Source organism: Acidobacteriota bacterium (genome assembly GCA_016196035.1).
In the GTDB taxonomy this organism is placed as follows: domain Bacteria; phylum Acidobacteriota; class Blastocatellia; order RBC074; family RBC074; genus JACPYM01.
The window spans coordinates 1-115,343 of the sequence record JACPYM010000002.1; the positions used below are offsets into that span (position 1 = coordinate 1).

The window sequence follows — 115,343 nt, forward strand, 5'->3', positions numbered from 1 at the left end:
CGAGCCCCGGCATCTGTTTTAAGGTAGCCGTGACTACGGTCACGGGTCGTGCGACAAGAGAAGGAGTTTTGGTAGACACCTTCTTTCTGGCAAACGACCCTTTTCATTTCATTGCTACCCCGAAAAATGTCCACAGTATTGGTTGATGACAATTTACCTTTATTAGTAAGTCTGTATCTCTCTGGGTTGCCGACACTCGAAAACAACCTTATCTGGCTTGATGATTAGGCAATATGGCGGCAACGCGCCGAGCGGATGGCCGGGGCAGGCAATAACTTCTTTGTTGAAAAACCTTCCGGCACAAAGCGCGCCTTCCAGCGAAACGTCAGGCAAAGTAACTTTTGCCCCTGGTTGTAAATCGAGGATTATATAATCGCAACCCCAACCCACTCGAAGATAATTGACAACTTGGTCCGTCTGATTAAGAACATAGCTATCTCGCTTGTCCGGGCGGTTTTTTGTCGCGCCACCAAGTACATTTTCAGCTATCCATTCCGGGGGCGAGCATTTGACTGAAAAGGGATCGCTATGCTGGACGCTTCCGTCATACTTGCCAGTGCCAGATGAACCAATGATCGCATTATCGCAATAACTCAACTTAGTAACTCTGTTTTTCTCCCAACGTAGAACGACCTTATAATCGTCGAAGATGTAATGCTCATCGCTCCATTTGGCCGCCTCTTTGATCTCGATTTTATAAATTCCGTTAGGTGATGCCGAGGCCAGCTTATAAGGAAACAGCAAGTTACCATTGCAATAGCAAGCATCATAAGCGTAGTGAGCAGCCAACATTGTCAGGCTGACAATACAAAGGCCTTTCTTATATTTCAGAAACCAGCCTGCGGTTCTGATAATTACTTGAAGTATTTTTAAGCTCATTTGATCACAACAAGCTATTCTCTTACTGGTTGCTTACATGTAGCCGCTCTTGGAATTCTCAGTTGGGGGTTGCTGGGTGGGCTGCCAGTAACCGGATCAGCATCACGACGATAGAAGCCTTCAAACTCTTCACTGCTAATTACTACTTTTCGCTCATTGATTGTTAAGCAATAATGAGAGGGCGACTGTTGAGGTTTAATAGCGTCAAAGGACAAATAAGTTTCGGAAATTTCTTTGCCATTAACGAATGCTCCTTGGCTATACAAGTGTGAGACGTTACTGGTCTGAGGTAGCGAATGAATGGTTATAGTTGCATGCGGTGGAAGGTCAAAAGCCAAAAACATTTCATCCGGCCTAAATAAGCTACAATCAACTCGAAGATAGTTAATGGCTGTGTCGGTATCATTATGAACATAGATAAGATCAGCTTCCCTGCCCGAGTTGATTGGCTGACTGGAAAACCGCACGATATTGTTTGCCACCCATATATGTTGAGTGAAGCGTTCAAAAAATCTTGGCTGGGCTTCATAACCAGAAAGTAAGCTAGCAGGCCGTCCCCACTCGCCCAGTACATATTCAGTCGTACCGATTGATTGTCTCTCATCACTTAACTGGCTGAGTAAAACTTTATAAGAGCTATCGTTGAATACTTTCTCTCTGATAGCGATGCGATACACACCGGTCGGTGAAAGGGTAGTTAATTTATATGGCGTAAGCAGAATGTTGCCATAAAAAACGCCACACCCCACAATCATACCCATCAGTAGTGCTATCGCCAGTAATACCAAAATACCTGGTTTGTTCATTGCTCACCTTACTTTCATTCAGCACGCAGGTTGGTCTATCAGAGCCATAGAGACAAAGGGCCTCTAAAAATAACGAGTCGCCAAGACTTTGTCTCTATGGCTTTAGGCTTCACCGTTTCCGTAGCACACCAGGGCGATACTTATTTAAAGCACCTACCCCTAAAAGCAGAGAACATTATAGACATGCGGCAATAGATTTTTTCTGGTTGTGCCAGCCTTGAGCGCATTCCGCAATAAAATGCCAATAGTGCGGCCTGCAAGGTCATCATTTACCTCTTGCGCCGCCTCTACGCCATTTGGGTCTTGTGACCCGTGGGCGCCTGGTACATCACGCTCTCTTACATCCTGTCCTAATGCAAAATCCGTCAACTGTTGACCTGTAAACGGGTACTTATCCCCCACAAAACCACTTAAGCGAAATAGCGGAACAGACGCCAAGGGCAAACGACTATCTCCAATCAACGTTGCTCCAGCGTGGGCAAGAACATGCTGGTATACATCGCTACCCTGATAAGGGACATTTTGGCCGTTATTATCCTTCAACCCTGCCTGACCTACTAACTCTTCTCTAAAACCAGTGGGCATATTCTTGGCTGTAGTTAATTGGAATACCCGTGACTGTAGTAACAACGCAGTACCAAGTGAATAGGCATCCGGGCCAAACGCATAAAAACCAAGAATAACACGAACAAATCGAGAACAATTAGTGTCTGTTTTCTTTTCACAATCACACAACCCGGTCGGATCAGCTTTCCCAACTGGATTCCCACCTACATATCCAAACATATTCATTCCACCCTTCAATCCAATCGGATCTTCACTGATAAACCGCCCCGCCTGCGGGTCGTACCACCGCGCTCGGTAATACAACAACCCTGTATCCAGGTCGCGCTCGCGCCCCGTATAGTCATAGCGCGTCTGCGCACTGCCCACGCTATTCCCATACGCATCGTAATCCAAAGCTCCGATCACACTGCCAGCCCCGTTTGTCAATGCCCGCGTACTGGTTTGCTGATCGGTCACATACCAAGTCGGCAAACCACCATTCGCTTTTTGCCACAACTTGTTATCCATCCCGAACCCGTTGCCATATTCCAGCGAAACTCCGCCCGGCTGCCGATCCAACACCACATCCATCCCATCATAGGTGAACCGCGTCCATTCCCCCGGCCCCGTCCGCCGTTCCACTCTGCGACCCAATGCGTCGTAGCGGTAATTGACCACGAATAGGTCGGGCCGTGTTACTCGAATCAGCCGGTTCTCGCTGTCCCAGTCATACTCCCAGGTGCCTTGCGCTGTTACTTTCGTCTTTAAGTTGCCGTTGGCGTCGTAGGTAAAATTGGCATCCGCCGTCGCCGACAGCCGATTGAATGAGAGGTAATTGTACACCGTGCTCAAGTGCGATGCCGTCCGGTTGCCCACCGCGTCATACGCATAGCTCTCTGACGCTTGGCCGGGGCGCGTCGCCGCCGTCAAACGGTTCAACACGTCATACGTATACGTGCGATTGCCTGTTGGTTCGGCGATCTGCGTGATCTGGTGCGCATCGTCGAATTGATACTGCCAATCGGCGATGGTATTTGCGCCCTTCGCATAGGTCAGCCGCGTCAACCGATCCAACGGGTCATAACTCGCCGTCGCCGCCACGCCATTCGCCAGCGTGCGATTGGTCAGTCTGCTCACCGGATCATAAGCAAAGGTCGTCGCGCCCACACTGTTATGCGCCATTTGTGTTACTCGATCCAGCACATCATAGGCATACGTCGTCTGGCTCGCGCCCAGCGTCATCTGCGTGCGGTTGTTATTGTTGTCGTATTGATAGCCGAGCGTTTGGCCCCACACATCCGTCGTGCCAGTCACGCGGCTACGCGCGTCGTAACTCAACGTCACCGTGCCCGTCGCATTCGTCGCACCCGTCATCCGACCCAGCACATCGTAGGCATATGTTTGGGTGCCGCCGTTGGCATAGGTGATTGTGGTCAGGTTGTTCAGTTCGTTGTAGGCGTAAGTCGTCGTGTTGCCTTTGGCGTCGGTGCGCGTGGCGCGGTTGCCATCGCCGTCGTAGGTAAAGCTCCACTCGCGCCCGCCGCGCTTCGTTTGCAGCACCCGGCCCACGGCGTCATAGCTGAATTCGTAGCGCTGATTGCGCGCGTCCGTCACCTGCAAGACCTGCGAACGCGGGTTGTAGCTGTACTGCGTGTCATTGCCCGCCGGGTCAAGCTCGCGCGTCAGCCGGTCGCCCACGTCGTAGGTAAACCGCGTCAGCCGCCCCGCCGTATCAATCCGCCGGATCAGCCGGTGGCCCGCGTCATATTCGTAGCGTTCAAACAAACCCAGCGGATAGTTGACGCGGCGTAAGCGATCCAGATCGTCGTAAACCAGATCGGTCACACGCACCAGCGGATCGGTGACCTTTTGCAGGTTCGACATTTTGTCGTAAATGTAATTGGTCGTGTTACTCGCCGCGTCTGTTTCGGTGGTCAGCCGATAGGCGTTGTCATAGGTGTATGTCGTCGCATTGCCGCGCGCATCGGTGGCTTTGGTGCGGCGGCCCGCCAGATCGTATTCAAACGCGGCCAGCGGCACGAAAGGCGGCGCGCCCAGCGTGTCGCTCACCGTCAGCACATGGCCCACCAAATCGCGCGTGTAATTGGTCGAATGGCCGTTGGTATCGGTCACCTGCGCCAACCAGCCGCGCGCGTAGTATTGGTAATTCATCGTGTGCCCGCCATTCATGCTGCGGCTGGCGACCTGTCCGGCGCTGTACGTGAAGGTCGAGCTGATGCCGCGTGGGTCAGTGGCGCCGGTCACCAAGCCCTGCCCGTCGTAAACGAACGTGCTCGTTCGCCCCGTCATATCGGTGGTTGTGAGCAGATTGCCTTTGCTGTCATAACCGTTCGTCGTCACGCCGCTCATACGGTCAGTGGCGATCAACACCTGGCCGAAGCTGTTGTAGGTGAAACTGAGCGTGCCCAGCACGTCAATGATCGTCGTGACATCGCCTGCCGGGTTGTAGCTATAAAGTGTCGTCCGGCCCAGTTGGTCAACCGCCTGTGTCAGGTTCTCGTTTGCATCGAGTACGAAGCTGTTGATCAGATTGCCTTCGACGCTCTGGCGTTCGGTGCGGATGATGGCGGCCCGGCTGAGCGGTGCAATCGGGCAGGCGTTGCCGTTGCAAGCGGCGTTGCTGCCGCTTATGAAAAAGTATTTGGTGACACGATCCAGCGCGTCGGTCACGTCAGTTTCGCCGGGTTGATCGGGCGTCAAGGCACCTGATGACGGGGTGCGCACATAGTTGTAGGTCAGTTTTTCGACGCCATTGGCGCGTTCGACCGAGATCAGTTGCCCGGTCACGTCATCGAAGGTCCATTTGGTCAGGATGTTGTTGAGGGCGTCACGCACCGTGGTCAAGCCGCGCTCGTTGTATTGATGGCGGTATTGCGAACCGTCGGCGTAAGTCACTTGCGTGTTGTTAAACCCGCCATAGGTGTAAGTCGCCACCGTTGCGCCGTTGAAAGTAATGCTGCTGACGCGCGTGCTGTTGAATCCGTAATTGACGGCAAAACTGCGACCGAAGGCATCCGTCACCGAGCCGACGAGCGTGCCGGTAAGGCCGGGCCGCGCCAGCGTGATGCGGTTATTATTGCGGTCAGCGATGGCGGTCAGCTTGCCCAGCGTGTTGAATTCGTAAACCCAACCGTTGCGCTGCTTCACCTTGAACCCAAACGGCCCTTTGGCAAGCGTGCCGTAAAAGTTGCGCGGCACCGTGGCGTTGTAAAGGTCACCGCCAGTTTCCGGGTCAATTGTCCCGGTGGCTTCAAAGAAAACCGTGCTGCCGTCATCGCGCAACATGCGCAACTGATTGCCGCCTTGCTCATTGATTGAAACGTCAAAGAGCGAGGTCCAGCCATAGCCAAACGCGCCATCGAATTTCGACAGTTTGTTGTAATGGCGCGCCAGTGGCACTGAGCCATCCACCAACGGCAATTCCAAATCCACTTCGTAATGATAGATGTTGGAATTGGTCGGATTGGCTTTGCTGGAAAGAGGCGCTGCGGGGTTGTTGGCAACCACCAAAGAGCCGCCGACCGCCGCGCCACCGCCGCCCACACTCGGCAACGAAGCAGCAGTCATCACGACTTGGCTGGTCTCGCCGCGCGTCCAATCGCCATTGTTGAGCGTGTCAATCGCGTCAATCACATGCAAGGTGATGCTGGCCGTGTATTGCGTCGGTTGAATGTCGCAGGGTGTCGCCTGTGTCGTCAGCACAAAATTGAATTTGTAAGTGCCTGGCGTTGTCGGCTGATAAAGCCCCGGCCCGCCCTGCGCATTCGTTGCTGTCGAATCCAGCAGGTGAAAGTCTTGCGGCAAGCCGGTGACGGGGTCTTTGCCAGTGACGGTCTTCAATTGCACGTTGCCGTCCTGCCCGGTGCCGGTGTTGATGTCTACTGAAATGGCGATGTCGCTGGCATAACGCTCCACGACCGCGCCATTGGTGCAATCGGGATTTTTAGTCTGGCAGGAACCGTTCGACACGCCCCGCGTGTGCAAGCGCAACCGCGTGCCGATGCGGACGCTGCCGCCCGGCGCGATGGCCGCGCCGTTGGCGTCGTCGAATACGCTGCCAGCAATTTCCTGGCTCACCCCGCTTGGTTCGGGCGGACATTGCGCGGCGGCGCTTGCGGCTAGCCGACTAACAGATGGGGGGGGTAAATGACAGGCAAACGAAAGCCAGTGCCAAAATCAAACCTGAAAAGATGGTTGATTGAATGCTGCGATTAGGGATGCGTAGCATAAACAAACTCCTGTTGGCTTGGGCAGGAAACGGCGGCTGGCTGGGCAGTGGCAATTGCTACCGTGCTGGGCCGAGGTTCCTGATTGGTTGATAAAACCCAACGGCAGCAAGCCGCTAGGTGGAACGGCAAAACTTGAGGCCGGAAGTGGCTTGGTATCTGCTGCAATGAACACAAAAGAGAAGAACCGGCTTCTTCCTCTCTCTTGCTGGTTAAGATTTTGGCCTATGTTTTCGGCACTACCTTCACACTGACCGGATTGGCCTCACGCCCTTCCACCCAGAGGCCGACCTGCAACATTTCCTGTTGCTGCAACTCTTTCGGCAGTTCGATGTTGAGTTGATCCAGGCCATAGCTGCCCGCCTGGGCGCCGACATAGCGCACCTTAACCGGGGTGCCGTTGACGCGGACTTCAACGTTTTTGATGTTTGAACAATTGCGCAAGCCGGTGCCATAAAGCACCAACTGCCGCTGCTCATCCTCAATAGACTTGGGTGACTTATTAGCATCCAGCGCCCGCGTGTTGCTATCGGCCAGCGAAGCAAACGGATAATAAGCGCTGCGCTGGGCCGACTCATTGGCGCGCATTCGCCCATCATTGACGATGGCAAACAAGCCGGGGCTGACGCGCTCGACATTGACCGAGCCGCTGGCAATGAGCTTATCACTGTTCAAAATCTCGACCGTCGCGCTCCCCGGTTGCGTATCCGCCGGGACTACATAATGAATCTGGGCGGGCGCGACGGAATAGAGTCGCGCGACCTTGCCGTTGACCGTCACCGAAGTGCCGCATAGAGAAGTCGGCAAGGGCAAGGTATTCGCCACCACTGTGCAGGCGCTCAGCCCTTCGCCTGAAGCGATCGCGATGGATTCCGGCGCCACAGTGTTCGATTGCGTGGCGGCATTGACCGTCGCAACGTTCATCACGTAATGCAGCGGCACTTCCATCGTGCCGTCTACATAACTGCCAAAGTCAGCGGCCCAATACCAACGCAATTGACTCTCGGGATCGTAAGCGCGCGCAATGCCAATCACGCGATAGGCGGGATCGAGCATCAACTTGTGGTGTTCAGGCGAGCCTTTCCAAAGCTCGAAGATGCGGCTGCCGTCGTTATAGCCAGCGGCCAGATTTTCACCGCGGCTGCCTTTATAGCCGTAGCTGAAAGCGGACATGCGCGCAAAGGGATCGCGGCGGGCACTGTCGGTATGACTCAGATAGTTTTTGTGGGCCATATCGCCTGACATCCATTCGGCACAACGGGTCAGGCTATAGGAAACGCGCAATTGCGAAAGCCCGCGCGCAGCGCGGTATTCGTTAATGCGGACAAGTAATGAACGCTCTTCGACATCTAACATAGATGTCGAAGCAGTCAAGGATTGGGACTTGGTAACGCTGGTTGCAAGACACAGGAACAGCAAGAGTCCAAGCGCAAACAGCGGTCTGGTACTCGGGGTCACGACCGGCACTCCTCTCGACACAAAACGGTCGACACAGATTGAATTGTGGTTCTCTCGGTAAACGTATGCCTGTCGCTCGTCAGGCATTTCTCTGCTAATGAGTCGCGATTGGAGGGGATGAAGTTAACGCGCCAGTGATGAGGAAAACGCGCGCAAATGTCTCAAGCCATAAAACCGGGGGGCCTAGCTGACACACTCGCTAAACAACTTAGAACAACGAATTTTTAGTTTGTCTTTGCTTGATTGCATATGCCAACCGCCCGCACCTGCTGGGGAATGACGGAAACGTTTGTAGCACACGACCTAGTATCGGTCAACCACCAAAGTTTGGTTTAATGTTAGAAGTTTACGCGCTTGATATGATCAATTCATACTGAAAGCCCATTTACTAGATTCTGTAGCATAGCTATCAACAACTAGATGGAATTGCCTCGGAGAATGGCCTTGCCGGGCATGTGACTATTGTAATAGCCCGTCAACTGACGGCTCGGCATACTGCGCCGCGTCGGCAGAAACGGCGTGGTAAACATTTTGCCCAACGAATCTGCCCAGCATTAACCAGCAGCGGCGCAACGACGCCGCTGCTTGAAGACGGAAAGAACCAAAGGAGATTTCAAAATGAAGATCAATGCTTTGCTGAAAACCGGGATCGTAAAGATGAGTTTATTGAGCCTGCTGAGTGCCCTGCTGTTGACCGGCGCGGCTTTGGCGCAAGACGTTAAACGCGATCATAGCAAGACCGGTCAGGCCGCTGATGCCGCTGATGACCTCAAGGTTTGGCCGAAACTTGACTCGAGCCTGGCCGAAAACTTCACGACCCAGGCGCTGTTGAGCGCGGCCCCGGGCGCGGCGACCTTTGGCGCGACATTGACCGTGCAAGTGGATCACAGCTATTGCCGCACAGGCGGCGTGCAATGTTTTCTGCCGGGTCAAGCGCCGGGCGATCTCAATCGCAACCCGGTGCGCCTGGGGATTCAAGTGCTCAACGGCGGCGTGCCAGTGTTGGGCCTAACCGATGCGGACATTGATGTATTCAATCCGTTCGTGCCCGCGGGCGGTTCCGCTATCAATCAAATCGCGTGCGCGTCCTGCTTCCAACCCGCAGGCAACGGCATTTACACGATCTTCGTCGCGCCTGCCGTCGGCCAAACCTGGAAGCCCGGCTCCTATTTCGTGCAAGTGCGCGTCAACGTGGGCGGGGTCATCCATCGCGCGCTGGCACAGATCGAAGTCGAATTCTAAACCCCGCCTCACCACCTGCGTTGCCCCACACGACGCCACAACGAGAGCGCCGCGTCATTGGTAAATGGCGCGGCGCTCTTGTTGTTTTGCAAGCACTGGATTTCCGGCCCTTTGCCGTGAGCTTCGCAAATCATCACGACGGCTGTTATGATCCTGCGCGTTCGATCAACCAGCAATACAATCAGGCACGATATCCTATGAACACCGCGACCCACACGCCGAGTCGCCCAAGCGGACTCGGCGAAATTTCGCAAAAGCTGCTACTGCTTTCGCTGGCGTGCAGTGCGCTCTATTTCGTTACGAAAAGCTGGCAGCCTTTTGCCGGCAGTGTGGTGTTGAAGGGGTTGTGCATTGCGCCACTGGCTGTGATCGCCTTCCGGTTACTGCCACCGCCTAATCATTTGCTGCTCGGTGGCGCGCTGGCGTTTTCGACGCTGGGCGACATTTTCCTCGATCTGCAAGGTATGTTCGTGCAGGGCTTGGGCGCGTTTCTGATTGCGCATTTGATCTATGTCGTGCTGTTTGTGCGCAATCGTCAGCGGCCCTTGCGCCTGAGCGCGAATCAGCAGATTTCGCTGGCGGCGCTATTGTTTTTCAGCCTGGCGCAAACGATGTGGTTGTGGCCGGGCTTGGGTCAATTGGCCGTGCCGGTGGCCTGTTACATTGGCGCAATTACGTTGATGGTGGCGGCGGCCATTCTGGGGCGCTTCCGGCAAAGTTGGATTGTGTGGGGCGCGCTGCTGTTTTTGATTTCCGACTCGTTGATCGGCATCAACAAATTCAAAACACCGGTGCCAGGGCGCGATTATCTGGTGTGGGCGACGTATTATCTCGGCCAGTGCGGCCTCGCGCTGGGCTTTTTACGCGAGCAAGTGGAGCAAGACTAAAGACTGCATGAGAACCGATCCTTTTCTGTTCACCGCCGATGACTGGGCGCAACTGTTTGTACACCGCTGGCTGCCCGATGACGAAGACGACACCAAAGCCGTTGTGCACATCGCACACGGACTGGCTGAACATGGTGGGCGTTATGAACGCGTCGCTAAATTCCTGACCGACAATGGCTATGCGGTTTACGCCAACGATTATCGCGGTCACGGGCGCAGCGCCCAGCGCCCAGAAGAATTGGGCCATTTTGCCGATGCCAACGGCTGGCAGCGCATCGCCACCGATCTGGTGCAGATGTGCACTGAAGAGAAACAGAAATACGAAGGGCTGCCGTTGATCCTGCTCGGCCACAGTCTGGGTTCGCAATTGGCGCAGCAGATGGCGTATGAACAGGGCGACCTGTTCGATGCGATTGCCATGTCCGGCCCGAATGGCAAGGTCAGTGGCTTGGCAAAAGTGGGCAAGCTGATTGCGCGTTTTGAACGCTTGCGCTTGGGCAAACGCGGGCACAGCCAGTTGCTCAACCGCCTTTCCTTTGACGCCTTCAATCAGGCTTTCGCGCCCAATCGCACGCCGTTTGACTGGCTCTCGCGCGATTCAAAAGAAGTGGATCAATACGTCAATGATCCGTTGTGCGGCTTCATTGCCTCCACGCAAACCTGGCTGGACATTCTCGACGCCATTCCCGAAATCGCCCGCGCAGAGAACCGGGCGCACCTCCGCAAAGATTTGCCGCTGTACCTATTCTCGGGGCACCGCGATCCGGTCAACGAGTTTGGCAATGGGTTGGAAGCGCTGGTCGTGGCCTATCGCCAACACGGCGTGCGCAGCATCCGGCACAAACTTTACCCCGACGCGCGCCACGAAACTTTTAACGAAACCAATCGGGCTGAAGTGCTGAATGACCTGCTAGATTGGTTGAATCTGGTGGTGATTCAACTCGGTAATAAGATTCTTTCGCGGTGAGACGGGGCTTCAGTCATCCTCAACGGCGACTAGAGGCTTGGCGTATTGACTGGCCGAGCGCGCGGAATTTTGCTGATACACGACAAAGAGCAGCAACAAGGCCCGCGCCTCCTGCCGTCTGACGCGCCGGAAGTTCAGTCCAAACGTCAGCAGGATCACCAACGCCAACACAAACATCGTCAGTCCCGCCGGATGCGTGAGCGTTTGGCAACGTAGCGCGATAACCAGACTCCCCAACAATCCTACCCACCCCGCCCACAGCATCCCGGTAAAAAAACGCATGCGCGTCTCGAAACTTTGAAAGTAATCGAAGCCGTTGGCCGTGCCCACACACAACGCATTTTTCCAGTAGTTATACACATGCAACGGCACGCCGTTGCTCAAGTCCGGCAATTGCTCCGAGTCAACCAGCCGCGCGGCGGCGGCATTTTCAGTCAACGTAACAATGACTTCCTGTAACTTGTCGGGATAGGGAAAGCCTTTTTTTCTGAACGGCGGCAACATTCGTTCCGCGAATTCGACGGGAATGGTGCGCACCAGATTGCCCAGCAAATACGCGGCAAACAGCACGAAGACAAGCCAGGCCGGGCGCTGTTGCAACTGGTCGGTCAGCCCTTGCAACACCGCCCACAACGAGGCCGTCTGGTTATTCGTGCGATAGACCGCATAGACAAAAGTGAAAATGACAAACCCCGGCGGGAGTACGGCAAAGAGATCGCTCTTGTTGAACTGGCTAACGATTTTTTCCGCAGGCATAGCTTTGCTCCGTCAGGCTCAGGCCACAGCAGGTTGATCGAACTGCAATTTGCGCAGGATTTCGCTGGCGCTGTAAATCGCCAGCAGCCGCTTCGGCAACGGCAAGTCATACCCAATCGCGCGCACGGTGTAGAAAAGCAGCGCGGGCAAGTATTCGTCAAAAAATTCCGGCGGCTTCGGTTCACCGCATTTTTGCCCTTGTACCTCAACCGCAGCTTGCCTGATACAACGCAATAGCTCCCAACATAAAGCCGCGTTGCCGGAGTGGCAACGCTTCGGCTGCCACTGCTTGGCCTCGGCCAAAACGGCATCAGCCAGCAGGCGTTTTTCCAACTCGCGCCAGAGCGGCAATTGCGTCGGCGAATGATCCAGCGCGGGCAAGGGATGCTTGGGCGCGTTCAATTCCTGCCGATCCAGCAGATAAAACTTGAGGTTGAATTCCAGCGAGGCCAGGTCTTGCACCGCGTGCCCCGCGTCCTGATACCACGGGAAATCAATCAGAAAGGGCCGCGCCTCTTTCAACCAAAGCAAAATGTTGTTGGCATTCAGATCGCCGTGGACGGGCGAGACGACCACCTGCAATTCACACCCTAACAAGCCGGCGACCGACGTGCTCGGCGGCCATTCGATGAATCGGCGCACGAGTTGCACGCGCGCGTCCCAGTCGTCAAAGAAATGCCGGCCAATCTCAGCATCGCGGTCAGCCAGGAAGTTCAAGATGTTACCCTTCGCTTGCCCCGGCAAACTGTAAGGCGGCATCTGCGGATACTCTTTCGCGGGACGGTCAGCCGCCTCCCACAAAACGCGCGGTTTGCGGCTTGCCTTCAGATACCAAGTGTTCTTCAACCAATCGAGCTTGGTTTTGAGCAACTCCACGCGGAGCTGAATATCGGAGTCCGATTTGAGTTGCTGATGCGCATGCTGTGTTTTGGTTTGCAATTGCTCAGGCGCAATCACAATCGCGGAGGCCAAATCCAGAAAGGCGCCAAAGCGTTCGCCACCCAAGAAGTCATAACAAACCGCATGCCAATTGCCGTATTCAACGATGTGCCTGGCCGGGTCGCTTTCAGGCTTACTCTTGTCTACCGTTACCAATTCCGCCACGTGAATCTTGTAAGCGCCGATGGCCCTTTTTGCCTGCCCGTGCCGGCTGATTTCCAAATCCAATTTCCAGCGCTCACTCATGGGTGAAAGTTTCAAGACATAATCATGCTCTTCGCCATCCGGCATACATGTAACAAACTGGAAAACCCGCGCTCCTGATTTACCTTGCCCTAATTTACTAACAAGCACATCTTTTCCGCCGAGATTGAGATTGCGAATCAAGTAACTAAGGATTTTGGTCCCTCGTTCCAAGTTACGTTCTCGCTCATCCAGCGCGCGAACTTGTTCGCGCAAGATCGGATCATTATCGAGGCGAATTGCCGGGGCTGCCCCTTTGTGCTTCAACACCGTCTTAAATGTCGAAACAATGCGTACATACTCTTCTGAGGTCGGGCTGTTAAGCGGCACATAAAGATAAGTAAGGTTTTGGGTGTAGTAATGATCCTGATCCGGGTTTGACCAATTCTCCAGGCTGTGAATGCAGATACGCCGTATCTCAATACTGGGATCAACAACGCCTAACACTTGTTGAATATGCAACGGGCCAATGACATCTTCTCCATAGGCGTTAAGCTTTAACTTGTCTGCCACAAGTACCAACCGCCAAGGAGATTTGCTTCCTCTCGCCTGGTAAACCATTGCCATAAGCAGATTGAAGTTGTCGGCCTCTTCAATCTGCTTATCGAACTCATCGGCCAGGATGTCTTTCAATACTTGGATTCTTTCCGCCTTCCAATCACCGATGAGGACAGTTTTCCGGTCATCACTCATCACTTCCCTCCTTTGCGCTGAGCGGGCTGAGGCCGGCGTCTTCCCAACGTTTCCGAAACGTCTTCACGTCAATCCCCGCGTCTTTGGCGGCTTGCGTAATGTTGTGATGCGCGCGCGCCAGCTTGTAGGGCAGATAACGCCGGTCAAAGGCCTGCACATAAAACTGCATGGCTTCGCGGTAAGACATTTCCAGCCAGCGTGCGGGCAATGACTGCGCCACTTCGCGTTGCAACGCCTGCCGTTCAGGGTCTACGCCTTCGTCCGTTGGCGGATTTGCGGGCGCAACCTCCGCCGTGTTGAGAAACGTGCCCATACTTTGCAAAGGCAAGTGATGCGGTAAAACCGTATCGCCGTCGCAGGCAATCACTGCCCCTTTAATGAGGTTCTCCAACTCGCGCACGTTGCCGTGAAAAGGGTAACTGCGCAAAATAGTCAACGCCTCGCGCGACAGCCGCCTGACACGCACGCCGCCGTTCCGTTCGAGAAAATGGCGCAGCAACAATTCCACGTCGCCCTTGCGTTCGCGCAGCGGCGGCAATTGGATCGTCACCTCCGCCAGCCGGTGATAAAGGTCGCGTCGAAACGCGCCTTGTGTCACCGCCGCCGCCAGATCACGATTGGTCGCGGCGATAATGCGCGCCTTAAAATCCAACAACACCTTGCCCCCGACACGGCGGAACTTTTTCTCCTGAATGACGCGCAGCAACTTGCCTTGCAAGTCTACGGCTAAATCGCCAATCTCATCCAAAAAGAGCGTGCCCTCGCCAGCTTCTTCCAGCAACCCTTCGCGCTTGCTCACCGCATTGGTGAACGCGCCACGCTCGTGCCCGAACAGCACGCTCTCGATCAACGTCGCCGGAATCTCACCGACATTGACGGCGACGCAAGCTTGCTCTGCCCGCGCGCCATTCCGATGAATGGCTTGCGCCAGCAACTCCTTGCCCGTGCCCGACTCGCCAATCAGCATGACGCGCGCATCAGCGTGCGCCATGACCTTGACGACTTCGCGCAACGTCGCCAGCCAGGCGGGCGATTCGCCGATGAGCTGTTGGCGCAGGTCATTGAATTCCTGCGTCTCAGGATGTGTTGCCAGCAATCTTTGCAAACAACCGCGCAACCGCTTTTCCTCAACCGGCTTTTCCAAAAAGTCACGCGCACCCAAGGCAAACGCGCGCGTCGCCAGCGAGGCATCCAACGAACCGCTCATCACGACGACCGGCATCTGCGGCCAACGCGTTCGGCATAAGGCCAGCAACTCCGCGCCAACCGGCGGCCCGGCCAGTTCCCACAAAATGAACACGGCGGCGAAACCCGCAGGCGCGCTGGCCAGCAACTGCGCAGCGGCTGCGCCCGCCTGACAAAGCTCCGCTTCGGCGCCATCCCGCGCCAATAGCTTGCCCACACGCTCAGCGTCGCGTGTTGAATTGTCTACGATGATGACTTTAGGCATGGCGGGCTAACGGGATGAAGTACGTCACGCTGTCAGGTTGTTCCGCCGAACCGATTTGCAACCGCCCGCCGCCGCGCAAGGCAATGTGCTGCGCAACCGACAAGCCCCAGACCTGGCCGAATTGCCCGTCGTTTTGCCGTTGTCCTTTGGCAATCGCGGCTTTGGTCGGCTCATCGAAATGAAAAAGGTCACTGCTAAAAGTGACCTTTGCGTATTCAGATTCAGTAAAGGTTGAAATCGAGATTTCCAGCTTGCGCTCAGGCTCGCCGTAATTGGTCAGCTTGCACAACCCGCCGAGGATCAGCTCTCTGAGTACGACGCGCGTGTCTTCGTAAAAGCTGAGTACTTCAACCGGTTGCCCTGATGGGATGTCCAATTCGACCTGCTTTACTTTCAAACAGGGCAACAATTCCGTTTCGATCTCGCGCAGTAGCTCAGCCACTACATAGCGCGTCGGCTCTTCGCCACCCTTTGGCAACATTTCCTGCAAATCAGCCCAAGCCTGTTTCGACTTGCGCACAGCAACCGACAAAGCCTCTAAATGGCGCACAAGCGAATCTTGCGAGTCGGTCTTGGCATCCAAGTCTAATCGCTCTCTAAATTCCTCTTCCAATTGCTCTGTTTCGTAAACGACATCTTGCGTGAGACCGGAAAAACAGGCACCGAAGCGGTAAGCCAGCACTTGCTCATCGTAAGGGAACAGGTCGCGTAAGCGCTGTTCCAGCAAAGCATCGGCATACTTGGCTTGCAAGCGTTTCAAGCAATCTTTCGTTTGATCTTGTAATGTCTTGAGCGTGTATGGTTTTGCGATGAAGTCCAAAGCACCACCAAGAAAAGCCGCGCGCGCATACTCAAACAGAGGGAACTTTGAAACGATAATTATTTGCATTGTTGCACCGGAAAGCCGTGCATGTTCCAGTACTTTCAATCCAGTATCTTCCGGCGAACGTTCTGGTTCACCATTATTGATAGGCAAACCCAAATCTAAAAAGACTAAATGGTAAGGAGCTTTCTTGTCGCGAGCTTCATTGAGCAGCTTAACAGACTCAGTTACTGAATGGGCAAGTCGAATTTCAAAAAGCAAAGCACCATATTTGCGTTTATCTTCTGAACTAATGGCAAGCAGTCCATCCCTAATCCCCTCTGCTTGTAATAGCTCGTTTTCAATTATCAAAACTCTGACCGTGTCTAGAGCTTGGGGATTTGTAAACATAAGCGTTCTCCTTTATCTGCCAGCGGCAAAGTTACTCTTACCTGCGTTCCAACACCAAGACTGCTTTCATATTTTAACTGCCCTCCCTGAATATTGAGAAGAACCTTTGCAATTAAAACTCCAACGCCTCTTCTACCTGGCCTATCATAAAAACCTGCCAAGGCCCAGTTAATTTGCTCTTCCGACATTCCAGTCCCACAATCCGAAATTGTGATTTCGACATCACGTCGATCACTCATAGTTTCTGCTGAAATCATCAGTGTCGGTTTTATATCACGTTCAAATATATGAGGCGCTTCCCCTTCGCATTTTTTTTGTATAGCCCTTATCGCATTGTTCAAAAGGTTAACCAAAGCGTCCTTAACCAAATCAAAATCTGCATATGCGACAATACTCTTTGAAATATCTGATACAAGCTTAATTTTCCCCTTAGCAAGCATAGCTTGTTCATCCGAGTTCAGTCCTAGCAAAGATTCCTCAAGTAAATCATGTAAAGAAAACCGCGCAAGCGATGCTGTTAACAATCTCTGGCTAAATCCTGTAATTGAGTCATTCGAAATCTCAATTGCTTGGTTGATTTCACTTAGTAAATCGCTCAAGCATTTTTCTTGTTGAGTAACTAAATTCTGCTTAATTTTAAGTGCTGCAAACTGAATATTCTGAATCTTATTACCTAGACGATGAGAATATTGGAATGCGTGTGCGCCTGCTCCTTGTGCGGCAAGCTTACTCCGCTCAATTTCTAGTGCTTCTTGGTTTCCGCGATAAGCTGAACCTACCATTGAGCCAAGTGCCAGCAATTGCCCTTCATCATGTTCCACATTGCTTGAATTAATTCGAGCAGTTCCCACCGTCCAATGTAGGTCTAAAATTCCAAATAGCTCATTTTTGCTGATAATTGGTACGCAAGCGCGTATCACCAACCCTTCAGCCGCCGCTAATGTATCTTTCTTGCGCTGATCTGCATTCAACTCAAACCGTTTTACTTTCACGGTCGGGCGGCGCCCCACAACTGCAAGATTGGCCAGTACGGACTCTTTGACCAACTTAAGTGGCAGAGAATCGTATTCAGGTGGTAGTAACTTCTCGTAACTACTGTCAGGCTTGTCGAGGCGACGATAGCCTTCAACCCAAAAGACACGGGTTTCATTCTCAGCCTGCTCAATGCGGTAAAAATGCGCTTGCCGGGCGTGAAATGACTTGAGCATCTCCTGACATACTTTGGTTTCAAACGCGCGCTTGTCATCCGGCTGGGTCAATTGCCTATAAAAATTCTGGCGCCGGCGCGCCTCACCCTCTCTCCACTGCCGTTCGCGCGTGGTCTGCATAACATGCACCAATCCGGCAATATCTGAGGCACCTTCTAAAAGAGCGTCCCTATTCCGCACTGCAAAACCGCTCAATGCACCGTCTTTCGGTCGGTGCATTGTAAAAAAGCCGAGCCTCTTGCCGCCCACCTGTAGAAGCAGGCCGATTGATTCCACTGTTTTCTCCGGTGACAACTCAAAACCGAACGCCTGTTGCATATAACGCGGGGAGGTACCGAGTTCTTTATGGTACTCATACAGGTCGGAAATGATGTTTGGTTTGCTAGCCGAAGCGCCAGCGCCCACCCATTTATGGTCATTATCGTAGCGCGCGGCATGCACCCATTCAGGTTGCTGCCAACCGTATTGCGCCCGCAATACGTAACATTGCCGGTCTTCATCCAGCAAATAGAGCGATCCCCATCGCGCTCTGGCCTGTCCGCAGAACCGCTCGACTGCTTTCGATAGCTCGCCACTGAAATCGCTAAGGTCAACGATGTCCGACAAGCGTGGGCTGGCCTTTATAACAAATTGCAACATGCGTTTATTGCGGAAATATCCAACCAGAAAGCCAGCGCGCTGGCCCAGCGCCTCTAACGCTTTCTTATGCGGGGAGAGAAACCCCCATTCTTTTGAGCGGTAAAGACTGAGCGCTCCCAGAGCCTCTTTTTCTTCGTCTTCGAACGCGATGGTGGCATAAGATTTTATCTGTTTTAACGCCTTTACTAAGGACGGGTGATGCTGACAGCTTTGGAGCATGTATTTGTGAGACTCATCATTCTTTGTATCATTGCGAATGGTGGTACCTCGCTTCTTAAAAGCCACCCCGATTGGCGAGTTGTCATCAAAATCTGTGTTATGACGAACTTTCACTGCAGCCTCATAAAAATCACCAACACCTGCCGCCATCACCAATTTTTGCCGGTTATTATCAGCTAGGCGAATGTGCCCCATCTCGACATGAAAAGCTTTGACAGCTTGCTGAATAAGGTGCTGTAACCCTTCTTCCAAAGTTTCTTTCGCCAGGCTTTCCAACATTGCAGCATCAAGTTCTCGCCTGATACTTGCTTCAAACCAATTCATGAGGCGATTAAGCGTCGCGCTAATCATCGCAGCCAGGGATTCCAAAACCTCACGGGTTCTATCGTTCAGTTCGGGCGTATTTCCCAGATCAACTTGCAATACTCCCAGTACCCCTTGATTTTGCAATCTACGTAGAGGAATTACGTAATGGCTGATTATTTTTGCCTTCCTCGCTGCTTTCTTGTTACAAAGTGGGTGAGTGCGTGCATCACGTATAAACAATGACTCGCCTGTTCTAGCAACATGCGCAAGAACATCTTCCTTTTTACCGGCTTCTTTCTTTAATAATCGTTTTGTCTCAGAGACAATCCTCCCAAAACGCTCTCCTTTGGCGCTCACCGCTTTGACATATTCCTGCTCGCCGTCTTTGAGAATGAGCGACAACATTGCGCTGGAATATCCAGCTTTGACCACGATTCGCAAGGCCATTTTGATAGCCTCTTCGACACTTGGCGCCTCTGTCATGTCGGGGCCATATTCAGATAATGCCTGAAATCCTTTATGCAAGGGTGTGCGCTCACGCATCTCATCACCGAAGATCGTCCCTGCAACCCCACCATTGCCAAATACGGAGCGTCCAGTAACATCTTCGCCAGCCTCACCATCCACAAACCCACCCATACATGGCAACCCGGTCGCAGCTTCCAATTCGGCCAACGTCTGTTCAATATCCATTCCGGCGGATTGATAAAACAGACGCCAGGCATTGCAGATCAACAGCAACACGGCGAGCGGAGTTTTGATGAGAAGGCTTTCCCGGGCTTGTTTGACACAATCCACTGTGGCGTTCAGGACCTGCTTATGCTCAGGCCGCAAGAATTCGTAATAATCCCCTTCACGAACTTCGTGAAAGAGCCGTATGGCTTTCTTATCAGGAGCAGCCAGCGGCATGCCAATCAATGATTCGCCGGCAGTAGAGAGCTTGCCCATCATCACGTTGCGCCCCAGCTCTTCGACGACTTGCACAGGCGACAAAGCGCCGTCGAATTCCGCAATGGTGTATTTGTCCGCGCCAAGTTTGCTTACGCGTACAACCCGGCCAGTCGGCGTTAAACCGTGATCCAGCCCAATGCCGATGGGGACGCCGGTGGTCACGCGGGCGGCGACTACGGCGTCGGTATGTATCGCACGCCCGGCAAAAAGCACGGGGGTCGCTTGACTGACCGGATTGTTGGCAGAAGCTACGCCGCCCGCGATGCGAATGCGGGCGCGCACGCCTGCGCGCAAGCGGCGATGCAATTCGGGGGCGGGATAAAGCGCTGCGCCTTCATCGGCCTTGCCAAAGCCGGGAAAGAAAGACAGCAGAACACGATCAGCCAGCGGGTTGGGATCTTTGCCGCTCAAATCGAATTGCGTGAGCAGCGACTGGATAGCGCCTTCAGGGTTCTGGCGCGCATCGTGGCCGACGGCAATCTCCGCTGTGATTAAACGGGAAGCCAGGCAAATCAGCAGCGCGCCCTGTTCGTGAACGCGATTGGCATAATCGGGATGTTTGAAGACGACTGCCGCGACGGAACAGCCGAGCAAGGGCACATCGCCCGCAGGCAAATCGTTTTGTTCTGAATAGCCCGCAAAGGCCTGTTGAATGCCAGTCAAGAGTTGCGCGGCATCCACCTGTTCCAGATAGGCGGCAGAGGCGAGCAGAATCAACAAGCGGGGCGGGAATTGTTTGGGGTCGTCATACTGTTCAAGCTGGCTCAGGCATTGGCTGGCGAGTTCACAGCCGGCAGCGTGGGCCGCATTGGCCGTGGCAAAGCTGGCTGGCGGCGGCGGCGCGACGTGTTGTCCGTGTACGACTGCCAGATAGTTCACGCGGTTATGATCTGTCTCAGTCATCGCTTGTCTTCTCTCCGGAGCGTGGGTTGGAACGGGAGTAATTGCCTGGGAAACCGACGGCGGCAAGTACTCCCGCATTGCTATTGACCCGAGGCTTGTTGTTCGTCGTTCGGATTACGCGCGCGGGCACGCTTGTAGGCGGCGTTGGCGTTACGACGGGCCTGCTCCGGCGGCGGTTTCCCCGGGGGAGAAGCGGCCGGTTCAGCCTCGGCAAAACTGTTGATGCGCGTCAGGTCGGGCAGATAGTCGCGCAACATGATCCCTGCCGTAAAGGCCAGCCCGGCAGCCAGCAGCGCGGCAAACAAAATCATGCGGAACACCAGCCGCCGCACACCGGCGATGCCGGTCAACACGCTAAAGGCCAAATCAGAGACGAGCGCCGACCCATTTGAAATTTGTGGGGGCGCGGTTCTGATGATTCGCTGATTGTTTTTCATAATCCCTCCTTGCTCTGTTGTTGCGTCATTGGTTGCGTAGCCCTTTCATTTTCAGCCCGCCGTGTGCAGCGGCGGGCTTTGCGGCGGAGGCCGCGCCTCCGCCGCTTGGGTTGCGTTACAGATCACAAAAAGTCGCGGACGATTCCGATTCTGGCGTCTTTGTGCAGCTTTACTTTTCATCGTTACCTCCTTGCTCTTCCTGCTTATGGCATCTGCCGAATTTACCGGAGTTGCCATCTCCGCTTGACCTCGCGCCAGTCTATTTCAAGCACCGTGCCAAAGCCCGGCAGGTGCGAATAACGAGTGGCCAATACTGAATAAAACTCTTTATTGACGGGCATTTCGTCGAATGACGGGGAATTATTGCGGAGGCGCGGAGGGTTTAGCGGAAGCGGCTGCAAACCACAGCGGGTGATTGGGCAAGGAATGATTTCCGCGTTTCAGGGAATCCAATGACGTGCTAAAGCGTCCTTCAATTTTGCTGGCATGCTTAGGGTCAAAACCAATACGTGCCGATTCAGCGCTAACATCAACCCCCATCGCCTCTGGTTGAAATAATCCACACCTTCAGTGATCTGTAGCGCCAAAATACCGCTCGCTGGCTAGCCCCATCCCAGCCAGCCCTATTACGCACAGGCACGCCCTTTGCCCAAGAGAAGCCGTTGCGGACGGTTGCGCAATTCTCCACATCGAGACAACCGCCCGCGCGTAAATTCTCGCAGTGAAAGGCCCGCACCGATGACCAAACAATTTGTCACCCTCGACGGCAACGAAGCGGTCGCCGCCATCGCTTACCGGCTCAACGAAGTGATTGCCATTTATCCGATCACGCCCGCCTCGGCGATGGGCGAATGGGCCGACGCCTGGGCCGCGCAAGGCAGGACGAACCTCTGGGGCACCGTGCCCGCCGTGGTTGAGTTGCAAAGCGAAGGCGGTGCGGCGGGCGCGATTCACGGCGCGTTGCAAACCGGCGCACTGGCGACGACGTTCACGGCTTCGCAGGGGCTGCTGTTGATGATCCCGAATATGTACAAGATCGCGGGCGAATTGACGCCCACGGTCTTTCACATCGCGGCGCGCGCCTTGGCCGCCCAGGGGCTTTCGATTTTCGGCGACCACAGCGACGTGATGGCGGCGCGCGCGACCGGCTGGGCGATGCTGGCTTCGGCTTCGGTGCAAGAGGCGCAGGATTTCGCGTTGATTGCGCAGGCCGCGAGTTTGGAAACGCGGCTGCCGTTTCTGCATTTCTTTGACGGCTTCCGCACCTCGCACGAGATCGCCAAGATCGAATTGCTGGATGATGTGGTGCTGCGGGCGCTGATTGATGAAGCGCGCATTGCCGAACATCGCGCGCGCGCCTTGTCGCCCGATCATCCGGTCTTGCGCGGCACGGCGCAAAATGCCGATGTCTATTTTCAGGGCCGCGAAACGGTCAATCCGTTTTACGCCGCCTGCCCGGAGATCGTGCAGCGCCTGCTGGATCGTTTCGCGCAACTGACCGGGCGGCAATATCAGCTTTACGAATACCACGGCGCGCCCGACGCCGAGCGCGTCATCGTGCTGATGGGTTCGGGCGCAGAGGCCGCGCACGAGACGGTGGACTATCTGACGGCACAGGGCGAAAAGGTCGGCGTGCTGAAAGTCCGGCTCTATCGCCCCTTCGACGCCGCGCGCTTTGCCGCAGCGCTTCCCACTACCGTCAAATCCATTGCCGTGCTCGACCGTTGCAAAGAGCCGGGCAGCGCGGGCGAACCGTTGTATCTGGATGTGGTCAGCGGATTGTATGAAATGGGCGGCGCGCCCTTGCCTGCGATCATCAGCGGGCGTTACGGCCTCTCGTCCAAAGAGTTCACGCCCGCGATGGTCATGGGCATTTTCGATCATCTGACGAACGCGCAACCCAAACGCCACTTCACCATCGGCATCAACGACGACGTTTCGCACACCAGCCTGAGTTACGATCTGGCGTTTTCGACCGAACCTGACAGCGTCTTTCGCGCGGTCTTTTACGGCCTCGGTTCGGATGGCACGGTCGGCGCAAACAAAAACACGATCAAGATCATCGGCGAGGAAACCGCTCATTACGCGCAGGGTTATTTCGTTTACGATTCTAAAAAATCCGGTTCCGAGACAGTCTCGCATCTACGTTTCGGGCCGGAGCCGATTCGCTCGACTTATCTGATCAACCAGGCGAATTTCGTCGCTTGTCATCAGCCGGTCTTTCTGGAACGCAGTAATCTGCTGGAAACGCTGCGGCCCGGCGGCACCTTTCTGATCAACACAGCGCACGGCCAAGATGAAGTTTGGGCGCAACTGCCGCTGGCCTTGCAACAACAGCTCATCGCCAAACAAGCCAAGCTCTTCGTGATTGATGCGTACAGCGTGGCACGCGCTAGCGGCATGGGCCGACAAATCAATACGGTGATGCAGGTCTGCTTTTTCGCCATCACCGGCGTGATGCCGCGTGAAGAGGCGCTCGCCGCGATTCGCCATTCGATTGAAAAGAGCTACGGCAAAAAAGGCAGCGAGATCGTGCGCATGAATTTGCAGGCCGTCGAGGCGACGCTCGCGTTATTGCACGAAGTCAGCATTCCCGCCGCCGCCACCGCGCATAGCGCTTTGCCACCTACTGCGTTCGCGGCTGCACCGCCTTTCGTGCGCGATGTGCTGGGCACAATCAGCGCCGGACGCGGGCACGAATTGCCGGTCAGCGCTATGCGCTGCGATGGCACTTTCCCCACGGGCACGGCGCGCTGGGAGAAACGCAATCTGGCGCAGGAGATTCCCGTCTGGGATACGCAGGTCTGCATTCAATGCGGCAAGTGCGCGCTGGTTTGCCCGCACGGCGTCATCCGCATCAAGGTTTATGACGAAGCCAAACTGTGTGACGCGCCCGCGACCTTCAAAGCCTGCACGGCGAAAGACAAAGAATGGGCGGGCCAGCAATATACCATCCAGGTCGCGCCCGAAGATTGCACCGGCTGCGGCATTTGCGTGGATGTCTGCCCCGCCAAGAACAAATCGCAGGTGCGCCTCAAAGCCCTGAACATGGAGCCGCAAGCCCCGTTGCGAGTTGCCGAGCGCGCGAACTGGGACTTCTTTCTGAACCTGCCCGAAGTGGATCGCCGCCTGATCAAGATCAACAACATCCGCCAGCAGCAGTTGCAGGAACCGCTGTTTGAATTTTCGGGCGCGTGTTCGGGCTGCGGCGAAACGCCATATCTGAAGCTGCTCTCGCAACTCTTTGGTGACCGGCTGATCGTCGCCAACGCGACGGGCTGCTCCTCGATTTATGGCGGCAACCTGCCGACGACGCCTTGGGCCAAGAACGCCGAAGGACGCGGCCCGGCGTGGGCCAATTCCCTGTTCGAGGACAACGCCGAATTCGGCCTCGGCTTCCGCGTCTCGATTGATAAGCAGAAACAGTTTGCTGAAGAGCTGCTGCAACGGCTGGCGCGCGTGGTGGGCGAAGAGTTGGTTACGGCGATTTTGACCGCGCCGCAAAAGGACGAAGCCGACATTCACGAACAGCGCGCGCGGGTGGCCGCCTTGAAAGACAAGCTGGCCGCGCTCGATTCACCAGAAGCGCACCTGTTGTTGACGCTGGCCGATTTATTGGTGCGCAAAAGTGTCTGGATTGTCGGCGGTGATGGCTGGGCTTATGACATCGGCTTCGGCGGGCTGGATCACGTGCTGGCGAGCGGACGCAACGTCAAGGTGCTGGTGCTCGACACCGAAGTCTATTCCAACACCGGCGGTCAGATGTCCAAGGCCACACCGCGCGCCGCCGTCGCCAAATTTGCGGCGGGTGGCAAACCGGGACGCAAGAAAGACCTGGGCTTGATGATGATGAGTTACGGCAACATCTACGTCGCCAGTGTGGTGATGGGCGGGCGCGATGAGCACACGCTGAAAGCGTTTATCGAAGCTGAAAATTACGATGGCCCCGCGCTGATCATTGCCTACAGCCATTGCATCGCGCACGGCATCAACATGACCACAGCCATGCAAAATCAAAAGGCCGCCGTCAATTCTGGCCAATGGCTGCTGTATCGCTTCAACCCCGAATTGATGCACGCGGGCGAACATCCGCTCTCACTGGATTCGCCCGCCGTCAAAATGCCGGTCGAGCAATTCCTGCGGATGGAGAACCGCTTCCGCATGCTGTCGCAAAGCCATCCCGACGACGCGGCCCGCTTGTTCGCCGCCGCGCAAGCCGACGCCGATGCTCGGCGCAAATTTTACGAACACCTGGCAGCACACACGCCCCAACCAGCGCAAGGCGCGTGAAGCAAGTGATCGGCGCTCTCCCTCGTAGTAACGAATTTATTCGTTATCCGACGTGGCGAATAAATTCGCCACTACAAGGAAAGAATGAGGTGACAAAATGGATTTGACCACGAATTATCTGGGACTGAAGTTGCGCACACCGCTCGTGCCCTCCGCCTCGCCGCTCTCGCAAGACTTGGACAACCTGAAGCGTATGGAAGACGTAGGCGCGGCGGCCATCGTGCTGCATTCGTTGTTTGAAGAGCAGATCACGCACGAACGGCTCGAATTACATCATCACCTGACACAGGGCACCGAAAGCTTTGCCGAAGCGCTGAGCTATTTTCCCGAACCTGAGACGTTCCACTTCGGGCCGGATGCGTATCTAAATCACATCCGCCGCGCGAAAGAGGCCGTGGACATTCCGATCATCGCCAGCTTGAACGGCGCGACGCTGGGCGGCTGGACCGAGTTCGCACGCCAGATGGAAGAGGCCGGGGCCGATGCGCTGGAGTTGAACATTTACTACATCCCCACCGATCCTGATCTAACTGCAGCGCAAGTCGAACAAACCTATCTCGACATATTGCACGCGGTAAAAAGCGCCGTGCAGTTGCCCGTCGCGCTCAAACTCGGCCCGTATTTCAGCAACTTCGCGCAGGTGGCAAAACAGCTTGACGCTGCGGGCGCCGATGCGCTGGTGCTGTTCAATCGCTTCTACCAACCCGATTTTGATCTGGAGGCGTTGGAAGTGCGCACCAACATTCTTTACAGCAAACCACAGGCCTTGCGCTTACCGCTGCGTTGGATCGCGATTCTGTACGGACGGATTCATGCGCAACTGGCCGCGACGAGCGGCGTGCATTCGGCCATTGATGTCTTGAAGTTATTGATGGCGGGCGCGGATGTAACGATGCTTTGCTCAGTGCTCTATGAACGCGGGATTGATTACCTGCAAACCATTGAGCACAGCTTGTGCGAATGGATGGGGCAGCACGAATACGAGTCAGTGGCGCAAATGCGCGGCAGCTTGAGCCAGCAGCATTGCCCTGATCCGGCGGCGTTTGAGCGGGCGTTGTATTTGCGCGCCTTGCAGAGTTATCACGTCGTCTAGGCTGCCAACAAACGGGAAACCTTGGTAAAGACCGTATCAAGAATCGCGCGCGCCTGTGCCTCGTCACCCGCCTCCGCCACCAAACGAATGATCGGCTCGGTATTTGACCCGCGCACGTGCAGCCAGCCTTGCGGCAAAGTAACTTTGACGCCGTCGCGCAAGTCTTGTTCGTAGTCGGCGAACTCACGGCGAATCAGTTTCAGCACCTCGCTGATCTTGTCTGACGGGCATTCCAGCTTCTCTTTGACCATCCGGTAGCGCGGCTGTTCGGTCAGCAGTTGCGAAATCGTTTTGCCGCTCTCGGCCAGCAGATGCAGGATCAACGCCATTCCCACGTGACTGTCGCGGCAAAAATTGATCTTCGGATAGATCACGCCGCCGTTGCCTTCGCCGCCGATGACCGCGCCCGTCTGTTGCATCAACTCGGTCACATTGGCCTCGCCGATTTTGGAACGATGCAGCGTGCCGTTGAACAGCCGCACAACATCATCCATCGCCATGCTGGTTGAAAGATTCGTCACGACCACACTGTTTGGGCCCGGCGTTTTGCCGAGCACGTAGTGCGTCGCCAGTACCAGCGTATTGTCTTCGCCAACGGGTTCGCCGCATTCAGCCACAACCGCCAGACGGTCGGCGTCCATGTCCTGCGCGAAGCCAGCCACCGCGCCGCTGTCTTTGACCAATTGGCACAGTGCGCCGATGTTCTCGGCGATGGGTTCAGCCCCGCGCGGGAACAAACCGTCCGGCGTCGTGTTGATGCTGACGACTTCAGCGCCAAGCGCCGCCAGCAACTGCGGCGCAAGCTGCGAACTCGCGCCGTTGCAGGAATCGAGCGCGACTTTGATTTTTTGGGGAGTGGGCGGAAGCGGGCCAACCACGTCGAGGATGGCTTTGATGTGCAACTCAGCAGCACCGGTGAAGCTTTCGACCTGCCGCATCTCAGCGCCGACGACTTTGGTGTAATCGCCCTGGTGATAAATATCGAGCAACTCGCGCGCCTGGCCTGCGCTCAGGAACAAGCCGTCCGCGCCGACGAATTTCAGCGCATTCCATTCCGCCGGATTGTGGCTGGCGGTGATGGCGATGCCGCCGTGCGCTTTGCGCTGCCGCACCAGCAATTGCACGGTCGGCACGGGCACGATGTCGAGATCAATCACGCGGCAACCGCTGGATACCAAGCCGGCGATCACCGCCTGGCGCACCATCTCGCCCGACGTGCGCGTGTCGCGCCCGATGACGATGGTGCCGGAACCGGCGTAGGTGCCGAAGGCCTGGGCAAAACGTGTGAGCAGCGTCGGCGAAAGCGAATCGCCGATGACGCCGCGCACACCGGAGATGCTGATTTTGAGGGAAGGGATTGCGCGCATATTCATCCTCTGAAGGTAGAAGCGATGCTGACTACAACTCGCTTTCTAAAGCTTCCAGACGAATTGCGCAACCAAGGCTCGTAAGACAGTGCGTGTAGGGCTTAACCCATCAGTTCCGCCATCATTGCCGCCGGATTCCAGTACCCTTTGCACATTTGAATCGTGCCCGCTTCGTTGAGAACGAAAACATCTATGCCCGCGAAGCTTACCGTGCGGCCATTCTTGCCCGTGCCGGTGGCTGTCCATTTCACGCCCGCTTCGTTGCCGACGGGATGGATTTCAGTGGCACGCATCTCGATTTGTGCAAAGCCGCCCGCGATGCCGTTGAAAAACATGCGCAAGGCGTCGTGCCCGACGAGCGGCGGATTGCCCGGTTCATAGCTGGTCGCGTCGGCGGCAAACGTGGCGACCCAGCGGTCAGCGTCGAGTGCGCAGACGGCGTCAAAATATTCATTGATAGCGTTGGTGACAGTTTCGGCAGTCATGATGTTCCTCCTGAAAGCGGTTGCCTGAGATTGAATTCCACCCTGCTTACGGGCGCTGCACAATAAACAGATTCATCGGCGCGACGGCGTGGATTAATTTCGCCGCCGGATTTTTTGCTTGCCGCACGCAACGGCCAATCGCTATAGTGCGGGCGCTTTGCGCATTCAAGTAGCGTCAAGCAGCCTGCAAACAACGCATCCCAACCACCTTGATGAAATCTTCCGCGACAAATCGCTGGTCACGCCGCGCGTTGCTGACTTGTCAGTGCGTGCTGCTGGGGCTGTGTTTAGGAAGGCTCCTGCCGTCACTTGCCGCCGCGCATCCTGGCGCAAACGATCCGCCTGCAATGGCCCCATCTACGGCGTTGGTCACGGTCAATGCGGCCAGTTATGCGCCCCGTTTGGCACCGGGAGCGATTGCCGCGCTCTTTGGCACGAAGTTGACCGAACGCGCCCAGGTTGCCGCCACCATTCCGTTGCCGACCAACCTGGATGGTTTGGGTGTGCGGTTGATAGACAGCCAGAACGCGGTCTTTTCGGCGCCGCTCTTTTTCATCTCGCCGGGCCAGATCAATTACTTGCTGCCTGATCAAATTGCGCTGGGCGAGGCGCGCATCTTCGTCATTCGCGAAACCGAGTTGATAGCGCAAGGCACGCTGCTGATCACCAATTCCGCGCCCGCCTTGTTTACCTTCTCTTCCAACGGCAAAGGCATACCGACAGCGCTGACGACGTTTGATGGCGAGAACTTTGCTTCGGTGACTGACGCGAAAGGCGGGTGGCGCACGGTCGAACCGAGCACAGATCAACGCGCGAATTTCCTGCTGCTCTTCGGCACGGGCTTTCGTCACGCCAAAAAGTTGCGGGTGCAGATTGGCGAAGTTGAGCTTAAGCCGGTCTATGTTGGCGCGCAAGGCATCTTGGCTGGCTTGGATCAAATCAATCTGGCCTTGCCACCTGACTTAACCGGGGGCTTGGTCAAGTTGCAAATCATCAGTGACGGCTACACCAGCAACGTCGTGCAATTGCAACTGGCCGATTAACCACAACACGATTCAGAAAAACAAAAAGGCGCAGGCCGGAAGCTTTTCCCGCCTGCGCCTTTTTGTTTTTCCCGACAGCCGATTTAAGCTACGGCCAAGCGCCGCACCGCTTCGATTAGATCGTCTATCTCATAAGGCTTTTCAATAAAGGCGTCGGCGGAATCCTGCACCAGCCGCGCGCGTTCGCTATTGTGCTGGCCGCTAACTGCCAGCACCTTGATGCCTGCGAACCCCGGATCGGCTTTCAACCGCCGCGTAGCTTCGACGCCGTCCATCACGGGCATGTCCAAATCCATCACGATCACGTCGGGGCGTTCCAGCGCCACCGCTGAAATAGCTTCCAGCCCATTGCTGGCCTGGCGCACGTCATAATCATCCTCCAGCGCATACAGGAGCATCCGCCGCACGCCTTCCAGATCATCTACGATGAGGACCTTCGTCACAGAATCACCTCAGTTCCTTTTCGTGTAGCTTGCGTATAGGTGAGCGCGAGCCGTAACTCGCAGGACAAGCCGAGTCCGGTCAGCCTTGGGGGAAAAGTGTCGGGGTCAGACAACGGATTATAACCAACGTGCGGAGAATTAACAGGGCTGGCTCAAGCGCCGAATTCGCGCTGCTCTTCGATGCGTAGCTTTTCCGCGCGGGCTGCGGCAGCACGCTGGGCGGCCTTGCTGAGCAAGCCAAGGCGTGAAAGCGTCACACCGGCAACGATCAGCAAAGCGCCGAGCGCGCTGCGTCCGCTCAGTTTCTCGCCCAAGATGAGCGCGGCAAAGAGCGCGGCCATCACCGGTTCGAGCGCATAAAACAAAGCGGCATGCGCGGGTGCGACTTTGCCTTGCGCCCAGGTTTGTACGAGTGCGGCAACGAAGGTCACGAGCAAAGCCATATAGCCGATTTGCGCCATCGTAGCCGTCGTCAAATGATTCGGGCGCGCTTCCAAAGCCAGCAATTGGGTCAATGGCCCACTGGACGCGGTGACCGCAAACTTGCTCAATACGAGGTGCGCTAAAACTGCCAACACGGCGACCACGATAACTTGCCAAGCCGCCAGCAAGTGGATTTCGCTTTGCCGCGCAAAGGCGCTGGTTGCGGCGATATGCGCGCCCCAGGCCAGCGCGGCGCACAGGATCAGGCCATCGCCCCAATTGAACGTTGCGCCCGTTTGCGGATAGCTCAACAGCGCGAAGCCCGTGACGGCGATGAGCAAACCAGCCAGATTGTCCCGTGTGGGATGCAGCTGGAAAAACAGCCACGCCAGCAACGGGGTGAAGACCAGATACAAACCTGTAATAAAGCCTGCTTTGGAAGCCTGGGTAAAAACCAGTCCGGCGGTGTAAAAGCTGATGCCCGTGAAGCTACAGACGCCTAACAATAATCCTTGGCGTATGGCTTGGCGACTGCTGCGCCGCAACGGCCCGGCATAAACCAGGGCAAACAGCACTGCCGCGATCCCAAACCGCAGACCGGTGTAAAAAAAGGGCGTATGCGAGAGCAGTACATTTTTGGTGATGACATGCGACGTGCCCCACAGCAGCGCCAGCGCCAACAGAGCGGCATCAGCGCGGGCATCGGGGACGTGCGATTGGTGCGTGGCAGGCTTCATGCAATCAATAATTTCGTTGGATACGTTGACAGGCACAATAGCCGATGGCGCGCCCGCGTCGCAAGCAGGTCAAATTTGCCCCAATTCACGCGCAAACGGATTGCTATCCTGCCAACCCGTCTTGCCCGTGCGGCGATAATGTTCCAGCCGCCGCCGCGCAACTTCGGCAAAGAGCGGATCAATATCCATTGTCAGACAGCGCCGTCCGGTCAATTCGCACGCCAAGAGCGTCGTGCCTGAATGGGCGAAGAAATCAAGCACGACATCGCCCGGTTGCGAACTGGCTTCGATAATGCGCGTAATGGCCTTGAGCGGCTTTTGCGCGTAACAGCCGTTGACGTTCTCTGCCATACGGTAAAAGACTTGTTGCACATCAATCCAGACATTGCCCGCGCGTAAGGTCGGGGCTTTGCCGCGCGCGGCATTCTCGGTACGTTGCCCACCGACTTCTTTGAAATAGCCGCGCAGTGTTTTTGGCAGATCGGTGTATTGCGGCGTAAAAGGCGGCTTGCCTTTGGTGTAATAGAGCAACTCCTGCCGCACGCTCATCCAGTTTTGCTGTGTGCCGTAACCGCGTTGGTTGCGCAACGTGATGAAGCTGCGCGCAGTAAAACCGGTCGCGCGCATCATCAGCATGATTTCAGGCAAGGGTGCAAAATCAGCGCGCTGATCGGCGCCCAGCCACAGATACAAACTGCTGTCCGCCGCCAACACCTGTTCGGTGTGGTGAGTGACCCGCGCGCACCAAGCGGTGAACTCATCCACCTTGCGCTGTTCAAACGCGATGAAGTTGTAGGGTACATCGTGAATCGCCAGCACAGCGCGTTGCCGACCGCACAGCTTTTTCACGTCTGCCCATTGCGCCGCATCCAGGCAGCCGAGGCGATGCCCTTGGCGCTTGTCCTGCCAGATTTCGCCGGGTTGCAGACGGCAGAGCGGCAGCAGTTTTTCACGGATTTCGGACGGATGATCCAGGCGCGGCAGTGGGTGGTGAAACATCAGGCTCAAGCCTGGGTACGCACGCATCCTTGCGTGCGATCTTGGCAAAAGGCGGATAGATGCCGAAGGGAATCCTTTCAGCCTCAAGCCATCTGACGCCAAAGCAGCACGTTCACGAAGCGTGCGTACCCAGGGGAAAATTAGTTTGACTTTGCGTTGGCGGATAACGCTAAATACTTCGCTTAGTTACCACAACGCATTCAAATTGAAGCGGCGTATCTGAAAGAGAGCCTTATGGATTACAACCTGGAATTAGTCAAACGCTATGGCAAAGTGTTGCTGGGCGGCGTGACCTCGCCCGTCATCTTGAACATTCTGATCACCTCGGTCTGCGACATGCGCTGCTCGCACTGCTTCTATACCGAAGAACTCGACGACAAGCCGCGCAAAAAACTGCAAATGACCACCGCCGAACTGCAACGCATTAGCGAAACGCTCGGCGGCAGCCTGCCGATTCTGATCATCGCGGGCGGCGAGCCTTTCACCCGCAAAGACCTGCCCGAAGTCGTGCGCGCCTTTTACGAAAACAACCAGTTGGAATCGGTCTACCTGATGTCGAACGGCGGCATCCAGCAGCGCATCATGCCCGATGTGCAACGCATCCTGGACGAATGCCCGAAGCTCAACGTCACTGTCGCGCTCGGCATTGACGGCCTGAAAGAAGACCACGAAAAGATTCGCGGCAAAGCTGGCAGTTGGGACAAGGCCATCTCGACCGCGCGCCAGTTGCAGGAAATCCAACGCGAGATTCCGCGCCTGGACGTGCAGACCTGCACCTGCTTTATGAACTCGAATCAGGAGCGCATCTTCGACTGGTACGACTTCCTGCGCCACGAACTGAAGCCCGACAAGATCAACGTCAATTACATCCGCCCGCCCTCCAAAGACGCGCGTGAGTTGAACATTGACCTCAACCGTTACCGCCAGCTTTCGGCGCTGATTGACGACGATTCGCAGCATGGCGTCATCAAGAACCACTACAAAGGCAAGGGCGGTTACTTCAAAGCGGCGGTGGATATTTACATGCACGAACTGATCGCGCGCACCGAAGAGCAGCACAAAGCCCAATTGCGTTGCCACGCGGGCACGACGGGCGGCGTGATCTATGACGAGGGCACCGTGTCTAGTTGCGAGAAGCTCGACCCCATCGGCAACTTGCGCGATTACAACTGGGATTTCTGGGCGCTCTGGAATTCGCCGGAGATGAAAGTGCGGCGCGCGCACGTCAAAGATGGCTGCTATTGCACGCACGAATCGAATTGTTATTACCCGTCGCTGGCGTTTAATCCGAAGCACTTGATTCAGATCAAGAAGCTGGAGCGGCAGTTGAAGAAGTCGCATCGGGGCGAGGTTGATGGCAAAATGATTCCAGCCAACGCTGTTTAGCTGTGGCCAACCAACTGAAAGGAGTCAAGACAATGAACGAACCGATTAAGGCTGAATCCGGTGAGCAGCTTTTTCCATTTACGCTTGAGCAAGCAGAGGCGGTAGGCCTCGGTGAATTTCTGCGCGCCGCAAACACTGAGTTGGCAGGCATTCTTCAGCGCATCGCCGCCTCCCGCGAAGAGAGCGCTCGACTCGCCGCCCAGAGTGAGGAAGTGATGAGTAAGCTCCGGAAGGATTGGCTATGTTAAAAGACTTCTTCGCTTTCTTTCAGCACACGCTGACGGTGGCAAAAGACCACGAACGGCTGCGGAAAGACATTGAGCAACTCGAGCGCACACAGGTTGAGCACGGATTGTTGCTGCAACGGCTGGCCGACCAAATCATCATGAACCAACGGCACGACCAGGATGCGCGGGAGAAACTGGCGTTGCAGCTTCAAGTTGAACTGCTCAAGTTTGAAAAGCGTTTGCCACCTGCTGACAAATAATGATGGTAAAAAATCACCTGCGCAAAAGGTATTAACTAGAGGGGTTTATCATGTGGAATCCTCTGCAACACAGCGACGAAGAGAATACGCTCTGGAGTTGGTTAAGAGCCGTTGAGTGGGGACGATGGCCGATTTTCATGTCCCAGCCATTGGCTCCGATAGCATTGCTATTTTTATCGTGGAAAGCAGTTGTTCTTGTAGTTGTCACCTTAAATATTTTGTGGGCAATGTTGATAAGGTACAACTTCGTTAGCGTCAGCGCAGCAGATTTTGGAGTGATTTTTATAAGGTTGAAATGGCTTGTTTGCCCTATGACCTGTTTCTATCTCTACCACAACGGCGAAACTACCAAAGCCGCGGTCGCTTTATTTTGGCCTCTTATCATTTTTGTTATTGGCATCATTCCAACCGTCCAGGTAGGCAGGATTCAAAAGATGTTTATGTATAGGTTGGGTTATGAATTTAGTGAATCAGGGATAAAACCGAAAGACCAAAAACAAAGTGATGCTACTCAAATGTCAAATTTATTTTTCGGTGACCATTAAAAACCCTTTGGGGGTGAAAATCACTCGTAATCCAATGCATATTTCAGAGTGGATGTTAGACGTTGATTGTGACAGGTAACTATGACCAGCGAAACCACCCCCAAATTTCTCATCATCACCTCTGACACCGGCGGCGGCCACGCCTCTGCCGCCAGTGCGATTGCGGACGGCTTGAAACGCTTTGCCGCGCCGGAGTGTCTGGTCAATATCGCGCGCGCCATTGAGGAATCGCACCTGCTCGCGCAGAAGTGCGCCGATTTTTATAACTACCTGCTGCGCCATCATCAGCCGTTGATGAAGTATTACTACTGGGCCATCGAACGCTTCCGCCCCAACGAATCAAACTTTATCTATCGGGTGACTTCGCGTTATGTGAAACAGTTGTTCGAGAAATACTGCCCGCAGGTGGTCGTCTCGGTACATCCGATGACGCAGCACTTCTTTGGGCGGGCCTTGCGCGAATTGGGGCTGCTCGACCGCATTCCGCTGGTCACAGTCGTGACCGATCCTTGCTACGGATTTTGGCGTGGCTGGGCTTGCGAAGAAGTCAGCCTGTACCTGGTCGCCACCGAAGAAGCCCAACAGCAACTGCTGGATTACGGCGTGCCGGCGGAGAAGATCAAAATTTGCGGCATCCCGATTCATCCGAAATTTCAGCACCAAACTGATGATGAGCGCACCGCCGCGCGCGCCGAGCTTGGGCTTGATCCTGAAAAGTTCACGATGTTCATCAACGCCGGTTGGGTCGGCGGCGGCAATATCCCGCGTATCTTTGAACAGATGGTCGAACAGGGCGAGCAGTTAAAAAACGCCCAGGCCGTCTTTCTGGCTGGACGTAATGAACCGTTGCGCGCACAGATCACCAGGCTGGCGCAGCGCGCCGCTTTCCCGACCAAAGTCATCGGCTATACCAACGCGATGGAAAAATTGATGGGCGCAGCAGATGTGATGGTCTCTAAGCTGGGCGGGCTGACGACGTTTGAGGCGTTGGCTTCGCGCTTGCCGATCATTGCCGACACGACGACTCCGCCCATGCCGCAGGAATCGCAGACGGCCGGTCTGGTCGCGCGCCATCGCGCGGGGATTTTGCTAAACCAGACCAAAGACATCGTGCCGATCATGCGCCGCTTGCTAAACGATCCGGCCGAACACGCGGCCATGAAACTGGCGGCGGCGAAAATTGCAATTCCCGATGCCACCCAACGCATCGTCAAAGAGTTGATGAAAAAAGTCGAAGAGCACAACCCCATCAAACCTTTCATCAAACCGCTGGCCAAACCGGCGGTTGAATTGGAGGCCGAACGCGGCTAACACCAAATCGCACCACACGCTTCGCGCGTCTCCTCGGCAGCGGCTTTCTTGTCACTGACCACTACGCTATCATCCCGCCTTCTTTTCGGCATCTTCCAAACTTACTACTCAACTATGGGACTCTTACTCGAAGGGAAAAAGGCACTCATCACTGGCGGCACGCGCGGCATCGGACGCGCGCTTTGCGAAATCTTCGCCCGCGAAGGCGCGGACATCGCTTTCAATTATAACCTGCGTGACGACCTGGCCGCCGAGGTCATCGCCAAGGTCGAAGCGTTGGGCCGCCGCGCACTGGCCTTCAAAGTGCCCGTCACCGACCGCCCCGGCATCAACAAAATGGTGCGCCACATTCGCGAAGAGTTTGGCCGCATTGACGTGCTGGTCAACAACGCCGCCATCAATCGCGGTGACATCTTCGCCACCACCACCCCGCACGCCTGGGACGAAGTCATCAATACCAACATCAACGGTGTTTTCAACGTCACCAAGCCCGTCTTCAAAATCATGCTGCGCCAGCGCGCCGGCAACATCCTGAACCTGACCAGCATCGGCGCGATCCGTTCGCTGCCGACCGCCGTGCATTACGCCACGTCCAAAGCCGCCATCATCGGTTTCACCAAATGCCTCTCGCGCGAAGCCGCGCCTTTCGGTGTCACGGTCAACGCGATTGCCGCCGGCCTCTTCGACACGGACCTAGCCGACGCGCTGCCAGCGCGGTTGATGGAAATGCATAAGGTCTGGGTCGCGCGCAACCGCCTGGGCCATCCCGAAGAGCTGGCCGAATTCGCCGCGTTCATGGTTTCAGATCGCAACAGCTATATGGTCGGCGAAGTCGTAACGGTGGATGGCGGTAGTGTGACGTGATGCTTGCGGCTTGCGTGCTATAAGGCTTACGCAAAGTTGCAGACAAACGTGACACAAGAGCATGGAGTTCAGGCTTCAGCCTGTGTGCACGCTCTCCAACACAGGCTGAAGCCTGAACTCCATGCTCTTGTGCGTAAGTCCTATGCTGAACCCAATCGCCGAATTTGATCGCACCTTCAGCCTGTGGGTTCACTCGCGCGCGCAACCCTGGCTGGATGCCTGGATGAGCGCGCTCACGCGCGGCGGCGAGCCGCGGACGTTATTGCTCTTTGCCTTGCTGTGCGGCGCGTTCCTGCTCATCCGGCAGCGGCGCAAACGCGATCCCGCGCTGTTGTTGCTGGCTTTCAGCCTGAGCTATCTGATCAATCCCCAACTCAAACTCTTTTTCCAACGCGCCCGCCCGCAACTCTGGGACACCCTCATTGTGCGGCCTGGCGATTACAGCTTCCCCAGTGGACACGCAACGTCGTCAATGGCAGTGTATGGCATGGTGGCGCTACTGCTGGCGCAAGCATGGCCGCGGTGGCGTTGGTATTTTTGGTTGAGCGCGGCCTTGTTGATCTCGCTGATTGGCTTCAGCCGCGTCTATCTCGGCGTGCACTGGCTGACCGATGTGCTGGGCGGATTCATGCTTGGCGGCGCGCTGGTTTACGCCATCGCCTTCCTCATTCGCCACTCAAATAAACATAACGCAAAATAAACAGCACCGCTAACACATACACCATCGGACTCGCCTCGCGCGCCCGCCCCGTCAACACTTTCAGCAGGGCATAAAAGATAAAGCCCAGCGCCAAGCCATTCGCAATCGAAAACGTCAGCGGCATCGCCAGCAAAGTCAGAAACGCGGGCAAGGCTTCGGTCAAATCGTCCCATTTGATCGAGAGCACGGAGCGGATCATCAACGCGCCCACCAGCACCAAGGCCGGCGCCGTCGCAATCGGCGGAATCGCTCCGGCAAGCGGCGCAAAAAACGTCGCCAGCAAAAACAGAAACGCGACGACAACTGCTGTCAAACCGGTGCGCCCGCCTTCGCTCACGCCGGTCGCGCTTTCGATATATGTCACCACCGTCGAAGTCCCAAACAGCGAACCGGCAATCGTCGCAATCGCATCGGCCAGCAAGGCGCGATTAACGCGCGGCAGTTTGCCCTCCGCCGTCAAATAGCCCGCCTGCTGCCCCAAGCCCATCAGCGAACCAATCGTGTCGAACATGTCCACGAACAGAAACACGAAGACGATGTCGAGCAGCCCCACGCGCAACGCGCCGCGAATATCCAGTTGCAAAAACGCCGACTGCCAATCCGGTTTTTGAATCAATGCCGTCGGCGGTTTCGCCACGCCCAGCGCCATCGCCGCCACGGTCACGGCCAGAATGCCGATGATGATCGCGCTCTTGTAGCCGCGCGCCATCAGCGCCGCCGTTAGCAACAAACCAATCAGCATCAGCACGACCGGCTTCGACGTGATGTGCCCCAGCGTCACAAAGGTCGCGGGCGAAGCGATCACGATGCCCGCGTTCTTCAACCCGATAAACGCGATGAACAGGCCGATGCCCGCCGCCACCGAGGTTTTCAATGTCAGCGGAATCGCATCCACGATCAACGTGCGAATGCGCGCCAGCGTTAAGACCAAAAACACTACGCCAGAGATGAACACCGCGCCCAACGCTACGCGCCAATCGTGCCCCAGCCCTTTCACCACGGTGTAAGTGAAATAGGCGTTCAGCCCCATCCCCGGCGCTAGCGCGAAGGGATAATTCGCCAGCACGCCCATCAACAGCGATCCCACCGCCGAGGCCAGACACGTCGCAAACAAAGCGCCGGCAAACGGCACGCCCGCTTCGTTCAGAATCGCCGGGTTGACGAAGATGATGTAAGCCATCGTCAAAAACGTCGTAACTCCGGCAGCAATCTCGGTGCGGATGTCGGTGCCGTGCGCCGAAAGCTCGAAGAAACGTTCGAGCCTGGCTTGGCAAGAAGTGATAGCAGTCATAGTCAATCCATGAATTCCGCGAGCACAGGCACATCATTGCGCGGCAACAATGCCAATGCCGCTGCAATCACACGGTGTTGCAATTCGACATTGTTCGGCGCGCCCAGCGGAAACCCCAGCGGGAACGGCACAAACAACGTGCGGGGCGGTTTGATAATCGCGGCGACCTCACGCAACAACGACAGCGAAACTGTTGTGATCCCTGCGCGTTCGAGCGCCGCTTGCACCAGACCGACCGTCTGGTTGCACATCGGTCAGACGGGCGTCAGCAACGCCACTTCGACACCATCGTCGCGCAACCTGCGCGCCACCGCCGGGGCCGTCTCTTCAATCAATTTGCCGGGGCCGACAATCGAACCCATAAAACTGAAATGCCGATAGTTCAACGCGCCGATTACGCCCTGCGCCGTCAACTCACGAAACCGTTCGAGCGGGAAGGCCAGATTGCGGTCGGCCTCGATGCCCGTGTGGTCAAAGGCGTAGCTGCGATGCGATTCGATCAGCGTCGGCACATCCACGTCATTCGGGATTTCCCGAAATGACGTATCGCCCATTTTGATCGAATGATCGAACTCAGCCTGTTCAGGTGTACGCAATCCGGCGGTCGTGACGAGGGCCACGCGCGCTTGGCTGAGCGGCTTCCGCAACGGCGCGCACGGCACGGGGTCAAGCGTGTAGCGCGCGAACGGATAGCCTTTCATAAACAGCCTGACGTGCAGGCTGAGATCGTCGTAAGTTGCCATTTTTTTGTGAGATGAACGTGCTCGAACTGCGCGTCGTGTTTCTAGCACAGCCCTTAGGCAATGCCAACGTTGACCTGAGCAAGGCATTCCCAATTCTTCATTCGCCATTCTACCTTCTCTTGCAGGAGGGCCCTCTCCAACAGCCTGCCTACTGCAAGAGAATGGAGAATGGCGAATGGAGAATGAAAAATGCTCGCCCGCTCAAACATATCAATCCTGCCGGTTTCGCTTTAGAATCGCGCCGTCAATCCATAATCAATCCGGCAGCACGTCCGCGTTTCGCGTTTATGCGTCTACTCGAATTCTGGTTCCATCATCAGGCCGAATTTCTCACGGCCATCCTGCGCCACATTGCGCTGGTTGCCGTTTCGACCGGCATCGCGGTCTTGCTGGGCGTGCCGCTGGGCGTGTTGGCGCAGCGACGGCCACGGCTGGGCGTGCCGCTGTTGGGCGTGGCGAATGTGCTGCAAACCATTCCCAGCCTGGCGCTGTTCGGCTTTTTGATCCCGCTACCGCTGATCGGCGGCATCGGGGCGAAGACGGCCTTGATCGTGTTGACGCTATATGCGCTGTTGCCGGTGATGCGGCTGACGGTCAATGGCCTGCAAAGCGTCGAGCGGCCCTTGCGCGAAGCCTCGATGGCGCTGGGGCTGACCGACGCGCAGACCTTGCGCTATATCGAATTGCCGCTGGCGCGCCCTTCGATATTGGCGGGCATTCGCGTCGCCACCGTGGTCGGCGTGGGCACGGCGACCATCGCGGCAGCCATCGGCGCGGGCGGGTTAGGCGAATACATCTTTCGCGGCGTCGCCAGCGTGGATAGCACCGTGATCCTGGCGGGCGCGATTCCGGCGGCCTTGTTGGCATTGGCCGCGGACGGGGCGTTGGGCTGGTTGGAACGCTGGCTCGCGCCCGGCCACAAACGCAACCCGCGTGGTTTGCTGATCGCGGCGGCTTCAACGGCATTGGTTTTAGTCTTGCTAACAGGTGGATTGTTGCTGGCCGAACGCAAAGGCGGGCGCATCGTCGTCGGTTCTAAAAACTTCACCGAGCAAGTCATCCTCGGCGAATTGCTGGCGCAAGTGATCGAACGCAACACGCCGCTCGCGGTCGCGCGCAAGCTCAACCTGGGCGACACGCTGGTCTGCGAGACGGCCTTGCGCGCGGGCGATCTTGATCTTTATGTCGAATACACTGGCACGGCGCTGACGGCGATTTTCAAACAGCCGGTGCTGCTCGATGCCGACGAGGTCACGCGCCGCGTCGCCGCTGGCTATGCCGCGACGGAACGCACGATGCTGCCGCCGCTGGGTTTCAACAACACCTATGTAATTCTGGTGCGTGGCACAGAGGCCCGCCAGCGTGGGCTGAAAACGATTTCGGATGCGGCGCGCATTTCCTCGCAGTTGCGGGCGGGTTTTGGCGCCGCCTTTCTGGATCGCGAAGACGGCTATCGCGGCTTGGTGCAAGCGTATGGGTTGAAGTTTGCCGCAACGCCGCTCTCAATGGATTTGTCGCTGACCTACCGCGCGCTAGCCGAGCGCCAGGTAGATTTAATCTCAGGCGATGCGACCAATGGCTTGATCGCCAAGCTGGATTTGTTTGCGTTGGAAGACGACCGGCATTATTTCCCGCCCTATCACGCCGTGCCGGTCGTGCGGAACGAAACGTTGCAACAGCATCCTGAGCTGCGCCCGCTGCTCGAACGCTTGAGCGGATTGATTTCGGATCAGGAGATGCGGCAGATGAATTACGAAGCCGAGGTCGAACGCCGCGAACCCGCCGCCATCGTGCAGGCGTTTTTGGCGCGCCACCCGCAAACCTTGCGCAAGCCCTGACGCCCTGGCGCAACACCGTATGCCAGCTCAATCAAGTTCACGCACCAGCAAAAAGCTAAGCGCGAAATTGCCGCTGATGTAGGCAAGCCGCTGGCCATCGGGTGAGAGGTCGAACCAATAGAGTTTCTGATCCGGCAATTCCAGCAACGTTTGCGGTGCGCCGCCGTCGAGCGGTTGAAGCCGGATAGTTTGGTAATAGCCTTGCGCATGGCCTGAGGCCCACAGCAACGCGCGGCCAGCGCGCGCCCAGCGCAACGCTCCATTGCCCACGGTGACGGGATAAGTTTGGCTGGGTGTGCCGCCGGTAACCGGGATAACCGCAAGCCGCCATTGCCCGGTGGCTGGATCGTGGTATTCACACGCGAGTTGCTGGCCGTCGGGCGAAAGCGCCGGATTGGCCGTGCCGGGTTGAGTTAATGGCGTGGGCGGGCCGCCGTTGATAGCAATCTTCCATAAGGATGCGGGCTGCGGCCGTTCTCATAAACGATCCATTGGCTGTCCGGCGCGCATTGCGGGCGGGTGCCGCCTTGTGTGGTTAGTTGCAGCGGATGGCCGCCATCGGCGTTGATGCGCCAGAGTTGTTCGCCGCCCGCTTGCGTGGAGGTGAAGACGATGTAACGGCCATCCGCCGTGGCACAGGGGTAATAATTGGCGCCGGTCGCGGTGGTCAGTTGTTGCGTGGTGCCGAGGCCGGGTGTGAGCCGCCAGAGATTGTTGCCGCTTTCGGCCAGTTGGTTGTAGAGCACCTGCCCGTCGGGCGTCCAAGCCAGCGTATCGAAAAAATTCAAGCCTGGGATGAGCGGCTGTGCCCGTCGCGGCGCGGCCAGCGGCGCCACCTGAATACTCCCAAGGCGGTCGAGCCGAGACATCAGCAACGTCCGTCCGTCGGTGGTCAAGCCGTTGGCATAGTATTCGTCGGTGTCCTCGGTGAGCGGGCGCAGTGTGCCATCCGCATAAGAGGCGACGTAGACCTGATACGAGCCTGACGTTTCGCTACGCATTTCCACCAACAGGCCGCGGCGTTGGGGCAGCCAGAGCACTTTTCTGAGCGGTTGCGTCTGTGCGGGGATGATAATGTGTTCCGGCCCACCGCCCACCGGACGTTCCGCGAGATAAAAGTTTTTGCCCCCTGGGTCGTTGAGCTTATGCACGACATAAGCCACGGTGCGGTCATCGGGTGACCAGGCGCGGCCTTCCACGGTGGCGTCGGGCCAGGTGGCTAGCACTTGTTCGGCGCCGCTTGCCAGCGTCACCAGCTTCAAGGCCATCCCACCTGTGCCCGGCAGCGGCTTACCGACCGCCACACGCTGACCATCCGGCGAAAAATTCTCGTTGGCAAAGATGGTGATTTTCGCGGGGAGTTGGCGCGGTGGCTGGCCGCCGAGTAGAGGCACTCGATAAAGCACTGGGCCTTGCGGTTCATTGAGGACGTAATAAACAAAATTGCTGTCGGGCGAGACCGCTAATGACCAAACGAATTTATTACTACCCAGATCAGCAATGCGCGCACTGCCACCGCCATTGACCTGTTTGATCCAGAGGCTTCGACCGTCATTTTCGAGCGCGAGGTAAACAACACACTTGCCATCGGGCGACAGCGCGCCGCCTTCCGGTTCGGTCGGCACTGAGAAGCGCGTGATCTGCTTGCGCACGAAGGGTTGTTTACGTGTGCCCGCCCCCCACCATTTGAGCGGCCCTATGGCCGCCGCCACGAGCAACATCAACACGCCCACCTAGGCCAGCGCCGACCTGAACTTGCGTTGGCGCAACTCACGTAGTAAGGCAAGCGCGCCTGTGGTCTTGCGGCTGGCTTCCGGATCAGTCGTGACAGCGCTGTCGCGCGTGACTGGCGGCGGGCGCAATTCACCGCTCGCGCGGCCCCGCTCAAGCTGTGCGGCAAGCGCCAAATCATCTTTCAACTGTTTAAGCTGGATGAGCAATTCCTGGGCGGTCGAATAACGTTCGTCGCGGTCTTTGCTCAGTGCCCGGCTGACGATGGCTTGCAACGCGGCGGGCGCGGCGGGCCAATGTGCGGTGAGCGGCAGCGGCGCTTCATCCAGAATCGCCACCAGCACGTGATTGCGCGTCACGCCGCTGAACGGCCGCTTGCCCGTTAGCAATTCGTAAAACACCACGCCCAGGCTGAACAAATCTGTGCGCGCATCCACTTTCTGTCCGCGCGCCTGTTCAGTCGACATGTAATCCACCGTGCCTAGTACTCCATCAAGCTGTAAGTGATGGATGCTGAGAGCGCATCCGGGATGTAGGGCGGGATTAAATCCCGCCCTACATCCCTCATTTTCAGCTTGATGGAGTACTAGCACCATGCCTGTCCGCGTCTCGAAACTCGCGGGCAAATCCGCTGCGCGTGTCTCGACCTCGCTCCCGCTGTCTTCCCCACTCTTTGACACAGGCAACTCGGTCAGCTTCGCCAGGCCGAAGTCGAGCACCTTCACGTAACCGTCAGGCCGCAACATGATGTTTTCGGGTTTGATGTCGCGGTGGATGATACCCGCCTGATGCGCTGTCGCTAGCGCACTGGCGGCCTGGCTGGCAATGTCCAACGCCTGCACAGGCGTGAAACGTTCCTGTTGCAAAACCGTGCGTAAGGTCCGGCCTTCGACGTACTCAGTCGCTATGAAATGCCGCCCGTTCTCCTGGCCGATGTCGAAGATCGTGACGATGCTCGGATGATTCAAGGCCGAGGCGGCGCGCGCTTCTTGGCGAAAGCGATGCAGCCGTTCGGGGTCGTGGGTGAAGCGTGCGGGCAACAGTTTGAGCGCGACCTGGCGGCCCATTTTTTGATCGTGCGCCAAATAAACTTCGTCCATGCCGCCGCGCCCCAATTCACGCAAAATCTAATAGCCGCCCAACCGTGTGCCGATGACGGCGGCGGGCAAGGGCGCAGTGCTGGGCAAATCGGACATTAGCTCGGCGGCAAACCCGCTCAGCGGCTGTTCAACCAGCGCGCCGGCTTGGTCGTCGGCGGCGAGTAGCGCCTGCACCTCATCACGCAGTTCGTCATCCTCCTGACAGACTTGTATGAGAAAGGCGGTACGCGCGGCGGGCGGGCGGGCCAGTACGTCGTGGAAAAGTTGATTGATCTGTTGCCAGCGCTCTGGGGACATAGGATAGAAAGTGAAAAGTGAACAGTGAAGAAGTCTTCGGTCACTTTTCACTTTTCACTTTTCACTTTTCACTTTTCTCTCTCCATTTCACGTTGCAGCCAGGCCTTGGCTAGCCGCCATTCGCGTTCAATGGTGGAATCGGAAAGGCCCAGCACGGTGGCCATCTCGGCGGTCGTCAGGCCGCCGAAAAAGCGTAGCTCGATGATCTGGCTTTTGCGGAGATCAAGCTCAGCCAGACTTTTCAAGGCGTCGTCCAGGGCCAGAACTTCAATGGCCCGCCCGCTCGCTACCTCGGCGGCGGCGCTGAGCGAGACCGGTTGTTGCGCGCCGCCGCGTTTGAGCCGTTGGCGGTCGCGCGCGCGATTGACCAGGATTTCGCGCATCAGCCGTGCCGCAATACCGAAAAAATGCGCGCGGTTTTGCCAGGGTACGCTTTGCCCCACCAACCGCAAATAAGCTTCGTGAATCAGCGCCGAGGTTTGCAAGGTTTGGCCGGGGCGTTCGCGGCGCATGTGCTGGCGCGCCAGGCGGCGCAGTTCCTCGTAAACGAGCGGGATCAACTGGTCGCGCGCGCCTTCGTCGCCCTGGCCCCAGGCCAGCAGCAATTGGCTGACGCCCGCCGCTCCCGGCGTGCCCGTCACAGAAATTGTCGAGGGTGCAATTGCCATCGCCATGTGGGGGAAAGGTTGTGGATGTGCGCCTGGGAAAACGCGGCGATTATAGCAGCCCTGCCGCAAGGTCAAAATTCCGCACAAAACTGTTGCTGTATATGTTTCGGTGAAGGAATCCGCCGCGCGACGGTGCATGCCTCAGTGGAAGCGAAAAACGGACGCTTTCAGATGAGGCGGCGCGGACGGCGTCGCCTGCGCAATCCCGCTTCAACCCGCAGGCCCGCAAACCTGCAAGGAGGAACCGACTCAATGAACGCTACGCTTCGACAATCACTGCTACGCTTGGCCGTGCTGCTCGCCTGTTTGACCGGCAGCTTGGCAGCGCAGACCACTTCGTTCACCTATCAGGGCCGCTTGACCGACGGCGGCGCCTCCGCCAACGGGCCGTATGACCTGCAATTCAAACTTTACGACGCCGCCGTGAACGGCAATCAAATCGGCACAATGGTCACGCGCGACGATGTGAATGTGACGAACGGCGTGTTTAGTACGACGCTGGATTTTGGCGCGGCAGCCTTTCCGGGCGCGGCGCGCTGGCTGGAAATCAGCGTGCGGCAGGGGGCGAGCACGGGCACGTACATGACGCTGACACCGCGCCAGCCGATCAATTCGACGCCGTATGCGATTCGCGCCCTTAACGCGACGACTGCCGAGACCGTCACCGGCCCCATCCCGGCGGCGCAGATCACGGGCACCTTGCCGCCGGGCAGCTTGCCGGGCGGCGGCAGCTACATCAACAACGCGACGACGCAGCAGGCCGCGAGCAATTTCAACATTGATGGCAACGGCACGGCGGGCGGCACGCTCAGCGGGAACGTGGTCAATACGGCGACGCAATACAACCTGGGCGGGCAGCGCGTGTTGAGCGCGGATAGCCAGCGCGGCAATGTTTTTGCCGGCTTGTCTGCCGGTGCGGCGAATACGACCGGCTTCAGTAATTCCTTCTTCGGAGTGAACGCAGGCGCGGCCAACACGACTGGCAGACAGAATTCTTTCTTCGGAGTGAACGCAGGCGCGGCCAACACGGGCGGCAGATTCAACGCGTTTTTCGGCGACCGCGCGGGCGCCAACAACTCGGGCGGCGGATCGAATGCCTTCTTTGGCAGCGCCGCAGGCTATAGCAACATGACCGGCAGCGCCAATGCGTTCTTTGGCGAAAGTGCCGGCAGCGGTAACTCGACCGGCGAGCAAAACACCTTTTTCGGTTTTAGGTCAGGCAGTTCCAACCAAACCGGCCAGGGAAACGCCTATTTCGGTGCCGAAGCTGGCCTGAATGGCAATGGGTTTGCCAACTCCTTCTTCGGCGCTGGCGCTGGCGCAAGTGTGGGAGCGACAAGCCTCAACTCCTTTTTTGGCCGCCGCGCAGGCATTATCACGACAGGGAGTAACAACGCCTTCTTCGGCGCAGAAACCGGGAGCGCGAATACCAGCGGCGCGGCGAATGCCTTCTTCGGCGCTTATGCCGGTGCGGTCAACACGACTGGCATTCGCAATACTTTCATCGGCTTCAGCGCCGCGCCGCAGCACGCCACCGGCGACTTCAACACCTTCGTCGGCTATGCCAGCGGCCTGACGCAAACCAGCGGCAGCAACAACACCTTGCTTGGCGCGAGCACGAACTTCGGAGCCAATGGCTTGTCATATGCCACCGCGCTTGGGGCGGGCGCGGTCGTCAGTGCTTCCGATACGATTATGCTTGGCCGCCCCACAGGCAATGTCATCGCCCCCGGCATTCTTACCCTTCCCGGGGTGGTCTACCTTACTGGCGTGAATGGCGGAGCCACCGATCAGTTGTGTTATCACTTCAGTTCAAAGCGAATTGGGGCTTGCTCGTCGAGTCTGCGCTATAAATCAAATGTCGAATCCTTGACCAGCGGCCTCAACGTCGTTCAGCGTCTGCGCCCCGTCACCTTCGATTGGAAAGAAGGCGGCGCGCACGACCTCGGCTTTATCGCCGAAGAGGTCGCCGCGGTCGAACCGCTACTTACCTACCGCAACGACAAAGGCGAGGTCGAAGGCGTCAAGTACGCGCAAATCAGCGCCGTGCTGGTCAACGCCGTCAAAGAGCAACAGGCGCAAATCGAACAACTCAAACGCATCGTCTGCGCGGATCCTCGCTTCGGGGCGGACGCGGCACTGTGCAAATCCAACCAGCAATAACCACGCAAACGGAGGCAGAGCGATGAATACTCAAGTGACACCTCATTCACGGTGCCGCCGCTTGGCGCTGCTCGTGCTGCTTGCGGTGGCGTTGCAGGCCGGGCTGGTCTTCGGTACGGCGCGGGGCTTTGCACAAACCGCTCAATTTGCATAAGTCGTTCAAGGTTTGCACAAATCGGTTAGTTACATTGCCTTATTTTGCAAGGCGATATGGGTCCCCGATTTGTGCAAAAATCCGAGTTGCACAAATCGGGGACTGTTTTCGGGGCGCTTTGTGCAAAGCCACGGCGCGGGGCCGCGAATTCGCGCGCGCCCTCACCACGTCCATAACGCCGCGCGTGACGACAGCGCCTGCGCGGACACAAGAACAACCGCGCGTCGCGCCAGCCGTCCAAACGGAACCGAGCGCCGCGCCCGTGCTGACCGCTGCGCCTGCGGGCGTGATCGAAATGCCGCGCGCGGTCTTGCCCGGCGGCGGTGAATTCAGCAACGGCGGCAATTTCAACCTGGGCGCTTCGGTGGGCCAAAACCTGACCGAGCAATCCGGCGGCGGCCAATTCGCGCTCGCCAGTGGCTTCTGGCCCGATGGTGATGTGCCAACACCGACGCCGACCCCAACTCCGACGCCGACGCCGACGCCGACGCCGCCGCCGACGCCGCCTTGTGGAACGGTGGTCATCACGCCGGGCACGTTGCCAGCGGGCGCGGCGGGTATTGCCTACAACCAAATGCTCAGCGTCGCACCAGCGGGCGCTTACGTTTTCAGCTTGGCGCAAGGCAATCTGCCCGCCGGGTTGACGCTCAATGCTGCAAGCGGGCTGCTCAGCGGTTTGCCGGTCGTGGTAGGAACCTACAATTTTACCGTCCGCGCGATGGCGGCCAATGGTTGTGTGGGCGTACAAAGCTACGCACTTCAGATCGGCTGTCCGGCGGTGCTGTTGTCGGCGTTGCCTGTGCCGTCGCTTAATACGGCTTACAACCAAACGCTGACGGCTGCACCGCCGGGCGGCAATTATTCATTCGCAGTCACGGCAGGCGCGTTGCTGCCAGGCTTGTCGCTCAATGCGGCCACTGGCGTCGTCAGCGGCACGGCCACGGCATCCGGGACATACAACTTCACGCTCACGGCGCTGGGCTTTGGCAATTGCACGGGCCAACGCGCGTACAGCTTCACCATCGGCAGCGGCGCGTGTCCGACGATCACGTTACCGGCCTTGCCGAACGGCGCGCCGGGCCAGCTTTATTCGCAATCACTCACTGCCGCGCCCAGCGGTTCGTACAGCTACGCCGTGACGGCGGGCGCGTTGCCAGCGGGTCTGACGCTGTATGCCGCGGCGGGACTGCTTTACGGCTATCCGGCGGCGGCGGGCACGTACAACTTCACGATTACGGCGACGGATGCCAACAACTGCACGGGCCAGCGAGTTTATGCGCTGACCATCGGCGCGAGTGCGGCGGCGCGCACGGCAGCCACGGCGCTGGCGCAGTTGGCCGATTACGACGGCGACGGCAAAACCGACTTGACGTTGTGGGCGGCGAATGAAGGTCTGTGGCGCATCGTGAAAAGCAGTAACCAGCAAGCCGTCACGCAAAGCTGGGGCGCGGCGGGCGACGTAACGCTTTGCGGCGATTATGACGGTGACAGGAAAACGGACTTGGCGGTATTTCGTCCGGGCGACGGCACGTTTTATGTGAAACGCAGCAGCGACGGCAGCGCGTTCGTCAAGCAATGGGGCCTGGCGACCGATGTGCCCGTACCCGGCGATTATGATGGCGACGGCAAAACTGACATCGCTGTTTGGCGCGGGTCGAACGGCGCTTGGTACATCGTGCGCAGTGCGGATGGGATGATTGACACGGTGACGTGGGGATCGAGCGCCGCGCCGTACAACGATGTGCCCATGCCGGGCGATTACGACGGCGATGGCAAAACAGATGTCGCGGTCTTCCGGCGTGCGACGGGCACCTGGCTGGTCAAGTACAGCAGCAACGGCCAATACTTCGTCAAGCAATGGGGCGTGGGCACGGATGTGCCGGTCGCGAGTGATTATGACGGCGATGGCAAAACTGACTTGGCCGTCTGGCGCGGGTCAAACGGCACCTGGTACATCTGGCAAAGCGCGACCAATGATTACCGGATCAGTGTCTGGGGTTCGGGCAGCGATCCTTATCGTGATCAAGCCGTGCCGGGCGATTACGACGGCGATGGGCTGACCGATTTGGCGGTATGGCGACCGGCGGAGAGCACTTGGTACATCAAAGCCAGCCGCAACGGCGCAGTCTTAACGCACAGACAAGGGCAGTCCGGCGATTTGCCAGTGCAGGTGCTGCGGCGCTAATCCGCCAAAATCAGCGCTTGCAATAACGACAGAGCCGCAGCGTTGCGCACAATACTGCGGCTCTGTCGTTTCACTCTCTGCTGATTTCATTGCTGCTCAGGCCATTGATCGGTCAGCAATGTTGCGCCAATCACGCCCACCGGCAAAGACAGGATGTTGACCAGCGGGATGTAAAGCAGCACGTAGCCCGCCGCCGCAAAACCGCATGCCAGCAATTTGTGGCGCCACAGCAAGCCGAGTTTCGCGCGCAACGGCAGGCCGCGCGCCGCGAGCGGCACATCCAGATAATCCATGCCGCACAAGACCATCGTCAGCAGCATCAAAAACAGCTGCCCAATCACCGGCAAGCCAAAACTGATGACCAAACCAACCAGCAGAACGGCCAGTTGCAACGCCACCAGTTTCAAGCCTTCCCACATTGCGCGCGCCCAGCCGAGCGAAGATTGATAGCGCGTGCCGGAGTGTGTGAGTTCATGCGTCTTGCGGCACAGCGTTTCGCTAAACGGCGCGAGCAACACGCGCGCCAACGGCAGATAAAACGTGCTGGCGAAAAAGAGACCGAGCAGGAACGACCAGGCTTGCAACGTCAGCGCCAATTCCGGCGAGACACCTTTGGGCTGTCCGGCCAATCCCGCTAAAAAGGTGGCAATGCCAACCAGCAAGCCGCCTACGACCCAGGCAAAAAACGCTGCCAGCACGACCAGCATCACCACGGTCAGCATCAGCGGCACCAGTGACAGCCACAGCAATTGGCGTTGCCGAAAGAGCAAATTCAGTCCGGCAAAAAAGTGTTTTGCGCCCAGCCAAAGCTGGTCGAGCGCGCCGGACGCGGGCGTTGTGGGTTGAGCGTTTGGGTACACGGTGGTTTAGTCGAGTTTCAAGGTGAGGGGCGTGGGCAAGCCGTTGAGCGTGAGCGTCAAACCGGTCAAGGTCGTGGCATCGGCTTTCGTCTCAAAAAAGAGAAAACCGCGCAGTTCTTCTTGCTGGGCAAGGGTGGCGGTCAACGGCAGAGCAAGCGCTTCATAACTGGCGAGCGTTTGCGCATAGGCCGCCTTGGCATAGAGCCGATTGCCGTAATAACGCATCACCTGTTCGAGCGCCTGTTTGGGCGTCAGCAGTTTGAAAAGCGTAGTGCTGTTGTCATGCAATTCCGCCCGCAGCGCCGCCAGTTGCAACGGGGCGGCGGCACGATTGACCAACCGCACATCCACGGCGACGAGGCCCGCCAACAAAAGATTGGCGTCAAATTGCTCCAGGGCTTCGTCGCCACTTAAAGCCTTGGCCGCGACGCTCAAACCAGTCGCCTCCGCCAGCAACGGTGGCGCGGTAATTTTGGGCGGCGTGGCGACCTTGTAAAGCTGGCCGCTGCACGCGCTCAGCCAGAAGAGCGCGAGAATCGAACTCAAAATTTTGCGCCTTGCCATCAGCATCGCCGCGCATCATCCGCTGAAACTGATTGGCGTGCAACTTCCAGCCTACGGTGCGACAAGTGTCGTTTTCCTGGCGGCGGCGCTATAGTCTCAACCGAACGCCTGCAAGCCGCATCCCACACCGCGTTCAGAATCGGCCAAACGCCACCCTCGCGTTTTGGCCCGGCCCTTGACGCCGCCAAGTCAAAAAGGAGAAACCATGACAACTGACAAAACCTGCCGCACATTCGCCGCGTGGACGCTCACGTTCGCGCTGTTTGCTGGGAACACATGGGCAGCCAACGACGGCCGCGCGCGCCGTGAAGGAGCAAAAAAGATGAATGAAGAGACAAAAGTTGCTGAACCTGCTGGGCAGACTGCGGGTCAAACCGCCAGCCAAACGGGCGCGAGCACTATCGAAGACCAAAAGAGCGTCGCCATCACCGTTTACAATTCCAACCTCGGTTTGGTCAAAGACACGCGCACGTTGCGGCTGCCGCGCGGCACGTCGCAGTTGCGTTTTATGGACGTCGCGCAACAAATCAACGCCACCTCGGTGCACATCAAATCCGTCACCGCGCCCAATGCGCTGGAAGTCGTCGAGCAGAGCTACGAATACGATCTGCTCAATCCGCAAAAGCTGTTGGACAAATACGTCGGTAAGGAGTTGACGCTGGTGCTGAAAACGCTGGAAAACAATTCCGAAAAGCTGGTGCCGACCAACGCGACGCTGCTCTCGAACAACGGCGGCCAGGTTTGGCAAATCGGCAATCAGATCGTCATCAATCCGACCAATGTCGCCGAGATTCGCTTTGACCGCCTGCCCCAAGACCTGATCGCCAAACCGACGCTGGTCTGGACGCTCAACAACACTGCTGCCGAAACGCATACGGTCGAGGCGTCGTATCTGACAACAGGGTTGAACTGGCGCTCTGATTACGTGCTCGTCGTCAATCAGAACGACACCAAAGCCGATTTGAATGGCTGGGTCACGCTCAACAATACCAGCGGCACGGCCTATCGCAACGCCGAATTGAAACTCGTGGCGGGCGATGTCAACCGTGTGCAAGAACCTCTTGCCAATCTCGGTGGAGTGCGCATGGAGGCGATGCGCGCTGGCGCGGCGCCGCAACCGCAGTTTCAAGAGCAGGCGTTTTTTGAATATCACCTGTATACGCTGCAACGTCAGACCAACATCAAGAACAACGAGACCAAGCAAATCAGCCTGTTGTCGAGCGACAACTTCAACATCAAAAAAGAACTCGTCGTCAACGGACAGGCTTTCTATTTTCAGGGCTACAACAATCCCGGCGAGCCGGTCAAAGAGAAGGTCGGCGTTTACGTCGGCTTCAAAAACGCGAAGGAAAACAATCTGGGCATGCCGCTGCCCGCCGGCGTCGTGCGCGTTTACAAAGCGGATGGCACAGGCGCACAGCAATTCGTCGGCGAAGACCGCATTGACCACACGCCCAAAGATGAAACCGTCCGCATCAAACTCGGCGACGCCTTTGACGTGGTGGCCGAGCGCAAGCAGACCGATTTCAAAAACATCGCCCGGCGCGTGTTTGAATACGCCTACGAGATTCGCATCCGCAATCATAAGGACGAGGCCGTGACCGTCGTCGTCAACGAACCCATCGGCGGCGATTGGGAAATGCTCAGTTCGACCTTCCCGGCGGAAAAGACGGCGGCCTTTGCGGCGCGCTTCAACGTGCCGGTAGCAAAGGATGGCGAGGCCGTCCTCAGCTATCGCGTGCGGGTGAAATTCTAACCTTGGGAAATTTGGAGCGGAAAAACTGCTCCCAGAAATGTTAATGGGGGGCCTTTTCAGTCCCCCCGATTCAGCAGCGTCCTCAGCCATTAGGGTATTTTCCGCTGCTAGTTGCTTTGCATTATATGCAGCAACCTAATTGTTGACAAGGGCACAAATGTACTATTTGCATATTAAGTGAATTTTTCTCTAAGTACAGAAATAGTTAGCCTTACGCTTATCCTAGACGAACCATTTCGGCTTCGCTCAAAATTTTTATCCCCAGTTCCTGCGCCTTGGTCAGTTTTGAACCAGCCTCTTCCCCGGCAATCAGGTAGTCTGTTTTTTTACTGACACTGCCGACCACACGGCCGCCACGCGCTTCGAGGAAAGCTTTGGCTTCTTCCCGCTTCATTGTCGGCAACGTTCCGGTCAGGACGAATTGCAATCCTTCGAAAACGCGCGCGACCGGCTGGCCCACGGCGGCAGCCAAATCTGTCTTGACCCCGGCAGCTTTTAACCTGTCCACCAATGTCCGATTCTGTTTTTGGGCGAACCAGTCGGCAATGGAACGGGCGACGACTTCGCCGATCTCATAAATCCGGGCCAGTTCTTCGCTGGAGGCATTGCGCAGCTTTTCAAGCTCGCCAAAATGCTGGGCCAGAATTTGAGCGGTGCGTTCCCCGACATGCCGAATGCCCAACCCATACAGCAGCCGGGCGAGGCCTGCTTCCTTGCTCGCTTCGATCTGTTCGAGCAGGTTGCCCGCCGACTTGGCCCCCATGCGTTCGAGGGCAATCAATTCGTCGCGGCGCTCTTTGAGCAGATATAAGTCGGCGGCATCATGCACCAACGGCGGCAATTTCAAAGGCTGCCCATCAGCGGCAAAGAGCGGCTCGCCCTGCTTGTCGCGTTGCCAACGGAAAGCGGTCAACTGCTGCACCAACGCCACACCCAGCCCTTCGATGCGCATGGCGCGGCGCTGGGAAAAATGCAGCAAGCCCTCGCGCAACTTAGCGGGGCAATCGGGGTTTGGGCAACGCGTGACCGCCTCGCCCGCTGGCTTAATGAGTTCCGTTTCGCATTCGGGACAAGCGGTGGGGAAAACGAATTCCGATTCCTCACCTGTGCGCTTTTCAGTGATGACTTTGACGACCTGCGGGATAATCTCACCGCTTTTTTCGATGAAAACCCAATCGCCGCGCCATACGCCGAGCCGGTTCATCTCATCAGCATTGTGCATGCTGGCGCGCGCCACGGTCGTACCCGCCAACAATACCGGTTCCAACACCGCGACCGGCGTCACCGCGCCGGTGCGCCCAACTTGGTACAGCACATCCAACAAGCGCGTCGAAGCCTGTTGCGCCGGGAATTTATAGGCAATCGCCCAGCGCGGCGACTTCCCGGTCGAACCCAGCAGGTCACGCACGCCGACTTGATTGACCTTCACAACAATGCCGTCGGTGTCGTAATTGAGCTTGAATCGCTTTTCATCCCAGGCGTTACAAAACTCGACGATTTCCTCAATCGCACCGCAACGCCGCCAGTGCTGATTCACTTTGAAACCTGACTGCGCCAGCCATTCCAGTGATTCAGCGTGCGTGTCGAAGGCGTCTGTGCCATCAAAGAACAACTGATAGCAAAAAATATCCAGCGCCCGTTCGGCCACAATCCGCGCGTCGTGCATGCGCAACGTTCCCGACGCCGCATTGCGTGGATTGGCGAAGGTCTGCCCGCCCTCGTCCGCTAGCTCGCGATTAATTTTGTCGAAGGATTCACGCGGCAAGAAAACTTCGCCGCGCACTTCGATTTCTTGCGCGCCAACTTCAGTACGTAAGCGCAACGGCACCGAGCGAATTGTTCGCACGTTCTGCGTCACGACATCGCCCTGGGCGCCATCGCCGCGCGTCACGCCGCGCGCCAGCACGCCGCGCGCGTAAATCAGCGCGATGCTCAGACCGTCAATTTTCAATTCAGCCACATAATCAAACGCCCGCCCTTCGGCCAGCTTCTCGCAGCGTCTGGCCCACTCGCGCAATTCGTCAATGCTGTAGCTGTTGTCGAGCGACATCATCGGGCGCTTGTGCCGGTAACGCGCGAACCCCTCGACCACCTGCCCCGACACACGTTGCGTAGGGCTGTCGGACGTCACCAAGTCAGGCCGCGCGGCTTCCAGCTCTTTTAACCGGCGCATCTGTGCGTCGTATTCGGCATCGCTGACGACCGGCTGATTGAGCACGTAATAGCAGTAGTCGTGCTCCAGCAACGCGCGGCGGAGTTCGGCGATCTCTTGTTCGATGGGCTGGTGTTTAACAGACATAACGCGGCTACTCGCTGACTTGCACGCCTTTCCAAAACGCGACGTAATTCTCGATGTTCTTCGCGGCGTCTTTTGTTTGCGGATAAAACCAGGCAGCATCTTTGTTCACTTCGCCGTTGACGACTACGTTGTAATAACTGGCCGTCCCCTTCCAAGGGCAGACCGAGTGTGTCTCGCTGGACTGAAAATGCTCTGTCTTGAGCGCCGCATGGGGGAAGTAGTGATTCCCTTCCACCACGACGGTCGCGTCACTTTCGGCAATCACTGCGTCTTTCCAAATCGCTTTCATAAAACTCCTTTGGGACGGTACCGCGCGCGTGAGCAAGCGGTGCTGGTTTGTTAGCATCCAAGCATCCGCTTGCTCACGCGCGCGGTACTGATTTCAAGCCGCCTTTTTCAACAGCCCGTGCGGATCAATCACGAACTTACGCGCCGCGCCTTTGTCAAAATCGGCGTAGCCTTTCGGCGCTTCGTCCAGCGTGATGACCGTGACATTGACGGCTTTGGCGACTTTGATCTTGTTGTACAAAATCGCGTTCATCAGTTGCCGGTTGTATTTCAGCACCGGCGTCTGCCCGGTGACAAACGAATGACTCTTGGCCCAGCCCAAACCCAGGCGGATGCTCAAGCTGCCAATCTTCGCGTTGTCATCCACGCCGCCCGGATCGTCCGTCACATACAAGCCTGGAATGCCCAACGCTCCCCCGGCGCGCGTAATTTCCATAATCGAATTGAGCACCGTCGCCGGACGCTCGACGCCCGCCAGCGACCCATGACCGCGCGCCTCAAAGCCAACCGCATCCACCGCACAATCCACCTGCGGCTCGCCGACGATCTGTTCGATCTGTTCGCCCAATGTCGCACTCTTCGACAAGTCCACGACCTCACAGCCGAACGACTTCGCCTGCTTCAAGCGCGCCGGAATCATGTCGCCCACGATCACGCAGGCGGCGCCCAACAGTTGCGCCGCAGCCGCTGCCGCCAAGCCCACCGGCCCCGCGCCCGCGATATAAACAATCGTGCCCGGCCCTACGCCCGCCGACACACAGCCGTGATAGCCCGTCGGTAGAATGTCAGACAAGCAAGTCAGATCTTTGATCTTCTCCATCGCCTGATCTTTGTTGGGGAACTTCAGCAGGTTGAAATCGGCGTAGGGCACCAGCACGTATTCGGCCTGCCCGCCGACCCAGCCGCCCATATCAACGTAGCCATACGCCCCGCCCGCGCGCGCCGGATTGACAGTCAGGCAAACGCCGGTCTTCTGCTCCTTGCAACTGCGGCAACGCCCGCACGCCACGTTGAAGGGCACCGAGCACAGATCGCCGACCTTCAGAAATTCAACGCCCTTGCCGGCTTCGATCACCTCGCCCGTGATCTCGTGCCCCAGCACCAGCCCGGCGGGCGCGGTCGTGCGGCCCCGCACCATATGCTGATCGCTGCCGCAAATGTTGGTCGAGACGATCTTCAGAATTACCGCGTGGTCAATCCGCTTGCCCTTGGGATTGGCAAGCTTCGGATACTTGATTTCCTGCACCTCGACCTGACCCGGCCCTAAATAAACGACTCCACGATTCTCTGCCATAGCTGTTTCCTTTCCGATGGTTGTGATGATGGAACTGCTTTGATGGTTAATCGCGGGTGGATGTGGCGGACAACAGCGCTGTCGTGCCCGTTCGCGGCGGCGCTCCGCAAGTTTAAGAATCAATGCCCAGAATCAAGACAGGAATATCAATGTCCGAGACGCCCCGATGCTCCAAATCCCAAATGAACTGCTCGAAGTAAGAAACGCCGGTGGACATCTCTTCGGCAAACGCCTTGACCGGTACGATTTCGATGCCGAGATTGATGTGTCCGAGGTTGTGGAAGATGGTCATCTTCGCGCAAACGTTATAGACCATGAACGCATACTTGCCGAACTGCACTTCGACGCCAAGTTTCTCTTTCACAAAATCCATTTCCCGAAACGCGCCGCGGCTCACCAAACGATTCTCGTAATCAGCCGAATAATGCTGTTCGGAGTATTGGCAAGGCACGCGCACCGGACTCCAAGCAAACTTGGCAAACTCCGCTTTGAACGATTTGTTCAGCGAACGTGGGCTGAAAAGCGCGCGGCCCGGCATCGTCTTTTCTTTGCTGACTTTGCTTTTATGATGAGGCGCGTGCACCTGTTTGATGACCGCAAGAACTTCGTCAAGCAAGCGCGGGTAGCGTTTGGCAATCACCTTTTCGCCATTTTTGAACGAGTAGGTACCGGCAACTTTCAAGTCAATCTCCTTTGCTCAACCATTCCAGCGGAATCTGGCTGACCTTCTCTCTCCCTGTCGGTTGATGAACCGGTTTGCCCAACGGACGATAACGCAGCCTGCCCGTGTACAAATCTTCCACGCGCTGGCGCGCCAGCGTGACGAACTCTTCTTCCTTCTCGCAACCGAATGCCCGCCGTTTGTGGCGCAACGCCGCCAGCAACGCCGACCCCACGCCTGAAAACGGATCGAGCACCCAATCGTCTTCATTGGTCAAAGCCAGCACGCAGCGTTCGACCAGCTCAATCGGAAACTGGCACGGATGAATCGTCTTCTCTGGGTGATTGGCTTTGACGTTCGGGATTTCCCACAACGCCGCTTCCCAATCGCGCTCCACGATCTTCCAAAAATCGGCAGGGTTCTTGCCCAGCGGATTGCCCGACGGCTGGCCGTACTTCTCGCCTTTGAAATGCGTCTTGCCCGGATACTTCGACGGCACGCGCACAGGGTCGAGATTGAAGGTGTAGCTGTCGCCTTTGGTAAACCACAGCAATGTTTCGTAGCGACCCGAAAATCGTTTCGTCGCGTGCAGCCCGTGCTCGAAATGCCAGATGATGCGGTTGCGCAGCTTCAATCCGCGCGACTTGAAAAACGGGTAGTAGAAAATATCGAGTGGAAAGACCTCACCCTCTTCGACGTAGTTCCCCACCTGCCAGCACAACGAGCCTTCCGGCGCGAGCACGCGCACCAACTCATCCACAATCGGCGCAAGGGCTGTCAGATATTGCTCAAGCTCCGCCACCTTCTCGTAAACCTTGCCAAGGTTGTAAGGCGGCGAAGTAATCACCAGCTTTGCCAATCCATCCGGCAGCGTGCGCAGCGTGGCGAGACAATCACCCGGCGCAATCACCACTTCCGCGTCAGGATCGAAAGCGCTGGCAATCTCCGGCGACCACAAGGCTTTTGTTCCGTTGATTCCTGTCATTGCTTTACTCGATCACTTCCGTCCGCACCGTCACTTCTTCAATCCGCTTCTCATTCACTTCGTACCCCAACCCCACGCCCATCGGACGCGGAATCGTCCCGCCCGATGTGACTTCGACCGGCGGCGTGATGATGTCTTCCGCCCAGTAACGCTGCGACGCCGACACGTCGCCCGGCAGCGTGAAGCCCGGCAGCGTGGACATGTGGATGTTGTGCGCGCGCCCGATGCCTGCTTCCAGCATCCCGCCGCACCAGGTCGGGATGTTGCGCGCGTGGCAGTAGGCTTGAATCTTGCGCGCTTCGGTGTGGCCCGAAACGCGGCCCAGTTTGATGTTGATGATGCGGCAGGCGCCCAGTTGCAAGGCCTTGCGCGCGTCGTCTTCGCTCAGGATGGATTCGTCCAGGCAGAGGGCCGTCTGCAACTGCGGCTGCAAGGCGGCGTGGTCAAGGATGTCGTCGTAAGCCAGCGGCTGCTCGATCATCAGCAACTTGAACTCGTCCATCTTTTTGAGCAACGCAACATCGTTCAAGGTGTAGGCCGAATTGGCGTCCACCGACATCGTGATGTCGGGGTATTCGGCACGCAAGGCCCGGATCATCGCGTAATCGCGGCCCGGTTTGATTTTGATCTTGATGCGCTGGTATCCGGCGGCGACTTCTTTCTCGACCTTCTTCAACATCGCGGCGTCGCTGTCTTCCAAGCCCAGCGAGACGCCGCAGTTGATGACTTCCTGCGTGCCGCCCAACAGTTGCCAGAGCGGGACGCCTTGCCGCCGCGCCTCCAAATCCCAGATGGCGCATTCAATGGCGGCGCGCGCCATCTTGTTGCCGCGAATGCGGGCGGTCAGCGCGGGCACTTCGGTCGGCGCGCTGATCTCTTTGCCCAAAACCATCGGCCCGGCGAAATCGCGCAGCACGAGCCAGGCCATGTCGGTGGCTTCGTGGTTGTAGAACGGGCCTTCGTTGCAGGTGCATTCGCCCCAGCCGTGCAGGCCGTCGGCAAAGATTTTGGTCAGAATGATGCGCCGCTCAAAGGTGCGCCCAAAGCTGGTTTCAAACGGGGCGATGAGCGGGAGTTTGATTTCGATGAGTTCAATGCGTTCGATTTTCATGGCTTTCAAAAGGCAAAAGGCAAAAAGCAAAAGGCAAAAAGCAAAAGGTCGGCACTTTTCTTTTCATTAAAGATCAGTTCCGCATTTTTGATTTTTGCCTTTTGATTTTTGCCTTTTGCTTTCACTCTTTCTCCTCTACGTGTTCGTTTTGATAAAACAAGTACCGGCTATTGCCGCCCTCGCGCCCGGCTTCAAAGCCCGCGCAATACAGCCCGTCGGCAAGCAGCGATTGAAAGCCGCTGCGCACTTTGAATTGCCATTCGCGCGCCGCCTCCATGTCTTCTTTCTTCAACGTATCAATGTCATAAGGCACTTCGACAACCGCTACCGGCGCATCCGCGCGACGCTTGCCCGCCAGCGCGTTGGCGACGTGTTCAGATTGCACCCACCATTCAACAAAGAGCCGGTCGGTATCCAGCCCGCGCCACATCTCGCTGGTGCTGAAATTGCCGTAGTAGTTGACGTGATACGTCCGCACCACCGCGCCCAGCTTGTTGATGTTCAGATTGGCGTTGCGCGAGAGCAGCGGATCGAACGTCCACTTGACCGGCCAGACGCCGATGCGCCGCGCGTGTTCGTGCTGCGCCAGTTTCAGCTTGTGGCCGATGCCTGAGTTTTGCAGCCCCGGCAACACGGCGGCCATGTGCGAATAAATGAACGGGCGCTTGGTCGTGTCGAAGGCGGGCAGCGCGTGCGAAAAGCCCAGCATTTTTCCAGCCGGGTCAAATGCGCCGTAGGTGAACCCGCCGCTATGCATGGTGATGACAAAGGCGCGCACAGGCGTGACTTCGGCGTCGGGAAAGCGCCAGACAATGCGTTGCATCTCGACGCATTGATCGAAATCTTCGATGGCTTGGCACAGCCGGATCGTGTAATCAGATGTCATAACGTGTGTGATTTGGTGAAGGCAAAGCAATCGAACCACGGGGGACACGGGGAACACAGGGAAAACCTGAGCAGAGCCTGTTGTTCTTTCTTCCCCGTGTCCCAGTGCTCCCCGTGGTTTATTCCAGCCAAAATCGAATTAGCGCAGAAAATCTTCCAGCCGCACCGCCGCCTCGGTCTTTTCATCCCGGTACTTCACGATGATCGGCGCGTAAACCGACAGGCCCCAGTCTTTGGCCGCGCCGACGGTAATCGCGCGCGCGCCGGGCACGACAACCGCGCCCGCCGGGACTTCCAGCGGCTGATCGCCCGCGCGCCGGTAAATCGTTTCGCGCACGGCGTCAAAAATCGGCGTCGAGCCGTTCAGGATCACGCCCGAACCCAGGATGGCGCGTTCGCGCACGATGGTGCCTTCATAAACGCCGCAGTTGCCGCCGACCAGGACTTCGTCTTCGATGATGACGGGCAGCGCGCCGATGGGTTCGAGCACGCCGCCGATTTGGGCCGCCGCGCTGATGTGGCAACGCTTGCCGATTTGCGCGCACGAACCGATCAGCGCGTGCGAATCAACCATCGTCCCGTCATCCACATAAGCGCCGGTGTTGATGTACGCCGGCGGCATGATCGTCACGCCCTGGCCCAGATAGGCGCCGTCGCGCACGGTCGTGCCACCCGGCACAATGCGCACGCCGCTGGTGACGCTGAAGCGTTTGGTCGGATAGGTGTCTTTGTCGAAATAGCGAAAGGTGTTGTCTATCGAATAATCAATCAGCCCGCCCAAGCGGAAGCCAAGCAGGATACCGCGTTTGACCCATTGGTGAACCTGCCACGCGCCGCTTTCGTCGCGGCTGGCGGCACGGATTTGGCCGCGATTGAGCGCGGTTTTGAATTCGTCGAAGACAGCTAAGGCTTCTTGTTTGGTCTCGTCGCTCAGTTCGGCGAGTGGGAGAGAAAACCATTTTTCAATTTGAGATTCGAGATTTGCTGCCATAGTTCAAACCAAATTTTGTTGCTGCACTTTGCGCCAAACGATTTCGACTACTTGGTTAAAGGTGTTCATTTGCGCGGCTTCCTGGCGCGAGATTTCAATGCCAAATTCTTTCTCAATTCTGCAAATAACCTCTACTGAAGCCAACGAATCGAGTTCCCAGAGTAGCTTCAAGTCTGTTGATAAGAAATCGTCATCAGCCGCAAGCCGCGATAAATCTATCCCGGCACAAATTTCTTCCTCAAAGATGGCGCGAACTTTTGCCACAGTCTCGGCTGGGACGGTTTCGCCTTTGAAGAATCGTTCGTAAAAGCTTTCTGGACTCAGCCGCTCTCTGTCGGCCAGGATAGCTTCAACTCTTTGCTTTTTGGCCTTCCGATCTTTGTTGAGACAGCGCCAAAAAAACAACAACAACAAAGCCAAAACCAACCCAATGGCGGAGAGTGCTAATTGCATCACGCTGAACCCTCATTGGCTATGCTGAATCAGCCATTCATCAATCACCGGATACGTCTCACGCGGCACCTCGTGTCCGGCGTCAAACGCGCGCAACGTCACCGATTTGGCGCGGCGTTCCAGCGCCGCCGCATTTTGCCCGATACGTTCGGGGCTGTAAAACTCATCGCGTTCACCTGCCACAATCAGCACATCCACCGCGCCGCTGGCGTACTTCCCTTCGCTGTCCCAGTCGCCCGGAATGCCGCCGCAGATCGCCACGACGCCGCGAATCAGTTCGGGATGTGTGAAGGCAAAGCGGAAGTTCACGCCGCAGGCTTGCGAAAAGCCGAGCAGGAAGACGCGCTGCGCATCAATGGTGCCCGCCGCTGATTGCTCGGCGATGATTTGCCGTACCAGGCGATGATGCAATTCAACCGACTCTTCCGGCTTGAAATTGCTGAGCCAGCCGAAGCCGTAACCGAGTTTGGGACTCTCTTTGGTCGGCATGACCAGATGTTGATGCGGGCCTTGCAGCGCGGCGATGACGAAGTCGGTTGCGTTGATGCGCCGCATCAATTTCAGCATCGAACTTTTGTCGCCGCCGTAACCGTGCAGCGCGATGACCAGTGGTTTGGGTTGCGCGCCGCCGGGCACATAGAGGTCGTAATAACAGGGGAACTCTTGCACGACGCGGCATTCGATGGGTTCGGGCATGTTTGCTTGGCGCTCCTTCTCAGCTTGGCTTTTCAAACCGGTGCTCAAGATAAAACGCGGATGGCGCGGGCGCAACGGCTGGCGAATTGATTGTTCGCCAGACCGTGCGCCGCGCCATCCGCGTCGTCAGCGGGAAGCGGTTATTCCACGGGGCTTTGCACAAAAACCTCTAAAAATGACGGACTTTTTGTGCAGGTTGAAAAAAAGCGGCGATAAGTCATTTGGATTTGCGCGCGCTTCTACGCAATCACTCGACTTTTTGTGCAAACGGGACTTTTTGTGCAAAGCCATTCCACGGCTAGAAATTCAGCCGCGCCGCAAACTGGAACGCACGCGGCCCGCCCGTGCCAAAGATTTGATTGACGCGGTTGCTGGGCTGGCCGAAGGTCGCCTGTTGTACCGTCCCTGGTGCTGCGACAGCGTTCAACCCGCTGCCGTAACCGGACAAATTGGCGATGTTGAAGATGTTGAAGCCTTCGGCAATCAACGAGAGCCGCCGCTTTTCGCCAAGTTGAATCTGCCGCGTCAGCCGCACATCCTGCGAGAGGAACGGATCGCCATTCGCGATTTTATCCGGCAAATAAATCAGCGGGATCACCTGGTTTTGCGGGGTGCGCGCGCCGCACATCCGCGTGCCGTTCACAAAGACCGTGCATTGCGCGATCTGCGCCGCCGTCGCCGTGGCGGGCACGGGTTTGGCGCGCGCGATGACATCGGCATTATGCGCTTCGACCGCTTTGCGAATGTCGCTGGCATCCAGGCCGCGTCCGAACTTGTTCCAGCCAATGCCGGGCAGCAGGTAGCGCGAACTGCCGTCGCCATCAATGTCCAAACCCAAATTCGGATTCAGCGTGGGACGGCTGCGCATATCCGAAATCAGTCCGACCATCCAGGTGTTGAGCAATCCGCGCAACAGTTTGTTTTCACCCTTGAAGCGCGGCACTTCATAAAAGCCGCTGAAGGTGAAGCGGTGCGGCACATCGTTGCCGGCGATGCCGCGCGTTTCATATAGATTCGCCGGCGTCGTCGGGTTGGCAATCGTCGTATTGACGTTGCTCACATAACGCGACAACGCATACGACCCGGTGAACTGCCAGCCGTTGGCAAAGCGTTTGTCGAGCTTCATCAACAGCCCGGTGTAGCGCGTGTTGATGCCCGACCAATAACCGATGATCGCGCCCGATGAGCAAGGGAATTTCGGCGTATTCAGTTGCGTGGCGTTCGCGCAGAACGGAATGACGGGCGTTTGCGCGAAGGTCACGACTTGCGTGATGGGATCAGTGGCAACGACCGTGGGCCGCGTCGCACGATTGAGGTCGGTGCCAAACCCGGCTTCGGTGCCGCCGAAATGCACGGCGCGCCGCATCACGAAATCCGCCGTCAAAATCATGTTGCGGCGAATCTCGCGCTGCACTCCGGCGGTGATGTGGAAGGTGTAGCCCGTCGTCAAGTCGCTCATGAAGATGCCTTCACCAGCGGCCCCCAACGCTTGCTTGGTGACTTCGATGCCGCGAATCGAAAGGTCAGTGCCGCCGCCCCAACGCGCCAACAATTGCGTGCGCAAATCCGGGATGATGGCAATCGCGTTCTGCCCGGTGAACGAAGTCGGCGCGGTGAAATTCAACGTCACCGGCTGGGGCGTCGTGCTGCCCGGCGTCGGCGTGCCCGCAAACGGATTGGGCACGAGTTGCGAATTGAACGGCACGAGGCCATTGCCCGCCGGCCCGATAAAGCCGCGTTCGCCCAGCCGTGTGTAAAACGAATTCGGCGAAGCGTGATAGATGCCCGACCCGCCGCGAATGACCGTCTTGCTCTGTTTGCCCAAGGCCCAGGCCCAGCCGATGGCCGGTTGGAAGTTGTTGTAATCATAGCGCGTCGGACGCAGGTCAGCATTCGCCCCGCCCAGCACCGGACGCAGCCATTCGGGCTTGTCCAAATCGTGGCTGACGAGGTTGTCGTCAAATGACCAGGCCATGCCATAGCTGAAGCTGAACTTTGGTTTGACCTGCCAGGTGTCTTGCGCGTAGAGGCGATAGGCGTCATTGCGCGCGGCCTCTTTGCCGCGATAGACGGGCGGCTGTTTGGCATCGCCGACGCTGACCGAGATGTTACCCGTGACCGGCAATTTCAAAATATCAGCGAAGGTCGGCAAGCCCGCCGTTGTCGTGCGCAACGTCGCCGGCAGCGCGTTGTAAAGTGTGGTGTTTTGCGTCAACAGCGTGTCGGGCGAATAAAGATTGAAGGTGCCCTGATAAATGCGCGCCCAACTACCGTGGCCGTAAAGATGTTCCCAATTGCCGCCAAAGCGGATGCGATGCGCGCCCTTCTGCCAATAAACATTTTCATTCAACTGATAGGTGCGCAAGATGCGGTGCTGGGTGACGTTGGCGTCATTGCCCAGCGTCAGCCCGAAGCCGCCAATGCGCGGCCCGTTCAGATTGAAACAGTATTGTGGATTGCTGCACTCCTCTTGATTCGGCGGCCGCAGTTGGTTGCTGTAAAACGAATAGGAAAGGCGCAGTTCATTCACCAGCGTCGGCTTCAAAATGCTGGTCAGGCCCACGTTGGTTTGATCGGCGTAATTGCGGCTGGAAGTCCAAGTGGATTCCAGATTGCCGCTGCCCGACAGATTGGTGTTGCGATCCTGACTGTAGCGCAGGTAAAGGCTGTGCTTGCTGTTGAGCCGGTAATCCAGGCGCGTGTTGAACAGCTTGCCGCGAAACGGCAATTGTCCGACGTGGCTAAAACCCGCAAAGATCGGATTGGTAAAGCTAATGGTTTGCGCGCCCACCTGGTTGGTGTATTCAAAGTTGGAGAAGAAGAAGAGCTTGTCTTTCTTGAGCGGCCCGCCCAGATTAACGCCCATGTTGCGCCGGGCAAAAAACGGATCAATCAGCCGTTTGCGCAGGTCAGGGTTGTTGAAACCGGGATTGAACGCGCTGGGATCATCGGGCCGTTTGAAGGCGGGGTAAGCGGCGAGGTTGTGATCGCGATAAAAATAAAAGCCGCTGCCGCGATACTGATTGCCGCCCGTGCGCGAGACGATGTTGACCGCGCCTGACGAAGTATTGCCGACCGACAGATCAAAGTTGAAGGTCGAGATTTGAAATTCCTGCACCGTCTCTTGCGAGAAATTTTGCGCCGTGCCGCCCGTGATGCGGTCGTTGACATTGGCCCCATCCACCGAAATGCGCGTCAAGGTGCTGGTGCTGCCGGCAATCGAAACGCGAAAGTAATTGTTCGGCCCGCCCGCGCCTGGGTTCGGATCGAAGGTCACATCCACGCCGGGTTCCAGCGACGCCAACGAGAGAAAGCTGCGGCCATTGAGCGGCAGGTTCTCGATGCGTTCGCGCGTGATAACGCCATCCACTTTGTAATCGCTGGTGTTGACCTGCGCGGAGTCCGAAGTGATAACGACCGTCTCGTTGTTTGAGCCGACGGTCAGCGCGAAATGCTCTTCGACGCTGGCGCCGGTCAGCAGCGTGAATGGTTTCAGGGTTTTCTGAAAGCCGCGCGCCTCGATGGTGACTTCATATTCGCCGGGCGCGAGGTTGTCTACGGCAAAAGTTCCCTCCTCATTGGTAACGGCTTTGCGCGTGGCATTGGTGTCGCGATTCTTGACGGTGACCGCCGCATTGGGCAGCACTGCGCCGTTGGGATCGGTGACACTGCCGCGCAAGTTCCCGTTCGTGGTTTGCGCATAAAGCAACGTGGTGCAGAAAAGTGAGAGAACAAGGCTGCCCGCGAGCAGCAAGCTGCGTGTCTGCATAATCGGCCTCCATTTTCGTACTGGCGTTTGCTGGTGCTGTTCTGAATATCGCCCTCAGAGTGAGAGCGTTGATGGAATCGAAAAGATAGCGTGATTTATCTGTTCATCTCTGCACGCCCAGCTTGTTGAACTAAGAAAATGACTGCCGCTTGACAGGGTTTGCGAAGCAAAGCTACTCTCCACCTACGGGCAACCTACCGGTCAGTAGGTCACCGAAAGCGCGGGCATTATAGGCCTGACATCACCGCAAGACAATTTTTTCAACATCTATTTTCGCCGGGCGGCAGCGCCTGTGGGGCCATTCCCAAATATCCCGGCAAGGGACTTTATCTGGCATCGTGAACATCGTCGTCTGTCTCAAACAAATCCTCGATCCGCTCGCGCCCGCGCGCGAGTTCCGCGTGGATGCCGACAAAAAAGAAGCCGTGCGTGGGTCGGCCTCGCTGGTCACCAACATCTTTTGCGAAAACGCGCTGGAAACGGCGCTCCAATTCAAAGAACAACTTGGCGCGGGCAAAATCACGGCGCTCAGCTTCGGCCCCGAATCCGCCGAAGATAGCTTGCGCAAGGCGCTCGCGATGAAAGCCGATGCCGCCGCGCTGGTCGTCAACGATGGTCATCCACATCCTGACCCACTGGCGGTCGCCCAAGTGCTGGCCGCCGCCATCGGCAAACTCGGCATATTTGATATCGTGATGGTCGGGCGCGAATCCGGTGATTGGGGCGTAGGCCAAACCGCCGGACTGCTGGCCGAAGTGCTGGGCGTCCCGTCAGTTTCCTTCGTTGATCACATTGAAACTGTAGACGGCAAGTTGCGGTTGAAACGCCAGACTGACAACGGCTTTGAGATTGTCGAAGCCGCGCCGCCGCTGGTCGTCTCGATCACCAACGACGAACACAACGTGCCGCGCATCCCCAAAACCCGCGACGTGATGATGTCGTTCCGCCAGCCGCTCACCAGATTTACGCTGGATGAATTAGGCGTTGACGCGGCGGCCATCCGAGCTGGCGGTGACTATTACGAGGTCATTGAGCTAAGCATTCCGGTCAAGGACGTGAATTGCGAATTCGTCAACGGCGACTCGCTGGAACAGAAGGTTGAGCAATTCGCCCAGCGCGTGCTGGCCATCACGCAGTCACTTTAGGTTTATGAGCAACGTAATCATTTGTCTTTTCGCCGCCAACGGTTTTGACCGCGCGGCCCAAGGCGTCTCTGGCGCAGGCCAACGTTTAGCCGCTGACAACGGCGGCCGATTGCACGCCGTTGTCATTGGCGCAGCGGATGACGCGCTGCAAACGGCACTAAGCCCGCTGGCAGAAACTATCACCAGCCTGGCATTCAGCGAATACCAGCCAGAGGCCTGTTTGAACACGCTTACGCAGGTTTGCCGTGAGTTGGCTGCGCACGCCGTGCTCTTCGGCAATGACACGTACAGTCAGGAACTCGCGCCGCGCCTGGCCTATCGTTTGGGCGGCAGCGCTGTGGCCGATGGCATTGAGTTACTGCCGCACGGCGACAAGCTGCGCGTCAAACGTGCGGTGTATGGCGGCAAAGCCGTGGCGACGATTGAATTGCAACGCGCGCCCGCCGTGGTCTGGTTGCGCGCGCGCGCCTTTGAACCTGCGGAACCACGCGAGGGCGTCAACGCCGAGATCAAACACGTCATGCCCGAAGCCGTGCCCGCCACAACGCGCATTATCGAACGCAAGAATGAAGCAGCCGGCGAGGCGCGGCTGGAAGACGCTGCAATTATCGTTTCAGGCGGACGCGGCTTGGGCGGGCCGGAACCATTTGAAGACTTGAAAGCGCTGGCTGCCATTCTCAATGCGCAAGTCGCTGCCTCGCGCGCGGCCTGCGATTCGGGCTGGTGCCCGCCGACGTGGCAAGTCGGCCAGACGGGCAAGAAGGTCGCGCCAGGCCTGTACCTCGCCGTCGCCATCAGCGGCGCGAGCCAGCATCTGGCGGGCATCTCCGACGCCAAGAACATCGCGGCGATCAATACGGATGCCGACGCACCGATTTTCAAGCATTGCCGCTTTGGCATCGTCGAGGATTACAAGAAAGTGATTCCGTTGTTGAAAGAGAAACTGGCGGCGGCGAAAAGCTGATCCATGACGCGCAGTGTCTTTGGAGCGCGGCGGCTCGACGCCGCTTTGGTATTCCCTTCGGCGTTTCGAGCAAGCGCAAGGAACGACGGCCACGCCAGCACAGCCCTCATTGCGTCAATATCAGAGGGGATACCAAAGCGGCATCAAGCTGCCGCACTCCAAAGGCTTCGCCATGTGAATGTACGCATTGATGCTCATTACTACGCCAACCCGTGAAGTCCTCTGGAACATCTCGCACGTCGAGGTGTTGTATCTGCTCTTCGCCTTGTCGCTGGCCGTGGCGGCTTACGGCGTTTGGCGGCGCGTGCAAACGTGGCGGCAGGGTTTGCCGGTTGACCGTTTCGACCGCCCGAAAGAACGCTTGCAGTTGCTGCTGAAACACGCGCTCGGCCAACAACGCACACTGCGCGAACGGCACGCGCGTATCTTTCACACGTTCATCTTCACCGGCTTTATCATCCTGACCATCGCCACGACCGTCGTGATGGTGCATCACGATTTCGGCCTACCGCTGATGCAGGGCTGGTTCTATCTGATCTTTCAATCGTTCATCGTGGATGTGTTCGGCGCGCTGACTTTGTTCGGCGTCGGCCTTGCGTTGTGGCGGCGCTTGAAGTTGAAGCCAAAGAAGCTGGTTTACACCGATGAAGCCGAAACGATCCTGCTGGCGCTGTTGGCCATCGTGCTAACGGGCTTTCTGGTCGAAGGCTGGCGCATTGCCGCGACACACGACCCGTGGGGCGCATGGTCGCCGTTCGGGTATGTGATCGCGCGCGCTTCGGCGGTAATTTTGAACGAGACGCTGTTGCAACACTGGCATTTCGCCGCGTGGTGGACGCATGCGATTTTAGTCTTCGGCTTCATCGCCTGGGCGCCTTACACCAAGATGATTCACGCGCTGACCGGGCCGCTGAACATTTACACCGCACGACTGGCACCGAGCGGGGCGTTGCTCAAGACGATTGATTTCGAGCAAGCCGAAACGCTGGGCGTCAAGACGCTGGCCGGCTTCACCTGGAAAGACCTGGCCGATTTCGACGCCTGCACCGAATGCGGGCGCTGCACATCGGTTTGCCCGGCACACGCGGCGGGCAAGACGCTTTCGCCGCGCGACATCATTCTGGATTTGCGCACGCTGCTGCACGAGCAATCTCCCATCTCCCATCTCCCATCTCCCATCATCGGCACTGTGCCCGCGACTGCGCCCGAAGCGCTCTGGGCTTGCACGACCTGCGGCGCGTGTATGGAAGCCTGTCCCGTCTTCATCGAACAGATGCCGAAGATCGTGGACATGCGCCGCTTCCTAGTGATGGAAGAGGCCGAGTTCCCCCACACGATGCAGGACGCGATCACTTCGCTCGAATCGCGTGGGCATCCCTTCAAAGGCACACAGGCCGGGCGATTGGATTGGGCGGAAGGCTTGAACGTCGAGATGATTGGCGACGCCGCTGATGCAGAGGTCTTGCTCTGGGTCGGCTGTGGCGGTGCGCTGCTCGAACGCAATCAAAAGGTCGTGCGCGCGACGGCGCAGTTGTTGAAAAAGGCGGGCGTCAAATTCGCCATCCTGGGCCGCGAAGAGAACTGCACGGGCGATCCGGCACGGCGCATCGGCAACGAATTCCTGTTTGAAATGCTGGCGAAAGAGAACGTCGAGACGCTGGCAAAATATCAGGTCAAAAAGATCGTCACGTCATGCCCGCACTGCTTCAACACCTTCCGCAACGAATACCCGCACTTCGGCGGGCATTACGAAGTCTTTCACCACAGCGAGTTCCTCGCCGCACTGGTCAACGACGGCAAACTCACGCCCACGGCGGCGACGGATAAACAAGTCACCTTTCACGATCCGTGCTATCTGGGCCGCCACAACGGCGTTTTCGACGCACCGCGCCAGTTGGTGCAACTGTCGAGCAAACGCGCGCCCGTCGAACCCGAAATGAATCGCGCGAATGGTTTCTGCTGCGGTGGCGGCGGCGGGATGAGTTTTGTGGACGAACCCAAAGACAAGCGCGTCAATCAGGAGAGGGCGCAGCAACTGCTGGACACAGGCGCGGACGTCGTCGCGGTCGGCTGTCCGTTCTGTATGACGATGCTGGAAGACGGCGTGAAGGCGCGGAAGGGCGAGCGCGAGGTGCAGGTGGTGGATGTGGCGGAGTTGTTGTGGCAATCGGTGCAACAGAAATAACGTGAGCAAACTTCTTATCAGTGCCTGCCTGCTTGGCAGCAAAGTCCGCTACGATGGCTCAGACAAAGCCAGCGACAACGACGCGCTGGCTGATTTGATGGCGCGCGGGCAAGTCGTCACCATTTGCCCCGAAGTCGCGGGCGGGTTGGGCGTGCCGCGTTTGCCTGCCGAGATTCAAAACGGCGACGGCGCGGCGGTGCTCGCTAAGCAAACACAGGTTTTGGATTCTGCCGGCAACGATGTGACGAACGCTTTTGTCAGCGGCGCGCGACAGGCCTTACAACTGGCGCAGGCGCACAACATCAAGGTTGCCATTTTGAAAGCGCGCAGCCCGTCGTGCGGCAACGATTTGATTTATGACGGCAGCTTTGGCAAAACGCTGAAGGCGGGGCAAGGCGTGACGGCGGCTTTGCTGGAACAACACTGCATCAAGGTTTTTAACGAAGCGCAGATCAACGAGGCGGTGGCTTATGCCGCCAGTCTTATCACCAACGAGGTAATTTAAATGGATTTGAAATTATCACCCAGCGAAGAGCAGTTCCGCGACGAATTGCGCGCCTGGCTCTCGACCAACGTGCCGCCCCCGTGGACGGACGGCAACACCAACGAAGAAGAGCGCGGCGCGTACTTCGAGTTTTTGCGCAACTGGCAACGCAAGGTCTACGACGCCGGTTGGGCAGGCGTCTCGTGGCCCAAGGAATACGGCGGACGCGGCGCGGCGATTATCGAACAAGCCATCTGGCAGGAAGAGTGGGCGCGTGCCGAAGCTCCGGCGTTAATCAACGCGCTCGGCCTGTACCTGATCGGCCCGACGATCATCACGGCGGGCACGCCTGAACAGAAACAGCGCTTCCTGCCCAAGATTCTTTCCGCTGAAGAGATTTGGTGCCAGGGCTTTTCCGAACCCAATTCTGGCAGCGACGTGGCATCGCTCGCGACCAAAGGCGTGCTCGATGGCGATCATTTCGTCATCAACGGCCAGAAGATTTGGACGAGTCTGGCGCACGTGGCCGATTGGTGTTTGCTGCTTGTGCGCACCGATCCGAATGTTCCGAAGCACAAGGGCATTACGGCCTTGCTCGTTGACATGCACGCGCCCGGCGTGACCGTGCGCCCGCTCAAACAGATCACCGGCGACGCCAGTTTCAACGAAGTCTTTTTTGACAACGTGCGCGTGCCCGTCGCTAACGTGCTGGGCGAGGTCAACAAAGGCTGGCAAACAGCCATCACGACACTGATGAACGAACGCGCCAATCTGGGCGCGGGCACTTACATCGCCTTCAAGCGCAACCTCGAAATGCTGATTGCCCGCGCGCGCGAAATGAACCGCACCGGCGATCCGCTGGTGCGGCAAAAACTGGCGCAGGCCTATCTCGAACTGGAAATCTTCCGGCTGAATAATACGCGCTCGCTCTCGAAAATCAGCAAGACCGGCGTGCCCGGCCCCGAAGGTTCGATCCTGAAAATTTTCTGGAGCGAGTACAACCAGCGCTTTCAGCAAACGGCGATGGAAGTGCTGGGGCCTTATGCGCAACTGCACGGCTTCAACAATGGCCGCTGGGTGTTTGATTACCTGCGTTCGCGCGCCAACACCATTGAGGCGGGCACCAGCGAGATTCTGCGCAACATCGTGGCCGAGCGCGTGTTGGGCTTACCAAAGAGCTATTGAATCAGTTGATAGGTGACAGCTGATAGGTGACGGTTCCTTTCGTCTATCAACCTGCCAACTATCAACTGTCAATTATCAACTATCAACTGACATGGATTTTGATCTCAATAAACCACAACAACTCTTGCAACAATCGGCGCGCGAATTCTTTGCGCGTGAATGCCCATTGGAACGAGTGCGCGAACTGATGGCCACCGACACGGCCTTTGATGAAAAGCTCTGGCAAGCCATTGCTGACCAGGGCTGGACAGGCTTGCTCGTGCCCGAAGAATTTGGCGGCCTGGGCCTGGGGCTAGTCGAATTGGCCGTCGTCGCCGAAGAGATGGGCCGCGCCTGTTTGCCCGGGCCGTTCATTTCGACGCTTTGGGCGGCAGCGTTGATCGAACGCACGGGCAGCGAAGGGCAGCGCGCGCAGTATCTGGAAAAGATCGCCAATGGCGAATTGAAAGCCACGGTCGCGTTGCTGGAAGAAACCGCCGATTGGAACCCGGCAACGGTGGCCTTGCGCGCCGAAAAGAACGGCAAAGGCTACAGCCTGACCGGACGCAAAGAATTCGTCACCGATGCGGCGATTGCCGATCTGATCATCGTCGTGGCGCGTGGCGATGAAGGCTTGGTTTTCCTGCCCATCAGCAAAGGCGCCAGCGGTCTGACGATTACGGCGACGCCCGGCATTGACGCGACGCGCAAGCTTTACACGCTCGATTTCGACAACGTCGCGGTCGCCGAAACCGAGGCGCTGGCGTTCAACGCGCGCGCACAGGAAGCGTTGGAAGCGGCGACCGATGTGGCAATGGTGGCCTTGTGTGCCGAGCTAACCGGCGGCATGCAATGGACGCTAGACATGGCGGTCGAATACGCCAAGACGCGGCTGCAATTCGGCAAGCCCATCGGCATTTATCAAGCCGTGCAGCATCGTTGCGCCGACATGTTCCTGTGGCTCGAAAGCTCGCGTTCGGCGGCCTATTACGCGGCCTGGGCCGTTTCCGAAAATGATCCGGCGGCCAAGCTAGCGGTGGCGATGGCCAAGGTCTATTGCTCTGACGCTGGGCGCGAAGTCGGCAACAACGGCATACAGGTGCACGGCGGCATCGGCTTCACCTGGGAACACAACCTGCACCTTTATTACAAACGCGCCAAAGGTTCAGAAATCATGTTCGGCGATGCCAGCTATCACCGCGAAAAGCTGGCGCAGTTGGTGGTGGACGAAACCGAAGGCTGAGATTTTTGTGACCACGCGCTGAACGTGGGCGTCTTTGGCAGCAGCAATCGGGCGCGCATCGCCGTCACAAGGTTTCCCCTTTCGGTCCCAAACGCGAGCGCGCTGTTTAACCAAATCCATTTACAGGGAGAAACAACCATGAAAAGAATTCTGTTTACGGGTGCCACCTTGTGTGCGTTGGTGCTGGCGCTGTCAGCGGCGGCGCTGGCGCAAAAAGGCGCCAATTTCGCCGGCACTTGGGAGCTGGACAAATCCAAGAGCACATTGAATGAACGCATGGCCAGCATGCTCAATAGCCAGACGCTGACCGTCACGCAGGACGATAAAGAAGTCAAAGTCGAACGCAAGACCGACATGGCGGCCCCTCAGGGCGGCGGCGGTGCGGGCGGCGGCGGCGGCGCGGGCGGTGGCGGCGGACGCGGGATGGGCGGCGGGATGATGGGCGCGCCCAATTCCGCTTACAAACTCGATGGCAGCGAGGTCGTCACCGAAAACCAGCGCGGCAAAACGACCATGAAGGCCAAACTGGCGGGTGACAAGCTCGAAATCAATTCTGTCACCAACGGCAATTTCAACGGCAATGATTTCACCATGACCAGCAAAGAAACCTGGATGTTGGCGGATGGCGGCAAGACGCTGAAAATCACTACCGTGCGTGAAACGCCGAATGGCCCGATGGAAACGACGATGGTGTACAACAAGAAATAACCTAGCGTTCAACGCGCCACCCAAAGCGGTCAGCTTTCAGCAAGAGAGTTGACCGCTTTCTTTGTGTCAGTAGCCCGCGCGTGGGCTACTGACACGACTCTTTTATGGAGAACCCTATGAAAGCCTGGCAAGTGACGGAATGGTGCGAACCCGAAGGCATGCACTTCAACGACATCCCGCTGCCCGAACCCAACGCGGGCGAAGTGCGCATTCGCAATCACGCGGCGGCGCTCAACTTCTTCGACATCCTGCTGGTGCAGGGCAAATACCAGACGCGCCCGCCCTTCCCCTTCGCGCCCGGTTCCGAAGTCGCGGGCGTGATTGATGCCGTGGGCGCAGGCGTCACCGGCTTCAACATCGGCGACCACGTGCTGGCGATGACCTCCAATGGCTTTGCCGAATACACGACCTCACTCGCGGCCAAGACCTTCCGCATCCCCGATGCAATGAACTTTGCTGAAGCCGCAGCGATGCCAATCATCTACCAAACTTCCTATCTGGCGCTGAAACAGCGCGGCCAATTGCGCGCGGGTGAATGGCTGCTGGTGCTGGCGGCAGCAGGCGGCGTAGGAATGTCGGCCATGCAATTGGGCGAGGCCTGGGGCGCACATGTGATTGCCGCCGTCGGCAGCGCGGACAAGTTTGCGTTTTGTTTGGAGAACGGCGCTGACTACGTCATCAATTACAACGAGAGTGATTGGCCTGAGCAGGTCAAGCGGCTGACAGGCGGGCACGGCGCGGATGTAATTTACGACCCGGTCGGCGCGGACTATTTCGATCAGGCGCTGAAATGCATCGCGCTCGAAGGCCGCCTGCTCGTCATCGGTTTTGCCGCCGGACGCATACCTTCGATTGCGGCGAACCGGATTCTGTTTAAGAACATCTCGATTGTTGGTGCATATTGGGGCGGCTACCTCGAACATCATCCAGGCTTCTTGGCGGAAGCGCAGGCAGAATTATTCGCGTTGTATGAGGCGGGCCAGATCAAGCCGGTCGTGTCGCAGACCTTCTCGTTGGCGGAAGCACCAGCGGCAATGCGAGCTTTAGGGGAACAGAAGATCGTAGGCAAGACAGTGCTAACAATTTGATGGGTAAATCGCTGACCACGGTGTAAGAACTACCCCACAAGCCTCACGCGTTTCAGCAAAGCAGTGAATCTAGGATCCGAACGTAAAGAGTCAAAGGCTGGCTCAACGTTCAAGTAAACCAGAAAACCGTGCCGCTCTTCGTAGGCTTTTTCCAGCCATGCAACCGCCTGTTTCGCTTGTCCCAAAGCGGCGTAAATGATGGCGAAATAGCATGGCTGAATGTATTCAGCTTCAGCTCTGGTCTTCAATTCCGTCCGCACGGTCTGCGCTGCCGCCACGTTCCCGGCGCGCGCCTGGGCGTAGCCGAGCGCAGAAAGCACTCTGATCATGCGCCCGCTTCCCGTAGCAGTTTGCTCAAGTTCAGCGACCGCCTGCTCGTGTTTTCCCTGCGCCGTGTGAATGAGTCCTAGCACAAACCAGAACATCGGGTAGTTCGGAATCAGAGCGAGAGCCTGATGGCAGGCCGCTTCGGCTTCGTCGTACCGGCGTGAATAGTAGGATCGCGTCTCACAAATGATGATGCCCCGCGTTTAGGTGACTAACATAGAGCTTTAACATCGCATCGTGCATCACTGTAGATTTCGAGTAACAAATCGTGCGCCGCTGTAGACGTTTTAGGTGCGTCCGAAAATTCAAGTTATTCCGTTCGATATGCAAGGTGCCGTCCTTGCCGATTTGATGTTTCTCCGGCGGCAAACATTTCACGTAGGATTGCCAGTCATCCGTGTCATAGCGGCCGACTTGGCAGCCGTGCAGTTTCGCGACCAGGCGTTGGCAGGCGGCATCCGTGCGGCGCTCATTGACGAAAGCCACGACTTGGCGCCACTGCCGGTCAAAACCATACCACGTCCAGCGTTGGCGTTTTGGTAGTGGGGAAGTAGGGAGAGATGACGTATGATTTTACAATGATCGACGTAACTCTTACCTGCTACCACTGTAACAGCGAAAATCTCGTGCGCAACGGGCTTACACGCAACGGCAAACAACGTTATAAATGCTACGACTGTGAGCGCACCAGTCGCGACTTGCCCCAACCCAACAGTTACGCTGCTGACGAGCAAGAAAGAATCCGGCGCGCTTCTGAAGAGCGCCGTTCGCTACGCGGCTTGGAGCGCGTTTTCGGCGTCTCGCGTAAGACCGTCGCTGTCTGGCTCAAAAAAAGCCGCCGCACTGCCGGCGTTGAGCGCAACGTTGCGCAAGCCCACGTGCACGATGAAACTCGAACTGGAGTTGGATGAACTCTGGTCTTTCGTGCTCAAAAAAGACTGTAAACGTTGGGTCTGGATTGCGCTTTGCCGACAGACACGACAAATTGTGGCCTTCGTCATCGGTGATCGAAGTGCCGCGACTTGCCGCAAACTATGGCGACTAATTCCGCGTGGGTATCGACAAGCGCATTGTTACACTGATTTCTGGGAAGCATACCAGAAAATTATCCCTGCCAGCCGACATACCGCGTGCGGCAAAGACAGTGGGTTAACCGCACACGTTGAACGTTGGAATAATACCTTGCGCCAACGCTTGGCGCGCTTTGTGCGAAAGACATTATCTTTCTCGAAGTCAGACCACATGCATGAGATTTGTTTGCGGCTGTTTATTCATCGCTACAACCTCGCGCTGCACCCGAAGAAGTAAGAGCGGAAATGGAATGTTATCTCTCCCTACTTCCCCACTACCGCCGACGTTAAGGAAATCACGCCCTTGCTCATCGCCTATCGCAATGGCGACGGAGCGGCAGGTGCGGAACTGATCGGCTTGGTCTAGCAAGAACTGCGCCAACTCGCGCGGCAGTATCTGCGTCAAGAACGCGCGGATCACACCTTGCAGCCAACGGCGCTCGTCCACGAGGTTTATCTACGCCTGTTTGGCGAGAGCGCCATCGAGTATCAGGATCGCGGTCATTTTTGCCTCATCGCCGCCCGCCAGATGCGACGCATTTTGGTGGATCATGCGCGCGCCCAACACGCGGCGCGGCGCGCGGGCGATCTTATCAAAGTGCCGTTGGAAGAGTTGGCCGAAATGCCCCAGCCAATTCAGCAGGATTTGGCCGCGCTGGATGATGCGTTGACCGATCTTGAACGCTTGCATCCGCGCACCGGCCAAGTCGTCGAACTGCGTTTCTTCGGTGGTTTAACAGAGCAAGAAATTGCGGCGCTGTTGGAGGTTTCAATCTCTACCGTCAAACGCGATTGGGAATTTGCCAAGGTGTGGCTTTACAGCCAAGTACAACTTGCTTTTGCTACAACTGACAAGCACAAAAAATAACTGAAAATTTTGCCGGGGAGGTTGTTGGCTTGACACTTGCTGGTTAAATCCATATTCTCGCCGTTCGCTTTTTCGACGAATTTTCATGGAGACTATTTATGAGTACCTATTATCCAAGTGGGAAAGGTTTGGAGCAGCATCGCGCATGGCATGTGGTAGACGCTGACGGTAAAACCCTAGGGCGTCTAGCCAGCGAGGTTGCGCATATTCTGATGGGCAAACATAAGCCCACATACACCCCTTTCCTCGACACCGGCGACCATGTCATCGTGCTCAACGCGGCCAAAGTAGTTCTGAAAGGCAACAAGCTCGACGACAAGATTTACTACCATCACACGGGTTTCCCTGGTGGTATTAAATCGGAAAGCGCCCGCAAGCGCTTGGCCCGTCGGCCTGAAAAGATGATTGAGGATGCGGTCAAAGGGATGCTTCCCAAAACCAAGTTAGGACGCGCCATGAGCAGCAAGCTCAAGGTTTATGCGGGCGGCGAACATCCACACGGAGCACAGCAGCCCACCCCCCTGGCCGTCGAAGCCAAGTAGCAATATCCAAGGAGCGATTTCAATCGTGGCAGAGATTCAACATTACGGAACGGGCCGCCGCAAAAGCGCGACCGCGCGCGTTTATCTGCGTCCCGGCGAAGGCAAGATCACGGTCAACCGGAGCGGGTTCGATACTTACTTCAAAAACGATACGCTGCGGATGATCATTCGCCAGCCGCTGCAATTGACCGACACCGCCAACAAGTTTGACGTGTTGATCAATGTGCAAGGCGGCGGCAGCGCCGGCCAGGCTGGCGCCGTGCGTCACGGCATTGCACGCGCGTTGCTGGAATTCAATCCGGAATTGCGCAAGAAGTTAAAAAAAGCTGGGCTGCTCACGCGCGACCCGCGCGCGAAAGAGCGCAAGAAATATGGTCAAAAAGGTGCGCGTAAGCGTTTCCAATTCTCGAAGCGTTAATGACATTGGGGAGACGGGCAGCAATTGCCCCGTCTCCCTTTTATCTGTCCGCTTCAAATCCATTGCCAGCCGCCTGCTTGGTTGTTCCCTTAGAGAAAGCCGCGGGACGCGCGGTTGGCGAGTACACAAACCAATTCGATTCGACGGAGGACTTGTTTGACTACAGTTACGATGAAAGAACTGCTCGAAGCCGGTGTGCATTTCGGGCATCAGGTGCGGCGTTGGAACCCGAAGATGAAGGAGTTCATCTTTGGCGAACGCAATGGCATTTACATTATTGACCTGCAAAAAACCCAGCGCATGTTCAAAGAGGCGATGAAATTCATCACCAACCTCACGAGCGAAGGCAGCAACAAGACGGTGCTGTTTGTGGGCACCAAACGGCAAGCACAGGACGCGATCAAAGAAGAGTCGCTGCGCTGCAATCAGTACTACATCAATCAGCGCTGGCTGGGCGGTTTGCTCACCAATTTCCAAACGATTCAAAAATCCATCAAGCGCTACAAAGAGATCGAAGCGATGCAGGCCGATGGCCGCATTGAGCATTACGCCAAGAAAGAGCGGCTTCAGATTGAACGTGAACGGCTGGCATTGGAAAAGAACTTCTCGGGCATTAAGGACATGAAGCGGTTGCCCGATCTGATCTTCGTCATTGACACCAACAAGGAAGAAATCGCGGTCAAGGAAGCCAATATCCTGGCCATCCCGGTCGTCGCGGTGGTGGACACCAATTGCACGCCCGAAGGGGTGGATTATGTGATCCCAGGCAACGACGACGCCTTGCGCGCGGTGCGCCTGTTCGCCGCCCGCATCGCCGATGCTATTCTCGAAGGCCAGCAATTGGCTCAACAGAAGGAAGCCGAAGAGGCTGCGGCTGCGGCTGAACGACGCACACAGGAAGGTGTCACGGTCGAGATTTCGCCCCGTCAACAACGTGACCGCGGGGAACGTCGTGAGCGTGGCGAACGCGGTGGTGAGCGAGGTGGCCGTGAGCGTGGACGTGGCGGAGATCGTCCTGCTGGCCGTAGTGGGGCTGGTGGTGGTGGTAGCCGTGAGGGTGGACGACGCGAGCGTGGCCCGCGTCAGGCAAGTGCGCCAACTGCGGTACCTGCTCCGGCAGAAACCGCAACTGAAGCGCCCATTCTGCAACCAGAAGTGCAGGCCGCTGAACCAATCGTGGAGACACCAATTACGGCACCGCTTCCTGAACCAACATCACCTCCGATAATGGCTGAAGCGCCTGCTATTGTAGCACCCGAAGCTGTAGCAGCGCCCGAAACTGCGGCAGCGCCCGAGGCTGTGGCGGCGGAAGCTAGTGCAGCGGCAGAGACGGCTTAGTCGGAGTTTACCAAGCGAATCAGCCAGACAAATCAATACTATGGATTCGCTGTTGGAAGTTTGACGGCGCAGCGGCTGCAAAAACGCAACGGCTGCGCCGTTTTTTCAAGCAGGCATTGATAGAGCGCCGCAGGCGCGAATTTTTTACGAGGCAAAAAGTATGGCGACAATTACAGCAGAGATGGTTAAAAATCTGCGCGAGAAAACCGGCGCAGGCATGATGGAATGCAAAAAAGCCCTAACCGAAACCGGCGGCAACGAAGAGCAGGCAATCGAGGCCCTGCGCAAAGCTGGTCTGGCCAGCGCCAAAAAACGTGAAGGCCGGATCGCCGCCGAAGGCGTGGTCGGTTCCTACATTCACATGGGCGGTAAGGTCGGCGTCTTGGTCGAAGTCAATTGCGAGACAGATTTCGTGGCGCGCGGTGAAGACTTCCAGCAATTTGTCAAAGATGTGGCGATGCACATTTGCGCTTCCGAGCCGCAGTTTGTCACCAAAGCGGAAGTACCGGCGGAACTCGTCGAAAAAGAGCGGCGCATCGCTTTTGAGACGGCCAAAGCTGATCCGAAGAATGCCAACAAACCGGACAACATTATCGAAAAAATGGTGGAAGGTCGTTTATCGAAGTTCTTTACTGAAGCGGTACTGCTGGAACAGCCCTTCGTCAAAGACCAGGCGATCACCATCAGCGATTTGATGACCCAAATGACGGCTAAGACGGGCGAGAAAGTCAGCATTCGCCGCTTTGCCCGCTACAAAATGGGCGAAGGCCTGGAGAAGCGCGCTGACGATTTCGCGAGTGAAGTAGCCGCAGCGGTAAATCAGTAAATAAAAGAGGAGCGTTTTTACCGCTCCTCTTTCCCGTTCATACCAATAATTGATCAGCGTGGGCAAAGCAGCGATACAAGAGAAACCGCACTTCAAACGCATCCTTCTTAAATTGAGTGGCGAAGCGTTGATGGGCGACGTAGGTTATGGCATTGATCCACTCGTCGCGCGACGCGTGGCACAAGAGGTCAAAGACATTCACCTGTTGGGCGTCGAGGTGGCGCTGGTCGTCGGTGGCGGCAACATCTTCCGTGGCTTGAAAGCCAGCACCAGCGGGATGGATCGCGCCTCGGCTGATTACATGGGGATGTTGGCCACGGTGATGAATGCGGTGGCCTTGCAAGACGCCTTAGAGAAGCTGGATGTCTTCACACGCGTCGTCTCGGCCATCGAAATGCGGGAAGTCGCGGAGCCGTTTATTCGCCGCCGGGCTGTGCGCCATCTGGAAAAAGGCCGCATCGTCATCTTTGCGGCGGGCATCGGACAGCCTTATTTTACGACCGACACGGCGGCAGCCATGCGCGCATTGGAAGTCCACGCCGATGTGTTAATGAAGGCCACACGCGTAGGCGGGATTTACACGGCTGACCCACGCTTGGATGCAACTGCCGTTAAGATTGACGAATTGAGCCATGCCAAGGTGTTACAGGATGGCCTGGCGGTAATGGACGCTTCCGCAGTTTCGCTGTGTAAAGACAACCATTTGCCCATCCTGGTTTTCGACATGACGCAACCTGGCAATATCAAGCGGGCTGTGATGGGCGAGCGTGGTATAGGCTCGCTGGTGCGGCCAGTGAACGAAAAATCCTAGCTGTTTCATCGAAAGAGGCAATCTATGATTAAAGCAGTCAGTAAAGACACCGAAACGCGAATGAAGAAAGTGATCGAGGATTTTCGGCACAAGCTTACCACTGTGCGCACAGGCCGTGCCTCGACCAACATCCTGGACAACATCACAGTCGAAGCTTACGGTGCCGAAATGCCCTTGAATCAGGTGGCCACCATCAATGCGCCCGAAGCCGCATTGCTCACGGTACAACCCTTCGATCCTTCGCTTGTGAATACGATTGATAAAGCGATTCGCAGTTCCGACTTGGGACTCAACCCGGCGAATGATGGCAAATTATTGCGCATTCCCATTCCACCATTGACCGAAGAGCGACGCAAAAGTTTTGTCAAACACATTCACGAGATGGCCGAAGATCACAAAACCGCCTTGCGTAACATTCGGCGCGACGCCAATGAAAAACTCAAGAAGGCATTAAAAGATAAAGCAATTTCGGAAGATGACGAGAAAAATGGCTTAGCGGACGTGCAGAAGCTTACCGATCAATTTGTCGCCGCAATCAGTGATTTGTCGAAACATAAAGAAGACGAAATCCTGAAGGTTTAATAGCCATTTCATTCTCACAATTGACTAGCGCAAGCTTGAAATACTCTCGAGCTTGCGCTTTTCGTTTTGGCAGTATCTGTCTTGGATACTTCAAAGCGCTAAAGCAACAATTTGAATTTTTTTGGAAGCCTAAAGATAATGCCTGCCACAATTCTTTTTCACGAAATGAGGCTCTATTGCCATGCCGCTGGTCATCAATTCAATCCTGCTGCTTTCCCTGCTAGCGCAAGCGATGGCTTGGATCAATCCAGTCGCAGGGCAAACACGCCCAGATGCTCAGCGTGAAAAAGCAGTCATCAAGCAACAATTCAGCAAAAGCTTTCATGACCTACAGATCATTAGCCAACAAATGCTGCGCCAACACGATGATGGCCAACTGACCACGGTTCAGTTAGCAAAACAGTCTAAGTCAATCAACAGGTCGGCTAAGACATTACGCTCATTGATGGCGTTGGGTGAATTAGCACAAGAACCTCAACCTGTTGAAAAGGCCTTATCCACGGCGGATGCGTTTGATAAATCAATCCGGCGTTTAGCCAAAATGATCTACGACTTTTCACACAGCCCACATCATCAGAACAGCAAGGTTTTTGACACCGCCGAAGCCACGAAAGTACAAAGAGACTTGCTCACAATCATTGCGCTTTCAAAAGTCATTGAGACAAATGCGAAAAACTACTCTCGCACCTTTGCCCATGAAACAGGAAAATCTTAAACTGCGCCCCACTTAATCATTCGCTTGTCAAAAGCGGCCAAACCTAAACATTAGCTTCGAAAAAATTACAAAATATAAAACAAAGAGATTGACACTATAGCACTGGTGTACTATATTCACCTTCGTCAGATCGGACCCAGTCCTACAAAGCTTGCGAAAAAGTATTAAGCGTCGTTTCAATACCGCAATGCTTTCCGGTTTGGCTTAATTCCCTGTTACGATTTGGTTTTGAGCAAAACGTGGTCGAGAGAATGGTTGGTGGAATTGGTGATGGTGGCCGGTGAAAGGTGAGTCAGGTGCGCGGTCGTCCCACTGCTGCAAATATCAGAATCGCACTCACACAAAGCGTTCTTCAATCCCGCAACATTCACAAAAAATTTATTTGTTTTCCTGTCGAGTTTTCGCTACTACCGACTGAGACGTCAGTAGGGGATGCCTGGCCCTCGGATCGGTATATCTGAGACAGGCGTCAGCATTCGTGTTGGCGCCTGTCTCCAGAATAACACAAGCAATTATTCAGAAATCCTACGAGCTTCTCGCCCTCTTGTGTCAGTAGGGGATGCCTGACCTAGAGTAGCGGAAGGGCTGAGGCAGATGCGATCACGGGCGTTTGCCTCAGCCATTTTTTGTTTAAGCACGGCCATTGGGCGTTGGTATCCAGACTGTTACTTCAATCAATTTCCCTCTTTAACATTTTCCCAAGCCTCAACTGCTACCTCGCCCTGATCGCACAAAACCTGAGTGAATAGAACAACCGCCACCACACTTGCGGAAAATTCCGCGCAGGAATTCTCATTGATTCCCTGGTCGTGTTGTCGGTGCCGGAGTAGTTGCCGGTAGCGCCTCGCCACGGGCTAGCGGTAGCGGCGGCATTTGCTCCTTGCTGAATTGCGGTAGCTATTTCAGTGCGCATGGCGAGAACGTAAAGTGCACCCGCAATGGCGATAGCGGATTTCTTGACGCCGTCTTCGATGATTCGTTCGTAGTTGTCGAGGTTCGTATGATGCGTATGAGTGTCGTATTCGATGGGGTACTGTCTCATCCCGATTCCCGGCAGTCCGGCTTGGTGCTGTCGGTGCCGCCCAGGTTGCGACTGCGCAAAGCAACCGCGCCATAAACGCCAAGGTCTTCAAAGGGCGCGAGCGCCTGGCGCAAAAACTGCGGCGGCTTCCGCTGGTCCGAAAACGCCGCGCCGTGGACTTGGCCGGTGCCGGTATCCACATTGAAGTAGCCGCCAAATTTGAAGAACTCCAGCTTGGGATTTCGGCTGAGTTGAAGTGTTCCTTGACGTAAGCCTGCGAACCAAGCAGCCTTTCTTCTTCGCCGCTCCAAAGCGCGACGCGGATGGTACGGTGCGGTTTAACGCCGATGACTTTCAGGATGCGCGCGGCCTCCATCAGCGCGGCCAGTGACATTGTCGGTCGCCGCGTGTCACGAATCGAGATGCCCGCCGAGCATAACCACTTCATCTTTCGTATGCGTGCCTTGAATCTCTGAAATTGCGTTGTACGAGGTGCGGCCTTCGGGATAGCTGCGGTTGACGATGTCGAACTCCAATTCGACCGGCGTACCATCGGCCAGGAGGCGCGCGATGCGCCCGTAATCTTCGTTACGCATCAGCATCGTTGGCGGGGCCGTCGCCGGATCGTAGGTGCGGTTGTTGAGGGCGATGATTTGGCCGTAGTGGCTTATAGCGGTTTGCGGGTCAGCTCCGTGTCAGTAGCCCGCGCGTCAGCCAGTCAAGCCCGGCTGACGCGCGGGCTACTGACACAGCCCACCGGACTTCGCCGCTACAGCCTGGTTTATGGTTGTAAGGCGAACGCCAGTAAAACATCGCCGCCCGTTTCGCCGCGCCGGGCCTTACCGCCCGTCGCATGAACCACGACGTATTGCCGCCCGTTCACCTGATATGTCGCAGGCGTAGCGTTGCCGGAAAAAGGCAGCGTCGTTTCCCACAACAACTTGCCTGTCAGTTTGTCGAAGGCGCGGAATTTCTTGTCGAAATTCGTGGCTGCGATAAACACCAACCCGCCCGCCGTCACGACCGGCCCGCCATAATTCTCCGAGCCGGTATCTTTCATCCCTTGCGCCGCAAGCTCCGGGTATTCACCCAATGGAATCTTCCACGCATACGCGCCCGTGTTGAGGTTGATGGCATTCAACGTGCCCCAGGGTGGCGCGATGGCCGGGTAGCCATCGGGGTCAACGAATTTTCGATAGCCAGTGAAACGGTATTTCGGCAGGTTAGCTGCGGCAGCGTCGTTGGCGAGTTCTTTTGTTTCGCCACTCAGCAGGAATTGCACTAAGGCAGTCATGTCTTCCTTCGACAGATTCGGAAAGGCAGGCATGCGGCCTGCGCCTTGCCGAATGAAACTGGAGAGAGTGGTCAGATTATGCTTCGTACCGACGCCGACCAGCGTGGGCATTTGCGGCGGCGAACCCGTCAGATCGTCGCCGTGGCAAGTGGCACAACTGCGCATGTAAATTTGCCGCCCCGAATTCCCGCTCTGATTTTCGGCCAGACTCGCGTGCCAAGCCATCTCATTCGCGTTGACGTAAAGCAACCCCGTTTCAGGATCGAACGCCGAGCCGCCCCATTCCGCGCCGCCGTCAAAACCGGGGAAGATGATCGTTTCCTGCCCCACCGTCATCGGAATGAATTGGCCGCCACCGTTGAACGTTTTGAATTGTGCGAGCGCCCATTCGTGCGCGTTGGGTGTGCGATTGGTGAGCAAGTCTGCGGTCAGCGTTTGCCGTGAAAAGGGCGCGGGTTTTGTCGGTAGCGGTTGCGTCTCTGCCGCGACTTCGCCGGGCACGGTGCTGGCGGGATAGTTTCGATATTCGATGGGAAAGAGCGGCTTGCCGGTGGCGCGCTCAAACAAATAGACGTGGCCCGACTTGGTCGTTTGCGCAACGGCGTCAATGATGCTGCCGTTTTGCCTGACCGTCACCAACGTCGGCGGTGACGGGAAGTCGCGATCCCAGATGTCGTGTTTGACGGCTTGAAAGTGCCAAATGCGCTCGCCCGTTGCGGCATTCAAGGCCAGCAATGTGTTGGCAAACAAGTCATCGCCGACGCGATTGGCGCCATAAAAATCATCTGCTGCCGAACCGGTCGGAACGAAGACGATGCCGCGCTTTTCATCCACCGCCATGCCCGCCCAGTTGTTGGCTGAGCCGGTATACGTCCACGCCTCTTGCGGCCAGGTCCCAGAGCCGAATTCGCCGGGACGCGGGATGGTGTGAAACGACCAGCGCAGCTTGCCCGTGCGCACATCGAAGGCGCGAATATCGCCCGGCGGCGCAGGCAGCGATTCGGGCATGCGCCCGCTGACGATCAACACGTCTTTGTAAATGACACCTGGCGTCGTCAGCACAACCGAAACCTTGCTGGCTTCGCGTCCCAAGCCTTCGCGCAAATCAAGACGGCCCGCTTGGCCGAAACTCCGAATCGGCTGGCCCGTGTTGGCATCCAGCGCGTAGATGTAACTTTGCACAGCCGCGAAAATGCGTTTGTCTTGGCCCTCGCGCCATACGCTCACGCCGCGATTCGGCCCGCGTCCCACCTGGCCGGAATCAAACCGCCATAACTCCTTGCCCGTGGCGGCGTCGAGCGCGACGACTTTGTGTTTGGCCGTTACGGCATACAACACACCGTCGGCGATGACCGGCTGGTTTTGCGAATCGCCCGCGCCGTCGCCCAACTCAACCTGCCAGGCGACGGCCAGCCTTTGCACGTTGCTGCGGTTGATTTGGTTGAGCCTTGAATAGCGCGTCCCGCCCGCGTCACCGCCATAAAGAAATGGCGCGTTCGCTGGTTTGGTGGCGCGTTGGGCACGGACGTCTGTTGAATGAAACCGAGCCTGCCAGAACAGCACGCAAGTTAGGCCGAAAAGCAGGGTGTATTTCAAGGATTGGCGATGCATAAAGTTGAATAAATAGCGTGAAAGTGAAATGATTAGAAGCAAATCGTCGTTACAGGAGATGCAACTCTGGGTGCGCACCGCTTCCAGCGTGCAGGACTGATTGCAAAACATCATTGATTCAACTGCGCCCTTTGCCAAGACTGCGCGCTGGAAGCGGTGCGCACCCGGTTTTTTTTGACGAACCCGGCAACCTTGTGCGGAACATCCGGCGCTTCCAAGATCAGGCTTTGAGCTTAAAAACCTTGTGGGCGTTCTCCCACGTCAGCTTGCGGAAGGCGGCCGGCTTGGCGTGGGTCTTGAGAATCCTCAGGGTTTCATGCGCCACGCATTTGCCACGCAACCGTGCAGCGGCTGGATTATTGGCCTGACTAACGCCGCCACCTTTGCCGTCCTGGCACGAGCAATCGCTGCCAAAGAGTAATTTGTTTTGCTGGCGCGCGAGGAAATCAGCGGTGAATTCAGGATCGCGCGACAAAGCGTTGTTGCCCGAATTCGCCGACAAATCGCCATATAGGTTCGGGTAATCCGCGAGCAACTTATCCGTGACGCCGCCGCGTTTAATGGGCCCTGCGGGGTAAGCTTCCTGCTCGGCATAATCGGCGCTCACATTCGCCCAAAAAGCGTCCGCATGGCCTATGAAGGTAGTTTTTGGATACGCCTTCAAAATGGCGGCGAAGCGCTTGAAGCCCGTGCTCCAAACGCCTTCGCCTTCAAAGTGCGGCACTTCCTGAAAGTGCACAAGGATGGGGACTTTCAACTCAGCCGCGAGCGCGTACATGCGCCGCAGTTCCGGCCCGTCGGCCTCAACGTGAAATTTGATTTCGCCGAGGCCTTGCGCGCCGTCCTTGACGGCCTTGGTTAATAACTCGGCAGCTTCGGGCTTCGTGATGTCGGTGCTGGCCGCCCAGACAAAACGACCGGGATATTTGGCTTGGATCGCCTTGACTTGCTCGCTGGCGGGCAGCCGCGACAACAAGACCGCATGCGTCACACCACAACCTTGCATGTGAATCATGTTGGCGTCCGGCGCTGGCCGCAGATGCGAGTGAATGTCTATTACCGGGCCGCCCCACTCCGTCGTCGCGGCGGTTTGCGCGCGCAACCCTGTGGCGGCGGTTGCCAGCACGGAGGTCGCAAGAAACTGTCTTCGATTAAGCATTGTTTGGGGTTCCTTTCGTTGCTGTGAAAAGTGCGGGATTGAAATCACAGCTTTTCGGCAACTTGTCAAGCACGCGAGGTTGCGGTTGGCAGGCGGGCGTCAAATTCTTGCTTCCTCTAAAAAAAAACGGTGAAACGAACTGCGGCTCTGCCGGCCAGGCAATCCCCGAAAAATTTACAGCAGGAATTCTTGTTCTGAGTTAGCCGAGCCGTTTGGCAATCCGCCTGGCCTTGGCGATGGCGCGCCGCCACAACGGCGGCGATGCGGGCTGGCCTAAAAAATGATGCTGAAAAGTGTGATCGTCCGCTGTCACGTGGCGCGTGATGCTGGTCGGATGGCGTAAAGGGAAAGTCATCTCCACAGCGGGCACGTTGGCATAAATGCTCTCAGTATCGAAGGTGTGCGTGGCATCCGCGCCGAAGCCGATGTTGGAAACCAGATTGGCGCGCGGCGTGGCAGCCAGGCCATCGTGAGCCATCAACTCGAACGTCAATTGATAATCCCAGGCATTGGTCGCGCCGCGCAAACTGGCGTCAAAGACGTCTTCCCAAAACTTCCTGAACTGCGGATGTTGCGAACGCTTGGCCAGAAAATCAGTCTCGCGCAAGCGCGCCCATTGCTTGACCTCCAGATCGTACTTGTCCCACACGCGCCGCCATGACGCCCAGCCCCAGGTGTGCGGGATGTGCGAAAAGTAGTAACTGTCCCGTATGCGCTGCTGCATTTTTGGCAACAGATACATATTGCCGCTGATGACCATCACGCGCGGCTTGTGGCGATAGCGTTCCAGCAGTTCGGCACAAAAGCAAAAGAAACTCGGATGGGGCAGGCAATCGTCTTCGAGAATGATCGCTTCCGCGCACTGTTCAAAGACCCAATTCAAACCGGAAAACATACGTGGCTTGCAACCCATGTTCGTTTCGGACAGATTGGTCAGCACCTCGCACTCCCAATCCACCTGATCGAGGATCGCGCGCGTGGCGGCGCATTTCTCGGCTTCTGCCGCATGGCGCGGCCCGTCGGCGATGACCAGCAAACGGCGCGGTTGAGCGCGGGCGATCTCGGCAAAGACGCGTTGGGTTTGTTCCGGACGATTGAAGATGAACAGGGCGACGGGCGTGTGCAACATGACTGCATCCTATACCATGCCTGACCTGGGATTGCGCTCTTGCGCAAGGCTTTTTGAGATTACGGAACGGGCGGAAATAACGGAACAAACAGCAGTCGCCAACCAACCAGCTTTCCGTCTGTTCTGTAATCTCTTTTTTGTCACTCGGGGCTACGCTTGTACTTGCTCTAAGCCAGTGGGTTGCTTTCTGAACGCGTCCCGCTTATTTTGCGCGGCGGCGCTCAACCTTTCTGATAGGAGACCAAGTTATGAAATCAATGCAACCGATCTGGCAGGCGCTGGCACTCGCGCTGCTTTGCGCTTTACCCGCGCTCGCACAATCAGACCCGAAGATGACGGCGGATGAACGCGCCAAACTCATTCGCTGGCTCAACGAGTCGCAAGCCGAAACCATTGCTGCCGTCGAAAAGCTGAGTGACGCGCAGTGGAATTGGAAAGCCGCGCCCGAAAAATGGTCGGTCGCGGAATGCGTCGAACACATCATGCTGGCCGAAAGCACGTTGATGGCGCAGGCCGAAAAAGCCCTGGCTGCGCCGCCCAATCCCGACTGGGCCGAAAAAACCAAGGGCAAATCCGAATTCATCGAAAATGTCATGGTCAAACGCCTCGGCAAAGCCCAAGCACCCGAAGCCATCGTCCCCAACGGCAAACTCCCGCGCGCCGAATTGATGAAACGCTTGCGCGAGGCGCGGGCCAAGACGCTAAAATTTGCCGAGACGACGCAACTGCCGCTGAAAGCGCACACGGCTGAACATCCGTTTCCGGTGTTCGGCACGCTCAACGCTTATCAATGGGTGATTTACATCCCGCTGCACAACATTCGCCACAATCAGCAGATTGCCGAGGTCAAAGCGAATCCGAATTTTCCGCTGAAGTAGTTGGCAGTTGGCAGTTCTTAAATACCAAGTCCGGTTATGAATTAACGATCACTCGTGACAACGATCTACAACTGCCAACTGCCATCTGCCATCTGCCAACCGCCAACTTTTCCCAGGAGCACACAATGTCATTCACACGCATGGATCAAAGCAGCGTTGCCGATTGGCTGGCCATTGGCAACGAAGTCGCCCAGCGCCAGGCCGCAATGCCGGCGATGATCAAAGGCTTGCTGCGGCAATTGGCTGCGCAGACTGATGGTTTTGCGATTGACCAATTGCAGCACGCCTTGCAAACGGCCACGCGCGCCGAACGCGCAGGGGCTTCGGAAGAAATGATCGTCGCCGCGCTCTGCCACGACATCGGCAAGGCCATCTCGGTCGTCAATCATCCGGCCATTGCGGCGGAGATTTTGCGCCCGTATGTCTCGCCGACCATTTACGAAATCATCCGCACGCATCAGGATTTTCAGGGTAAACATTACTACGCGCTGATGGGCCTGAACCCGGATGCGCGGCAGCAATACGTCAATGAGCCGTGGTATGAACAGGCGCGCGTGTTTACCGATGAATGGGATCAGACTTCGTTTGACCCGGCGTATGACACCCTGCCGTGGGAGCATTTCGAGCCGCTGGTTGAGCGGGTGTTTTCAAAAGAGTTGGTGAAGGTAGCTGTGCAAGGCGCTTGAGCTTAGAAGGTAAGCAGGTGAAATCTCATCCGTTGGCCTGCGCTTGAAGAGTGTCCGTTAGCATTTTGCATAAGCGCCGCGTTCTCTGTTTACCCTTGTCATTACCCACATTTTTTGATTTGGCTCGAAGCCAGAATTTTCGAGGTTTCTTTGAGAAAAGTGGCGCCTCTCTTGGCTCCGTAGGAGCCGGATATTGATAGCTTGGGCGGTTCGTTGTTTCCCAAGCTCCAGAGGAGCGGCATCTGACAGATGTCGCTCCTCTGGAGCTTGGGGGTGATTTTGGCCTGAATGCTATAAACATCCCGCCCCGCTGGGGCGAAGAGCAGGAGCCGCCCCTGAAATCAAAGACCAGGAAACTGGGAAAATGTGGGTAATGACAAGCTGTTTACCTTGTGCGTAGAACTTGGACGGACGTTCCTTTCCTCTATTTGTTCTCAAACGCCTAACGGCAGTATGAGGGCTCTGACTACTTCTTTAAGGTGGAGAAAAGAACAATTCATTCTGATCTAAATCCAGTATTTCGATGATTGGCATTCCCCAGTGAGAATCACGAGCTTCGATCCTCTTTTCTTCAATCTCTTTTCGCAATGATTTTTCTTGTTCATGATCAAGCGAAATAAATACCCTCCCCTTACCAGCTTTGGGTTCATCCTGAGCAAGAATTAGCTCGAATCCGTTTCGGCTAACCTGGCATACATAGGCACGACCTTCTACTTCGTGGTTCCAGTCCAGCGAAAAGCCGAGCTTTTCGCGGTAAAAATGCATTGAGCTTTCTGCATCCCTTACGAAAAAGACTGATCTCGAATACCAATTCTTCATAGTTCTACCGTAAGCCTTACGGCCCAAATGTACCGGGCCGGGTTTCCAGCTTCAAGTTATCCAACGTTACTCGTATCACTTTCGCGTGTGGATTACGTTCGTCTACGTGCCAGCGCAGTTGCGCGGCGCCGTCCACTTTGGCGCGCCGCTCGGCAAGCGCGCCGTGCCGCCAACCGGCTTATGGTTCAACGAACATAAACAGGTTCGCCGTGCCGTGGCGCCCTTACGCATAAGCATCTTTGGCGACTTGCCCGGTTTGCGGCGGCAACGGCGCGCGCGTCTCTTTGAGCCGTTGCTTGTGCGTCCCGTCGAAGTGCACCTTCGGACGTTCCGGGTCGTATGGCACGGCATTCCAGTCAAGGACGTCTTCCAGGGCCGCGATGCACGCGCTGCTGCCCGCCAAGATACACCATTGCTTTTTATAGCGGTTTGCAGTTGCGCATGGTTGTGGCAGATCGCACGCAACTGCAAACCGCTATAACTTACCCGCTACCTCACGTCACCAGCATTCAGTGTAAAAAAAGTCGAAGCCGGTATTGAGCGCTTCGCCCGTGAGGCGTTGCGTTTTCCAGTGCTCGCGCCACCAGTTTGTCGTTAGCACTTCGTAATCGCGCGGCGCATAGGTCAGGCCCAATTGGATGCCGGCGCGCGCAAAAACCGGCGTGGCCAGGCGGCGATTGGCCGCGCTTACAGTGGGTTCGACCACCATCAAGGCGCGCCGCCAGCCGTGCTGTTTTACGTATTCAGCGATGATCGGCATGACCTGGGCGCGGCATTCCAGGTTCGCCGGCAAATGCAGCGTCGAAACCTGAGCGGGCGGCACACCGAGTTCGAGCAAGTGCTGGCGGGCATAATCAGCCGGATAGACTTCCCAGGAGGATTGCGAGCTGAGACAGACAATGTGTTGGGCTTTCCCCTGGCGCAGCAATTCGGCGGCGTAAGCATCGCCGTTCAACTGTGCATCCAGGGCGAAATGCAAAATGACATCGGAGGGCGGCGCATCCGCCCGGCCAATCACCAGCCAGGGCAGCGCAAAGAAAATGAGCAGGCCCAAAACGCCGCTCAACGACAGCGCAAACACGGCGCGGCGTCCCCATTTCAAGAGGGCGCGTTTCATTGCCAACCACCCACCAGAGTATTTCCCCACGAGATGAATTCGCGCACGGTGACAAAGACATCCTTGCGGCGCTGCCACCATTGCTGCGGTTGCCATTCCGGCGGCGCGGGCGCCACGGGCGAGGAGAGGAATTTCAATTCGCCCGCGTGACGCTCGATGGTAAACAGCGCGCGCCGGGCGTGAAAGGGCGAAGTCACGACGATCATCGAATGCCACTGGTTGCGCCGCATCAGCGCGTGCAAGGTGCTGGCCTCCTGGCGCGTGTTGGTCGCTTCGGGCAGCACCACGATGTCGGCGGCGGGCACGCCCCAGCAGACGAGATACACCCGCTTCGCATCGCCGGTATTGCCGCCCCAGGCAAAGGGCAATCCGGCAATGATGATCTTGCGGCCCAGACCGCGATGATAAAGCTCCGCCGCGTGCTGTTCGCGCAAACACAGCGGATCGCCGCCCAACGCGACGATGGCATCGGCAGGTTGCAAAGGGTCTTCGCGCATCAACTGCCGCGCGGCCGCATTGAGCAGCGCAGGCAAGCAGAAATACACGATCAAGAGCACCGTTACGACAATCAGCATGCGTTGTGGCGGCGCGAGCGAATTCATCTCAACTTGTCTTTACCGTGTCGGCCAGCGGCTTGCGCCCGCTGGCGCACCAGCCGTAATTGGGGCGCACGACAATTTCCTCCAGCCCCGCGCGTTCCAGCCAGCCGCGCACTTCCGCCTGGGTGTAGCGATATTCAAGCGGCGCCGAGAAGCGGTCGAACTGATCGTTGACGCAAACGCCAAAGGGGTAATGGGCGTACTGCCTCATCGGCAACTTCTCTGCCAGGCCTTTCAATCCGGCCAACCGCAATAGGCGGTACGGCCAAACAAACCCGGCGAAGGCCGCCGCCGCCGCCGGATAGGAGAGCGCATGCAGCAACGGATGCGGCAGCCGCGTCGTCACCTGCCGCAACGCCTTGACCGCCGCCAACAGCAACCGCTTGACGGGTTGCCCTTCCGGTTGCCAGTAGAGGTAGATTTGAATTGCGCCGCCCGGTTTAACGTAGCGCAGCAAATAACGAAACGCCTCTTCGGGGTCGGGCAGATGATGCAGTACGCCGATGGAATAAACGAAGTCGAAGCTGGCGGGCGCGAAGGGCAGTTGCTGCAAATCGGCTTGCACGCATTGCACGGTCGCGCAATCGGCGGTGTTGCGCTGGGCGACTTCGACGGCCGGCCCCAAATCAACCGCCCATACTCGCGCGCCGAATTTCGCCGCGTAAAACGCATGACGGCCAATGCCGCAGCCTGCGTCCAGCACCTGTTTGCCGCGAAAGAAAGCCGGCGTGTGCGGCAGCATATAAGCCAGAAAGTTGCGCTCCCACTCCGGTCGCATCGCGGCGAAGTGTGTCCACTCGTAACCGAAGCTGTGCGCCGTCCGCACACGCCGTTCGTCCACGGCGCCGTGGTTTTGCCGGCCCGCCAGCGCGGCCCGTAGCGGCGCGAGCAGCATTCGCGGGATACCGCTGATGAGCGGGAAAGACTCGCGGCAGGCAGGGCATTCCAGGCTTTCGGCCAGGCTTTCGGCGGCGCGGCGGGACGGCGACAAGACGCCGCCACACGCCGGACAGCGCAATGCTGCGTAGCGCGCGGGCAGCGTCTCGTTGTGGGCAATGGCATTCATAGCTTCAAAAACAGGCGGGGCTGGTGCGATCTCAAGTCTCCAGCCGGGCAAAAAACGGAGCATCTTCCAGCGCGCGGCCAGAGACGGTTTTCTCCACCGTCGAAACCATCATCAGGCGCGCATCCGATTGGCGAAACATCTTGTAGTTGATCCACAGGCGAATCGGCGCCAGTTCCGGCGCGGGATGACCCGCTGCGAACGGATTTTCGACCCACGGCTCGGCTTCGATCAGCAGCAGGTCGCGGGCCGAGGCGTTGTTCAAATAGGCGCTGCGGCGGCGCACCAACGTGCGCCGGTCAAGCAATTCCTCGGTCAACGGCAACGCCGCTCCGGCCAGCAACTCGCGTTCGGCGAGGTCCAGAAAGAGCGGATAATTGGCGAAATACACCAGCCCCGCGCCGTTCAGATCACGATCCGGCGCCAGCTTGTAAGTCGTTTGCACCGGCCCCGCCGTCATCGGCACGTAACCGGCGGGCGGACGCGCAAAGCAGCCCTCTTTCTCGGCCTGCTTAACCAACAGATAAGCATCGGGCGCTTCAGCCAACGCGGGGATGGTCTCGAAGCCGGGATTGGCCGGGCGCGCTTTCTTCAGCCACTCCGCGCCGTTGAATTGCAGCACGAAGATATTCGACAACCGAATCGCCGGCACGTTGGCCGCGACCGCTGCGGCGACATCGGCAAACGGCGGCAGCGCCGGCTCAGCGTGCTCTGCGGGCAACAGATAAAACGTGCCGTCGAGCATCGAAGCGCCGAAGCGCTGCAGGCTGCTGGCCGCCGTGAAGCGGTCGTTCTCGCCAAATGCCGCCAACGGGCGCGCGGCGGGAAAAGCCAACTCGACGTAGAAAAACGTCGGGTAAAGCCGGTGCCCTTCAGCGTCAGCAAGTTGTTTGCTGGGCACACCGCACAAATGCGCAATGTGCCGCCAACGCAAATCGCCCAGCAACTGCAACAGCGGCCCTTCGGCCAAGTTGTTGCGCCCGGTCAGCGGCATGCCGATTTCCACATCGGCATACAGCGTGCCCGCCGCCGTGTAACGCCGCTCGCTGCGCGCGGCGTCTTTCACTACGGCCGGCTGCAATGCAGCGGCGGACGGCAGGCCGTTGTTTGTCCCGGCTTTGCGCAGCGCCACATAATCCACCAGTTCGCGGATGGAGCCGAACCCAAGCCAGACCGCATCGGAGAAATGCGTTTGCAGCACGCTCTCCAGCGTCTCGCGCAGCACCAGCAATTGCAGTGAATCTATGCGGTAGTGCGTGGCCCAGCGCCCCGCATCAATCTCGCCCGCCGTCGTCTGCGCCAGTCCGGCGATGACGCTTTTGACCTGTGTTTCAAGCTGTACTCTATCCATCAAACCTCATTTCAACCAAACCTCATTTCAACCAAACCAGGACTTACGCAAAGATTTGCCACAGAGGCACGGAGACACAGAGCAAGACAGAAACTCTCACCAGCACTGTAGCCAAACTCTATGTCTCCGTGCCTCTGTGGCAACTTCGCTCGCGTTTTGCGTAAGTCCTGCAAACCTTATTTCAACCGCCCGCCGCCTGCTCCTGCGCGGGTTCCACGGGCAACGGCCAGGCTTCATCGGGCAAGTCCCGGCGCGTCTTGTCGAAGATCAGCACGTAATCTTCCGGCGTCAACCGCCGCAACGCGCGCGCCGGCACGCCCGCAATCAACGTATAGCTTTCGCTCAGCGGCTGGCTCAGCAACGAGCCGATGCTGACGACGCAACAAGCGGCCACGCGCGCGCCCGGCGCGACACGCAACTCGGAACCCAGATAACAATAGTCCCCGATCTCAACCGGTTTGGTCTGCCGGCGGTTGTGCGTCCAGATCGAAGAGTTGCGCCCGCCCAGCATCGAACAACGCCCGATGCGCACACGGTCGGTAAAATCAATCCGGTGTTCCGCCGTAATGACCGCGCCGTAGCCCAAATAAAACGACGCATCCGGTTCGTTCGTGCAATCGTTGTTGGGGATCGCGTTGATCACATTCAAGCGCAACACCTGCGCCCAATCGCCCAATTCAATTACGTCGCCACCACGAAACAGATTGAGCGGCCCAATCACCGCGTGTGCACCAACCCGCACCGCCCCGCAGCGCCAGAAGACCGTACCGTGCCCGATGCGCGCCTCGTCGCCAAGCGTCAGCCCGCGGCAATCCAAATAAGCAATCCCAATCCGCACGTTGCGCCCAATGCGATACCCAAAGCCCCAACGATAAATCGCGCGTTTCAACACCCCCGGCAAAATCGCCGCCAGCATCAACACCAATTGGCGCAACCGCAATCTCATGCAATTCCACTCTCAAATCAGAACAATAACGCTGGAAGCCGCCCGGATGGGCTTCATCAGATTTCAGGATTCACAGAGCGGGCCGAAGGTTGAATCAACCCAAGACCATTAACCTCATTGAACCCTGTCCATCCTGTCCATCCTGTCAAAACCCCGCTCTTCCCCGCGCATCCCAATTCTGGGTAGTGGCTCAAAGAGGAGAGGTCTGGCCGCAGATCAACGCTGAAAAACGCGGATCAAGTTGCATAGACAATGGAATTGATCTGCGTTCGTCGGCGTTGATCTGCGGCCTAGCTCTCCCCATTGACCTACTACCCCAATTCTGTTCTCAAATCCCAAATCCCAAATCTCAAATTCGCTTAGCGCTTTTCTGCCGCCGCCTCCCGCAACACCTCCGCCAACCGTGGCGCGTGTACCTGCAACGAATATCGCTCCGTCACCGTCCTTCGCCCCGCCTCCGCCAACTGCCCGCGCAAGGCTTCATCCATCAACAACCGCTCCAAGGCCGCCACCCAGGCTTCCGTCGAATTGACCAGCAACCCATTCACGCCGTCGCACACCACTTCTGTCGTCATCCCCACCGGCGAACACACACACGCGGCGCCCGCCGCCATGTATTGAATCGCCTTGAACGCACATTTACCCCGCGCCCATTCATCATCGCGAATCGGATACACGCCGATGTCCAGACCGCGAAACTCCTGAATTTCCGTCGCCATTTGCCAGGGCCGATGTTCAACTTCAACGTCAGGGATCGTCACCGGCGCGCCCGCGCCAATCACCCGAAACACAAATGCGCGCCGCCGCGCCAATTCCTGTAACGCCGGTTTGATGATGTCCAGATACGGCGCCGTTGAATGACTGCCGATCCAGCCAATCACCGGGCGCGCATCCACGCGCGGCGCGGCGGGCGTGGCGGCAAACTGCGCGACATCCACCACTGTCGGCAAAATCGAAACACGCGGATTATGTTGTAACGCAAACTCCGCCAGATATTGGTTGCCCGCTAACACGCGCGTGCTCATGGCCAAAATCCGCGCCGTCTTGGTTGAGAATTTCAACCACTGCGCCAGCCGCCCATAGGTCGGACTAACATACGTAACAAAGATCGCATCATCGAAATCAAACACCAGCGGCCGTTGCATAACATTTCGTAACAGCCATTCAATCACCGGCGGCCCGAATAACAACGCTTCACGCGAAATGAACACCACGTCGTACTGCCCCGCCCGCAAGACATCGCGCACCCGCCCGAACGTCGCCCGCGCCAGTCCCCACGCTTTTCGCCCCGCGCCGCCCGGCGCATATAACACACGGAATAACTCGCTCGACAAAAACGGCGCGACTTCACACGCGATTCCCTGCCCGTGTAAGTACGGCAGGAATTGCACGATACGATAGCGCGTGCTGGCCGCCTCCACCGGATTGGGCGTGAGAAACAAAACCCTCATCCCTGTCGCAACTCCGGTTCCGGTTCGACCCAAACCGGGAGCGCTGCCACGGGTTGTTGCTCCGCCCAACGCCGTGCCCGCCGCTGTTGCAAACCCACCACGGCGAAGATCAATAACCAAGGCAGCAATTGCGCCCGCTGCCGGAAAATCAACCCGACGTTGCCAAACATCATGCTATAAAGCAGACCCAGCCCGGCCACAAAAAATAACATCGGTTGTACCTCGCTAAACCGTTGTCGCACCAGATACCACAACCCCGGCAACAAGCCGGCAAAAAACAGGTACCACCAGACTAACAACTCCGGCAACGTGAGTAACGCGCGCACACTCGCCCCGCCCAATTGCCACGGGAACGGGGCCAGCGCCAGATGCGCCGCGCCCACCGCCGTCCCCAGCACCAACCCGCCCGGCGTGCGTATGTCGAAGTTATTTTCCACCCCGGAACCCGCCCCCTTCGCCACATCGTGTCGAAAGTTTTGTACCATCTGTAAATCGAATTTCTCGAAATAAGCTTCGTTGCGCGCAAATAAACCCGAGGAAACCGCCAGCGCGCCCACCAACCCCACCACCGCCACGCCCGAAACAAAGGTTGACCGCGCCTGGCTCAAACGCGGCAACGTCAACGCCACCACCGCCGCCGCCGCCGCGATATAGGCCGCATAAAACCGGAACGGCAGTAACAGCACGATGGCGAAGCCGCATAACAGCACGTAACGCAATGAGAAGCCCGACAGTTTCAATTGCACGCAGCCATACAGTGCGACGGTTTCCAGCAAAATCACCACCGGCTCTTTCAACGTTTGCGCCGACCAGATAATCATCGAAGGGAAAAAGCAGGCCAGCCAACCGGCGCGCGTCGCCACCCAGGGCGAAAACAGCGTGCGTGCGATACGATAAACAAACACCACCGTCAACGCTCCAAAAAAACAATTCAACGCCGCCGCTGATAACCGCGCTGGCTCGCCGGTGAAATAAAACAGCGTCCCCACCAAATACGAGTAACCGCGATGCTGCCCTTCAAATGCGCCCAGTAACTCACCGGGCAAATCCACCAGACTCATGTGACGCTGTGCCCACCGATTAAAATACAACACGCCGCCTAACCAGCCACTCGAATCCTCGTCGCCCAACACTTGCACCAAGCCGAACTCATACACTGTTACCGCCATCGCAAAGCGCGTCAGCAAGGCCACCAGAAACAGCTTCACCTGTTCGGCCAGGCTCTCGCGATGCCGCTGCGTCAACGTCAGCAGGTAGGCCCCGCCGCCCGCCAGTACCAACAGAATCAAAATGCCAAAAGGGAGATCATTGACTGCTCGATACATAACTTATTCGCCCGCCCCTTCAAACATTCGTTTATACAATCGGCGGTAACGCACGCCGCCCACCGCCGCCAGATCGAAATGCTTCAGCGCCGCCGCCCGGCAACGTGCCGCCAAATCAGGCTGCTGTTGTAACAACTCCGCCTCGCGCAACGCGGCTTGATACGCCGCCGTCGTGAATTCTTTCAAAATAACACCGACCCGCTCACTCGTAATCAGTTCATCCAGATCGCCAATGCCCGCGTTGCTAATCACGGGCAAGCCGCTCGCCAGGTATTCGGCAATTTTCGTCGGCGACGAAGCGAGTTTGGAATAACAAGGCTTGATGAGCGAGAGCGCCACGTCTGCGGCTTTCAGGTAGCGCGGAATCTCGGCGGGCGTGACCTGGCGAACGAGATAATCTTGCGGCGCGAGGCCCAAAGCCTGCAAGCGCGAAGCCATGACCTCCGCCCGGCTCTGCGTTAGGACAAGCGCAAAGGTCGCGGCATCCTGGGCGTGCGCGGCGGCCAGCATCTCCGCCAACTCATCAGTCAGATACCAGCCACCCAGGGCGCCGACATAAACCACTACGCGCCGCCCGCTCAATCCAAGCTCACGCCGCACATCCTCCCTGGCCCAACCGTCAACCGCGCCAAACCGCTCGCTGTCTACGCAACATGGAATCACCTCAATAGGACGCCCTCGCTCATCGGTGTCACCACGGCCAGAAAAAAAGACGCGCCGCGCTTGTTCAGTCAGTACGACGAAGCCCGCCGCCTCTTTCAACAACCGCCGCTCCACTGCTTTCGCCAGGCGGAAATGCAGGCCATCTTTGGGCCAAATACCCGCGTCAACATACTCCTCCGGAACAAATCCGCGAATGTCCAGCAACAGCCGCCCGCCGCTTAAGCGTTTGGCGAGCGCGCCCATCGCCCCGGCAAAGATGCTGCGCGCGTGCAGCAAATCTATCTGCTCACGCCTGATTAGCCGCGCTGCCACCCAAGCGCCAGCGGCGATGTCATACATCGTCGCTGGCAGTGAGGGCCATTTGTGATAGGGCAACGCCTGCCAGCCAATCCCCCAGGCCGCCAACTTCGCGCGCCACTCTTCCACCTCAGCGCTCGCCCAACTGCGCGGCCAGTCCGGCTCAAAAGTAAGCAGCCTGACGTCAATCCCCTGCTGGCTGAGTTGTTGCAAATAAGGGATCACCTGCGTTTGTACCAATGGCTCGCGCACGCCGAAGTAACAAAGATAAAGCGTCCGCATCGTTTATTTGTTCTCCGGCGGCAGGCCTTTGATCCGGCGCAAGGAACGTTTGAGTAAGTTACTCGACAACCCTTCCACCCCGCTTGTCCGCACTCGCTCAAGGGCCGCTTGCGCGCCAGCCAGCGCGGTCTTTACATACCCTGACGCCCCGGTTGTTTGCTGGTACAAAGTGTTATGCTCCGGCGCGACCGCCGCAGCCTCGCGTTCGGCGGTGTAATAATAGATCGCGAGCGATTTACGCGTGAGTTGCGGCGGCGTCTTGAGCGGCTGCGGATGCCCGTGATAGGAGATTTCATTCGTCTCAAAAATTACCCCGCGATTGAACACCGGCGCGATGTTCTCTAACTGACGCCGCGCCGCCATGTCCCACAACTCCAGACAACCTTGATACTCAGCTTTCCAGTCCTTGTTCAAATAAACCAGCAGGTTCAAGCGCCGATGCAACTTGGTCTTCGGATGAAAATTGTAATCAACGTGAACATCCAAAAATCCGCCGCAACTGATTTGATGTAACCCGCCGCCAGTTAAATCCGGGTCGGCAAGCAACTGCGGAATGCCGGTAATTTCGCTCATCAACCGGCGAAACTCCGGACTGGCCGTGAGCGCAAAAAATTTCTCTATCGGTAAGAGAAAATCTTTTGTGCGCGAGGATTTATGCCGCTGGTGTAAGTAGGTGGTGTTATCCCAGCCCCCCGCTTCAGGCGGTGGATAGGCTTGCAAGATCGCCTCAGCGAAATCCCCGGTTAACACATCATCAATAACCAGATAATGAAAAGGCTCTTTGGAAAACCATTCCCGCCGTAACTCAGTAACTCGAGTACTTAATTTTTCCAGTGTCAGCTCAACTTCGTTCATACATAACTCCAACTCAACCCTCGCAGTTCTGTTTTGGCGGGCCAGCGAAAAGCCGCCGTTTCCGCTGCTCTAACCAGCCCTGTCCCCAGCCCACGAACATCGCCAAATCAAGCGCCAGCAAAATCAGCCCCACGCTGATGAATTGCGCCGGGTTGAGTAACCACCCTAAACTGCGCCCTGCGCGCCGCACCCAAATACTTTTCGCCGTGCGTGCCAGCCAGCCCAACACCGGTAACATCAGCCACCACGCGCTGAGTAACATAGCCAAGCCAACGCAAGCCAATCCGATGGTATATTGCCGCGCCACGCCGTAATGCCAGTAACGTTGCCAGTCCGCCAGAACGTTGTGCCGCGAATACAAAACAAACTTGCGCAAAGTGCGCCGCAGCGTCGGCTGCAATTGCCACCACACCGTGGCGTCAGCCACCCAGCCTGTCCTGGCGCCCGTTTCAGCCGCCTGTTGCATAAACGCCAGGTCTTCTGCCGCGCGCCAATCCGGGAACCCGCCCACACGCTCCCACAACGAGCGGCGCAATAGCGACGAAGCGATGAACGGGCCACGTAACAGACGACCATCGCGCAGCGCTTTTGGTGGTACATAAGCCAAGGCCGCACAGCGTTCAAAAAAACTCGCCGTTACAGCTTCGAAGTTGCCGTAAACGATCTCCAGCGTCGGGTCGGCCTCAACCGCCGCACACAACCGCGCGAGCCATTCCGGTTCCAGCCGAATCCCCGCATCCGTTAAGGCAACCCACTCGTGCGTGGCGGCGGCGATGCCTAAATTACGGCCCTTGCCGGGAGTGGCGGCGGGCACGCGCACGATGCGCAACGGCACGGCAAAACCATGTTGCCGATGCCACCTCTCGATGATCGCGCAGGTTTCATCGGCCGAACCGCCGTCAACGAGAATTACTTCATCGGGGAGGCGGCGTTGGGCGGCGACGCTGGCCAGTAGCCGCTCAATCGAGTCCGCTTCATTTTTGACCGGCACAACGAGCGTGACCTTCACCGATTCGCTAACCCTCCTTGTCTGATTCGCGCGAGGTTCTCGCAACGACAATCAAGCGCTGCGCCGTTGCGCCGGGATTTCATCAAGCGCGTCCTCCAGATTGTTGGCCAGATTATTGGCGCTGCCTTCTCTCATTCTGAGCAAGCGCGCCGGATTGCCGGCGACGATGGCATAAGCAGGCACAGGTTTTGTGACGACCGCACCCGCGCCAACGATAGCGTCGTGGCCAACGCTGGCAAGAATAGTGGCGTTCGCGCCGATCCAAGCGCCATTCCCGATCACCAGCGCTTCTTTGGGCAGATTGCCTTGCTGCTTGACCGGCACATCCAGCCGGTCAAACCGGTGTTGTTTGCCGCCCGCCAGCAAAACCGCCTGCGGCCCGATTAACACGTGGTTGCCGATGTGCGCATAATCCACATAACAATTCGTGCTCAGCCAAACATCCGTGCCCAGCGTGGTGCGCGGGTCTTCCAGGATGACGCCAAAATGCAACACGGCATCGGCCCCGATGGCAGGCAACACCTGGCGGTAAACGGCGCGCCGCAACTTCCAACCAAACGAAAACGGCACGCGGGACAGGGCTTCGGAAACAAACGGAAAGTAAAGCACGCCACACCGCACGCCATAACACACAAGTAAGCCGATGGCACCGCCCAGCACAGCAATCCCGCCATTCCAAATTGCAGCAAGTAATTGACGCATGTTACTAACTACACCTGCAACTAAATTTCCTGGTAGTTACAGCTTCACCTTGTAGTAACGACTTTAGTCGTTATGTGTGCGGGATTGAACGACTAAAGTCGTTACTACAAGGTGAAGCTGTAACTGCCAGGGAACTTAGTAGCTGACGGACTAACTGAATAATTCAAATCTTCGTTTGTGGCCGGGCATCAGCGCCCAAACAATTCCCGGTACGACTCTTTCAAATACTTCCTCTGCAATTGCATGACAGCAGCCAGGTACTCAGCCGGTTGCCGCAGCAAAGTTCGCCGCAAGCGCAAGCTGCCGATGACCAGCGTATGCGCCAGTGTATTACGGACAAACCCGCCCGGCGAAAGCACGGCCTTTTGATAGCGAAACCAGGCGTCAATTTCCTGCAAGCGGCGCTCGTGATTCGTCCAGCGTTTCAGCGCACTTTGGCCGCCATGATGAACGACCTCGGCGGCTGGCTCGAAAATCAATTGCCAGCCTTGTTTGCGCATCCGCGTGCACCATTCCCCGTCTTCGCCATACATTTCAAACGATTCGTCCAGGGGGCCAACAGCGGCAATCATTTCACGTTTGACCATCATGGCCGCGCCGCTAAACGCCGAAACGCTGCGGCGTTCAGTGTGATCCCAATGCTGTGCCAGCAACCAATTCGCCCGCAACTGCGCGGGCAGGAAACGATAAAGCTGCCAGCCTTCCAGCAAGATCGTGAGCACGGTGGGCGGATTGCGCCAGACACTCGGTTGTAAACTGCCATCCGAATTTAACAGGCGCGGCGCGCACGCTCCAATGCGCGGCGCGGCTTGTAAGGTGCGCAGTAACATCGCCAGCGCGCCGGGTTTCACTTCCGTGTCCGGGTTCAACAAAAAAACATAGGGGGCGGCGCTGCCAGCCAGGGCTTGGTTATTCGCTTTGGCGAAGCCCAGGTTTTTCTCGTTCGCCATAAACCGCAGCGGGGCATCGGCCAAACCGGGGCGTGCGACTAAGGCGCGCGCCGCCGCCAGGCTGCCATCCGTTGATGCATTATCGGCGATCACAATTTCGTAACGCACAGGCGGCGGCTGGCGCAGCACGCTTTCGATACAACGCGCAAGCAACTCGCCGCCGTTCCAATTCACAATAACGATTGTCAATTCGACTGCTTGATTCATCCCTTGTACGATCAAATTACGGCTATAGGAAAAACACACCAAGCTGTCGGGCCAGCAAGCTACCGGTACGGAACCGGGAGCGATAGCGACTGGGTTTTCCCGCGTTAGACGTGCTCAAAAGCACCCGGTCGCTATCGCTCCCGGTTCCGTACCGGCGCATTGCCGACATCTTGGTGTAGCACTTCTAGGCCTTGCTCGCCCAGCATTGCAATACATCGCCCCGCAGCGGCTGGCAAAGCCAGTTCCAATACGCGCGCAGTAATAGTTTGCGGGCCGGCCAATACTCTGCGGGTTGGAGCTGGAAGCGCGGCGCGCGTTGTGTTTCGGGGTGCGCCGCCTCGTAATCATAGGAAAATTCCGCCGTATACCCGCCGGGTAACACCGGCAGAGTGCGCTGGCGTTGTAACTGCAACCCGGCGGCTTCGATAATTTGCCGCAGCGTCGCCGGTGAAAAGAGATAAAGATGGCGTGGCGTTTCGCAGCCGTACCAGCGGCTTTGCCAGTGCTGGAAACTAAAACTATCGGCATTGGGCGTTTGCAGGAAGACCGTCCCGCCCGGTTTGAGAAAGCGCGCCACCAACCGCAAGGTTTCAACCGGGTCGTAGACATGTTCGAGCACGTCACATAACCGCACGTAATCGAAGCTCTCCGGCGCAAACGTGTCAGCGGCGAGCGTCCCAGTATGAATCTCGATCCCCCAGCGCTGTTTCCCCAGCAAAGCGGCGCGTTCGCTCAACTCAACGCCCGCCACCCGCCAGCCATGTTGCTTTAGACAAGCCAGGTACACGCCATTGCCGCAGCCGATTTCCAGCGCGCGTCCCGCCGGCACATAGCGCGGAAAATCATTCGCGCTATACAACGCCCGCTTGCCAAAGACTTTCACCAACGCGGGCTGTAACAAACGAAAGCCGAAGCCCGGTTTTTTGACGGGGTAGCCCCAGGCTGCCAGCACGCTCTGACGAATGCCATCCCGCAACCAGCGCAACCAGCCGGAACTGTCCAAGGCCGGATTCGGCGTCATCTCGTTCTGGTAGCTGTAATACTCAGCCTCGGGGTAGTAATAACCAATCTGCTCCGCGATCGGGCGCGGAGAAAGAATCAGAAGCTGGCAGCCCGCACAGTTCACCAGCCCAAACTCACCGGGCAATTGATACAACCGGTCACGCACGGCGAAGAGCCGCTGGAATGCGCCGCCAGCGCACAGCGGGCAGTTGCGCACCTCTTCAGTGCGCGGAATGCGTGGCTGTGGTTCTTTTGTTTCAGTTAACTGCATCTTACTTGAAGAGTGTGCGTAATTGCGTAATTCAGAAAGCATCGAATCCGGCTCCAGCGGAGCCAAATGTTTATAGCAGCCGCGTGGTGAATGCTCTTAAGCTCCAGCGGAGCGGCAGTCAGATGTCGCTCCGCTGGAGCTTGGGAACACTGTTCGAACGAACTATAAACATGCCGCGCCACTGGCGCTAAACCCCTTGTAAACACAGGGCCGGAATTACGCACAAGCTGCATCTTACTTCAGGGAGGCGCTGGCAAAGTAGTGCCGGGTTTGCCTCCGTAACCATTCCCGATCCTCCGGGTTCAGCAAAACACGGTACGCCAACCCGCCATAACTCAACAACGCGCCGGTCACGACGAAGCCCTGCCAGAGGGGCGGCCAGCCAAACCATTTGCCAGCACACAGCGGCAGCAGCAACCACAGCACGCCGGCAAAATACGCTCGCCACGAACTGGCGAAGGGCGAGAACGGCAGCCCGCTGAGTTGCCGGCTGGCACGTATGAATAACACCGCATCCGTCAGTACGCGCAAGCCCCAGGCGAGCGCCGCGCCGCGTGCCCCGAACCACCAGGTCAGGGTGATCACACACAGGATATAAGGGAGCAACTCAAGCCAATAATAACGTGCCACCAATTCCGCTTTACCGGCAGCCAGCACCAGATTCAACGGCGCCACCGCTAAAATGTTAAAGACCGCGCCGCCGAGCAAGAGATAAAACGGCCCGGTGCTCTCGCGTCCATATTCGGCGCCCGCCCAAAAGGTAAAAAACGGTTGCGCGAGCAACGCCATGATGACCACCAGCGGCGGCGCCGTCACTAAAATGGCGCGGCTCGCTTGCTGGTAAAGCCGCTGCAAGTCAGCGCGCGCGGCGCTGGCCTGCAAGCGCGTAAGTGCTGGCAATAAGACCTGGCCCAAGGCCGTGGGAATCATCGTCAGCAAATTGGCCAGCGTATAAGCCACTGTGTAATGCGCGAGCGTCTTGACTGAAGCGACGCGCGCCAGCACCAGCTTTTCGCCATTCGCCAGCACCAAGGCCGCCAATTGCGAAGCCACCAACGCCGCCCCAAAGCGGGCCAGCGACCTGAGCATGACAAAATCAAACCTGGGCCTGACTAATTGCGGCAGCAGCCGTAGCGAAAAAAAGCCGTGCACCAGCGCCAATAAACCATTGCTGACCGCCACCACCGCAACGGCTCCCACCAAACCGCCGCCGCACCACAGCACGATTGGCGTGAAAATGATCTGGGCGAGATTGGCGCCGGTCGTCAGCAGTGAGTTCAGCCGCATCCGCAACCGCACCAGTTGCGGCGTGTTCAACACACTGCTGAGCGCGCGCGCCATGAATCCTAACGCGGCAATGCGCAACGCCAGCGTGGCGGGCGGTTGCAACGCTGCGGGCAAGTGCAGCCCGCGTTCCAGCAACAGCTCCGCCGTCAAGACCAGCAAGACCGCCAAGACCAAGACTGGCGCCAGACCGATGAGCAACGCCGTCCAGATGACGGTGGCTTCCCCCTCGTCATCGCCGCGCGCGTGCGCCTCGGCCCCGTAACGTGTCGAAGCCATCCCCATGCCCAAATCACCAAAGGCCAGATAGCCAATCAGCAGGTTGATTAACGTCAAAACCCCATACGCTTCGGCACCCAGCCAGCGAATCACCAACGGCGTCGCCACAAACGAGGCCACTAAGGTCACACCTTGCCCGCCCAGATTCCATAAGCTGCCGCGCGCGACCTGCTGGGCCATTCCCATGGTTTGGGTATTGGGGAAGCCGCTCTTCGGCTCCGGCTTCCCAGGAAAATTGGATTCCGCTTGTGTCGGGGAGTCTGAAGAAATTGCCGCTGATGTTACCGCCTTAGCCTTTGGAGTAAGGTCAGGGGGTTGATTAATTTGGACAGTCACATTCCCGCCAGCCGCCACGTTGCTTGCTCAAGCAGTGCTGCGTTTACCTCCGCACCTTGCTCTTTGTTACTGCTGTAAATATGGTCAAAGTGTGCTGCAAAAAATTGCGCCCCGTAAAAAATTCGGGGATGTCGTGAAAGCGCAAGTTCAGAGTTCACGCTCCAGCGTCTCACGGGTAGGAAGCTGACACGCTGAAGCGTGAACTCTGAACTTCTCTCCCCAATTTTTTTACAGAAAGAAAAATCGTCACGCACAGCTTATCACTCCGCTTCATCCAGAATTTGCCGCGTGTCGGCGCTGATCTTGCCCTGCTGCGCGAGAATCTTTTGCAGATGCGTTTTCATCACCTGGCGATAGACGTTGAAGTATTCCCGCGCCACCCGCTCGGCGCTCATATAATCCAAAATGAATTTGCGGCCCGCGCGCGCGCGTTCCTGGGCTTGCCCCATATTATGCACCGTCCAACCCAGGGCCGCGTGCAAGGCCTCGGTATTGCGCGGGGGCACGATGATGCCGTGCTTGCTGTTGCCCACGACATCGCGCACGCCGCTGACATCCGTCACCACCAGCGGGCGTTCCAGCATCAAGGCTTCGATGACCACCGAGGGGAGCGCTTCCTGCAACGAGGCGTGCACGATCACGTCGGCGGCGGCCATCAGCAACAAGGCGTCGTCGCGCCAGCCCAGAAACACCACACGGTCGTAGACATCCAACTCTTTCGCCAGGTTTTCCAGCAGTTCGCGGTCAGGGCCAATGCCCACCAAATAAAGCGTGGCATCCAAGCCCTCATCGCGCAACAGGGCAAAGGCTTCCAGCAAAAACCGGTGACCTTTCTCCCAATGCAGGCGCGCCACACACAGCAAGGACAAGCGCTCGCGCATACCCAACTCGGCGCGCAACTTTTCCACCAACTCCGGCTTGACGGTCTCGAACCGCTCCAGCGTCTGGCCATAAGGGATCAACGAGACTTTGCTTTCAGGCACGTGTTCACGGCGCGTCAAAATATCGCGCACCATTTGCGACGGAGCGATGATGTGATCGGCCTGACGGTTGATCCAGTCTTCCAGTTTGAGATAAACATCGCGTTTGAATTTGGAGGGTATTTGATAGACCGCATCCGAGTGATGGCGCGTCACGACCAGGCCGCGTTGCCGTTGTTTGGCCGCCAACAGCCCCACCAGCGTCGGGTCAACCAGATGCGTATGGACAATGTCTATGCGCTCTTTTTGAATGATTTGCAGCAGGCGGTAAAGGGCTTTTGGATACTGGCTGCGATGGCGGCAATCGAGCGCATAAACCTGCACGCCGCGTTTGTCTAAATCTTTGGTGAAACTGCCTTCTTTGCCCAGCGTCACGGCCAGATACGTGATGGCCCGGCGGTCAGTGAAATCACAGAGGCTGTTGAGATAGTAGTTGGAGGTCTCGACATTCGTAACGTGCAACACCCGTAACGGACGCGTAAACGGTTTGACCTTGGGCATCTCGTAGGCATCAACGACCGCTTGCAGCTTGCCGCTGCGGCTGGGCTTGGGTAGCGGTTCGTCCTTTGATTCAACGCGCACCTGCGGCGGCGGTACGGGTTGGGTATAAACATCCGCCAGAATTTCTTCACGATGACCCGGTGCTTTGGGGGCTGACCGCTGGAAACTTTCGGCGGCTGGCCCTTCGGAGGGCGGCGGCAAGGGCGAAACATAGGCTTGCGCCGGTTGTGGGCGAGGCTGCCGCAACTTCCCCGTAGGCTCACGCCGAAACTCGGTGGCGGGTTTGATGGAAATCACTTCAGCGAATTCTTGGTCCTTACTGTTCATAAGTTTCAACGCACACGACAGCGCACCCAACCTGACGGACAACCGGCTATAGACTTCAAGAAAAAGAATTTCCGTAGCCAACTCCAACGGAGCATCAGCCAACAGCCTGGGGGGGGCAACCCCAGGAAGTCCATTGAGTCGTGGTGCGAAGCCCTGAAAGGGCGGCAGCCAAGCCTCTGGCTGGCGCCCTTTCAGGGCTGGCCGAACCATTTGCACGACTCCCCAGGGCTTCACCCTGGGCTGTTGGCTGGTCGCCCCTTTGGGACTTTTCGGAAATTCTTTTTCTTAAAAGCTATGGTTCGACGAACTAATCGCCTACCCCAGCCTTGCCCAACCCAATGTCTTTGCTTTGGCTTCCGTAATTTGAATGATAACGATAATAGTAGTAATCGTAATATCCCTCGCGTTTCAAATCTACGTTATTGAGTACCACGCCAAAAATTTTCGCGCCGACACTGCGTAAATCCTGCTTGGCCCGGCGCACGATCTCGCGCGTGGAACGGCCCGCTTGCACCACCAGAATAACGCCGTCCACGAGGGTGGACAGAATGGCAGGATCGGTCACATTCATCAATGGCGGCGAGTCAATCAGAATGTGGTCGTACTCTTTGGCCGCCGTGCGAATCAGTTCGCGCATGCGCTCTGACGCAATCAGTTCCGCCGGATTCGGCGGAATCGGCCCGCAAGGCAGCAGGGTCAAATGCGGAATCGGCAATTGTTGGATCACCGAATCCAACGGCACATTGCTCGACAAGTAAGTCGAAAGGCCACGTGTTTGATTGAGCTTGAATTGCCGGTGAATCGCGGGGCGGCGCAAATCGCCGTCAATGAGCAAAACCGAAACGCCCAGATTGGCCAACGAAATTGCCGTGTTGATGGCCGTGGTCGTCTTGCCTTCGGCAGGCTGGCTGCTGGTGATCAAAATTGTTTTGGGCGGATTGCCCGCCGAAGAGAGCAACACCGCCGTGCGCAACATACGATAGGCTTCAACCACGGAAGACAATCCATCCAAGGTGGCCAATGCCTCGCCTTCGAGGGGTTGCAAACCGCGCGGGGCCAGCGCGGCGATCCCGTCAGCCTCAGCCGCCGATTCATTGAGGACTCCGGTGACGGCCTCTTTGCGTTTGGAACTCAGCATCCGCATCGCGCTCTGACTAACCGCTGGAATCATCGCCAGGGTCGGCAATTGCGCGGCGCGCAACACGTCTTCGACATTCTTGACGGTGTTGTCGAGGTACTCTAACAACAAGGCCAGACCGATCCCGGCAAACAGGCTCAAAAACATGCCAATCAAGATCGAACGAGCGCGGCGCGGGCCGACGGCGCCATTGGGAATGCGCGCGGGTTCGATGATGCGCAAATCGGGGCTTTGCTCCGCCAGTTGGAAATTGGCTTGATTGGTTTTGGAAAGGAAATCGTTGTAAAGCGCTTTGGCCGTGTCTACGCGCTGTTTGAGAATGTTGAACTGAATCGCGGCCTGATTTTGCTGCACGGCCTCGCTTTTGGCTTTGTTGAGCGAGGTCTTCAATCCCTGTTCGTCGCGCACGGCGCGTTCATAATCGGCGCGCAACTTGTCTTCCAGCTTGCGGCGCGTCTCGGACAACAACTTTTCCAGTGCGGCAATCTGTTGTGTAACTTCGGCCACCTTGGGATTCTCAGGGCCGAATTTGACATTCAATTGCGCGGCTTGCACCTGCAACTCGCCGAGCTTGGCTTGCAGGGTATTGGTCTTCGGATCGGAAAAGGCGTCGGGCAGGCGGGCGACGCGCCCTTGCTTGACCTCTTCGTAAAGCGATTGTTTGAGCATCCGGTCGGTTTCGGCCTTGAGCGACTCGTCGTGCAATTTGGTGAGCTTGTCGCTGGTCAGCGTCTCTTTGCCTTCGGTCGAAAAGATATTGTTGACGCGGCTGTAATCAGCCAACGCCTGTTCGGATTGTTGCACCTGCGTTTGCAACTTGCGCGTCGTTTCGTCCAACCAGCCAGCCGATTTATTAAAGCGCGAGGTCTTGGCCTCGAAGCTGCGATTCAATAACACCTGCGCCGCGCCGTTGGCGACAGCGGCGGCGATCAAGGGGTCGGTATGCGTGTACGTAATCAGCAAGGCGCGCGTCTCGGGAATTTGATCTACGTACAAGGAGCGGCTCAGCACTTCGACATACGGTTCCAGCCTGGCGCTTTCCTGCGGCGTCGGGGGCGCGAGTTGGTCTTCGTTCAGTTGGATGGGGTTGACCGGCGGCAAATAACTGGGCTGTTCGAGCGGGCGGCGCAGTTTGGCCAAAATTGTTTTTAAGGCTTCGGCAAAGGTCTTTTTCTGCTCTACGTCCATAAAATGCGGTTGCGACTCCAGCTTCAAACGCCGGACGACCTCCTCTTTCAGCGGGTAAGTCGTCAGCAACAGCATTTCGGTTTTGATCTTGTCGGTATCGTCGGCCTGCACGAGCACGTTATTCTCTTTGAGAAAGGTGGCTGTGTCTTTGGCGACGGCCACCTTGGCCGTCGCCTGGTAGGTGGATTTAACGCGGAAAGATTCCAGGGTGACAATCAGCGTGGCAATAAACAGCACCGTCAGGATCAGCCATTTGCGTTTGCGCACCTTACGCCAGATCTCTCGGAAGTTGAGGCTGTCCGCGCCCGCGCCTGTCTGCGGCAAACCGTTGGCGTCACCCATACCATTCGCCATCAACCCCGTGAGCGCGCCCGGAAGATAGGCCGGGTTCAGGCGCATCAACTCCTGTGAAGTGGAGTTGCGGTCAGACACCTGCTCCGGGTTGCGATTCTCTTCCGACATCATTCCCTCCCAATTGCCTTGCAAAATTCGGATGTGCAGTACACTGCTGGCAAAGACCGGGCACCATCCAAGTCTCTTCAGTCCGCCGCCTCTGTTAGGGACAGCTCAATCTTCCCTGCACCAAGTACGTATTATGTGTGTATGACGAAACGGCTCATCAGTCAGACCGCCTGTCAGCAAACAATCTCTCAAAACAATCTGTATTGCTCAGGCTCTTAACTTGATCGTTTGAGCCAGGCAGCGCTGCGTGGCATGGGACGCATTGTTCATTGTTCATTGTTCATTTGTCATTGTTCATTTGTCATTGCCTGACAGCACCTTCCGCAATGACAAATGAACAATGAACAATTTATCTTTTGAACAATGCCTTAATCCGCCCGCCTGACCCAACGCCGGGCTTGCCGCAGGCGCAGGGCGTAACATAACGCCGCCAGCGCCAGCCACGGCGTGAAAATCAAAACCTCATACAGGCTGATTTCCAGCCCCCGCCGCAAGACGGTATTGATTGGCTCGCTGCCCGGATAAAACGCGAAATAGTCGAATAAGCCAAAGCGCAATTTCTCATCCGAGAAAGGCCAGTACAAGGCCGCACCGCCAAAATCTTTGCGCACCAGCATGTCCAACACACCGTGCGAGAACGTCGCGCCGCTCAAGAGCCAGACCTCGCGCGCGCGCCAGGCGCGTCCGTGCCGCTGCCAACCCGCCACCAGCAACCCTACACCAACCGCAAAGAAGGCTGAATGTGTCGGGCCGCCGTGTACGGCAACTCCCCAGCCCAGCACCCAGGCAAAAACCAAATCCACATCCGGCAAAATCCCCAGCACCGCGCCCAGCGCCAGGGCCTTGCCCAACCGTCCGCCGGCGCGCGGTTCCCGACTGGCTAAAATGACGCTTGCGCCCACGATTCCATGAGCGATTGGTAATGGCATGCAGTCCTTTGCCAGCCAGACCGGCTGTGAAAACAAAAGGGTGATCCAGGTTTCATCCTCACCCAATCACCCTTGCACCATGCCGAATTGTCATCCCATCCGAGCCTGCTGAGAGGTTCAGCCGCGTGCCCGGCCCGCTTCGATCCGCTCTTCCACGCTGCGGTAATAAGAATAGTCGTTGCTGTACCCTTCCCGCTTCATATCGAAGTTATTCAAGACCACGCCAAACACCTTGGCGCCCACATTGACCAGTTCCTGCCGGGCGCGGCGCACGATGTCCCGTGTGCTGCGACCGGATTGGACGACCAGAATGACGCCATCCACCATCGTCGAAAGAATCACCGGATCGGTCACATGCATCAGGGGCGGCGAATCAATGATCACGTGTTCATAACGAGCCGCCGCCTCTTGCAACAAACTGCGCATGCGCTCCGAAGCAACCAGTTCCGCCGGGTTGGGCGGGATCGGCCCACATGTCAACACATCCAATTTGGGCACGCGCGAATGCTGCACTACTTCATCCAACGCCACCCGGCCCGACGAGAGAAAGCTGGAAAGCCCCACCGATTTGTCCACACGCAGCGCGCGGTGCACCGACGGACGCCGCAGATCGGCATCTATCAGCAAAACCGTCGAACCGAGTTGCGCCAGCGAAATCGCCGTATTGACCGAAGTCGTCGTCTTACCATCGCCGGGCTGGCTGCTGGTGAACAGGATCGTTTTGGGCGGATTGCCCGCTGTGGAAAGCAACACCGAGGTGCGCAACATGCGATAGGCCTCCATCACCGAAGCGACATGATCGCCTGGGACGACGGGCTTCACTTGCGCGCGCATGGCTTCACTGGCGCCTTCGCCAGTCACGGGAATCAAGGTGCCTGTGCCATCACCTTCCGCAGCCAGCGCGCCGGTCTTGGCGGACAATTGCTTGCGGCTGGCCAGCTTCATGGCACGCGCGGACGAATCACTGATGGCCGGAATGACCGCCAGCGTGGGCAACCCCGCGATGCGATGCACGTCCTCGACGCTTTTCACGGTGTTGTCCAGATATTCGAGGAAGAAGGCCAACCCCATCCCAATCGCCAGACTCACCAGGAAGCCCAGCAGAATCGTGCGCAACCGTTGCGGGCCAATCGGCGAAGCCGGCACTTCCGCCGGTTCGATCATGCGCAGGTTATTGTGTTGCTCAGCGACGGCCAGGTTGGCTTGATTCGTCTTGTTCAAAAAGTCGGTATAAAGCTGCTTGGCCGTATCCACCTGAGATTTCAGAATGTCGTATTGAATCGAATTCTGGTTTTGCTCGACCGCTTCGGACTTGGCCTTGGCCAGGGCGTTTTTGAGCGAGAGTTCATCACGCACGGAACGCTCGTAATCGGCCCTGAGCTTTTCGGCCAGCGTGCCACGCGTATCTTTCACCTGGGATTTCAGGGTTTGAATCTTTTGCTGCACCTCGGCAACACGCGGATTTTCGGGGCCGTACTTGACGCTTAACTCCGAGGATTGGACTTCGAGTTTGCCTAACTCTTCCTGCAATTTGCCGGTTTGCGGATCAGAGAATGAATCGGGCAACTGGGCGACGCGGCCCTGTTTGACTTCTTCGTAAACGGATTGTTTCAACATCCGCTCCGTCTCGGCTTTCATCACCTGACTGTGTAATTCGGAAAGCTTCTCGGCGGGCAGCGACTCTTTGCCTTCGGTCGTAAAGATGCCCCGCGCCTTGGTGTAATCGGCCAGGGCTTGCGTGGCCTTTTCCACTTGGGCCTTGAGTTCAGCGGTAGAACGCTTCAGCCATTCAGAGGTGTCGCTAAAACGCTGGGTTTTGCGCTCGAAACTGCGGTCAATGAAATTGTTCGCCACGCTGTTGACGATGGCGGCAGCCAGTTGCGGGTCGCTGTGGTTATAGGCGATTTCGATCACCCGCGTGTCTTTGAGCGCGGAAACATTGAGCGTGTTCTTAAGCGTGTTGACATACGGCGACAGCCGCGCGCTTTCCTCTTCACTGCGCTCGGTGAGCGTAGGCTTGCTTTGCACCGGCGCGGGCAGCGGCGCGCCAAACGCGCCCCCCGTCATTTTATGCAGAATGTCCGCCATCGCTTCGGTCACGGAACGTTTGCGCGTGGCGTTGAGGAAGTTTGGATTTTGATCGAGCTTCAAATTGACCACGACATCTTCCAGCAAAGGACGGCTCTTGATAACGACCAATTTGGTGTTGATGTTGTCGGCGTCATCGCTTTGCACCACGAAATCTTTGGTGCTGACGGTGGTCGCGCCAATGTCCTTGGTGACTTCGATCTGGGCGGCGGCTTGATAGGTGGAAGGCGTGCGATGAATCTCGATGGTGACGAGCGAGGTAATGATCGCGACGACGGCCAGCACCAGCCATTTCCGTTTGCGCAAGATGCGCGCCAATTCGCGCGCGTGCAACCCTTCGGCATGGACGGTTTCGGTAAAACTGTTGTAGCCGTATTCGTCGTTCAAGCTGCTGAGCCGGGTTGCCGTGACCGGACGCGCCAACAAAGACTCGTCTTGTGGTTCAAACTTCTCCAGACCCTTACTTTCTTCAGACATAACTTTACCTGGAATAACAGTCTGTTACTTGGTGGCGGGACAAGCTGGCACCCCCTGTCCCGCGTAGCGATTTTAGAAGCGCGTAGGCAGCCGCATAGAGTTGGTGCCGAGCGCTTGCAGCAACGCCTGACTTACCGATTTCACACGACTGTTGGGGATCATAATGATGTCGTTGGCTAAGATCACCGGGTCCTCTTTCGATTTGCCCGTCATGACTGCGTTGACATCTACGGGGATTTCTTTGC

At 57.2% G+C, this 115,343-nt stretch carries 97 protein-coding genes and 3 pseudogenes (1 of these 100 running past the window's edge); 36 read left to right on the forward strand and 64 right to left on the reverse strand.

All coding sequences use genetic code 11. The features are described 5' to 3' along the window. Positions 1-162: 162 nt before the first annotated feature. From HY011_00080 to HY011_00095, 4 genes are all read right to left on the reverse strand, one after another. Complete coding sequence (locus HY011_00080; GenBank protein MBI3421325.1) at positions 163-879, reverse strand: hypothetical protein; 717 nt, start codon at positions 877-879, stop codon at positions 163-165. Positions 880-893: 14 nt separating this feature from the next. After that, the gene (locus tag HY011_00085; protein MBI3421326.1) at positions 894-1,685 is read right to left on the reverse strand and encodes a hypothetical protein; all 792 of its coding nucleotides are present in this window, start codon (positions 1,683-1,685) and stop codon (positions 894-896) included. 159 nt (positions 1,686-1,844) lie between these two features. Continuing rightward, complete coding sequence (locus HY011_00090) at positions 1,845-6,329, reverse strand: RHS repeat protein (GenBank protein MBI3421327.1); 4,485 nt, start codon at positions 6,327-6,329, stop codon at positions 1,845-1,847. A gap of 374 nt (positions 6,330-6,703) precedes the next feature. Then, a complete protein-coding gene (locus HY011_00095) occupies positions 6,704-7,834 on the reverse strand; it encodes a hypothetical protein (protein MBI3421328.1) in 1,131 nt (376 codons plus the stop codon). A gap of 720 nt (positions 7,835-8,554) precedes the next feature. Between HY011_00095 and HY011_00100 the strand changes: the two genes are divergently transcribed. From HY011_00100 to HY011_00110, 3 genes are all read left to right on the forward strand, one after another. Beyond that, on the forward strand, positions 8,555-9,178 hold the full coding sequence (locus HY011_00100) for a hypothetical protein (protein MBI3421329.1): 624 nt from the start codon (positions 8,555-8,557) through the stop codon (positions 9,176-9,178). A gap of 197 nt (positions 9,179-9,375) precedes the next feature. Then, positions 9,376-10,065 carry a lysoplasmalogenase gene (locus HY011_00105; GenBank protein MBI3421330.1) on the forward strand — a complete coding sequence of 230 codons (690 nt, stop codon included), beginning with the start codon at positions 9,376-9,378 and terminating at the stop codon, positions 10,063-10,065. A gap of 7 nt (positions 10,066-10,072) precedes the next feature. Next, positions 10,073-11,032 carry a lysophospholipase gene (locus tag HY011_00110; GenBank protein MBI3421331.1) on the forward strand — a complete coding sequence of 320 codons (960 nt, stop codon included), beginning with the start codon at positions 10,073-10,075 and terminating at the stop codon, positions 11,030-11,032. 9 nt (positions 11,033-11,041) lie between these two features. Here HY011_00110 and HY011_00115 read toward each other — a convergent pair whose 3' ends face one another. From HY011_00115 to HY011_00140, 6 genes are all read right to left on the reverse strand, one after another. Further along, positions 11,042-11,788: a hypothetical protein gene (locus HY011_00115; GenBank protein ID MBI3421332.1), complete on the reverse strand. Its 747-nt coding sequence runs from the start codon at positions 11,786-11,788 to the stop codon at positions 11,042-11,044. Positions 11,789-11,806: 18 nt separating this feature from the next. Next, entirely contained in the window at positions 11,807-13,663 is a 1,857-nt protein-coding gene (locus tag HY011_00120) for a hypothetical protein (protein MBI3421333.1), read from the reverse strand. After that, complete coding sequence (locus HY011_00125; protein MBI3421334.1) at positions 13,656-15,113, reverse strand: sigma 54-interacting transcriptional regulator; 1,458 nt, start codon at positions 15,111-15,113, stop codon at positions 13,656-13,658. Before HY011_00125 ends, HY011_00120 begins: the two co-directional genes overlap by 8 nt. Further along, complete coding sequence (locus HY011_00130; protein ID MBI3421335.1) at positions 15,106-16,326, reverse strand: response regulator; 1,221 nt, start codon at positions 16,324-16,326, stop codon at positions 15,106-15,108. Before HY011_00130 ends, HY011_00125 begins: the two co-directional genes overlap by 8 nt. Further along, positions 16,302-20,552, reverse strand: coding sequence for a GAF domain-containing protein (locus HY011_00135; GenBank protein ID MBI3421336.1), 4,251 nt, complete (start codon positions 20,550-20,552; stop codon positions 16,302-16,304). The genes HY011_00130 and HY011_00135 overlap by 25 nt, the downstream gene beginning before the upstream one ends. Before the next feature lie 80 nt (positions 20,553-20,632). Beyond that, a complete protein-coding gene (locus HY011_00140) occupies positions 20,633-20,989 on the reverse strand; it encodes a hypothetical protein (GenBank protein MBI3421337.1) in 357 nt (118 codons plus the stop codon). Positions 20,990-21,727: 738 nt separating this feature from the next. On the opposite strand from HY011_00140, the gene nifJ reads away from it, so the two are divergent. Both nifJ and HY011_00150 read left to right on the forward strand, forming a co-directional pair. Continuing rightward, positions 21,728-25,279, forward strand: coding sequence for a pyruvate:ferredoxin (flavodoxin) oxidoreductase (gene nifJ / locus HY011_00145; protein MBI3421338.1), 3,552 nt, complete (start codon positions 21,728-21,730; stop codon positions 25,277-25,279). A 97-nt stretch (positions 25,280-25,376) separates the two neighbouring features. After that, positions 25,377-26,372, forward strand: coding sequence for a dihydroorotate dehydrogenase-like protein (locus HY011_00150; GenBank protein MBI3421339.1), 996 nt, complete (start codon positions 25,377-25,379; stop codon positions 26,370-26,372). Here the strand turns inward: HY011_00150 and glmM are convergent. Then, the gene (gene glmM, locus HY011_00155; protein ID MBI3421340.1) at positions 26,369-27,739 is read right to left on the reverse strand and encodes a phosphoglucosamine mutase; all 1,371 of its coding nucleotides are present in this window, start codon (positions 27,737-27,739) and stop codon (positions 26,369-26,371) included. The two genes, HY011_00150 and glmM, sit on opposite strands and share 4 nt — an antisense overlap. Positions 27,740-27,840: 101 nt before the next feature. Next, on the reverse strand, positions 27,841-28,224 hold the full coding sequence (locus HY011_00160) for a nuclear transport factor 2 family protein (protein ID MBI3421341.1): 384 nt from the start codon (positions 28,222-28,224) through the stop codon (positions 27,841-27,843). 347 nt (positions 28,225-28,571) lie between these two features. Here HY011_00160 and HY011_00165 point away from each other — a divergent pair, with 347 nt between their 5' ends. After that, positions 28,572-29,267, forward strand: a complete 696-nt coding sequence (locus HY011_00165) for a hypothetical protein (protein ID MBI3421342.1) — start codon at positions 28,572-28,574, stop codon at positions 29,265-29,267. Between the two features lie 83 nt (positions 29,268-29,350). Here the strand turns inward: HY011_00165 and HY011_00170 are convergent, their stop codons facing one another. The 3 genes from HY011_00170 to HY011_00180 all read right to left on the reverse strand — a co-directional run bounded on the left by HY011_00170 (position 29,351) and on the right by HY011_00180 (position 31,869). Then, on the reverse strand, positions 29,351-29,710 hold the full coding sequence (locus HY011_00170; GenBank protein MBI3421343.1) for a response regulator: 360 nt from the start codon (positions 29,708-29,710) through the stop codon (positions 29,351-29,353). Positions 29,711-29,862: 152 nt separating this feature from the next. After that, positions 29,863-30,870 carry a DMT family transporter gene (locus HY011_00175; GenBank protein MBI3421344.1) on the reverse strand — a complete coding sequence of 336 codons (1,008 nt, stop codon included), beginning with the start codon at positions 30,868-30,870 and terminating at the stop codon, positions 29,863-29,865. Positions 30,871-30,939: 69 nt separating this feature from the next. Next, a complete protein-coding gene (locus tag HY011_00180) occupies positions 30,940-31,869 on the reverse strand; it encodes a site-specific DNA-methyltransferase (protein MBI3421345.1) in 930 nt (309 codons plus the stop codon). 234 nt (positions 31,870-32,103) lie between these two features. Between HY011_00180 and HY011_00185 the strand changes: the two genes are divergently transcribed. The 7 genes from HY011_00185 (at position 32,104) to HY011_00215 (ending at position 37,162) form a co-directional block, all read left to right on the forward strand. Then, a complete protein-coding gene (locus HY011_00185; GenBank protein ID MBI3421346.1) occupies positions 32,104-33,255 on the forward strand; it encodes a radical SAM protein in 1,152 nt (383 codons plus the stop codon). Positions 33,256-33,287: 32 nt separating this feature from the next. Beyond that, positions 33,288-33,503, forward strand: coding sequence for a hypothetical protein (locus HY011_00190; GenBank protein ID MBI3421347.1), 216 nt, complete (start codon positions 33,288-33,290; stop codon positions 33,501-33,503). Beyond that, a complete protein-coding gene (locus tag HY011_00195) occupies positions 33,497-33,742 on the forward strand; it encodes a hypothetical protein (GenBank protein ID MBI3421348.1) in 246 nt (81 codons plus the stop codon). Before HY011_00190 ends, HY011_00195 begins: the two co-directional genes overlap by 7 nt. A 50-nt stretch (positions 33,743-33,792) precedes the next feature. Beyond that, on the forward strand, positions 33,793-34,287 hold the full coding sequence (locus HY011_00200; protein MBI3421349.1) for a hypothetical protein: 495 nt from the start codon (positions 33,793-33,795) through the stop codon (positions 34,285-34,287). 81 nt (positions 34,288-34,368) lie between these two features. Next, positions 34,369-35,598: a hypothetical protein gene (locus tag HY011_00205; GenBank protein MBI3421350.1), complete on the forward strand. Its 1,230-nt coding sequence runs from the start codon at positions 34,369-34,371 to the stop codon at positions 35,596-35,598. A gap of 114 nt (positions 35,599-35,712) precedes the next feature. Further along, positions 35,713-36,462 (forward strand): 3-oxoacyl-ACP reductase FabG, encoded by a 750-nt coding sequence (locus tag HY011_00210; protein MBI3421351.1) that lies wholly within the window; start codon positions 35,713-35,715, stop codon positions 36,460-36,462. A gap of 142 nt (positions 36,463-36,604) precedes the next feature. After that, a complete protein-coding gene (locus tag HY011_00215) occupies positions 36,605-37,162 on the forward strand; it encodes a phosphatase PAP2 family protein (protein MBI3421352.1) in 558 nt (185 codons plus the stop codon). Here the strand turns inward: HY011_00215 and HY011_00220 are convergent. The 3 genes from HY011_00220 to HY011_00230 are packed head-to-tail and all read right to left on the reverse strand — an operon-like array spanning position 37,128 to position 39,196. Beyond that, positions 37,128-38,453: an NCS2 family permease gene (locus tag HY011_00220; GenBank protein ID MBI3421353.1), complete on the reverse strand. Its 1,326-nt coding sequence runs from the start codon at positions 38,451-38,453 to the stop codon at positions 37,128-37,130. The genes HY011_00215 and HY011_00220 overlap by 35 nt on opposite strands. 2 nt (positions 38,454-38,455) lie before the next feature. After that, a complete protein-coding gene (locus HY011_00225; protein ID MBI3421354.1) occupies positions 38,456-38,704 on the reverse strand; it encodes a hypothetical protein in 249 nt (82 codons plus the stop codon). A gap of 3 nt (positions 38,705-38,707) precedes the next feature. Next, complete coding sequence (locus HY011_00230) at positions 38,708-39,196, reverse strand: hypothetical protein (protein MBI3421355.1); 489 nt, start codon at positions 39,194-39,196, stop codon at positions 38,708-38,710. A gap of 287 nt (positions 39,197-39,483) precedes the next feature. Here HY011_00230 and HY011_00235 point away from each other — a divergent pair, with 287 nt between their 5' ends. Continuing rightward, entirely contained in the window at positions 39,484-41,034 is a 1,551-nt protein-coding gene (locus tag HY011_00235) for an ABC transporter permease/substrate-binding protein (protein ID MBI3421356.1), read from the forward strand. A 27-nt stretch (positions 41,035-41,061) separates the two neighbouring features. Here HY011_00235 and HY011_00240 read toward each other — a convergent pair whose 3' ends face one another. From HY011_00240 to HY011_00260, 5 genes are all read right to left on the reverse strand, one after another. Beyond that, positions 41,062-41,289 (reverse strand): hypothetical protein, encoded by a 228-nt coding sequence (locus tag HY011_00240; GenBank protein ID MBI3421357.1) that lies wholly within the window; start codon positions 41,287-41,289, stop codon positions 41,062-41,064. Between the two features lie 158 nt (positions 41,290-41,447). Continuing rightward, the gene (locus HY011_00245) at positions 41,448-42,761 is read right to left on the reverse strand and encodes a PD40 domain-containing protein (protein MBI3421358.1); all 1,314 of its coding nucleotides are present in this window, start codon (positions 42,759-42,761) and stop codon (positions 41,448-41,450) included. Between the two features lie 6 nt (positions 42,762-42,767). Then, positions 42,768-43,865, reverse strand: a complete 1,098-nt coding sequence (locus HY011_00250; GenBank protein MBI3421359.1) for a serine/threonine protein kinase — start codon at positions 43,863-43,865, stop codon at positions 42,768-42,770. A 27-nt stretch (positions 43,866-43,892) separates the two neighbouring features. Next, positions 43,893-44,162 (reverse strand): hypothetical protein, encoded by a 270-nt coding sequence (locus HY011_00255; protein MBI3421360.1) that lies wholly within the window; start codon positions 44,160-44,162, stop codon positions 43,893-43,895. 68 nt (positions 44,163-44,230) lie between these two features. Next, positions 44,231-44,830 (reverse strand): sigma-70 family RNA polymerase sigma factor, encoded by a 600-nt coding sequence (locus HY011_00260; GenBank protein ID MBI3421361.1) that lies wholly within the window; start codon positions 44,828-44,830, stop codon positions 44,231-44,233. 252 nt (positions 44,831-45,082) lie between these two features. Here HY011_00260 and HY011_00265 point away from each other — a divergent pair, with 252 nt between their 5' ends. Next, positions 45,083-46,993: a tail fiber domain-containing protein gene (locus tag HY011_00265; GenBank protein MBI3421362.1), complete on the forward strand. Its 1,911-nt coding sequence runs from the start codon at positions 45,083-45,085 to the stop codon at positions 46,991-46,993. A gap of 272 nt (positions 46,994-47,265) precedes the next feature. After that, entirely contained in the window at positions 47,266-49,332 is a 2,067-nt protein-coding gene (locus HY011_00270; GenBank protein MBI3421363.1) for a putative Ig domain-containing protein, read from the forward strand. Positions 49,333-49,418: 86 nt separating this feature from the next. Here HY011_00270 and HY011_00275 read toward each other — a convergent pair whose 3' ends face one another. Next, positions 49,419-50,192, reverse strand: coding sequence for an EI24 domain-containing protein (locus HY011_00275; protein MBI3421364.1), 774 nt, complete (start codon positions 50,190-50,192; stop codon positions 49,419-49,421). A gap of 6 nt (positions 50,193-50,198) precedes the next feature. Continuing rightward, positions 50,199-50,756, reverse strand: coding sequence for a hypothetical protein (locus tag HY011_00280; protein ID MBI3421365.1), 558 nt, complete (start codon positions 50,754-50,756; stop codon positions 50,199-50,201). Positions 50,757-51,078: 322 nt separating this feature from the next. Here HY011_00280 and HY011_00285 point away from each other — a divergent pair, with 322 nt between their 5' ends. Beyond that, a complete protein-coding gene (locus HY011_00285) occupies positions 51,079-52,512 on the forward strand; it encodes a DUF4139 domain-containing protein (GenBank protein MBI3421366.1) in 1,434 nt (477 codons plus the stop codon). A 217-nt stretch (positions 52,513-52,729) separates the two neighbouring features. Here HY011_00285 and ligA read toward each other — a convergent pair whose 3' ends face one another. The 11 genes from ligA to HY011_00340 all read right to left on the reverse strand — a co-directional run bounded on the left by ligA (position 52,730) and on the right by HY011_00340 (position 65,944). Further along, positions 52,730-54,811 (reverse strand): NAD-dependent DNA ligase LigA, encoded by a 2,082-nt coding sequence (gene ligA / locus HY011_00290; GenBank protein ID MBI3421367.1) that lies wholly within the window; start codon positions 54,809-54,811, stop codon positions 52,730-52,732. Positions 54,812-54,818: 7 nt separating this feature from the next. Beyond that, positions 54,819-55,100 (reverse strand): DUF427 domain-containing protein, encoded by a 282-nt coding sequence (locus HY011_00295; protein ID MBI3421368.1) that lies wholly within the window; start codon positions 55,098-55,100, stop codon positions 54,819-54,821. A 93-nt stretch (positions 55,101-55,193) separates the two neighbouring features. Then, positions 55,194-56,393, reverse strand: coding sequence for a formaldehyde dehydrogenase, glutathione-independent (fdhA, locus tag HY011_00300; protein ID MBI3421369.1), 1,200 nt, complete (start codon positions 56,391-56,393; stop codon positions 55,194-55,196). Positions 56,394-56,505: 112 nt separating this feature from the next. Next, the gene (locus HY011_00305) at positions 56,506-57,075 is read right to left on the reverse strand and encodes a restriction endonuclease (GenBank protein MBI3421370.1); all 570 of its coding nucleotides are present in this window, start codon (positions 57,073-57,075) and stop codon (positions 56,506-56,508) included. Position 57,076: 1 nt separating this feature from the next. Further along, positions 57,077-58,039: a site-specific DNA-methyltransferase gene (locus tag HY011_00310; GenBank protein MBI3421371.1), complete on the reverse strand. Its 963-nt coding sequence runs from the start codon at positions 58,037-58,039 to the stop codon at positions 57,077-57,079. Positions 58,040-58,043: 4 nt separating this feature from the next. Next, complete coding sequence (gene menC, locus HY011_00315; GenBank protein ID MBI3421372.1) at positions 58,044-59,150, reverse strand: o-succinylbenzoate synthase; 1,107 nt, start codon at positions 59,148-59,150, stop codon at positions 58,044-58,046. 121 nt (positions 59,151-59,271) lie between these two features. Then, the gene (locus HY011_00320; GenBank protein ID MBI3421373.1) at positions 59,272-60,036 is read right to left on the reverse strand and encodes a GNAT family N-acetyltransferase; all 765 of its coding nucleotides are present in this window, start codon (positions 60,034-60,036) and stop codon (positions 59,272-59,274) included. A gap of 138 nt (positions 60,037-60,174) precedes the next feature. Next, on the reverse strand, positions 60,175-61,026 hold the full coding sequence (locus HY011_00325; protein MBI3421374.1) for a 2,3,4,5-tetrahydropyridine-2,6-dicarboxylate N-succinyltransferase: 852 nt from the start codon (positions 61,024-61,026) through the stop codon (positions 60,175-60,177). A gap of 3 nt (positions 61,027-61,029) precedes the next feature. Further along, complete coding sequence (locus HY011_00330; GenBank protein ID MBI3421375.1) at positions 61,030-61,479, reverse strand: hypothetical protein; 450 nt, start codon at positions 61,477-61,479, stop codon at positions 61,030-61,032. A gap of 12 nt (positions 61,480-61,491) precedes the next feature. Next, the gene (locus HY011_00335) at positions 61,492-62,175 is read right to left on the reverse strand and encodes a hypothetical protein (protein MBI3421376.1); all 684 of its coding nucleotides are present in this window, start codon (positions 62,173-62,175) and stop codon (positions 61,492-61,494) included. 298 nt (positions 62,176-62,473) lie between these two features. Further along, the gene (locus HY011_00340; protein MBI3421377.1) at positions 62,474-65,944 is read right to left on the reverse strand and encodes a carboxypeptidase regulatory-like domain-containing protein; all 3,471 of its coding nucleotides are present in this window, start codon (positions 65,942-65,944) and stop codon (positions 62,474-62,476) included. A gap of 338 nt (positions 65,945-66,282) precedes the next feature. Between HY011_00340 and HY011_00345 the strand changes: the two genes are divergently transcribed. The 8 genes from HY011_00345 (at position 66,283) to HY011_00380 (ending at position 74,925) form a co-directional block, all read left to right on the forward strand. Further along, positions 66,283-67,089 (forward strand): electron transfer flavoprotein subunit beta/FixA family protein, encoded by an 807-nt coding sequence (locus HY011_00345; protein ID MBI3421378.1) that lies wholly within the window; start codon positions 66,283-66,285, stop codon positions 67,087-67,089. Between the two features lie 4 nt (positions 67,090-67,093). After that, on the forward strand, positions 67,094-68,053 hold the full coding sequence (locus tag HY011_00350) for an electron transfer flavoprotein subunit alpha/FixB family protein (GenBank protein MBI3421379.1): 960 nt from the start codon (positions 67,094-67,096) through the stop codon (positions 68,051-68,053). A 178-nt stretch (positions 68,054-68,231) separates the two neighbouring features. Continuing rightward, entirely contained in the window at positions 68,232-70,238 is a 2,007-nt protein-coding gene (locus HY011_00355) for a (Fe-S)-binding protein (GenBank protein MBI3421380.1), read from the forward strand. 1 nt (position 70,239) lies between these two features. Beyond that, a complete protein-coding gene (locus HY011_00360; GenBank protein ID MBI3421381.1) occupies positions 70,240-70,743 on the forward strand; it encodes a DUF523 domain-containing protein in 504 nt (167 codons plus the stop codon). Continuing rightward, a complete protein-coding gene (locus HY011_00365; protein ID MBI3421382.1) occupies positions 70,744-71,907 on the forward strand; it encodes an acyl-CoA dehydrogenase in 1,164 nt (387 codons plus the stop codon). 91 nt (positions 71,908-71,998) lie between these two features. Further along, the gene (locus HY011_00370) at positions 71,999-73,129 is read left to right on the forward strand and encodes an acyl-CoA/acyl-ACP dehydrogenase (protein ID MBI3421383.1); all 1,131 of its coding nucleotides are present in this window, start codon (positions 71,999-72,001) and stop codon (positions 73,127-73,129) included. A gap of 138 nt (positions 73,130-73,267) precedes the next feature. Continuing rightward, on the forward strand, positions 73,268-73,837 hold the full coding sequence (locus tag HY011_00375; GenBank protein MBI3421384.1) for a hypothetical protein: 570 nt from the start codon (positions 73,268-73,270) through the stop codon (positions 73,835-73,837). Positions 73,838-73,953: 116 nt separating this feature from the next. Then, positions 73,954-74,925, forward strand: coding sequence for an NADPH:quinone oxidoreductase family protein (locus HY011_00380; GenBank protein MBI3421385.1), 972 nt, complete (start codon positions 73,954-73,956; stop codon positions 74,923-74,925). A 29-nt stretch (positions 74,926-74,954) separates the two neighbouring features. Here HY011_00380 and HY011_00385 read toward each other — a convergent pair whose 3' ends face one another. Together HY011_00385 and HY011_00390 are read right to left on the reverse strand one after the other, a co-directional pair. After that, a complete protein-coding gene (locus HY011_00385; GenBank protein MBI3421386.1) occupies positions 74,955-75,350 on the reverse strand; it encodes a tetratricopeptide repeat protein in 396 nt (131 codons plus the stop codon). 82 nt (positions 75,351-75,432) lie between these two features. Continuing rightward, positions 75,433-75,786: pseudogene (locus HY011_00390) on the reverse strand (IS1 family transposase). 44 nt (positions 75,787-75,830) lie between these two features. Between HY011_00390 and HY011_00395 the strand changes: the two are divergent. From HY011_00395 to HY011_00435, 9 genes and pseudogenes are all read left to right on the forward strand, one after another. Further along, a pseudogene (locus HY011_00395) lies at positions 75,831-76,560 on the forward strand (IS1 family transposase). Positions 76,561-76,578: 18 nt separating this feature from the next. Continuing rightward, positions 76,579-77,190: pseudogene (locus tag HY011_00400) on the forward strand (sigma-70 family RNA polymerase sigma factor). A gap of 98 nt (positions 77,191-77,288) precedes the next feature. Then, a complete protein-coding gene (rplM, locus tag HY011_00405) occupies positions 77,289-77,732 on the forward strand; it encodes a 50S ribosomal protein L13 (protein MBI3421387.1) in 444 nt (147 codons plus the stop codon). Between the two features lie 25 nt (positions 77,733-77,757). Continuing rightward, the gene (rpsI, locus tag HY011_00410; GenBank protein ID MBI3421388.1) at positions 77,758-78,150 is read left to right on the forward strand and encodes a 30S ribosomal protein S9; all 393 of its coding nucleotides are present in this window, start codon (positions 77,758-77,760) and stop codon (positions 78,148-78,150) included. A gap of 156 nt (positions 78,151-78,306) precedes the next feature. Then, entirely contained in the window at positions 78,307-79,488 is a 1,182-nt protein-coding gene (rpsB, locus tag HY011_00415) for a 30S ribosomal protein S2 (GenBank protein ID MBI3421389.1), read from the forward strand. Between the two features lie 160 nt (positions 79,489-79,648). Next, positions 79,649-80,314: a translation elongation factor Ts gene (gene tsf, locus HY011_00420; GenBank protein MBI3421390.1), complete on the forward strand. Its 666-nt coding sequence runs from the start codon at positions 79,649-79,651 to the stop codon at positions 80,312-80,314. 73 nt (positions 80,315-80,387) lie between these two features. Then, a complete protein-coding gene (locus tag HY011_00425) occupies positions 80,388-81,125 on the forward strand; it encodes a UMP kinase (GenBank protein ID MBI3421391.1) in 738 nt (245 codons plus the stop codon). Positions 81,126-81,149: 24 nt separating this feature from the next. After that, a complete protein-coding gene (gene frr / locus HY011_00430; protein MBI3421392.1) occupies positions 81,150-81,707 on the forward strand; it encodes a ribosome recycling factor in 558 nt (185 codons plus the stop codon). Positions 81,708-81,888: 181 nt separating this feature from the next. Next, positions 81,889-82,422: a hypothetical protein gene (locus tag HY011_00435; protein ID MBI3421393.1), complete on the forward strand. Its 534-nt coding sequence runs from the start codon at positions 81,889-81,891 to the stop codon at positions 82,420-82,422. A gap of 902 nt (positions 82,423-83,324) precedes the next feature. Here the strand turns inward: HY011_00435 and HY011_00440 are convergent. The 5 genes from HY011_00440 to HY011_00460 all read right to left on the reverse strand — a co-directional run bounded on the left by HY011_00440 (position 83,325) and on the right by HY011_00460 (position 88,636). Then, positions 83,325-83,837: a M28 family peptidase gene (locus HY011_00440; protein MBI3421394.1), complete on the reverse strand. Its 513-nt coding sequence runs from the start codon at positions 83,835-83,837 to the stop codon at positions 83,325-83,327. 16 nt (positions 83,838-83,853) lie between these two features. Further along, positions 83,854-84,039, reverse strand: a complete 186-nt coding sequence (locus HY011_00445) for a hypothetical protein (GenBank protein MBI3421395.1) — start codon at positions 84,037-84,039, stop codon at positions 83,854-83,856. Between the two features lie 185 nt (positions 84,040-84,224). Beyond that, on the reverse strand, positions 84,225-86,348 hold the full coding sequence (locus tag HY011_00450) for a PQQ-binding-like beta-propeller repeat protein (GenBank protein MBI3421396.1): 2,124 nt from the start codon (positions 86,346-86,348) through the stop codon (positions 84,225-84,227). 220 nt (positions 86,349-86,568) lie between these two features. Then, positions 86,569-87,507, reverse strand: a complete 939-nt coding sequence (locus HY011_00455) for an amidohydrolase family protein (GenBank protein ID MBI3421397.1) — start codon at positions 87,505-87,507, stop codon at positions 86,569-86,571. A gap of 199 nt (positions 87,508-87,706) precedes the next feature. Beyond that, positions 87,707-88,636 carry a glycosyltransferase family 2 protein gene (locus HY011_00460; GenBank protein ID MBI3421398.1) on the reverse strand — a complete coding sequence of 310 codons (930 nt, stop codon included), beginning with the start codon at positions 88,634-88,636 and terminating at the stop codon, positions 87,707-87,709. Between the two features lie 248 nt (positions 88,637-88,884). Between HY011_00460 and HY011_00465 the strand changes: the two genes are divergently transcribed. After that, the gene (locus tag HY011_00465) at positions 88,885-89,514 is read left to right on the forward strand and encodes a DinB family protein (protein MBI3421399.1); all 630 of its coding nucleotides are present in this window, start codon (positions 88,885-88,887) and stop codon (positions 89,512-89,514) included. Positions 89,515-89,639: 125 nt separating this feature from the next. Continuing rightward, a complete protein-coding gene (locus HY011_00470) occupies positions 89,640-90,200 on the forward strand; it encodes an HD domain-containing protein (protein ID MBI3421400.1) in 561 nt (186 codons plus the stop codon). Between the two features lie 474 nt (positions 90,201-90,674). Here HY011_00470 and HY011_00475 read toward each other — a convergent pair whose 3' ends face one another. The 21 genes from HY011_00475 to HY011_00575 form a co-directional block, all read right to left on the reverse strand. Continuing rightward, the gene (locus tag HY011_00475) at positions 90,675-91,019 is read right to left on the reverse strand and encodes a VOC family protein (protein MBI3421401.1); all 345 of its coding nucleotides are present in this window, start codon (positions 91,017-91,019) and stop codon (positions 90,675-90,677) included. 223 nt (positions 91,020-91,242) lie between these two features. Next, on the reverse strand, positions 91,243-91,422 hold the full coding sequence (locus tag HY011_00480; GenBank protein MBI3421402.1) for a hypothetical protein: 180 nt from the start codon (positions 91,420-91,422) through the stop codon (positions 91,243-91,245). Between the two features lie 96 nt (positions 91,423-91,518). After that, positions 91,519-92,136, reverse strand: a complete 618-nt coding sequence (locus HY011_00485; GenBank protein ID MBI3421403.1) for a hypothetical protein — start codon at positions 92,134-92,136, stop codon at positions 91,519-91,521. Beyond that, positions 92,133-92,738, reverse strand: a complete 606-nt coding sequence (locus HY011_00490; GenBank protein MBI3421404.1) for a YdcF family protein — start codon at positions 92,736-92,738, stop codon at positions 92,133-92,135. The genes HY011_00485 and HY011_00490 overlap by 4 nt, the downstream gene beginning before the upstream one ends. A gap of 1 nt (position 92,739) precedes the next feature. After that, the gene (locus HY011_00495) at positions 92,740-93,801 is read right to left on the reverse strand and encodes a methyltransferase domain-containing protein (protein MBI3421405.1); all 1,062 of its coding nucleotides are present in this window, start codon (positions 93,799-93,801) and stop codon (positions 92,740-92,742) included. A 31-nt stretch (positions 93,802-93,832) separates the two neighbouring features. Then, positions 93,833-95,149 (reverse strand): hypothetical protein, encoded by a 1,317-nt coding sequence (locus tag HY011_00500; GenBank protein MBI3421406.1) that lies wholly within the window; start codon positions 95,147-95,149, stop codon positions 93,833-93,835. Between the two features lie 181 nt (positions 95,150-95,330). Next, positions 95,331-96,095 carry a hypothetical protein gene (locus HY011_00505; protein MBI3421407.1) on the reverse strand — a complete coding sequence of 255 codons (765 nt, stop codon included), beginning with the start codon at positions 96,093-96,095 and terminating at the stop codon, positions 95,331-95,333. 359 nt (positions 96,096-96,454) lie between these two features. Then, positions 96,455-97,546: a glycosyltransferase family 4 protein gene (locus HY011_00510; protein MBI3421408.1), complete on the reverse strand. Its 1,092-nt coding sequence runs from the start codon at positions 97,544-97,546 to the stop codon at positions 96,455-96,457. After that, complete coding sequence (locus HY011_00515) at positions 97,543-98,871, reverse strand: glycosyltransferase family 39 protein (protein ID MBI3421409.1); 1,329 nt, start codon at positions 98,869-98,871, stop codon at positions 97,543-97,545. Before HY011_00515 ends, HY011_00510 begins: the two co-directional genes overlap by 4 nt. Before the next feature lie 3 nt (positions 98,872-98,874). Beyond that, positions 98,875-100,113 (reverse strand): glycosyltransferase, encoded by a 1,239-nt coding sequence (locus tag HY011_00520; GenBank protein ID MBI3421410.1) that lies wholly within the window; start codon positions 100,111-100,113, stop codon positions 98,875-98,877. Positions 100,114-100,116: 3 nt separating this feature from the next. Then, a complete protein-coding gene (locus HY011_00525; GenBank protein MBI3421411.1) occupies positions 100,117-100,968 on the reverse strand; it encodes a 2OG-Fe(II) oxygenase in 852 nt (283 codons plus the stop codon). A gap of 13 nt (positions 100,969-100,981) precedes the next feature. Beyond that, positions 100,982-101,977: a glycosyltransferase gene (locus HY011_00530; protein MBI3421412.1), complete on the reverse strand. Its 996-nt coding sequence runs from the start codon at positions 101,975-101,977 to the stop codon at positions 100,982-100,984. A 51-nt stretch (positions 101,978-102,028) separates the two neighbouring features. Then, on the reverse strand, positions 102,029-102,679 hold the full coding sequence (locus HY011_00535; GenBank protein ID MBI3421413.1) for a hypothetical protein: 651 nt from the start codon (positions 102,677-102,679) through the stop codon (positions 102,029-102,031). A gap of 188 nt (positions 102,680-102,867) precedes the next feature. After that, on the reverse strand, positions 102,868-103,818 hold the full coding sequence (locus HY011_00540) for a glycosyltransferase family 2 protein (protein ID MBI3421414.1): 951 nt from the start codon (positions 103,816-103,818) through the stop codon (positions 102,868-102,870). Positions 103,819-104,020: 202 nt separating this feature from the next. Further along, the gene (locus tag HY011_00545) at positions 104,021-105,109 is read right to left on the reverse strand and encodes a class I SAM-dependent methyltransferase (GenBank protein MBI3421415.1); all 1,089 of its coding nucleotides are present in this window, start codon (positions 105,107-105,109) and stop codon (positions 104,021-104,023) included. A 234-nt stretch (positions 105,110-105,343) separates the two neighbouring features. Then, positions 105,344-106,852, reverse strand: a complete 1,509-nt coding sequence (locus tag HY011_00550) for a flippase (protein MBI3421416.1) — start codon at positions 106,850-106,852, stop codon at positions 105,344-105,346. A 416-nt stretch (positions 106,853-107,268) separates the two neighbouring features. Continuing rightward, the gene (locus tag HY011_00555; GenBank protein ID MBI3421417.1) at positions 107,269-108,816 is read right to left on the reverse strand and encodes a glycosyltransferase; all 1,548 of its coding nucleotides are present in this window, start codon (positions 108,814-108,816) and stop codon (positions 107,269-107,271) included. A 307-nt stretch (positions 108,817-109,123) separates the two neighbouring features. Next, on the reverse strand, positions 109,124-111,607 hold the full coding sequence (locus tag HY011_00560) for a polysaccharide biosynthesis tyrosine autokinase (GenBank protein ID MBI3421418.1): 2,484 nt from the start codon (positions 111,605-111,607) through the stop codon (positions 109,124-109,126). Between the two features lie 365 nt (positions 111,608-111,972). Beyond that, a complete protein-coding gene (locus tag HY011_00565) occupies positions 111,973-112,533 on the reverse strand; it encodes a metal-dependent hydrolase (GenBank protein ID MBI3421419.1) in 561 nt (186 codons plus the stop codon). A gap of 117 nt (positions 112,534-112,650) precedes the next feature. Then, a complete protein-coding gene (locus tag HY011_00570; GenBank protein ID MBI3421420.1) occupies positions 112,651-115,098 on the reverse strand; it encodes a polysaccharide biosynthesis tyrosine autokinase in 2,448 nt (815 codons plus the stop codon). A 72-nt stretch (positions 115,099-115,170) separates the two neighbouring features. After that, positions 115,171-115,343: the final stretch of a polysaccharide biosynthesis/export family protein gene (locus HY011_00575; protein MBI3421421.1), read on the reverse strand. It continues 967 nt past the right edge of the window; only the last 173 of its 1,140 coding nucleotides appear in the window; the start codon falls outside the window, past its right edge — the gene reads right to left on this strand; it ends in the stop codon at positions 115,171-115,173.

Coding starts and splice junctions, on each gene's coding strand:
- HY011_00080 (MBI3421325.1), bottom strand. CDS start 879: ATGAGCTTAAAAATACTTCAAGTAATTATCAGAACCGCAGGCTGGTTT.
- HY011_00085 (MBI3421326.1), bottom strand. CDS start 1,685: ATGAACAAACCAGGTATTTTGGTATTACTGGCGATAGCACTACTGATG.
- HY011_00095 (MBI3421328.1), bottom strand. CDS start 7,834: ATGTTAGATGTCGAAGAGCGTTCATTACTTGTCCGCATTAACGAATAC.
- HY011_00100 (MBI3421329.1), top strand. CDS start 8,555: ATGAAGATCAATGCTTTGCTGAAAACCGGGATCGTAAAGATGAGTTTA.
- HY011_00105 (MBI3421330.1), top strand. CDS start 9,376: ATGAACACCGCGACCCACACGCCGAGTCGCCCAAGCGGACTCGGCGAA.
- HY011_00110 (MBI3421331.1), top strand. CDS start 10,073: ATGAGAACCGATCCTTTTCTGTTCACCGCCGATGACTGGGCGCAACTG.
- HY011_00115 (MBI3421332.1), bottom strand. CDS start 11,788: ATGCCTGCGGAAAAAATCGTTAGCCAGTTCAACAAGAGCGATCTCTTT.
- HY011_00120 (MBI3421333.1), bottom strand. CDS start 13,663: ATGAGTGATGACCGGAAAACTGTCCTCATCGGTGATTGGAAGGCGGAA.
- HY011_00125 (MBI3421334.1), bottom strand. CDS start 15,113: ATGCCTAAAGTCATCATCGTAGACAATTCAACACGCGACGCTGAGCGT.
- HY011_00130 (MBI3421335.1), bottom strand. CDS start 16,326: ATGTTTACAAATCCCCAAGCTCTAGACACGGTCAGAGTTTTGATAATT.
- HY011_00135 (MBI3421336.1), bottom strand. CDS start 20,552: ATGACTGAGACAGATCATAACCGCGTGAACTATCTGGCAGTCGTACAC.
- HY011_00140 (MBI3421337.1), bottom strand. CDS start 20,989: ATGAAAAACAATCAGCGAATCATCAGAACCGCGCCCCCACAAATTTCA.
- nifJ (MBI3421338.1), top strand. CDS start 21,728: ATGACCAAACAATTTGTCACCCTCGACGGCAACGAAGCGGTCGCCGCC.
- HY011_00150 (MBI3421339.1), top strand. CDS start 25,377: ATGGATTTGACCACGAATTATCTGGGACTGAAGTTGCGCACACCGCTC.
- glmM (MBI3421340.1), bottom strand. CDS start 27,739: ATGCGCGCAATCCCTTCCCTCAAAATCAGCATCTCCGGTGTGCGCGGC.
- HY011_00160 (MBI3421341.1), bottom strand. CDS start 28,224: ATGACTGCCGAAACTGTCACCAACGCTATCAATGAATATTTTGACGCC.
- HY011_00165 (MBI3421342.1), top strand. CDS start 28,572: ATGGCCCCATCTACGGCGTTGGTCACGGTCAATGCGGCCAGTTATGCG.
- HY011_00175 (MBI3421344.1), bottom strand. CDS start 30,870: ATGAAGCCTGCCACGCACCAATCGCACGTCCCCGATGCCCGCGCTGAT.
- HY011_00180 (MBI3421345.1), bottom strand. CDS start 31,869: ATGTTTCACCACCCACTGCCGCGCCTGGATCATCCGTCCGAAATCCGT.
- HY011_00185 (MBI3421346.1), top strand. CDS start 32,104: ATGGATTACAACCTGGAATTAGTCAAACGCTATGGCAAAGTGTTGCTG.
- HY011_00190 (MBI3421347.1), top strand. CDS start 33,288: ATGAACGAACCGATTAAGGCTGAATCCGGTGAGCAGCTTTTTCCATTT.
- HY011_00195 (MBI3421348.1), top strand. CDS start 33,497: ATGTTAAAAGACTTCTTCGCTTTCTTTCAGCACACGCTGACGGTGGCA.
- HY011_00200 (MBI3421349.1), top strand. CDS start 33,793: ATGTGGAATCCTCTGCAACACAGCGACGAAGAGAATACGCTCTGGAGT.
- HY011_00205 (MBI3421350.1), top strand. CDS start 34,369: ATGACCAGCGAAACCACCCCCAAATTTCTCATCATCACCTCTGACACC.
- HY011_00210 (MBI3421351.1), top strand. CDS start 35,713: ATGGGACTCTTACTCGAAGGGAAAAAGGCACTCATCACTGGCGGCACG.
- HY011_00215 (MBI3421352.1), top strand. CDS start 36,605: ATGCTGAACCCAATCGCCGAATTTGATCGCACCTTCAGCCTGTGGGTT.
- HY011_00220 (MBI3421353.1), bottom strand. CDS start 38,453: ATGACTGCTATCACTTCTTGCCAAGCCAGGCTCGAACGTTTCTTCGAG.
- HY011_00225 (MBI3421354.1), bottom strand. CDS start 38,704: ATGTGCAACCAGACGGTCGGTCTGGTGCAAGCGGCGCTCGAACGCGCA.
- HY011_00230 (MBI3421355.1), bottom strand. CDS start 39,196: ATGGCAACTTACGACGATCTCAGCCTGCACGTCAGGCTGTTTATGAAA.
- HY011_00235 (MBI3421356.1), top strand. CDS start 39,484: ATGCGTCTACTCGAATTCTGGTTCCATCATCAGGCCGAATTTCTCACG.
- HY011_00250 (MBI3421359.1), bottom strand. CDS start 43,865: ATGGACGAAGTTTATTTGGCGCACGATCAAAAAATGGGCCGCCAGGTC.
- HY011_00255 (MBI3421360.1), bottom strand. CDS start 44,162: ATGTCCCCAGAGCGCTGGCAACAGATCAATCAACTTTTCCACGACGTA.
- HY011_00260 (MBI3421361.1), bottom strand. CDS start 44,830: ATGGCAATTGCACCCTCGACAATTTCTGTGACGGGCACGCCGGGAGCG.
- HY011_00265 (MBI3421362.1), top strand. CDS start 45,083: ATGAACGCTACGCTTCGACAATCACTGCTACGCTTGGCCGTGCTGCTC.
- HY011_00280 (MBI3421365.1), bottom strand. CDS start 50,756: ATGGCAAGGCGCAAAATTTTGAGTTCGATTCTCGCGCTCTTCTGGCTG.
- HY011_00285 (MBI3421366.1), top strand. CDS start 51,079: ATGAATGAAGAGACAAAAGTTGCTGAACCTGCTGGGCAGACTGCGGGT.
- ligA (MBI3421367.1), bottom strand. CDS start 54,811: ATGTCTGTTAAACACCAGCCCATCGAACAAGAGATCGCCGAACTCCGC.
- HY011_00295 (MBI3421368.1), bottom strand. CDS start 55,100: ATGAAAGCGATTTGGAAAGACGCAGTGATTGCCGAAAGTGACGCGACC.
- fdhA (MBI3421369.1), bottom strand. CDS start 56,393: ATGGCAGAGAATCGTGGAGTCGTTTATTTAGGGCCGGGTCAGGTCGAG.
- HY011_00310 (MBI3421371.1), bottom strand. CDS start 58,039: ATGACAGGAATCAACGGAACAAAAGCCTTGTGGTCGCCGGAGATTGCC.
- menC (MBI3421372.1), bottom strand. CDS start 59,150: ATGAAAATCGAACGCATTGAACTCATCGAAATCAAACTCCCGCTCATC.
- HY011_00320 (MBI3421373.1), bottom strand. CDS start 60,036: ATGACATCTGATTACACGATCCGGCTGTGCCAAGCCATCGAAGATTTC.
- HY011_00325 (MBI3421374.1), bottom strand. CDS start 61,026: ATGGCAGCAAATCTCGAATCTCAAATTGAAAAATGGTTTTCTCTCCCA.
- HY011_00330 (MBI3421375.1), bottom strand. CDS start 61,479: ATGCAATTAGCACTCTCCGCCATTGGGTTGGTTTTGGCTTTGTTGTTG.
- HY011_00335 (MBI3421376.1), bottom strand. CDS start 62,175: ATGCCCGAACCCATCGAATGCCGCGTCGTGCAAGAGTTCCCCTGTTAT.
- HY011_00340 (MBI3421377.1), bottom strand. CDS start 65,944: ATGCAGACACGCAGCTTGCTGCTCGCGGGCAGCCTTGTTCTCTCACTT.
- HY011_00350 (MBI3421379.1), top strand. CDS start 67,094: ATGAGCAACGTAATCATTTGTCTTTTCGCCGCCAACGGTTTTGACCGC.
- HY011_00355 (MBI3421380.1), top strand. CDS start 68,232: ATGTACGCATTGATGCTCATTACTACGCCAACCCGTGAAGTCCTCTGG.
- HY011_00365 (MBI3421382.1), top strand. CDS start 70,744: ATGGATTTGAAATTATCACCCAGCGAAGAGCAGTTCCGCGACGAATTG.
- HY011_00370 (MBI3421383.1), top strand. CDS start 71,999: ATGGATTTTGATCTCAATAAACCACAACAACTCTTGCAACAATCGGCG.
- HY011_00375 (MBI3421384.1), top strand. CDS start 73,268: ATGAAAAGAATTCTGTTTACGGGTGCCACCTTGTGTGCGTTGGTGCTG.
- HY011_00380 (MBI3421385.1), top strand. CDS start 73,954: ATGAAAGCCTGGCAAGTGACGGAATGGTGCGAACCCGAAGGCATGCAC.
- HY011_00385 (MBI3421386.1), bottom strand. CDS start 75,350: ATGTTCTGGTTTGTGCTAGGACTCATTCACACGGCGCAGGGAAAACAC.
- rplM (MBI3421387.1), top strand. CDS start 77,289: ATGAGTACCTATTATCCAAGTGGGAAAGGTTTGGAGCAGCATCGCGCA.
- tsf (MBI3421390.1), top strand. CDS start 79,649: ATGGCGACAATTACAGCAGAGATGGTTAAAAATCTGCGCGAGAAAACC.
- frr (MBI3421392.1), top strand. CDS start 81,150: ATGATTAAAGCAGTCAGTAAAGACACCGAAACGCGAATGAAGAAAGTG.
- HY011_00435 (MBI3421393.1), top strand. CDS start 81,889: ATGCCGCTGGTCATCAATTCAATCCTGCTGCTTTCCCTGCTAGCGCAA.
- HY011_00440 (MBI3421394.1), bottom strand. CDS start 83,837: ATGTCACTGGCCGCGCTGATGGAGGCCGCGCGCATCCTGAAAGTCATC.
- HY011_00445 (MBI3421395.1), bottom strand. CDS start 84,039: ATGCGTAACGAAGATTACGGGCGCATCGCGCGCCTCCTGGCCGATGGT.
- HY011_00450 (MBI3421396.1), bottom strand. CDS start 86,348: ATGCATCGCCAATCCTTGAAATACACCCTGCTTTTCGGCCTAACTTGC.
- HY011_00455 (MBI3421397.1), bottom strand. CDS start 87,507: ATGCTTAATCGAAGACAGTTTCTTGCGACCTCCGTGCTGGCAACCGCC.
- HY011_00460 (MBI3421398.1), bottom strand. CDS start 88,636: ATGTTGCACACGCCCGTCGCCCTGTTCATCTTCAATCGTCCGGAACAA.
- HY011_00465 (MBI3421399.1), top strand. CDS start 88,885: ATGAAATCAATGCAACCGATCTGGCAGGCGCTGGCACTCGCGCTGCTT.
- HY011_00470 (MBI3421400.1), top strand. CDS start 89,640: ATGTCATTCACACGCATGGATCAAAGCAGCGTTGCCGATTGGCTGGCC.
- HY011_00475 (MBI3421401.1), bottom strand. CDS start 91,019: ATGAAGAATTGGTATTCGAGATCAGTCTTTTTCGTAAGGGATGCAGAA.
- HY011_00485 (MBI3421403.1), bottom strand. CDS start 92,136: ATGAAACGCGCCCTCTTGAAATGGGGACGCCGCGCCGTGTTTGCGCTG.
- HY011_00490 (MBI3421404.1), bottom strand. CDS start 92,738: ATGAATTCGCTCGCGCCGCCACAACGCATGCTGATTGTCGTAACGGTG.
- HY011_00495 (MBI3421405.1), bottom strand. CDS start 93,801: ATGAATGCCATTGCCCACAACGAGACGCTGCCCGCGCGCTACGCAGCA.
- HY011_00500 (MBI3421406.1), bottom strand. CDS start 95,149: ATGGATAGAGTACAGCTTGAAACACAGGTCAAAAGCGTCATCGCCGGA.
- HY011_00505 (MBI3421407.1), bottom strand. CDS start 96,095: ATGAGATTGCGGTTGCGCCAATTGGTGTTGATGCTGGCGGCGATTTTG.
- HY011_00510 (MBI3421408.1), bottom strand. CDS start 97,546: ATGAGGGTTTTGTTTCTCACGCCCAATCCGGTGGAGGCGGCCAGCACG.
- HY011_00515 (MBI3421409.1), bottom strand. CDS start 98,871: ATGTATCGAGCAGTCAATGATCTCCCTTTTGGCATTTTGATTCTGTTG.
- HY011_00520 (MBI3421410.1), bottom strand. CDS start 100,113: ATGCGGACGCTTTATCTTTGTTACTTCGGCGTGCGCGAGCCATTGGTA.
- HY011_00525 (MBI3421411.1), bottom strand. CDS start 100,968: ATGAACGAAGTTGAGCTGACACTGGAAAAATTAAGTACTCGAGTTACT.
- HY011_00535 (MBI3421413.1), bottom strand. CDS start 102,679: ATGCGTCAATTACTTGCTGCAATTTGGAATGGCGGGATTGCTGTGCTG.
- HY011_00545 (MBI3421415.1), bottom strand. CDS start 105,109: ATGCAGTTAACTGAAACAAAAGAACCACAGCCACGCATTCCGCGCACT.
- HY011_00550 (MBI3421416.1), bottom strand. CDS start 106,852: ATGGCCCAGCAGGTCGCGCGCGGCAGCTTATGGAATCTGGGCGGGCAA.
- HY011_00555 (MBI3421417.1), bottom strand. CDS start 108,816: ATGAACAGTAAGGACCAAGAATTCGCTGAAGTGATTTCCATCAAACCC.
- HY011_00560 (MBI3421418.1), bottom strand. CDS start 111,607: ATGATGTCGGAAGAGAATCGCAACCCGGAGCAGGTGTCTGACCGCAAC.
- HY011_00565 (MBI3421419.1), bottom strand. CDS start 112,533: ATGCCATTACCAATCGCTCATGGAATCGTGGGCGCAAGCGTCATTTTA.
- HY011_00570 (MBI3421420.1), bottom strand. CDS start 115,098: ATGTCTGAAGAAAGTAAGGGTCTGGAGAAGTTTGAACCACAAGACGAG.